Origin of the sequence: Flavonifractor sp. An112, from assembly GCF_002161085.1 — a bacterium.
GTDB classification, from domain to species: Bacteria; Bacillota; Clostridia; order Oscillospirales; family Oscillospiraceae; genus Flavonifractor; species Flavonifractor avicola.
Genome location: NZ_NFLU01000003.1, coordinates 57,672 through 169,449, shown reverse-complemented (window position 1 = coordinate 169,449; position 111,778 = coordinate 57,672). Strand labels below are relative to the sequence as shown.

The window sequence follows — 111,778 nt, the reverse complement described above, 5'->3', positions numbered from 1 at the left end:
CCAGATAGAGATGGAGCAGTTCAGCAATGTTGGAGTCGTCTTCCACGATGAGGACTTTCTTGGCCATAGTACACCGTCCTTTTCAGACTAATCAAATGGTATTCTTCCGGTATGTGCGTTTATACCTGGGCGTCTGTGTCACACTTAACCTTATTATAATGCGTAATGAACAGAGCCGGAAGGCTTGAAAGCCAAATCTTTCAGGGCCAAATAGTTTTGTTCAGGTGCAAGGTTTTTGGACAAAGTTATCCAAAAAACCTTGCACCTTCCATTGGTGCGTCTCAACGCACCAATGGAAATACGCATTATAACAATGGCTGAATTTCATAAAATCGGCTCCCTTGAGCCGTTTTATGGAATTACGCGGCTACAGCCGCGGGAATAAACCGATTTTCGGTTTATTCATCAGACATTATTATACACGTTTCCCCACAGTGGGGGTGAACAATTTGTAAATCGCCTTATCTTGCCCCCACATAGGACCGATCCAGTTGGAGCACCACATAGCAGCCGGGCACCACCTGCTCTGCCGCCTCGGTAATGCGTCTGCGAATCTCCTCATCGCTGAGACGGCAGCGGTGGGGGACCACCACATCAAAGATCAGATTGGAGTGTCGGGGACCACGGGTCAGGCGGAAGTCGTGGATGCTCATATCTGGGTCGATCTCCCGGACCAGCTCGCTCACCTGCTCCCGCAGACGGGCTACCTCACTGTCTCCGGTAGCAATGGGGTCCATGTGGGCGGTGGTCTCAATGCCGAATTTCTCCTGGATCTCCCGCTCGATGTGATCGATGGCATCGTGGGCCTCCATGATGTCGTCTCCCTCCGGCACCTCGGCGTGGAAGGAGCACATCCGACGGCCCGGTCCGTAGTCATGGATCACCAGATCGTGCATCCCCACCACCTGCTCGTGGGACAGAACCAGCTGCTGGATGGCCTTCACCAGCTCCGGGTCGGGGGCGGTGCCCAGCAGGGGATTCAGGGTATCCTTGGCGGCGCCCCAGCCGGCCCGCAGGATAAAGACTGCCACCACCACGCCGATCCAGCCGTCAATGCTCACATGAGCAAAGTGACCGATGAGGGTGCCTGCCAGCACGGCGGAGGTGGCCACCACATCAGACAGGGAGTCGGTGGCGGTGGCCTGCATGGCCGCCGAGTGGATACGCTTGCCCAGCTTCCGGTTGAAAAGACTCATCCACAGCTTGATCAGGATAGAGCAGACCAGAATACCCACCGACAGGATGGAAAAGGCCACTTCCTCCGGCTGGATGATCTTCTCAATGGAGGTCTTGCCCAGCTCCACACCTACCATTAATATCAGCAGGGACACCAGCAGTCCCGCCAGATACTCAATGCGGCCGTGGCCAAAGGGGTGGCCGTCATCAGCCTTCTGCCCCGCCAGCTTGAAGCCCACCAGGGTCACCACTGAGGAACCTGCGTCGGACAGGTTGTTGAAGGCGTCGGCAGTGACAGCGATGGAGCCGGTGACCACGCCGGCAAAAAACTTGCCCAGCGACAGCAGCAGGTTGAGGAAAATACCCACTCCGCCGGACAGTACACCGTAGCGCTCCCGCACCGCCGGGTCCTGTACCTGCTGATAATCTCGTACAAAATGCCGGACCAGAAAATCCGTCATATACGCTCACTCCAAACCAAAAAACAAGATTCTTATTATTATCCCACGGAAGGCCGGTAACGTCAAGTTCCATACCGCTTTCCTGGGAATAGAAAAAGAGCGCTGCGCCAAGCGCCGCGCTCTTTTTTCATTTGTATCTTACTCCAGGTCAGCGGGTAAAAAAGCCTCGTAGGGCAATACGGCGGACAGCTCCACCATCAGATCGGAGAAACCACCCGACCGATCCCAGTCTGTCCGCGGGGTACGCAGCACCGCGCCCCCCTCCGGCGGCCGGATGGGCAGAGAGACCACCGCCCGGGACCCCCGGTCCTCCCGCTGCTCAAATACGATAGCCCCGCCGTGGAGGGCGGCGATCCGCCGGGCCACCCGCAGGCCAAGGCCCAGGCCGTCGGGCCGGTGGAGCAGCTCCTGCTCTTTCTCCTCCTCCGGCGGCAGCAATCCGGGGCCGTCGTCCCACACGGTAAGCACCGCCCGGTCCTGGCGCACCGCCAGGCGCAGTCCGGTATGCCCCCCTTTTCCGGCCGCCCGAAAGGCATTGGAAATGAGGCCCAGCAGCATCCGCCGCAGCTGGGGGCCGTCCCCGGTGGTGATGAGACTGCCCCGCTCCTCCTCATAAGAGAACTCCAGGCCCGCCTGTCCCGCCAGGGAAGCCACCTGCTCTCCAAGGCCGCGGCACAGCCCGGCAAGGTCCAGACTGGTCCGGGTCACTGTCAATTCGTCCTCCGGCAGCTGGAGATATTCCAGATTGCCCAGCATCCGCATCATGCGGTACATACTCTGGTGGAGGATGGCCAGGTAGGGCTCACATTGGCGCCCTCCCTTCTCCTGTACCACCGGCGTCAGCAGCTGCACCGCCGCCGCCAGATTGTTCATCTGCTCCCGGAACTGCTCCACCAGCAGCAGCCCCAGATCCTCGGAAACAGGCTCCATGGGCCTCCCTCCTCCTCTCAGCTCCCAAAACACGGTAAAGTCAAAGTCAGTATAGCAAATATTTTGTCGAATCTCAAGGAATACGGTCGTATTACATCGAAACCGCCACGTTTACCGATAACCGCCATATAAATTTATACAGTTTCCCCAGTAAGTTTTGCATTTTTCCTCTTTTCATTCCCGGCAGATTAGTCTATAATGTAGTCGCGCCAAAGAAAGATGTATTAAGAGGCTATTTAGAACAAAGGAGAGATTCACTATGAGCATTAAAGTGGGTATTAACGGTTTTGGCCGTATCGGCCGTCTGGTGTTCCGCGCCGGCATCAACCGCTCTGACATCGAGTTCGTGGGTATCAACGATCCCTTCATGACCCCCGACTACATGGCTTATATGCTCCGTTACGATACCATGCACGGTCAGTTCGACGGCACCATCGAGTACACCGATGACGCCATCATTGTCAACGGCAAGACCGTGAAGTTCTTTGCCTGCATGGACCCCAAGGACATTCCCTGGGGCGAGGTGGGCGCTGAGTACGTCGTGGAGTCCACCGGCGTGTTCCTGACCCAGGAGAAGGCCCAGGCTCACATTGACGCCGGTGCCAAGAAGGTCGTTATGTCCGCTCCTTCCAAGGACTCCACCCCCATGTTCGTGATGGGCGTCAACCACAACACCTACACTTCCGACATGAAGTTCGTGTCCAACGCCTCCTGCACCACCAACTGCCTGGCTCCCATCGCCAAGGTGCTGCATGACAACTGGGGCATCACCGATGGTCTGATGACCACCGTTCACTCCACCACCGCTACCCAGAAGACCGTCGACGGCCCCTCCAAGAAGGACTGGCGTGGTGGCCGCGCTGCTGCCGGCAACATCATCCCCTCCTCCACCGGCGCCGCCAAGGCCGTGGGCAAGGTTATCCCCGAGCTGAACGGCAAGCTGACCGGTATGTCCATGCGTGTTCCCACCCTGGACGTGTCCGTTGTTGACCTGACTGTCAACCTGGCCAAGCCCGCCAAGTACGACGAGATCTGCGCCGCCATGAAGGCCGCTTCCGAGGGTGAGCTGAAGGGCATTCTGGGCTACACCGAGGACGCCGTTGTCTCCTCCGACTTCCTGGGTGATCCCCGCACCTCCATCTTCGATGCCGGCGCCGGTATCGCTCTGACCGACACCTTCGTGAAGGTGGTCTCCTGGTACGACAACGAGTGGGGTTACTCCAACAAGGTCCTGGACCTCATTGCTCATATGTATTCCGTGGACCACAAGTAAGTTACTTGAATCCAAAAAAGGGACGCTGCATCAGCAGCGTCCCTTTTTTATGTTTATCTCTCTGATATTAGGCGGCGTTTACACCAGTTCCTTCAGCAGGGGCTCAAACTGAACCCCCTCCAGAGGCGGGGTACCCACCTCCAGGGTGCAAGCCACGCAGCGCTGGACAAAGTCCACCGCCTGCCGCACCGATCCGGGCAGCTCGTCTCCCCGCATCAGCGCCCCCAGCAGCACGCTGGCAAAGAGGTCACCGGTGCCGGGGAAATGGGCGGGCTCCTGGTGGGCCATGGCAAAGCCGGTGGTGCCGGTGATGCGGTCAAAATAGCCCGCACCAATCTGTCCCTCCGTCAGGCTCACACCGGTGAGCACCACCGAACGTTTGCCGTCTAGACTCAGCCGCTCCAACCAGTTCCGGATGCCCGTCTCCTCCGTGGGACGGTTGGCGTAGTCCTCGTCCAGCAGCAGGGCGGCCTCGGTCCAGTTGGGGGTGATGCAGTCGGCCTGGTCAGCCAGCTGACGCATTTTAGCGCACAGGTCTGGGGTACAGGTGCGGTAGGGCTTGCCGTGGTCTCCCATCACCGGGTCCACCAGCACCCGGGTGTGTTCTCCCCGGAACTGCTGATAGAATCTCTCAATGATCCGGATCTGGTCCGCTGAACCCAGGAAACCGCTGTAGATGGCGTCAAAGGTCACGCCCAGCTCGGCCCAATGGGCTGTGGTCCCCTCCATCTGGCCGGTCAGGTCCAGAAAGGTGGCTTTATCGCTGGGCGGGAAGGCGGTATGGGCAGAGAGGCTGGCGGTAAGCAGGGGGCAGCACTGGCTGCCCATAGCGGACAGCACCGGCAGCACCACCGTCAATGAGCAGCGGCCAAAGCCCGAAATATCCTGTATGGCAGCAATCCGGGGTGCAATTTCCATGGTATGGTTCCTCCTTTGGGCTGCATATGCCATTTCATTATAATGCCTTCCTGTCCCTGCCGCAACCCCCTGTCGGAATTGACATTTTCCCTCACGGATGCTAAACTAGTGGACACAACAGGCGGGCATGATGGAATTGGTAGACATGCGAGATTTAGGTTCTCGTGCTTCACGGCGTTGGGGTTCGAGTCCCCATGCCCGCACCACGCTGCCGCGGACGTTGCCACGTTCGCGGCTTTTTATCATATCTTTGGATCTTTCACCCAGGAGGTTACCAAATATGGATACCCTGCATCAACTGATGAATTTTATTTCCCGCAGCCCCAGCCCCTACCACGCCGTGGGCAGCGCCGCCGCCCTGCTGGAGGAGGCCGGCTTCACTCGCCTGGAGGAGTGCGCGTCCTGGACCCTGGAGTGGGGCAAAGGCTATTACACCACCCGCAACCAGAGCAGCCTCATCGCCTTCCGGCTGCCTAAAACCGCTCTCACCGGCTGGCGGATGACTGCCGCCCACAGCGACTCCCCCACCTTTTATATTAAGGGCGACGTGCTGGAGGGGGACAAGCGCTACCTCCGCCTGTCTGCTGAGGGCTACGGCGGCATGAACTGCGCCTCCTGGCTGGACCGGCCCCTCACTGTGGCAGGCCGGGCCATTGTCAAAACCGCCCAGGGCGTGGAGAGCCGTCTGGTCTACCTGGACCGGGACCTGCTCACCATCCCCAGCCTGGCCATCCATCAGCAGCGGGATGTGAACCGGGGCCATGACTACAACGCCCAGAAGGATATGCAGCCCCTGTACGGCCTGGCGGGCAGCCCCTCCCTCACCCATCTGGTGGCCCAGGAGCTGAACGTGAATCCCGAGGACATTCTCTCTAACGATCTCACCCTCTGCCCCCGGCAGCAGCCAGTGGTGCTGGGCCCCGCCGGGGAGCTGTTCCAGGCCCCCCGCATTGACGATCTGGGCTGCGCCTACGCCACCCTGGAGGGCCTGCTCACCGCCGCCCCTCAGGACAAGCTGGGTCAGGTCTACTGTCTTTTTGACAACGAGGAGGTGGGCAGCGGCACCCGGCAGGGAGCCCTCAGCTCCTTCCTGCCCGATGTGCTCTCCCGCATTGCCCATGTCCTGAAGCTGGACGACCAGCAGGTGCGGCAGGCTCTGACCGGCAGTATGCTCCTCAGCGCCGACAATGGCCACGCCGTCCACCCCAACTTCACCGAGAAGGCCGATCCCGCCAACAAGGTCTACCCCAACGGCGGCGTGGTCATCAAGCTGTCCGCCAACCAGAAATACACCACCACCGGCCTCACCGCCGGTCTGTTCAAAGCCGTCTGCCAGCAGGCCGGAGTGCCGGTGCAGATCTTTGCCAACCGGGCCGACGAGCCCGGCGGCTCCACCCTGGGCAATCTGCTCAGCCAGGCCGTCAGCATCCCCATGGTGGACATCGGCATGGCCCAGCTGGCCATGCACTCTGCCGTGGAGACCGCCGGCAGTCAGGACCCGGCCTATATGGCCAAAGCCTGCGCCGCCTTCTTCCAGGCCGGCTTTGCGCCCATCGCCGACGGCATCTATCAATTTGCATAATACCAAATCATCTGCGGTTACTTCGGAAACCGCAGATGATTTTTTATTCAGCCTTTCCCCCAGGGATTGAGAAAGCAAATATGCCGTGTTATAATATAGCATAATAGCACAAATAATTTCTCTAATTCCACCGATATCCGTATTTTTTAACCAATTTCAGGGAGGTGTCGTCCCTATGGCAGGCGTTCGGCTGGAGCACGTGTCCCGGGAATATATCATGGGCAAAACGGTGATCAAAGCGGTGGACGACATCAGCTTTACCATCCCCGAGGGCAAATACACCATTATTCTGGGGGCTAGCGGCGCCGGTAAATCCACGGTCCTCAACATTTTGGGCGGCATGGACTCCCCCACCGGCGGCAAGGTCTTTGTCAACGAGAAAGAGATCTCCGGGTTCAACAAGAAGCAGCTCACCCAGTACCGCCGGGAGAGCATCGGCTTTGTGTTCCAGTTCTACAACCTGATGCCTAACCTGACCGTGGAGGAAAATGTGGAACTGGCCAGCCAGATCTGCCCCAACCCTCTGGACACTCGGGAGGTACTGCGTATGGTGGGTCTGGACGAGCGGCGGCGGAATTTCCCCGCCCAGTGCTCCGGCGGCGAGCAGCAGCGGGGCGCCATCGCCCGTGCCCTGGCCAAAAATCCCGATGTGCTGCTGTGCGACGAGCCCACCGGTGCCCTGGATTATGTGACAGGCAAATCCATCCTGGCCCTGCTGTACGACCTGTGCAAGCAGAGCAAAAAGACGGTGGTAGTGGTCACCCACAACGGCGCTCTGGCTCCTACCGCCGACGTACTGATCCGCATGAAGAGCGGCAAGATCGAATCCTTTGAAGAGAATCCCAACCCGGTGCCCGTACAGGAACTGGAGTGGTAGCATGATCTGGAAAAACTTTTTCCGCGACCTGCGGCGCACCGCCTCCCGGCTGATCTCGGTGAGCATCATCACCATGATCGCCGTGGTGGTGTATACCGGCCTCAGCGGCATCATTTACAATGTAGACCGGCTGATGGGCGACTACTACGACACCCAAAATGTGGCCGATTACTGGATCTCCGGTGCCGGCCTGGATCAGGGGGACTGCCGGGATCTGTCGTCCATTGCGGGCATTACCGGTGTGCAGCCCCGGGTGGTGCTGGATGCCGAGGACCGCTATGACAGCGATCTGACCCTCACCCTCTACGGTGTGGCCAATTTTTCCATCAATACTCCTTATATTGTGGAAGGCTCCCTGCCCCAAAACAGCCGGGAAATCTTCCTCAGCGACCAGTACGCAGCCGCCCACGGTCTGGAGGTGGGTGACTGGTACGAGATCACCCTCACCGGCCTTGGAATCCACCTGCGGCTCCAGATCTGCGGTGTGGGCAAGGACCCGGAATGCCTCTACAACATCAACGCCACCAATCCCTCCCCCGACTTGTCCCGTTTCGCCTTCGCCTATGTGGACGAGGAGGTCCTCAGCGGGGTGATGGGAGCCAATCAATATACCCAGATCTGTATCACCACCGCCGATGACATTCCCGCCTCTGCCATCCGGGAAGCCATCGATGATGCGCTGGGCAACAAAGTGGTCAACATCCTGGCGCTGAAGGACAACCAGCCCGCCTACTCCCTGATGGAAGGCAAAGACAACCTGGTACCCATCCTCACCTTCTTCCCCACCCTGTTTTTCCTGTGCGCGGTGCTGATGATGGTGAGCACCATGAACCGACTCATTGAAAATGCCCGTATGGACATTGGTACCTTCAAGGCGCTGGGCTATGATGACCGCACGATCATGATCTACTACCTGCTCCACGCCCTATTGGTGGTCATCGTGGGCTTTCCCATTGGCGCGTTGCTGGGCAAATACATCTCCCAGCTTATCGTGTGGACCATTGCCACCGGCTGCGACCTGCCCCCCTACACCATTGTCCACGATTTCTCCGCCTGGGGCCAGGCGGCAGGTCTTACCGCCCTGTGCTGCCTGGGCAGCGCCTGGCTGGTGGCCCGCTCCCTGTTAAAGGAAAGTCCCGCCCAGTGTATGCGCCCCAAGCCCCCCAAAAACGCCAAGACCGTTCTGTTGGAACGGGTGGGTCCTCTGTGGCGGCGGCTGGGCTTTAACAGCAAGTACATCATCCGCAACACCTTCCGCAACAAGGTGCGGATGCTCACCTGTGTGGTGGGTATCGCCTTCTGCATGGCCCTGGTGTTCATGGCCTTTGCCATCAAGGACTCCATGGATGCCTACTCCGATGCCCTGGCCAAAAATCAAAACAAGTATGACGTAATGGCCAGTCTGAACAGCTCAGTCACCGAGGCCCAGTACAGCCGGTTGACCAACGCCCCCGGCGTCACCGGGGCAGAACTGGAGATGACCACCGCCTGTTGGATGTATACCGACGATCAGCGGACCACCTCCACTTTGACGGTGACCGAGGATACCGTCTCCCTTCACCTGTATGATCCCTATGCCACCGGGTCCCTCACCCTGCCGGAGGACGGGGTTGTGCTGGAAAAGCTGCTGGCTGACGATCTGGGGGTGGAGGAGGGCGATATCATTACCCTTCGTTTTACCGGCGACAACCATTACTACAGGTTAAGGGTCGCAGAGATCAACCGGTGCGTCAGCGGCGCCTATATCAGCCGCAGTCTGTGGCGGGAGCTGGGCAAGTCCTATACGCCCACCACCGCCTATCTCACCACCCAGGATGCCGCCGCACTGGAAACAGAACTGGACCGGTACGACTTTGTGGACGGCTGGCAGAGCCGGGAGGCAGTGACTGCTGCCGCGGTGGAGAAGATGACCAACACCTCCATGGTGGTGTACATCCTCATTCTGTTTGGCGGCGGGCTGGCCTGCATCGTCATCTATAACTTAGGCATCATGAGCTTCTATGAACAGATCCGCAGCCTGGCCACTCTGATGGTTCTGGGCTTCTACGAAAAAGAGATCAAGAAATTGCAGCTGAGCGAAAACCTGATTTTCGCCGGGGCCGGTATCCTGTGCGGCATTCCTCTGGGCATTGCCCTGGATCGGTTCCTGATCCTCTCCATCACCGCCATGCCTCTGGAGGTGATCATCACCCCCATGGCCATCGGCCTGTCATGCGCGGTCACCATGATCTTCGCCCTGGGCGTCAATGTGATCATCGGGCGAAAAATGCGGGAGATCGATATGCTGGGCGCACTGAAAAGCGTGGAATAGCACACGGGGGTGTTTCTTATGAAAGTTGTGTATTGGCGGCGGGGCACGGCTCTTCTGTCTGTGCTGGGCCTGCTTCTGCTAAGCGGCTGCTCCGGCTCCGGCCAGGACGAGTATCGCACCGTCCAGCCTGATACCGGCCCGGTGGAGTACCGGGTGGAGGATACCGGCACTGTGACCTATGCCGACAACTATACCATCGTCCCCACTGTCAGCGGTACCGTGACGGAGTGTACCTTCCAGGAGGGGGACACCGTAACGGCAGGTCAGACCCTGTACACCATTGACTCCGATGCCCTGGAGGATCAGATCGTCCAGGCCCAGCTGTCGGTGGACAGCGCCCAGGCATCCCTCAGCCAGGCCCAGGCCGCCTGCGCCGACCTGACGGTGGTCTCCCACGCCTCCGGCTCGGTGACGGCGGTGAACGTCCATGTGGGCGATATGATCTCCGCCGGCACACCGGTGGCCCAGGTGGTGGACAGCCTCAATCTGAAGCTCACCGTCCCCTTCTCTCTGGAGGATGCCGCCGCCCTTACCCCGGGCAGCGCCGCGGTGATCTCCTTCCCCGGCATGGCGGACACCCTCACCGGCACGGTGGTGCGGGTGTATGACACGCCGGTGGCCCTCAGCGGCAGCCGCACCGGCGTCAACGTGGAGTTCTCCTTCCGCAATCCCGGCACCCTGGCCAGCGGCGCCTCCGCCATGGCGTCGGTCAATGGCGTACAGTGCATGGAGGCGGGAACCATCGCCTACGCCACCGAGCAGGCCATCTACTCTGCCCAGTCCGGCCAGGTGCTTACCCTGTCCATCCAGGAGGGGGAGAGCGTCACCGCCGGCCAGACCATTCTCACCCTGAAAAACGACAGTCTCACCAACGCGGTGACCAACGCCTCTCTCCAGGTCCGCTCCGCCCAGACCTCCCTCTCCCAGCTCATGGACCAGCGGGAGGACTACACCATCACCGCTCCGGCGGACGGGGTCATCCTCTCCCGCACTTTCAAGGAAGGGGATCTGGCCTCCGCCGGCAGCCCCATGGCGGTGCTGGCCCAGCCTGAAGCCCTGTGCGTCCACGCCAGTATTGACGAGCAGTACATCGACCGGGTGGGTACCGGCCAGAGCGTATCCATCACCTTCACCACCGACACCGGGGAGCAGCGCACCTACACCGGCTCGGTGCGGCGGGTGGAGGACACCGGCGTCACCTCCGGCGGCGTCACCGACTACACCGTGGAGATCGCCCTGGACAACACCGACGGCCTGCGGGACGGCATGAACGTGTCGGTGTCCATTCTCACCGAGGGGAAGGAGAATTGCCTCCGTGTGCCCGTCAAGGCGGTGGACGGCGACACCGTCCAGGTGCTGCGCAAAGGCAAGACCGAGACCGTCACCGTGGAGACCGGTCTCTGGGGCAGCGACTATGTGGAGATCCTGTCCGGGATCACGGAGGAGGACACCATCGTGCTTCCGTAAACAGAACAGCGCCTGCCGCGGCAGCGGCAGGCGCTTCTTTTCTCCAGATCTTAATCCAGGCTCCATTCTCCCTGGCAGCTGTTCACAAAGGCGGCGGCCTGCTCCGGGTCCAGGCCCTTGATACTATAGGTGACAGCCACCGTGGGTTCCCCGTTGCGGAAATAGTGAACAGTGAAGGATTCGTATCGCCAGCCCGGGGTATCGCCCAGGTCGTCGTCCACATAGCGGCCGAACCGCTGCTCCATTGCCTGGGGCGTGATCTCGTCCGGCAGCACGTCCGTGTCCAGCTGCTCACCGATGTTGGAGTCCAGCAGCAGGGCTGCCTTCACGCTCACAGTGTCATATCCCCGGCACCACAGGATGCTCAAACTGTCCTCCACCTCGTCGAAATGCCAGTGGGCGCTTTCAAAGGTAAAGCCGTCGGGCAGGGCCTTCCAGTCCGGCAGATAAGCGGCCAGCTCCTGCTGATAGGCCTCGCCCAGGGTCAGCTCCCCGCTGCCGTAGAGTCGGGCGGTACCCAGGTCCATATGCTGCCCGCCGGCGGGGGTAGTCAGGCCGTCGGCGGTAAATCCCTTGTGACCCACCACCAGATTGGTCAGCCAGGCGGCGATCCCCTCGTCTTTGCTGGTACAGGTAAAGTTCACCCCTATGGCGCCGTCAAAATAATCGGCATGGTAGGTGTATTCCTTGGTGTCGTCCCCATCCCGGTCATAATAGAGGGAATAGGTGGTCACCTTCATTCCGTCCACAGTCTCCACGCTGGCATCGTCATAGACCAGGTCACGGAAGGGTTCCCGGCCGGGCCACAGCTCCAGGCGCAGGGTGTCCTCCCCCCGCTGGCCGCTGATGTCAATCCGCCAGGGCTGGCCCTCCCCATCGTAGATCACCGTACCATCCAGGCCGAAGCCGGTCCAGTCCAATGTCCAGGGTACCTGGTCGGTGCCCCCCAGCACGTTGATGATCTCCTGGGCGGACAACAGCTCCATGAACCACCCCTCCGGATAGGCGTAGTCGCCTATCACGACGTCCGAGCCGGTACAGTCGGGGTAATGGTAATCATACCCGGGTACATTGGGGAAGCTGTGGGGCTGTCCTCCGAAGGCATCCTCCACCACCAGGGCATAGCCCCGCTCCGGGATGGTCTGTGTCACGGCAGGCGTGGCCGCCACCCCCGCCGTGGGGTCCGGCCCGGCCAGACTTCTCCCCTGCCACAGCTGCCAGCCGCCTGCCGCCGCCACCAGACAGCAGGCCGCCAGAACGCCCGCCGCCAAAGCGGGACGGGCCCGACGGGGCCGCTTTCCCTCCAACACCCGGTCCGCCAGGGATTCCGGAGCGGAGATGCGATCCATATAATTACGATATCGGTTCATTGCATTTCTCCTTTCAGCAGGTCCCCCAGCTTTGCCCTGGCCCGGGTGAGCCGGGAGCGAACGGTACCCTCCCGCCAGCCGGTCATTTCGGCGATTTCTGCGGTCTGATATCCCTCATAATAATAGAGGTGGAGCACCGCCCGGTCCCTGGCAGGCAGGGCCCCGATGGCCTCCATCAGGCTCTGCTCCTCCGGTCCGGCCGCGGGGTAGGTGTCCAGCAGCGGAGCGGTGCGCCGCCGCCAGGGTGACCGCAGGCGGCTTTTGCAGCCGTTGACGGTGACCCGCAGCAGCCAGGCCTTCTCGTGGGCGGGGCTTTCAAACTCCGGCCCCTTCTCCAGGCAGCGCAGGAAGGCGTCCTGCACCGCGTCCTCCGCCTCATGGGCATCCCCAAGAATGGCCAAGGCAGCCCGGTACAGGGTATTCTCATGGGTATGAATCAGCGTTTCCAACCGGTTGGGGTCCATTCTCTCTCCCCCTTTCACCCTATATACGTTTTCAGGTGTTGTTTTGCTGCAAAGAATGCAAAAAAAGATCCGGAGGAAAATCCCTCCGGATCTTTATTATACAGGAAGAACTCAATGGGCGGCAACGGTGCTCACGTCGTCCTTACCCACAATCAGAGTACGCCAGATGAAGATGCCCAGGAACACCACGGCTACCACGATACCCACCGGGTACGCGATGGCGGTAGACAGGTTCAGGCACTCGGGGGCCTGGATGAAGTAGGTCACAGACACCGCGGACATAAAGGTGGCGGGCAGAGCCGCAATGAAGCAGGCCTTGGGCGGATAACCGTATCTGTGCAGGAACACAGCGCCGGTCCACAGCACGATCATAGCCAGGGTCTGGTTGGCCCAGGAGAAGTAGCGCCACAGCACGTCCCAGGGCAGCGCCAGGGCGATAACGGCGCCCACACCCAGCAGCGGGACGGACAGGGCGGCACGGGGACCCACCTTGGACTGGTCGATGTGGAACCAGTCGGCGATGGTCAGACGAGCAGCACGATAAGCGGTGTCGCCGGAGGTGATGGGGCAGGCGATCACGCCGATCATGGCCAGGATGCCGCCCACGGTGCCCAGCAGGCCGGTGGAGATCTCAAAGACCACACCGCCGGAGCCACCAGCAGCGATGGCGTTGGTCAGGCCAGTCATGCCGTCCAGCAGAGAGCCGTGATTGGTGTAATAGGTAACGCCGGCGGCAGCCCAGATCAGGGCGATGATGCCCTCGGCCACCATGGCGCCGTAGAAGATGGTGCGGCCCTGCTTCTCGCTGGTGATGCAGCGGGCCATCATGGGGGACTGGGTGGCATGGAAGCCGGAGATGGCGCCGCAGGCCACAGTCACAAACATCATAGCCCACTTGGGCAGTCCGCCGGGATGAGCGGTGGTCAGGCTGGCAATGGACAGCTCCGGCATATCCCCGCCCATCTGGACCAGGATACCGCCGCCGATGCCCAGAGCCATGACGATCAGGCAGATACCGAATACGGGATAGAGCTTGCCGATAATCTTGTCAATGGGCAGGAAGGTGGCAAGCAGGTAGTACACCATGATGACCACCAGCCAAAACATGGTGGACAGGTAGTCAGGGGTCAGCTGAGCCAGCAGGCCGGCAGGGCCCACGGAGAAGTTGACGCCCACCATGACCAGCAGCACCACGGAGAACACGCGCATGATAAAGGTGATGACCTTGCCCATGTACAGGCCAACCACTTCGGAAATGGACTTGCCGTCGTTGCGCTCACTCATCATGCCGGACAGGAAGTCATGCACACCGCCGCCCAGGATGGTACCAAAGACGATCCACAGATATACCGAGGGACCCCAGCAGGCGCCGGACAGAGCGCCGTAGATGGGACCCAGGCCGGCAATATTCAGCAGCTGGACCAGGAAAATACGCCAGGTTTTCATAGGGACGTAGTCCACACCGTCGGGGTGGGCCACAGCGGGGGTGGGGCGGTCATCAATTCGGAAAATCTTCTCCACCAGCTTGCTGTAGGTAAAAAAGCCTACAATCAGCAAAATCAGGCAAACAAAGAACGTAACCATAAGAACCCTCCTCAAATTGCCTCCGGGCAGAGCCGCGCGCCCCCTGCCGCAAGGGGAAAGCATTGCAGGCGGAGCGATGTCACACAACACACCGCTTCCGCCTGAAGCGACTACATTATAGTTCCGTCTCTGAAAAAGTCAAGAGGATTGCGCGAAAAATTGCTCAAATTTTTTCTTTTTCCTTCAATTTCAATCATTTTCCTTCCTTACATACTCTAATCTGTATAATATTTCTATCTAATATTCTTGATTCTGCACCTTTTCCAACGGAGGCATATGGTGTATGATAATCTTGTTCTTTCCTCCACCCGGTTTCCAGCGCCATAGGGGGCAGCCGGAGTGGACCGTGTAAGATTCACAGCAAGGAGGACAACTATGTCAGAACAGACCGACCTGCGTTTGGCGGTGCTCATTGACGCGGACAACGCCCCCCGCTCGGCCCTTGGGGACATTATGGCGGAGGTGGCAGTATACGGCACTCCCACCATCAAGCGGATCTACGGAGACTGGACCACCCCCAACCTGGCCTCCTGGAAGGGCCCTCTGCTGGAGAACGCCATCACCCCCATCCAGCAGTACAGCTATACCACCGGCAAGAATGCCACCGACTCGGCTATGATCATCGATGCCATGGACATCCTCTACACCGGCCAGGTGGACGGCTTCGTGCTGGTGAGCAGCGACAGCGATTTCACCCGTCTGGCTGTCCGGCTGCGGGAGGCTGGCAAAAAGGTCTACGGTATGGGAGAGCGGAAAACCCCCAATCCCTTTATTGTGGCCTGCGATAAATTTGTTTACATTGAGGTCATCCGGGCGGCAGCGGAACAGGCCAGGGCGGAGGAAGAAAAACCCAAGGCCCAGAAGCCCCAGAAAAAGAAGGAGGCTCCCGCACAGCCTCAGGAAGCGGAGCACAAGGTCCCCCAGGCGGTGGTCAAGCTCATTGCCGAGTCGGTGGACACCATTGCCGATGAGGACGGCTATGCCGCTCTGGGCGAGCTGGGCAATCTGCTGGTGAAAAAGCAGCCCGACTTTGACCCCCGGAACTTCGGTTTTTCCAAGCTGTCCAAGCTGGTCAAATCCCTCTCCCGCTTTGAGGTGGATGTGCGTCCCACCAGCCAGCCCAACGTGACCCACATCCTGGTACGGGATAAACAGAGCAAATAAAGAATGTCATCCATATTCTTCCACGGGAGGCTGCGAAATTCATAGCTTCCCGTGGCTTTTTTTGTGCATTTTTCAGAAAGACAGAAGCAGTCCCATAGGGTATAATATTCCGGACCCAATGCGCCGGGCAGTACGGATCTTTTTTCCGGATTCTGCGTCCGTTTTGTCTGACTCATTGGTATATTTCCCGCATAGCAGGGTAAATTATGATCAAAACATCCCTGTCACAGAGGCATTAAAGAAATGTCTTTGATTTTATGGCAGGTTATGTTATAATGTATACGTATTGGAGCGCTCTGCCGCAGGCAGGCGTTTGCAGATGCTTTATGGTGCCGGTCTGATCCGGCCTTGGATGCCGCCGGCGTGGGTGTGTTCCCCGGCGGAAGGAATAGAGGGTTGCATTTTGACAAAGTATGTGATTCACGGCGGGAAACCGCTTTTTGGTGAGATCGACATCAGCGGCGCAAAAAACGCCGCTGTTGCCATCATCCCCGCCGCCCTGTTGGTGGACGGGGTATGCCGCATTGAAAATCTGCCTCAGATCAGCGATGTAACGCTGCTGCTCAACATTTTGCAGGAACTGGGCGCCGACGTGCGTACGGTCAACCGTACCACCGTGGACGTGGACTGCTCCCACATCCGCAATGCCCGGGTACCTGAGGAGCTGGCCCGCAAGATCCGGGCCTCCTACTACCTGATCGGCGCTCTGCTGGGCCGCTTTGGCTCCGCGGAGGTACCCCCGCCCGGCGGCTGTGATTTCGGCGGCCGGCCCATCGACCAGCACATCAAGGGTTTTGTGGCCATGGGGGCCAACGTGGACGTCCGGGGCGGCTACATCCATGCCAAGGCTTCCAATGGCCGGATGATGGGCACCCAGATCTATCTGGACATCGTCTCCGTGGGCGCCACCATGAATATCATGCTGGCCGCCGTGCTGGCCGACGGCATGACCATCATTGAAAATGCCGCCAAGGAGCCCCACATTGTGGACCTGGCCAACTTCCTCAACTCCATGGGCGCCGAGATCATGGGCGCCGGCACCGACGTCATCAAGATCCGGGGCGTGGAGCGGCTGACCGGCGGCACCTACTCCATCATTCCCGATCAGATCGAGGCGGGCACCTATATGACCGCCGTGGCTGCCACCGGCGGCGAAGTGCTCATCAAGAACGTGATCCCCAAGCACCTGGAGTGCATCACCGCCAAGCTGCTGGAGATGGGCGTGGACGTGGAGGAGCGGGACGACGCCGTGCTGGTGCGCCGCACCGGCAAGCTGACCCGTACCAACGTCAAGACCCTGCCTTACCCCGGCTTCCCCACCGATATGCAGCCCCAGATCGCCGCTGTCCTCTGTCTGGCTGAGGGCACCAGCGTCATCACCGAGGGCGTGTGGGACAACCGGTTCCGTTATGTGGACGAGTTCCGCCGCATGGGAGCTCAGATCCAGGTGGACGGCAAGATTGCCGTCATTGAGGGCGTGGAGAAGTTTACCGGCGCCCGCATCCAGGCCTGTGACCTGCGGGCAGGCGCGGCCATGGTTATTGCCGGACTGGCCGCCCAGGGCACCACAGAGATCGGCCACATCCACCACATCGAGCGTGGCTATGAGGACATCGTCCGCAAGCTGTCCGGCGTGGGCGCCGACATCCGTGTGGTGGTCACCCCCGACGAGGACAAACAGGCCCAGGTTGGATAATCAACATAAATCTTATGCAGGCGGGGGAACTCCCCCGCCTGTTTTTTCTGGAAAGGAGCGATTTTGTGCTTCAACTGTGTACCCTGGCCAGCAGCTCCAGCGGCAACAGCCTGCTGGTCAGTGACGGCGCCACCCATATCCTGGTGGACGCCGGCATCTCCTGCCGCCGGATCACCACCGCCCTGAAGGGGCTGGGCGTCGACCCCGCCAGCCTGTCCGCCGTACTCATCACCCATGAGCACACCGACCATATCTCCGGTCTCACCACCCTGACCAAACAGCGGAAAGTACCGGTATACGCCAGCCGGGGCACCGGGCGGCAGCTGTGCTACCGCATCGCCTTTCTAGAGGAGGTCCTCCACTCCTTCACGCCGGGGGAGTGCTTCTCCATCGGCTCCATCGACATTGAGACCTTCCCCACCCCCCACGACGCCGCCGAGAGCACCGGCTACGCCCTCTCCGCCGGCGGGCGGAAGGCGGCGGTGGTCACCGACCTGGGCCATGTAACAGCGGCGGTGGAGGCGGGCATCCGGGGCGCCAATCTGCTGGTGGCCGAGGCCAACCACGATGTGGAGTGGCTGCGCTCCGGCCCCTACCCCTACTTCCTCAAGGACCGCATCCTGGGCGACCGGGGCCACCTGTCCAACGAGGCTGGGGCTGCCCTGGTGTGCTCCGCTGTATCGGCAGGCACCTCCGCCGTAGTGCTGGCCCACCTGTCCCACGAGAACAACACCCCGGAGCGGGCCCGGCAGGTGGTGGGAGCTTCCCTCACCCGCATGGGGGCGGTGCCCGGCCAGGACGTACTGCTGGATGTGGCTCCCCGCAGTGAGCCGGGACGGAGGTACACCGTATGAAAGGAAGTTCCATCCATATCATCTGCGTGGGCAAGCTAAAGGAAAAGTTCTACATAGACGGGGCGGCGGAATACGTCAAGCGGCTGGGGGGCTACTGCAAGCTCCAGCTCACCGAACTGCCCGAGGAGCGGCTGCCCCAGAACCCCTCCCGGGCCCAGATCGACGCCGCCCTGGAAAAGGAAGCGGCGGCGGTGACCACCAAGCTGCCCAAGGGCGGGGCACTGGTAGCCCTGTGCGTGGAGGGCCAGCTTCTCTCCAGCGAGAAACTGGCCGCCCGTCTGGAGGGGTGGACGGGCCAGGGCAAAAACACCCTGACCTTCCTCATCGGCTCCTCCTACGGGATGCACCCCTCCCTGAAAGAAAAGGCCGATCTGCGGCTGTCCATGTCCCCCATGACCTTCCCCCACCACCTGGCCCGGGTCATGCTGCTGGAGCAGATCTACCGCTGCTTCAAGATCGTGGAGGGCTCCGGGTACCACAAGTAAAGAGCAGGAAATTTTTTGCAGCTTACGGCGTAAACTCCCAAAAAACAGGGTAGATATACCGGTCAGTTTGTGCTATAATCACAAGCGCAGAGATGTGCTTTTGCTGAAATTGAGGTATTGGAGGTAATTCCCATGGCTTATCGTGATGTATATGAAAAGTGGCTGAACAGTCCCGCTCTCAGCGAGGCGGAGAAGGAGGAACTGCGTTCCATCTCCGGCGACGAGAAGGAGATCGAAAGCCGCTTTTTTGCTCCTCTGGAGTTTGGTACCGCCGGTCTGCGCGGCACTATGTGCGTGGGCCTGCATCAGATGAATATCCACGTCATCCGCCACGCCACCCAGGCTTTCGCCGAGGTCATCAAGGCTGAGGGCCCCGAGGCGGTGGAGCGGGGCGTAGCCGTGTGCTACGACTGCCGCAACAACTCCGAGACTTTCGCCCGTGAGACCGCCTGTGTCATGGCGGGCAACGGCATCAAGGTCCGTCTGTTCGACGCCATGCGTCCCACCCCCGAGGTGTCCTTTGCCGTCCGGGAGTACCACTGCATCGCCGGCGTCAACGTGACCGCCAGCCACAACCCCAAGGAGTACAACGGCTACAAGGTCTACTGGCAGGACGGCGCTCAGCTGCCCCCCCACCACGCCTCCGCCATTGCCGCCAAGATGGAGGAGCTGGATCTGTTTGACTCCATCCAGCGTATGGACTATGACGAGGCTATGAAGGCCGGCCTCATCACCCTGATGGGCGAGGAGACCGACGAGAAGTTCCTGGCCAACGTGATGGGTCAGGTCAATGACAAGGCCGCTGTGGAGAAGGTGGCCGACACCTTCAAGATGGTGTATACCCCCTTCCACGGCACCGGCTACAAGCTGATCCCCGAGGCTCTGAAGCGTCTGGGCATGAAGCACGTCATCTGTGTCCCTGAGCAAATGGTCATTGACGGCAACTTCCCCACCGTGGTCTCCCCCAACCCGGAGAATCCCGAGGGCTTCTACCTGGCTGTGGATCTGGCCAAGAAGGAAGGGGCCGATTTCATCCTGGGCTCCGACCCCGACGCCGACCGCGTGGGCATCATGGTCCGCAACGACCAGGGCGAGTACATCACCATCTCCGGCAACCAGACCGGCGTGCTCCTGCTGGACTACCTGATCGGCGCCAAGCAGCGCACCGGCAAGATGCCGGACAAGCCGGTGGCCCTCAAGACCATCGTCACCACCGAGATGGCCCGCAAGGTGGCCGAGACCAACGGTCTGGCCTGCTATGACACCTTTACCGGCTTCAAGTTCCTGGCCGAGAAGAAGGACAAGCTGGAGAACGCCGGCGAGGGCAAGGTGATCTTCGCCTACGAGGAGAGCTACGGCTATATGCTGGGCGACTACGTCCGGGACAAGGACGCCGTCACCGCCGCTCTGGCCCTCACCGAGATGGCCGCCTGGTACGCCGGTCAGGGCATGACCTTGTACGACGCCCTCCAGAAGTGCTATGAGAAGTACGGCTTCTACGGCGAAAAGACCCTGAACCTGGTGATGCCCGGTCTGGACGGTCTGAAGAAGATGGCCGACCTGATGGCCGGTCTGCGGGAGCACCCCCCGGTGGAGATCGCCGGCGTGGCGGTGACCCAGCAGAAGGACTACAAGGACGGCTCCGTGGTCACCGTGGCCGACGGCAGCAAGACCACCATGGAGCTCTCCGGCTCCAACGTGCTGCGCTACGAGATGGCCGACGGCACCAGCCTCATCGTCCGTCCCTCCGGCACCGAGCCCAAGGTCAAGGTGTATATCCTGGCCAACGGCGCCACCAAGGCGGAGGCCGATGAGAAGGTAGCCAAGTATGCTGCCTGGGCCGAGAGCCTGAAGGGCTGATTTGAAATGCAAAAAGCCGCCCCCGCTTCACGCGGGGGCGGCTTTTTCATGTTTACTGTACCACTACCATACGGACCTTGCCGCCCTCCTCCGGCGTGCGGTCGTAGTAGATGGTGATGTTGTCGGAGAAGGCCCGGGCCTGATTGAGGGCATCCATGGGGTCCTCCGCCGTAAACCACTGCTTGGTTGTCTTGTTGTAGCACACCACACTGTCCGAAATGGGCAGCACCATGTCGGTGGTAGTCACCGTCTTGGCCTTCATGTCAAAGGCGCTGCGGCGTACGCCATCCAGCTCCTTCAGGAACACATAACCGGCAATTTTGTTTTTATCCTGAAGGGTATTCAGAGAGGCGACCATACCGCCTACCGCGTTGCGGGGCACTTCCACTCCGCCCACCAGTTCCAGCTTGGTCTCTCCATTCTTGTCCGAGGTGGTCACAATTACGGTAGAGTTCACAATCTCTCCCATGCTGGAGGGGGTAGTCATGGTACCCTTGCTCATGAAGCCATAGGTGTACAGATCGCCGGTCACATCGTTCAGTACCAGCACATTGTACCGGCCGGCATAATCCTTGCTGGCATACAGGATCTTGGAGGAAGGCACGCTGACGGCGGTGATCTGGCTGTACTTGACAGGCTGGAGCTTACTGCTGCCCACCTTCTCGTATACCGCCACGTTGTCGGCCAGGGCCACGCCGCCCAGAGTACGGGCAGCCACATCCAGCTTGCCGGTAATCCCACTGGAGGAGCCGCCGGTGAGCCGGGTCAAAGTGAGTTGGCCCAGCTTATAAGAGGAGACGGTAACCAGCTCTCCCATCATTTTGGTGGCGCTGTCCTTCCGGTAGGAGGTTTTTCCCTTCACCTCGCCCAGCACGTTATCCAGCAGCTGCACGGTAGCCTTACCATCCTCGGTGATACTCTCCACATAGCCCACCGCATTGCCCTTGGCCGCAGCAGTGGTAACTGCACCAGCCACCTTTCCGTCACTGGTGAGCAACAGAGTCAGAGTATCGCCAATCTTGAAGTTGCGCAGATCCTCTACCGCACAGGGCAACACCGGCAGCTCCACACCCATGACCCAGATCTTGGCCGGAGTATCGGTGTTGGGGTAGACATTCTCATACATACCGGTGAGCCGCAGGTCCGAGATGTTCATGACCTTAGCGCCGCTGTCATAGGTGGCCACGTCATACTGGCGGATGTCATTGACGGTGGCGGGCATCCCGTTCTTGTAGATCTGGTAATTGCCCTCCCCCTTGGTCAGGGCAGTAAAGGGATTTCCGGAGGGTACGCTCCGAGCCACCATAGCGGTGTCGGAGGCAGAGGCGGAGCGCAGGAACAGATAGTCCACCTTGCCCTCCGCCGTGTAGTAGAAGGTAACGGGGGTGCCCGGCTTCAGATCCTGCCACAGCTCCTCATACACCTTCTTCTCGCCGTCCTGATAGACGGTGGTCTGAGGCGGCAGCTCCAGGGTCTCGCCGCCGGTGAGGCGCGCTTCGTTGTAGGCCCACTCAGCCACATTTGCCGCCCGGCTGGTGATGTTCTCCTTGGGCTGGAAGGCCAGCAGCTTGTCGTTCTTGTCCAGAACCACGTCGCCCTGCATTCCTTCCAGATTCTCGTCCAGCCCCGCCCGGTCGGTCTTGTAGGTGCCGGTGGTGGTCTTGACCGCAGTGTTGGAGCCAGCCAGGGTGGCATTCACATCCAGCAGGATGCCGCCGTCCTCCACCTTGCAGCCCAGGCCGGTGAGGTAGAGGCTGTCGCTGCCCTTGGTCTTGGCAAAGAGCAGGTTGTAGAACAGGATGGCAGCTTGGCCACGGGAGATGGTGGATGCTCCGGTCAGGTTCAGTTTATCCAGCAGTCCGGCGGAGCCGGCCAGCCCCATATAGCCGTCGTACCAGTTGAGGCCGCCGGCTACGTCGCCGTCGCCGTACCCCAGCACCCGCATGAGGATGGTGACCGCCTCACCGCAGGTAATGACCCGGTCAGGCTGGAAGGAACCGTCTCCCACGCCCATGATGAGGCGGGTACCCGCCGTGGAGCTCTCTCCATCGCCGCCGGCGGAGCCGCCCACCGTGATGGAGGCGGCCAGGTTGATATAGCCTCTGGCCCAGTGGGTAGAACTGACGTCGGTAAAGATGGTGCGGCTGCGCTGGGCAGGCTCCTCATCGCCCCGGCCCATGATCTCCACCGTCATCTTGCAGAATTCACCCCGGGTCAGGGTGCCCTGGGGCCGGAAGGCACCGCCGCCGGTACCGTTCACCACGCCCAGCAGACGCAGCATCTCAGCGGCGTTGGCCTGGTCGGGGTCTGTAATATCTGTGAACGCTGTATTGCCGGCTGCGGAGGCGGAAGGCACCACCAGCATACTCACCAGCAGCGCCACCGCCAGCAGGGCGGAAAGCCAAGTTCTCTTTTTCATGATCTCACTCCTTTAGTCTGCCCGCAGAGCCTCCACCGGCTGGAGGCCGGAGGCCTTGATGGCAGGATAGAGGCCAAAGGCCACGCCCAGGGCAACGGAGATAAAGAAGGCGCCCACCGTTATCCCGGCGTTGGGTATCAATATGGTATGGAAGGATATTTTCCCCACGATCAATGTGCCGATATAACCCACGATGATGCCAAAGATGCCGCCGATGCCGCAGATCATACAGGCCTCAATGAGGAACTGGGCAATGATGCTCTTGCGCTCAGCACCTATGGCCTTGCGGATGCCGATCTCCCGGGTACGCTCGGTGACGGTGACCAGCATGATGTTCATGATACCGATACCGCCTACCGCCAGAGAAATGGCGGCGATACCGCCCAGGAAGCGCTGCTGCATCTGATCCTGCTCCTTACCCTCCTCCTGCATCTGGTTGGGGGTGGTGACGCTGTAATAACCGCTGTTGGGGTCGATGAGGCCCTGAAGGAAGCCCTTGAGCAGCGTGATGGCCCGGGTGGTGGACTCGGAGTCCTTGGCTTTGGCCACAAAGGTATCCATGCTGGTCTGGCCGTTGAGCACCCGGTTCATGGAGTAGGGCAGCACGATGTAGCGGTCCATACCGGTCATGTTGTTGGGGTCTTTTTCCTGATAGACTCCAATGACCTCAAAGGGGATGTTGTTGATGGTGATGGTCTGGCCCACCGGATTCATGTAGTTGAAGAGGGCGTCCGCCATCTTGGAGCCCAGCACGCACACCTGGTTGTAGTTCTTCACATCCAGGTAGGCAATGTCTCTGCCCTTGGCCAATGTAAAGTTGTTGCACAGGGAGAACTGCTGGTTGCCCATCACCACTTGGGGAGATTCCTCCCAGGGGGTATTGTAGTTGTCCAGGGTCTTGGCGCCGTACTTGATGACGGTCTGATTGTACATCTGCACCACCGGGGTGACGCCCAGTACATACTCGTCCAGCTCCATACAGTAGTCGTACAGCTCATCGGATACCTTCTCGCTGTTCCAGCTGCTGGCATTGATGTTGATGATGTTGGTACCCAGGCTCTCATAGAACGCCCGCATCTGCTGGTTCTGGCCCTGGGCATAGGACACCAGGATAATGACGGCGGCCAGACCGATGATGACGCCCAGCATGGTAAGGACGGAGCGGGCCTTCTTGGCCGCAATGGACTTGACGGCAATCTTGAACGCCTGCGTCAGATTCACTGGAAGGCCCCCTCTCTGTCTCCATCGTAGATGATGTGTCCGTCGGAAATCCGCACCACCCGCTGGGCGGTGGAGGCGATGCCGTTGTCGTGGGTGATGAGGATGATGGTGGAGCCCTCCTCATGGAGCCCGTGGAGGATCTCCAGCACGTGCTTGCCGGTGCGGGAGTCCAGGGCGCCGGTGGGCTCGTCGGCCATGATGATGGGAGGCTGGGTGGCAATGGCCCGTGCAATGGCCACCCTCTGCTGCTGACCGCCCGACATCTCGGTGGGCTTGTGCTCCGCCCGGTCGGCCAGCCCCACCCGCTCCAGAGCGGCTTCCACCCGGTCCCAACGCTTGGAGGCGGGCACCCCCTGATAGATCAGGGGGAGTTCCACGTTCTCCCAGGCGTTGAGGGCGGGAATCAGGTTGAATCCCTGAAAGATAAAGCCGATCTGCTTGTTGCGGATGTGGGCCAGCTGCTTATCGGTCAGCTCGGTCACGTCCACCCCGTCCAGATGGTAGTCCCCGTAGGTGGGGATATCCAGACAGCCCAGGATGTTCATCAGGGTGGACTTGCCGGAGCCGGACTGGCCGATGATGGCCACGAACTCCCCCCGGTCCACCGTGAGGCTCACCCCGTCCAGGGCCCGGACCTCGCTCTCCTCCCCTTCATGGTAGATCTTGAAGAGGTTTTTTACATCGATCAGCATATCAGCCACCCCAACTATCGGCATTCTGGGTGGCGTAGCCGATAAACACCTCGTCGCCTTCGTTCAGGCCCCGCTTGATTTCCACACGGGTGGTGTCGGCCAGGCCGATCTCCACCGGCACAGCCCAGAAGCCCTCGGGGCACTCCCAAGCGGGATCTGGCTCCAGAATGGCGTTGGCGGGGGCCTCCTTGGACTTGACAAAGACGATGGTGCCGGTTTCCTCATCGGAGGAACCGCCGCCCATACCGCTACTGGCGCCGCCGCCCGCGGAGATGCCCGGACCGGGCATGACGACCACACCCAGCTTACGGGCGGAGACACCGCTGCCGGAATACCGCTGCGGCACTGCCACCGCGCCGCCGCTGACAGACATATCTCCGTCTATGATCATGCCGCCGTCGTCGATAATCACATTTCCGCCGTCAACGGTCCCGCCGTCGTCGGGCAGGATCTCACCGTCAATCACGCTGCCGTCATCGGGCAGGTCACTACCGCCCATTTCGCCGTCCATACCATCCTCGCCGCCGTTCTTGGCAGGGGGAGCATCCATATTGTCGGGCAGCGTCACATTGTTGAAGCTGACGTACTTCACAGCGGCCACAGGCACGGTGAGACAGTTGTCCGACTGGCTGGCCACGAAGGAATAGCTGACGTAAGTACCGGGGATCATGGAGCCGTCAAAGTTGTCCACCGCAACCACCGCCGGGATGGAGGCCACGCCGTTTTCTCCGGAGGCGGTGAGGGAGACGCTCTGCACCACGCCCATGTAGGGGGTGCCATACTGGTCCAGATCCACCATCATGCCCACCTTGACGTACTGGGCATTGCGCTCGTCCACGCTGATCTCCACCGTCATCTGGGAGGTATCGGCAATGCTGATGCCCTGGCCGCTCTGTACCTCCTCACCCTCCATGAGGCTGCAGGACAGAACCGTACCGGCGATGGGGGCTACGCCGTTATACTTGCTCAGCTCATCATTGGCCTCCTTCAGCTTCTCCTGGGCGGCCTTCAGGGCCTCTTCCTTGGCGCTGATCTCTTCGTCGGAGTCCTTAGCGCCCAGCTGGACCAGTACCTGGCCCGCCTTCACGTCGGCGTAATTGAGCAGTCCAAAGCTCTCCACCGGACCGGAGGCCTTGGCCTTCACCACGGTAGTCTCATAGAACTCCAGCTTGCCGTTCTGATAGGGGTAGATGGGGGTGCCGTCGGCGGCGGTGAGGGAGGCGGAGGCCTCCATCCCCTCGGTGAGGGTGCCGGGATTGTCCAGCACAAAGACCACCTCAAAGTGGGTGGCCCCTTCCGGGGAGACAAAGCGGACCTTGTTGATCTTCTCCACCGTACCGGTGCGGCTTCCCATAATGGAGGGGATGGTGATCTGGGCGGTCTGCCCCACCTTGATGCTGTCCTCATAGGCATAGCTGTAATAGAGGGAGATGCGCAGCTTGGTGTCGTTGACGATGGTGGCGATGGTGTCGCCCTCGTTCACCGTATCTCCCGCCTTCAGGTTGGCCACCTCCCGCAGGTTGCCGGCATGAGGGGCCTTGATGGTCAGCTCCCCGATCTTCTCGTAGACCGCCTGGAGCTGCTTCTGGCAGTCGTCCACAGTCTCCTGGGCGGCCTTGACGGCCTCCCGGGCCGCGGTGTCGTCCATGCGGTAGAGGGGCTGGCCCTCGGTGACCTGGTCACCCTCCTTCACATAGAGCTCCAGGATGGTACCGGTGCCCGGTGTAACAGTGGCCGATTTGTTGGCCTTGGCCATGCCGCTGCCTTCCACCTTCACCTGGATGGACCCCAGCTGAACGGTGTCGGTCATGGCTTCACCCAGTCCAGTCTGATCCTCCCGGAACACAAAGTACCACAGAGCAAAGACAATTCCGGCAATCACCGCCGCGGTAATGAGCAGGCCCACGATCAGCTTGACCTTACTGCGGCGCTTTTTCTTTCTGGGGCCGGAAGGCGCCCCAGCCGGCGGCGTTTGGCCCGGAGCGGGCCGCTCGAGCACAGGCGTCTGTTGATCCGTCATATTGAACTCCTCCTTGTGTACTTGCTTGTTCACTGCCATTCTAGCATACCGGGTAAGGTAAGCAATGACAAAGCAATGACAAATTCTTAACAAATCCTTAAGTTTCCCAGTCGACTTTAGGTTGGACATCCGCCAGCACCAGTGTATGCCCTTCCGCAGGAAATCTCCGCCGAAAACCGCCGCTCCTTTCTTTGGTATACGTTTCCTTTTTACAGACGTTTTCCGTCTGAAAAGGTTCCATCTTGGAAGAAAAGCAGGCGGCGGAAGGTAATCCTTCCGCCGCCTGCTTTCGGTTAAAGTTCAATCAGATAGCGCTCATACCCGTTGATCACTCTGGTCTTGCCGTAGCGCTGTTCCCGCTGGATGCTCCGGCCGTAATTCAGATGGGTGTGTCCATGGAGATGGAGGGCGGGCTGATACTTGTCCAGCATCCGGTTAAAAGCCCGGAAGCCGGTATGGGCCAGGTCGGTGCAGGGCACCATGTCCTTGCCCGGCGCATGGGTCAGCAGAATATCAAACCCCTTTTTAAAATACAGCTTTGGGGCCAACCGTATGGCCCGCAGATTCATCTCCCTGTCGGTGTACTGGTGGGGGCCCTTCTTATAGCGCATGGAGCCCCCCAGGCCTACGATACGCAGTCCCTGGTACTCATAGTACTGCCCGTCGATACAGGTGCAACCCAGAGGCGGGTCCTTTTCATAGTGCCCGTCGTGGTTCCCATGGACATAGAGCACCGGGCAGTGGGCAAAGGTAGCCAAAAAGGACAGGTAATGGGATTTCAGGTCCCCGCAGGAGAGGATCAGGTCCACCCCCTCCAGCTTATCCGGCGTAAAATAGTCCCAGAGGGCGGGGGACTCGTAGTCGGCCACAGCCAAAATCTTCACTTCAGTCCAGCCTCCTCAAAGCCCTGGACTCTCATCCACTCCCTGGCCTGATCGGTAAGCTCATCCGGTTTGGGAATGGACCCCTCCACATAGCTGGACAGCCAGTTCATGGACAGGATCTGCTGGGCGGGCAGCGGGCCGTCATCGCCGTACACCACATGGCCCTGCTGGTTCATCAGCACCCCGTAGAAGGGGTCCAGCCGCTCGGCCCGGATGGCGTCCCGCAGCACGCCGGCCAGACGCCGGGTGCCGGCGGGCAGGCGGCGGGAACAGAGCACATCCACGATTTTCTGGTTCAGGCCCCACCAGTAGCTGATAGCGCTGCTGCCCCGGCTTTCCTTTTTCCAGCTGCCGTCCAGCACCCGCCGCACCAAGCTCTGGTAAAACCGCCCCCAGTCGCAATGGATCATGGCCAGATTATGCAGCTCTCTCGACCGGGGCCCGGCGTTAGCGGCCAGCCGGTCCAGGTAGTCGATATACACGATGCCCTTGGCCCGAAGGCTGTCAATGCCCCCACCCTCCTTCAGGCTGTTCCAGGACAGCAGCACCCGGGCATTGGCGTTGACCATTCTGGCCCCCTGGGCAAATGCGTTGATGCTGGCAATGGTGCCGAAGGTGGGGTAGTCGGCCACATAGCCGATCCATCCGCTGCGGGACAGGGTCCCGGCAATGGCGCCCTTGATAAACTTGGCCTCATACATCCGGGGATAGTAGGTCCGCACCGAGGGATAGGAGTTGTTGAGGGAGCAGTTGAAGAACTTCACCTCCGGATGGCGCACGGCCTGCTTCACGCTGGGCAGCAGCAGAGAGGGATCGGTAGTAAAGATCAAGTCCGCCCCCTTGGCCACCGCATCGTTGATGGCCACCTCCGCCGCCTGCTCAGTGACGGCATTTTCATAGGAGAGGGTATAGAGCTGGTCATTCATGGTATCCTCCAGCAGGTAGCGGCCGCACTCATGCTCATAGACCCAGCGGGAGGTATCGCTGCTGCCGGCGTGGATGAAGGCGGCGCACAAACGCTCGCCGATAGGATGGAAGGGGAACAAGGGCTTTTTCACCGTGTCCTCCAGCATAAGGGTCACCCCGGCGTTTTCCAGCCGGTTGCGTACCTCCTGCCGGATCATGGGCAGTTCCCGGGCGATCTGGGTGGACAGCTTGCCCTGGGAAGCCTGATAGCCAAACAGCTTCACATATACCAGGAAAGCCAGGGAGATGTACTGCTGATCGGCATTCTCCCGCAGACAGGCATCCCGGAACATATAGTAAAAGGAGCGGAAATCGTGGATCTCCTCCGCGCTCCACGCTTCCCGGCTGGGCCGTCCCATGGCCTCCATCAGCTCCCGGTACTCTCCCGGCCGCCGGAACACCAGGAAATTCAGCCCTGTCATCTGGTAGAAGTTGAGGAACTCGTAGTAGGCGGTCACCTCCGGGTCGTCGGAGGGCCGGGGCAAAAGCCGGGTGACCACCGCCGGAATGGTGATGGCCCCAAAGTATTTCAGCACGCTCACCCGCTTGTGGCCTTCCACCACATAGAAGCGGTTGAGGTATTCCACCGCTTTGATGGGGTCCCGGATTCCTTCATTCAGGTGGGCCTGACAGAGGGACGCCCACTTGCCTGCAAACTCGCTGTCAGCCTCCAGGGCGGGATAAAAGCCGGGGGAAAAGCTGTTGCGCCGCAGCTTGTTGCAGGTACCCACGATGAGCTCGCTGGGCACCTCCACCACGCCCAGGCTCTCCCGCCGCATGGCCAGTTCCTCCGGATCGCCGGGCAGCACCTGCAGGCCGGTTTCCTCCCCCCGGGCTGCCGCCGCCTTGATCTCCTTTTGTCCCAGGCGGAGCGCATTGTGGTATTCCTCCAATACGGGCATATCCGCCGTCCCCCTTTCCAGTTGGTTCTTTCTTCTCTCCCAACAAACTACCACGACCGAAACAAAAATACAATCCCTTTCTCCTTCCGGCTTCTGGTTTTTGGTGGTAATAACATACAAAAAAGGAGCGCTCCGGTTGAAGAATGGCCCAAGCCGTGCTATAGTATTACCTGTTGGGCAGACCCTGGGCGGTCTGCCGTTCACCCATCCGCCCTAATCTATCCGCACCGGCCCTGCCGGTGCGTACCATAAAGGAGATTTTCCTCATGAACGAACGCAATACTCACAAGGGCACTGTTCCCTGTCATACCTGGCGCATGACCCGTGCCCAGGAAGAGGACCTGTACTACAAGCGCCCCGCGGTTCCCGGCCGTCGTCCTGCCATCGTGATGCCCGAGGCCCTGTTGGTTCCCAAGACTCCCGCAGAGCCTGCTGCCGCTCCCGTACCCCAGGCCGCCCCTGTGGCGGCCGAGCCCGTGCCCAGCATCTTTGACCTGCGCATGGAGCAGTATGGGGACGAGCTGGCCCGGCTGTACCGGGATCAGTTCCACGGCGACCTGGCCGCCTGGGACCGCCTGACCACTCTGCTGCGCCAGAGCTGGGAGAACCGCCGGGAGGAGCTGCGGGCTCAGGACCAGCGCCGGACCGCCGACGCCGGCTGGTACTGCCGCCGGGATCTGCTGGCCATGGCCGTGGACGCCGCCGGCTTTGCCGGTTCCCTGGCCGGGGTGGCGGACCGCCTGCCCTACCTGAAGGAGTGCGGCGTCAACTTCCTGCGCCTCAACGGTAACGGCAGCCAGGAGGAGCTGGCCGCTCTGGCCGACGCCTGCCGGGCCCAGGAGATCCTGCTGGCCCTGCCTCTGAAGGCCGACGCTCCCCAGGACGCCGCCGCCTTCCACGCCTGGATCGAGCAGCTGCTCTGCCTGGCCGGTCTGGGTGCCGACGCCATCCGCCTGGGTGACCTGTCCCGCCTCCCCCACAGCGTGCTGCGGATGGCCCGCCTCATCTGCCAGCTGGTGTGCCCCGGCGTGCTGCTGATGGGCAAGGCTCCCGCCCACGGCGAGGCCCCCTACTTTGGCAGCGAGGACAAGCCCGAGTGTCATCTGCTCTGCCGGAACAACGGCGCCCTGCTGTGGAACACCCTGGCCACCGGTGACGTGTCCCTCCTCCGCCACGAGGTGGAGGGTTCCCTGTCCTCCGCCGGTCTGTTCCTCAACCGGCTCCACGGGGATAGCGGTCTGGACTGGGCCCTGGACTACAACTGGCTGAAAGAGCACTGCGGCACCGACGAGAATGCCCATCGCCAGTACCTCAATGACTGGGCCACCGGCAAGTTCCCCGGCAGCAACAGTCGGGGCGAGCTGTGCCGTGAGGGCAAGGTGTGCGGCACCACCGCCTCCCTGTGCGGCGTGGAGGCCGCCGACTATGAGCAGGACAGCGTCAAGCTGGAGCAGGCCGTGGCCTGCGACCTGCTGCTCCACGCCTTCCTGCTCACCCAGAGCGGTATGCCCCTGCTGACCTGCGGCGACGAGGTGGGCCAGCTCAACGACTACAGCTACCACGAGGACGCCGCCCGGGCCGATGACGCCCGCAACCTCCAGCACGGCCCCTTCCAGTGGGAGCTGGCCGCTATGCGTGACAATCAGGAGACCCGCCAGGGCAAGCAGTTCCAGGGCCTGCGCCGCCTGGAGCAGCTGCGCGGGGCAGAACCCGCTTTTGACGCCCGGGCCAATGTGTGGACCTTCGACACCGGCAATCCCCATGTGCTGGGTCTGGGCCGCTGGTATGAGGGCCGCAAGCTGGTGGCACTGTTTAACTTCAGCGGCGACTTCGTCACCGCCGGTGCCCCCGAGGGCGGCGCCTTTGATGAGCTGATCTACGGCGGCCACTATGACGAGATCGGCCATGTGGAGCTCTATCCCTACGGCTTTGTCTGGCTGCTCCAGCAGGAAGCCTAAAAAACATACAAAACGGACCGGGAACTCAGGTTCCCGGTCCGTTTTTTCTTTGGTCACCGTTCCGGCAGGGTCCGGACAGTCTTCTCCAACAGCTCCAGCAGCAGGGGCATCTGCTCCCGCTCGGGCAGCATCAGCCGCACCGCCCGGCAATCCAGGCCCACATAGCTCTCGCAGCTGACTGTGAGCAGCCCCTCCCCTATCAGGTGGCGCTGCAAATGGAAGGTGGGGTCCTCTGTCTCCACATAGAGCATGAGGATGGGGGTACTCTCGCAGGTGGCCGCCGCCCGGAGATTGCGTCCATACCGCTTGTTGTACCTCTCTATAGCTGCCAGCAGTTCCCTCTTGCTCACAATCACCGGCTGAATGCCAAAGGGGTCCTCCGGCCGCTCGAACTTGGTCTCCAGCGCGGTCTGGGCCAGCACCCGGGCGATGCCGTTGCTGTTGAAGGGCAGCACCAGCTTCTCCAGCTGAGGCAGCAGACCGCTCTGGGTGGAGCTGACCCCGTAGCCCAGCCGCACCCCGGCCATACCCCACCCCTTGGAGAAGCTGCGGGTCACAATCAGGTTGGGATGGCTGGGGATCAGGTTGATGGCGCTGGCGGAAAAGGGCAGGTACTCGGCATAGGCCTCGTCCACCACCAGCAGCTTTCCCCACTCCTCCGCCCGCCGGGCGATGCGGGCGATGTCCTCCAGACTGACCGGCAGGCCGGTGGGGTTGATGGGATTCTCCACGATGAACAATCCATACTCCGCCGACATCTTGGCCAGATAGTCGTCCACATGGAAGCGGTAGCCGTCGGAGCGGTCCAGATAGCAACACTCGTACACCGAGCCGGTGCAATTCACATGGTCCACATAGGCTGTGAACTGTGGGGCGTGGCCCAGCACTTTCTTGCCTCTGGTGAGGCACAGCAGATTCAGATTGCACAGGATGTCGTAGGAACCGTTGCCCAGGATGATGTGGTCGGCAGTGAGCCACCCCTCCCCCACCCCGTTGCCCCGGTACCAGTTGGCCAGAGCCTCCTTCAGGGTGCCGCCGTGGGGATAGTATTTGATCTCGGCAAAGTTGCCTCCGTGGGCCTCCGTCCGCTGCTCAAAGGCGTGGAGGCGCTGGAAAATGCAGTTGCCCAGCAGATCGGCGTTGACCCCCAGGGAGCAATCCAGCTTGATGTCCCCCTCCGGCAGGCTGCCTGCATAGTCCTTTGAAACGTAATCCCGCACATAGGGATTGATCTCCAGATGAAACATCCCGCTCCCCCCTGTTACAGCTTTTTCCTGTCTGTGCTTTCAGGATAACACCGATTCTTTTTAAAGGCAAGGTCCATCCTGACAGCGTCTTTGAGGATGACCCGCTGTTTCCACCCCGGTCCAGTGCTTCTGATACACTATGCAGCTGGCAGATTGTTTTCCCCGCTTAATGGGCCTAGAATGGGATTGTATAAAACCATTCTTAACGGAGGTGCCTATGATGAGAAAACGCTTGCTATCCCTCGTGCTTACCCTGTCCCTTTCCCTCTCTTTGTGCCTCACCCCTGTACTGGCAGCCGCCGGGCTGTCCAACTTTACCAAGAGCAAAACCTATACCCCCGGCCAGTTCACCGATGTGGCCTCCTCTACCTGGTACACCTCTGCCGTCCAGGCCGCCTATGAATACGGCCTGATGCAGGGCTCCAGCGACACCACCTTCAATGTGAACGGCAAGCTGACCATTGGCGAGACCGTCGCCATCGCCGCCCGTCTCCACGCCACCTATCAGGGCAATGGATACACCTTCACTGCCAGCGAGCCCTGGTATCAGACCTATGTGGATTACGCCCTGACAAACGGCATCTGCCAGGCCTATCCTGACTACACCGCCGTCATCAGCCGGGCCTCCTTCGCCATGATCCTGACCAATGCCCTTCCGCCCGAGGCGCTGACCGCCATCAACACGGTGGAGGAAAACGGTATTCCCGATGTGCCCAGCGACGCCAACTACCATGACGCCGTCTACCTGCTCTACCGGGCCGGCGTCCTCTCCGGCACCGATTCCACCGGCACCTTTGCCCCCTTCAACCAGATCACCCGTGGTGAGGTCGCCGTCATTCTGTCCAGCATGGTGGACCCCTCTCTGCGCAAGTCCTTCACCCTGAAGGCAGTGGTGAAGCCCACCTCCCTCACCCTCAGCGCCCCCAACTTTGTGGTAAATACCGGCGCCAAGCAGGCCCTGAAGGCCACTGTGGCCCCCGCCAATACCACCCTGCCTGTGACCTGGTCCTCCTCCAACACCAACGTGGCCACCGTGGCCTCTGATGGTACTGTCACCGGCGTCACTCCCGGCACCGCCACTATCACCGCCAAGTGCGGCTCTCTTACCGCTACCTCTGTGGTCACCGTGCAGAAGGTTCCCCCCATCGGCAAACCCACAGGCTTCTACTTCACCCGCAACAGCGTCAACGGCATCACCCTCTCCTTTGACGGGAAAAACAACTCCGGCAAGACCATCAATTACTACACCGTCCATGTGACCTTCCTGGACCCCATCGGCAATCCCGCCTACGACGAGATTACCCACAAGGCTACCGCCTCTGTGCGCTATGTGGGACCCGTTTCTCCCGGAAGAAGCATCCTTGTTTACAAGCTGATGGGCTATGTGCCCGCCTGCGACGCCATCCGGATCGATACCATCGACCTGGAATATGCCGACGGAACGAAGGAAACCATCGTTTATAACCAGACGACCCATCGGGAGGAGCACTTCTGATTCCTCTCTTTCCTATCCCTTTCAAAATAAGAAAGCAGCCCCCTGCGCCAACTGGCGCAGGGGGCTGCTTTCTTTTGGGGGGAGGGATCTTAGCCTTCGATGGGGGTGGACAGGTTGGTCTTGAGGGCGGAGATCTGGTCGGCAGTGAGGCCGATGCCGGTCAGGTAATCCTCAGCGGCCTTCTGCAGGTCCACCTTGGACAGGTCGGCGCCCTTTTCCAGGCCCGCCAGGTCACGGAGCATACCCACAGCCACCTCGGAGATCAGCTTATACTGCTCGGAGTTCTTCTCCACATGGTAGTAGTTCTCATAGGACACCATGTAGTCGGCCACGATCTCCTCCTGGGAAGCGCCCATCAGGGCCTCCAGCAGGATGGCGGTAAAGCCGGCCCGGTCCTTACCCTCGGTGCAGTGGAAGGCATAGGGGCCCTCGTGGGCGATCATGAACTCCAGACCGGTCTTGAGCTTGGCCTGGAAGTCATCGGCCTTGTAATCCACACCCATGTTGAGGGCGATCACATTTCCCGCCTCATAGAGACCCTTGTAGTAGGGAGAATCAAAGCCCTCGGCGGCAAAATAGCCCTGGATGGCCTCGTCATCGTCAGCCAGATTGACCACAGTCTTGACGCCGGCCTTTTCAATCAGGTCGTCGGCATAGGCGGCCCGGCCCAGCTCCGGGTTTACGGGGCTGCTGGTGCGGTAGAGCACACCCTCGGCAATGTCGCCCACGGTGATGGCGCGGAAGTTGGCAAACACCTCGTCGGAGGCGTAGTCGTCCCGCTCGTTGGTGCGCTCAAGCTGATGGGCCTGATACTGACCCAGGTAACCGGCCTTCTCGGCCAGTGTGAAGGTGACAATGTCACCCTCCTCCACGCCGTAGGTACCGGCAAAGTTGCCCATGTTGATGGCAACCACAAGGATGTCGCTCTCCTTGTTGTCACGCACCACGCACTCGCCGGTGTTTACATCGCTGTAGGCGGTGCAGAAGGGGATCTCCAGGCTCTGGCCGTTCACAGTCACGTCCAGCACGTCACCCAGCTCCAGGCCCGCGGTATAGAGCACCTCAGGCTTGATATCCAGGTCCAGGTTGCCGTATTTCTCGATGGCGGCCACGCTGCCTACCACAGGCGCCCGGCTCACATCATAGGTGTTGGCGAAGATCGCGCCGTTGACCACCCACACGTCGGAGAAGTCGGGCTTTCCGTCCTTGTTGGGGCAGACCAGGTAATCGCCGTAACCGTGCTCGGAGACGGGATCGTTCACATGGAGCACATCGCCCCAGGCGGTGTTGACGGTGAGGCGCACATCCTTGGGAACAAAGCAGGCAAAGTTGGTGTCGGGCTCAGCCTTGGTCTTCAGGTCGATAAAGGTATCCTTGGAGTTGGTGAAATCCTCCGCCTTGAGAGCGTTGCCGTCGGCCTTGGTGTAGGTCTCCAGCACCTTGCTCAGCTTGGTGACCCACTGCTCGCCCACGGTGCCCTTGAGGACCACGCTCTCCCCGTCATCGGTGGCGGTGTAGTCCACATTCTCCAGGTCGTTGTGGAAGGTGGTATCCTTGGAGACCATCATGCCCTGGATGGTATACTCCGCCTTGCCGGTGAGGAAGAAATCCTCGGCATGGGCCTTGATGTAGTCCTCAGCGGGGATCTCAAAGGTGAGCTTGCCAAAGTTCATCAGGATCTGGGCCAGCTCGGAGCGCTGGGCAGTCCCGGTGGGATTGAGTTTGTTCTGGCTGCCGGAGAGGATACCCAGCGCCACAGCCCGCTCCATACCGTCCTTGGCCCAGTCGGCCACGGAGGCGGCATCCGCATAAGTGCTCAGGTCGGCATTGTCGGCCTGAGCGCCCTGGGCGTCGGCGTAATCGGCAAAGACCTTGCCCAGCTCCTGCCGGGTCATGGCCCGTTCGCCGCCGAAGGCGCCCTGGCCCACGCCGGTGGTCAGGCCCTCATCTTCAGCCCAGGCGGCAGCGTCGGCGTACCACTGATCGGAGACATCGTTGAAGGAGGCAGCTTCGGCCACAGCAGGACGGCCCGCCATGTTGTACAGGGTCTGATAGACCATGCCCCGGGTCACGGTGAGAGAGGGGCCAAAGGCGTTATCGCCGGTGCCGTTCATGATTCCCTTTTCAGAGACATAGGAGACGGCAGGGGCATACCAGGCGTCAGAAGCCACGTCAGTAAAGACGGGGGCAGTTCCTTCCGCGGCCATGGCAGGGGCAGAGACGCCCAGCGTCAATGCGGCAGCCAGAGTCAGGGAGAGGAGTTTTTTGCGTTCCTTCATTTCAAACATTCCACCTTTCCACATTTGTATCCCACCACTGTTGGGATACTTCTTCCATATGCCATAGTAGCAAAACCGGTTTAACAATACAAGCACATTCTTGCGGTATTTTCCCTCTTCATTGATAAATACGTTTCATCAGCGTCTTTGGAGAAGCTAACTGAAAAAATGACGACAAATATGAAGAACGTACAGTTGCGATGTCAGACTATCTATTTTACTCTAAAAGTGTAAGATAGAGAAAGAAAACTTGGCCAATTTGCACGAACAAACAGGAGTGGATATCGGTGGTGAAAAAAGAGATGGATGATTACAAACAAAAAGGAACCGTTTGGCTCAGAGAGTATAAAAATGAGATTGCAATCACAGTTCTAATCATTGTGATTCTGATCCTATCCCCTATGCTCTCACCGTTTTTTCTCTCCGGCAGCAACTTGCTGAACCTGCTGCGGCAGACCGCCTATACCGCAATTGCCGCCATTGGAATGTACTTCGTGATCCTCATCGGCGGGATCGATCTCTCCATTGGTGCCACCATTCAGATCATCGGTATGGTCTCCATCACCATGCTGATCAACGGTGTGCCGGTATGGCTGACCATCCTGACTGTACTGGGCATCGGTGTGGCAGTTGGGCTCGTGAACGGACTCTTCGTTACCTACGGCAGACTACAGCCCTTCGTGGTAACACTGGTGACCAAGCAGATTATGCAGGGCATCGTGCTATGCGTCACCGGTGGTGCCAGTCTATCCGGAACAGTGCCTGAGTCTTTTATGCGAATCGGAACAGGCTACATCTGGATTTTCCCGGTCCCCGTGGTGGTGCTCTTTCTCATCAGCGTGGCTTCAATTTTTGCAATGAGCCGCACCACCTATGGCCGGCGTCTGCGGGTGACCGGCTCCAACCAGGTTGCCGCCTATAATTCCGGCGTAAACGTGCGGATGGTGAAGCTTTCAGCTTATGTACTGTGTGCTGTGTTTGCCACCATTTCGGGGCTGCTTTCTGTGGCCCGCACCGGAGCCTTCCAGCCCACCACCACCCATGGCGGCGCCACCGGAATGGAACTGGATGCCATTGCTGCCGTTGTGGTAGGCGGCGCCGCCCTCACCGGCAGTAAGGGTACCGTAGCCGGTACCCTGCTGGGTGCTCTGCTATACGGCATTTTGTCCAACTTGTTCCCGCTGATCGGCATCAGTTCGTATATGAGGAGTCCGACGGCCTTATACGGCAAAAGACACCGACGGAGCTGCTCCAGGTCCTGCTTCAGCGAGAGGCGGCAGCCCAGATTATGACAAAAGAGGCTGAGATCAACGCCCTGCAAAGCCAAATCAATCCTCATTTTCTGTACAACACCTTGGAAACCATCCGCGGCCAGGCCCTGTGCTGCGGGGCCACTTCCATTGCCGATACTACAAAAGCGCTGGCCGAGATTTTTCGATACAACATCAGTCAAAAAGGGGCCATGATCAGTCTGAAAGAGGAACTGGCCAACATTGACGCCTATATGAGGATACAGAGCATTCGCTTCAATGACCGCTTCACGCTCCACTCCGATGTGGCAGAGGATAGTTGTCGGAGCTGAGCCCTTCGATGGCAAGGCCCACATACAGATCGTCATGGGCAACGCTGTCATCGGCAAAACGGATGGGCTCGTCGAATTCGACGACCAGTTCCACCTCATCGCCGGCTTTCAAAATCCGGTTGTCAATGCCGGTTACCGAAACGATGGACGGCGCGTTGTTGTCCATATAGGTGATGACCGGCTTGGTCACCGATGCGTCGCCTGCGCACTTGCAGCTTTTATTGCCGCCGTCGTAGTACGTGCCCTGCAGGCTGGCGGCCACGGTCGCATAGGGATAGTTGACATTATGGTATGTGACTGTGCGGTAGCCGGTGGAAAGGCGCTCCGTGTCCTTGGCCATGTCCCGGCTGTTGATGTACAGGGCAGGGTCGTTGGAATAGCCCGAGACGCGGAACAGGTAGGACATGTTGATGGCCGTGACCACGTTGGCCGTGTTGCTTTTCAGATTCAAAAACCCGGACTTCCAGGAGTGCTGATGCTTGTAATTGTGGAAGGAAGCGGAGAGGGACGTCTGCAGGTTGCTGCCCTTTTCCCGCAGTTGGCCAATGTCCACGTCATTCATATTGATCTGCGCGCTCGCATTGACCAGATTGTTTTCAAAGGATAAGTTGAACAGGCTGCTTTTGGTGGCCGCGTTAAACTTGCTGTCTGCGCTGATTTCCCGGTTATACAGCTTTTCATCGATGCCGGTCTGGGCGTTATAAATGGCCACCTCCGGCTTAAGGCGCGTATATGCCACATCTCCCGCCGCCAGGGCAGGGATCGACACCGTCGGCAGGAACAGAATCAGCTGCACAACCGCCAGCAGCGCCGCCAGAATCCGCTTGGGCCGTACTCGTCCTCTTTTTCCCATCGTGTTCCTCATCATCACACCCTCCTTCTTATGCTTTTCTGTTCCTCTCATGTCCGCACACGCCAAGCAAAGTGTTTGAAAACGGTCTGTAAAAGCGGCAGGAGCCGCAGTCGATCAGTCCCTCGCCCGCGCTCCTCTCTTCGCCGAAGGCGCAGGCATCCTCAAGCGTCAGCATGATGGGGTGCCCCTCCGGCGTATAGATGGGGTGTTCCAGAAAGTCCGGGTATACTTCCATGTATTTTCCAGTTTTTTGATCATACTGAAGCGGAATCGTGAGTGTTGCGCCTTCGACCTGATACGTTTTTGCCTTTTCCACACGCAAACCCTCCTTTTCTGTTTCGTATGGCTTTATCATACCATGAATCCATATTTTTGAAACCACCCGTTTGGGGGTGAAAAATGGGTAGGTACCCAAAAAAGGACCCGGCCAAATGGCCGGGTCCTTTTTCTCATAACAGCATATATTTTTTCAATTCCTGTCTGTTTTTGACGTTGAGCTTCTGCATGGCATTGGTAATATGATACTTTACCGTATTCAAAGAGATGTGCATATGGTCCGCGATCTCCTGATTCGTCCAGCCGCGGGCAGCCAGCATGGACGCAGCAAACTCCGTTGTGGTCAGATTGTCCGCCACATCATGCCCGGTATCAGGATTATGGATCTTGCGCCACCCCGCGGAAAACCGGTAGGTGATGGCGATGATCCGCTTGAAGTCCTCCGGATATTCCGGCTTGATCACCGCTTCCAGCATCCCGCCCAACAAGCCGTGGTGTTCGCCAAAGCCCTGGATAAAATCGTCCGGTTTGGCAAGCTCCCACGCCGCAAGCAGATGCCGCTTTGCCTTGTCCACCTGTTTTAGACTCATATAGTCCATGACTGCGGCCAAATGCAGATAAATGCTGGGGATCGGATATTCTTCCGTCTGCATACTCAGCGTGGCCTCTATAATGCCCAGGCTTCTCTGGTAGTCCTTTTGCAGATAGACACCGTGGGCGATGATATATAACGCAAACATCCGGATGCCCATTGGGAGCCTGGGAAGTAACTCCTGCGTGGGAGGCAGTTCTTTGGGCAAAGGACGGTGCAGCAGCACTGCCGCAGCAGAAGAAATAAAGGACAGAACCGCCCGCTTTTCCGGGTGCTTTTCCGTATCCGAGGCAAGCGTTTCCTGCACTGCTGTCAGCGCATATCTGGCCCTCTGTATCTCACCCACAGAAAGATTGGCATACAGATAGATCAGACAGGCGGAAAGCTGTATGTTCTTATCCGACTCGCGGAGAAGCAGTTGGGTTTGTTCGATGGCTTTTTCCGGCTGTCCGCTGAAATAGTAATACTCCGCAAGTGCGACCTGTTTTTCCAGGCCGTCCGCCATGCTGTCAATGAATTCCAGGCATTTTCCCGGCTCAAACGCGGTGTTCATCAGCGGCATAAGCCCCGGATAAGAAAGGCTCTGGCCTCTCTTCCCCTGCGTTTCCGGAGCCGACTGCTCCCTGCGTTGGTCTTTTGGCTTTTCGGCTCCCACTGGGATTCTCCAGGATGACCCAAACTTCTCTGCGCCCGCAATGCGCCCTGATGCGCAGTATTTCTGCACCAGGCGCTCAGATATGTTCCATTTCTGCGCCGCATCGTACACAGTCATGTATTCCATAAAGTGCCCCCGCCCCAGACCGTTTGATACCGCCGCAAATAAGTTGCAATGCAGTATCATCTTTCAAAAATTGAGACTAAACAACTTCTTCAGTTTTACTATATGTTAATTATTATATAATGCTGTCAAAGGAATTTCAACCGGCCATTTGGGATGGTCCAAATAGCATTTTGCAGAAGGTCCGTCGTTCGGGCAAGCTATCCCAATCGGTTTCCCGTTACACTCAAACCCAGCCACGCAGAGAGAACACGAAGCCACAGCAACTTCCACCAGAAAGAAAAATGAGATAGACTTTTGGGCTTGATCTTTCCCAAATTATTAAGAAAAAGCACAAATCCGAACCCTGCACCAATTGGTGCAGGGTTCGGATTTGCTACTTGTGGTGGACCAGTTTCGACGTTATACGGACCACCATCGACAGCGCCGGAGTCCAGGGCGTCCTCCACCAGGGGAAAGTCCACGGAGCTGTTCCGGCCGGTGTAGTTCAGAACCACCTTCAGGTGGTCGTCATACAGATAGATGGCGTTCACGAAGGTGGTCACGAGCCGGAGCCGGAAGGCCGGGTCGGTAAGATCCCCGGCGCGGAACTGTTCCAGCCAGAAGATGACGCGCTCCCGGGTGTAGGTGGGCCGCAGCGCCTTCTCCGTCTCCAGGGCCTGGGCCAGCTTCTGTTCCTGGGCCTCCAGCTCCAGCAGCCGGTCCTTCGTGGTGGCGGTGATGATCCCGGCCTCAATGGCGGCCATCACGTTCCCGATGGCGGCCCGCGTCTGCTTCAGCTGCGAGGCCAGGGCCTGAAGGGTGCCGTCCTCTTTGTGACGGCGCTGGTAGTCCACCACACAGTCGGCCATCCATTCCACCACATCGTCCTGCATGACCAGGCCGGCCACCATGGCACAGACCTTTTCCTCCAGCCAGTCCCGCCGGACGTTCTGCTTCTGACAGTCGTGGGAGAGCCGCCGGCCCTGGCAAACGTAATAATAATACAGGGGCTTCCCTGGGCGCGTCTTCCCGGACACGCCCACCATGGGCCGCTGACAGTGGCCGCAAAACAGCTTCCCCGTGAGCAGATAGTCGCCGTATGACCGCGACCTGCCCACGGGATTTTTCTTTGTGTGCAGGCGCCGCTGGACGGCCAGCCACGTGTCCCGGTCGATGATGGCCGGCAGGCCGCCGGGGGTGCGTATGTCGCCGTAAATGTAGACGCCGGTGTACCGTTCGTTCGAGAGCATGGAGTGGAAGCTGTTCCGGCCCCAGGGCTTCCCGCTTGCGGTGGTGATCCCGCGCCTGTTTAGGTCGTTGGCTATGTCGATGATCTTCCAGCCGGCCAGGAAGCGGTCGTATATTTCCTTCACCAGGGGCGCCCGGTCGGGATCCAGCTCCAGGGTGTAGTCCTTCGTCCGCCGATAGCCGAAGGGGATCGCGCCGGTGACCATACAGTGTTCCGCATTGTAGGCCAGGCCCCGCTTGATGTCCACGGCCATCTGGGCGCTGCGGAATTCTGCGTCGCCCTCCAGCATGGCCTCCAGAAGGATACCTTCCGGGCCGGCGGGAATGTATTCCTGGCTGAACAGGCAGCGCACGCCGCACTTCTTCAGCTTCGCCTTGTAGATGGCGGCGTCGTACCTGTTCCGGGCGAAGCGGTCATTCTTCCAGGTAAGGACGAAGGACCAGCCGCCGGCCTCTGCGTCCCGCAGCATGCGGTGGAATTCCGGGCGGCGGTCGGTGCGGCCGGTCATGTGCCGGTCGGCATAACAGGCCACGATATAGATATTATTCCGGGCGGCGTAGGCCATGCAGTCCTTCACCTGCTGTTCGATGGACACGTCGCGCTGGCTGTGGGAGCTGTACCGGGCATAAATCACCCCGAAGGCGGAGGCCTCCATGGGGTCGATCATGTTCATGGAGGGGTCGAAGTCGGCGGAGCTGACCGCCATGGGAATCATGCGCTTTTTCATGGCATCACTTCGAGAGGGACAGGTCGATCTTCAGCCAGTCGCCGCCGACGGCGGAGACTTCGGCCACCACGCTGTCGCCACGGGTGAGGAAGTCGAAAACCATCTTCTTCAGGCGCCCCTTGTAAAGGTACCCGACGCGCTCCCCGTCGAGATAGACGGCGACGGCCTGGGGGTCGTAGTCGTTTTCCGGCTCCAGGACGAGGTCGGCGGGATCGCCTTCGGAGACGCGGGAGAGGTCGGGATCTGTGCCACGGAGTATGCAGACATCGACGCCGTGATACTCATAGTCCTGCGCATGCAGGCGGGTAGTGGGCACGCCGCGGGAGCGGCAGACGCTGTCCAGGACCGCCCGGGCCTCTTCGTCGGTCATGGAGGGGCGCGGCGCCGCGGCGGCCGCAGCTTCGGCCAGTTCCTCCCGCTTCCGCCGGGAGGCCTTCACCAGAAGCACGATACCAACCGGGAAAAACAGAAAGAACCAGATAACGCCCATAATGGTAAGAAATTTGGAGCTTGCGCGCTTCTTTTTCGCGTTCGTGCGCCCAACGGTCGAATATGTAGGGCTTGCGTGCATCTTTGCCATGATCATGTCCTCCCTTCACGCCTGCGCCTGATCCAGTCCAGGCGCACAAGTTTTTATATATCGACCACCGGCCACAAGGTCGGCCGCATAGTCCAGCAGTTTCTCCTGGCCTTCGTCGTTCAGCTGATCGAGGGCGTCGGCCAGGGCCTGGAGCTGGGGCGACAGAGCCGCCGGCGCGGCGGAAGCACAGACTGGATACCCCAAAAGATCGGAGGGGTCAACGGAGAAGAAAATGGCCACCTTCTTCACGGTGGAAATCATAGGCTCTTGAAGATTGTTTTCGTAACGACTGACTGTGCTTTTGTTCATGCGGCCGTCGAAACGGGAATTATACTGCTTGCAAAATTCCTCCACGGTGAGGCCAGCGGCTTCACGGAGCTGACGAAATGTACGGCCGAAATGGCTATCTGGATTACTGGTCTTCATAAAACAACACCCCCTACAAACCGAATTATAAGCAACAGACACAAATAAATCAATGGGAAATGTAAATAAAGTTATTGACGGCGATAAAAAACTGTGCTATCTTGTTATCGTAAACGATAACCGAACGGCGAAGAAAGGAGGAACCCACGATGAAAAAGAAAGTACACGCCCCGTATGTTACGCTGAAGCGGGCACTTGCCGGTGCAGGCGTGACGTATAAAATGGTGGCCGAATTGATTGGAGTATCGGAAACCACGGTACAGCTGAAAATCAATGGATACTCTGACTTCTACATCTCCGAGCAGCGGAAGATTTGCGAGAAGTGGGGCATCGACCCGGCCGTTTTTTTTGAAGAAGAAGTTGCTTAAACGATAACGAACGGAGGAACAGAACATGAACAGGCAAAAGAAGGGAATCCGAACAGCGGCGGAAGGAAAGCTGCATATCAACGTGACCATCAACGGAGCGGGCGCGGAGCTGGCGGACGAGAACGAGGCCTTCAACCTGATGGCGGAAGTCATGCGGGAAGTCCGGCGCAGGCTGCGGAAGCGCGGCATCGAAAGCGTGTCCTACAAAATTGAAAGGTCCGGCGACTGACCAACAGTCGCCGGACGGTATGAGTTAATCGCTGATCTCTTCGATCTCCTCATAGTCGACCCCGAAATCAGACTCATTCTCGGAGGACGCTTCAAAGGAAATACAGGGACGGCCGTTTTCTCCGCCAGACTCTAAAAAGCGAATAAGAACGGTATCCATGCCGTCATCAAGCATTGCTTTGGCCATTTTGTAAAGCTCTTTGACGGAAACTTCAATTTCATTCATAAAATCACCCCCTTCCCTGCCTTGATGATACCACGGGGCGCCGGACGGGGCAACAACAGGAGGAACAGAACATGAAAGACGGAGTCATCACCATGCCGATGAAGAAGAACGTGCCGGAGGGCGGCCCGGCGTGGCGCCTGGTCACGTGCCCGGTATGCGGCCGGGAGTGCTGGGAACGGCCGGGGGTGCTGGACGTTATGGAGAAGAACCCGAAGCTGATGGCCGCCTGTACGGAGTGTGCCCTGAAGGTGACGGTTACGCACAGGTACGTGAAGGCATAGCCGGGAGAAGCGCAAGGGCATGAAAAAGATAACACTGAAATTGACGCCGAGAGAGGCCAGAGCCTTGCGCCGTGCGCTGCTCCATGAGATCGCAGACGCGAAGGAGGCCATAGAGAGCGCGGCCAAATTCCCCGGAAGCGATATTTTGCGGGAAGCAGCAGAACAGGCCGAAGATGAAAAAGCGGCTTTGGAAGAGCTGGATAACAAGCTGCTGGAGGGACTTTCCAGAGAACAATGGGACGCCGTGGTCCTGGGGAGGTGAAGGAAGAATGAACTATACCTGCGGGAAGCCGGAATACGCCATGTATCAGGACGGCGACTACTGCCCCATGGAGACCGGGGAGGTCGAGGACTGCAAGGACTGCTACTACGGAGTGAAGAAGGAGGAAGCCGGAGAATGAGCAGAAAGAAGAACCTGCGGCGCGTGTCTGTGCTGGTGACACCGCAAACCCTTTACAACCTGGAGCGCCTGGCCGACATGGCCGGGTATGGCCACATCGGGAAGGTCATCGACAAGCTGACCAGGGACCACATGCTGGCGCTGTCCAGGGCGGCGAGATTGCCGGCCAAGCCCCCGGAGGTGCGCCGGTGACCGGCCGGGAGCCGGAGAGCCAGGAGACGGCCCTGGAGTTCCTGCGGAGGGGCCGGAAGGGCTTTTATCCTTCCGCCATCAGGACGTGCGAGGGGGACCTGTTCCTGATCTGCGACGCCCTGGAGGACTACGCCGACATCTGCGAGCAGTACATCGAGCGGGAGCGGGACAAGCTGACCGCCTACCAGGTGGGGGCCATCGAGTGCCGCATCGAGAGATACAGATACATCGCCGGGAAGTACGCGGCCGCCATCGGCTACGACCGGGAGAAGGCCCTGGCCCGCTGTGCGAAGCGGCGGGCGGCGGAGGGGCGCGAGGACGTGGGCGAGGAAGCCCTGTCCGCCCTGGTCCGGTACGGAACGGAGAACGGGAAAAAGAACAGGAGGAAGGCATGAACATGAAAATCAATCTGGAATTGGGCGGAGTACCGCGCGGATACAGCTTCCTGCTGGACGGCGTGGAGCTGGTGAAACTGGACGATGACGGCGAAGGCAGCTTCGTGGTGACCGCTGACGCACTGCCGAACACCGTCCCCTTTTGTAACGACGAAGAAGTGGAAGCGCCGAACAACTACCAGGGAAGCAACCTGCACCACATTATCGAGGACTGGGCGGAGAGCCGCCCGAATCTGTACGAGGCCCTGCTGGAGCGGGAGATCGACCTGACCACCATGGACGGCATGACGGACTACGGAAAGCCGCAACTGTCCCTGCGGTCGCTGACGGTGGACGAATACAGGAAATACCGCCGCTTTATCCCGCTGACGTCCCGCGCCTACTGGCTGGCCACCGGGTGGGCCACCCTGCGCTCCCCTCGCTCGAACTACGACTACGCGTATTACGTGAATACTTCGGGGGCGCTGAACGACAACTACGTGCGCAGCGCGAACGACTACTGCCCGCGCCCGGCTTTTTACCTGAAATCTGAAATCGTTGTATCTATGAGCGTGCCGTCTGCGGTGATTGCCGAAGGGGATGGCACCCTGGCACGATACACCGACGCGGAGCTGATCAAAGAGCTATGGAACAGAGCCGGGAGAGAATGAGCGGCGGGAAGCAGGGAAAGAGGGCGCGGCAGGACCGCATCAACGCCGAATGGGCGGCCCTGGCCAGAGCCTGCAAAGGCTGCATCTATTTCACCGCCAGCCGCTGCTGCGATTACATCGGCATCGTCGGCCACCGCAGGCCGTGCCCTCCAGGCCCTGGGTGTACCGTGAAGACGACGGGAGACCGCCGGCGGAAGGTGGACTATGGGAAGGTCGAAGACCTATACCGCCGGAAGAAGACGGACAAGGAGATCGCCGCCATTGCCGGCTGCGGCGTGTCCACCGTGGCGAGGTGGCGGAACGTGAACGGACTGCCGGCAAACCCGGAAGGAGGCAAAGACCGTGGAGCGAATCGCCATTGACGTCGAGCGGGTGCCCCGGGGCGTCTGCGATGACCTGGCCCGCTGCCTGCTGGAACGGGTGGCGGCCTACTTCGAGCAGCCGGAGGCAGAAGCGGCCTTCCAGGTGTGGCTGAAGGAATACCGCAAAAGAAAACCGGCCAGAGCGGCCGGAGAATGAAGGAGTGTGTGACATGAGCCAGAGGAAAGAGAAGTACCTGCGCAGCGCCCTGACGCAGTACGAGGGGATCGCCAGGGACGTGGACTACCTGAAGAACAAGGTCGCGGTCATGGACAGGGACCTGAACATGGCCAGAGACCGCCAGGCGGAGCTGGGGCGGGCCGTCAAGCAGAGGGAGGACGCCGAAGAGCGGGGGCGCAGGGAGCGGACGCGGAGGGCCAGAGAGCGGAACCGCCGCAGGAAGGCGCACCGGCGCATCGTGGCCCTGGCGGCCCTGACCGTCCTGGCGTCCGTGCTGCTGATCATCGTCATGGCCAGAGTCCTGGCGGAGCCGAAGACGGAGCCGGCGGCGGAAGTGGAAAGCACGGGCGCCACGGGAGCCGTCCAGCTGCTGCCGCTGCTGGAGCAGGAAGAAATTGTGCAGCCGATATTCTACTGCGAAGCTGTGCCGCTGACGGCGGAGGAACAGATGGAACTGTTCAACGCGGCGGACGCCTTCGACATCTGGTACCCCCTGGCCCTGGGCATGGTCGACGTGGAAACGTCCTTCCAGAATGTCGCCGGCGACGGCGGCGCGTCCATCGGATACTTGCAGGTGAATGGGACCCTGCACACGGACCTGATGGAGCAGGTCGGCGCCACGGACCTGTGGGTGCCGAGGGATAATTTCCGCACCGGCCTGGCCTACCTGGCGCAGCAGATGGAACGCACAGACACCGTACACAAGGCCCTGATGGCCTACAACATGGGGCCGTCCGGCGCGGCGGCAGCCTGGGAGGAAGGCATCTATGAGACCGAATACAGCCAGAAGGTCCTGGAGCGGGCAGAATACTGGGCTGCCGCCATGGGCTGGTGAAGAGGAAGAACGCCAGCGCACCAGGAAGATGGCAGAAGAGCGTTCGCGGCGGGACCGCTGGGCGCACAAGTGCAAGGCCCGGGTGGTAGATCCGAAACGGGGCGAGGTCATCGTCCCCTGCGCGCCCCCCTTTGCGGCGATCCTGTGCGCGGCGGAAGTGTGGAAATGCGACTGGACAGAGATTATCCACGCGAAAGTCTGGAGGTATGACGAATGATTATTAACGAGCGGGGCCTGGTGCGAAACATCAAGCAGGCCTACAAGCGGAGCGGGTACACCATCATCAGCACCGGCGACCAGGTGACCCTGTTCACGGAAGACTGGTACGTCCGGGCGGACTGGGACAAGTTCCCGCGCAAGGCCCTGGCGGCCATCGTGGAGTGCATGGGCATGCTGCCGGCGACATCGGACGCCCTGGCCGTCATGGCCGGCGAAGAGCCGCAGGTGGTCATGCCGGAGGTGGCGGGCCAGGACGTGGCGTCCTGGGAGACCGGAGAGGACGAGGCGGACACCGTCACCATGGTGCCGGTGCTGTTCCAGGGGTACCAGCTGTATCAGACAGACGGCGGCGGGGCCTGCTATGGCGTAGCCGCTCCACTGCTGTCCATCGTGGAGCGGGACGTGGCCCAGCATAAGGAGGCCACCAGGAAGGGCGAGCGCCGGCTGTACTGGAGCCATGACGGCGAGCTGGTGATCCTGGGGGCCGTCAGACCCACGGGGGCCTGCTGGGAAAAGGACTGGGTATCCACCGCCTGGGCGGCCATGGAGACCGTGGACTTGCATCGGAAAGAGTAAAAGAACAGCCCCCTGCGTATCGTGCGGCAACACAACGCAGGGGGCCATACAAAAAGAGAAGACGAGCGCTTCTATACCAATTATATCAGAGAGAAGCGCCCGTTGCAACCGTGACAAAGCCGCCGGGGGACGGCGTTCCGGCCCCGGTAAGGGTATTAGTAAAGCGAACGGAGGGAATCACGGTGCCATACGTCGAGCGCATTGTGGAGGCCGGTCCAATCCGTGAGACCCTGAAGACCTTCACGGGAAGGGTACATACACAGGGAGCGACAAGGGAGGAAAACAGGGGGGCGACATCAGAGGCCCAAGCGAAGGTGAACGAGCGGGTGGCAGAGGAACGGCTACGCTGGAAGCTGAACGCAAACTTCACCCCCGGAGACTACCACCTGGTCCTGCACTACTACGACAAGGGGGTCACCCTGGAGCAAGCCGAAGAGGACAAGAAGGAATTCCTGCGGCTGCTGCGGAAGGAGTGCCGGAAGCTGGGCGTCGCCTGGAAGTATGTCGCATGCACAGAGACCAAGCGGATGACCAATGTCCACCACCACATCATCATGCCGGCCGTAGAGGTGGCGGTCCTATCGAACACCTGGGAGCGGGTGGTCGGCCAGAATAACGGGAACATATCCATCAAGCCCCTGGACAAGCGAGGAAACCACGCGAAGCTGGCCAGGTACCTGATGAAGGAAACCAGGTCCACCGTGGCCAGGCACAAGGAGGCCGGGAAACGGTACAAGCGCTTCAGCTGCGCCAAGGGCATGGTGCAGCCGGAACCGGTCTACCACGTGATCCGGGCCGCCAGCTGGGCAAAGGAGCCGCGCCCCAGGAAGGGGTATGTGCTGCTGAAGGACGACAACGGCGCCACGTGCCGGTCGGGGGTCCACGAGGTCAACGGCTGGCCCTGGCAGGAATACTTCGAGCTGCGGGTGGAGCCGCCGGGGCTGCCCGTCAAGCAGAAGGCACCACCCCGGCGAAGAAGGAGGAACAGAACATGAACATGCAGGCAATCGAGAAAATCAACACCGAAATGCAGAAGAACCCGACGGACCAGTACACCGAGATCGTCGGGCAGTACATCATCGACCGCTGCACCAGCGACACCGACGGCGCCCTGGTGGCCAAAGAGGGCAAGACCCTGGCGGGAGCCATGACGGCGGTGATGGAGCGGGCCAAGAAGGCCAAGCACGGGAATTATGCCGTGCTGCTGCCGGCGCAGGTCTTCGGAGCCGTAGACGAATACTTCGGCATGCAGACGGACGAAGAGGCCCAGGAGCGGGCCATGATGGCAGCCTGCGGGGCGACCCACACGCCGGTGACGCCGCCGGCCGCGAAGAAGGTGGCCCTGAACCTGGCCGACTTCCTGTAAGGGGGCGAAGTCATGAATGTGCCGAAGAAGGTCAAGGCCATGCCGTGGCCGGAAGAGTGGAAGAGCCAGACGAACCAGGACGTCATCGTCACGCTGGACTGGCCGGTGGTAGACCACGAGCGGCTGATGGTGGTCACCTTCCGCCGGAACACGGGGAAACGGCGCTACGGAACGCCGCCGGGGCCGGACGTCCGGCTGGTGTGCAGCAAAAAGCGGAACCGGGCGGCCATGGAGTACCGCGGCGGGTCGAGACCCAAGAAGCGGGCAGACCTGGAAGAAGCGGTCGGGGCCATGTGCGTCAGCGTGGGGACCTGTTACCCGGAAATCACGCCGGAGGACGAGGCAGCCCTGGCCAAGTGGCTGGGAGCCAAGCAGACCATGAACCACATGCTGCCGGAGCTGTCCAGGTGGGTAGAGGACGCCATGGAGCAAGAGCGAGAGGCGGAGGCCCGCGCCAGGGGCGAGCTGGAGGACGACGAGGTGACACGGCTGTGCCCGGACGAGCTGCCCGAGGGGCTGGTGGAGTACATACGGAACACCATGCTGCCCCAGGACCGGGTGCTGCTATACAAGAAGGGCAACGTCCGGGGGACATGTTTCGCCTGCGGCGAGACGGTATACGCACGAGGCCAGCGTTTCCGCCAGGGAACAGTGGCGAAGTGCCCGGATTGCGGGGCCATGGTGGTGGCCTACCTGGAGAGCAGCGACCGCTACGCCGTGGACTACGTTCAGGACCTGGTGACGGTCCAGAAGGGCAAGGACGGCGCCACGCTGTTCCTGCGGCAGTGGCATCTGTGCAGGGACAAGTCCGCAAAATGGGAGTCCGTGGAGGACTACCTGGAAGAGATCGCCCGATATGCCGTCCGCGGCAACAGGGTGGCCAAGTGGCAGATTGAGAAGAAAGAAGCCTGGTGCATGAACACCTACCGCTACCGCCTGAAGGACTGGGAGCGAGTCAAGAACGTGACCGAGGTCTACGACGGGACGTACCAGTTCTTCCTGCCGCCGAACTGGCGGGAGATCCTACAAGGAACCAGCCTGGAATACTGCGACCTGGGCGGCTACGTCCGGGAGCGGGAGCTGGCGCGGCGGGAGGCAGACCACCGGGGCAACCCGGTGCGCTTCCTGATGGACTGGGCCAGGTACCCGGCCGTGGAAAAGCTGTGGAAAGCCAGGTACACCGAACTGATCCACGAACGAATGACAGGACAGTGGAGGACGAAGAAGCACAGCATCACCTGGACGGCGCGGAAGATCCAGGACGCCGTACACCTTCCCTTGCGCCTGCTGCGGCTGAAAGAGACGGCGAAATGGACCACAAAGGACATCGCAAAGCTGGCGGAGCTGCGGGAGCTGGCCACCGCCGGCGTGATCCAGGAGCGGGAGGCCGTGGAGCTGTTCACCGCCGGGGTCGAGATTGACAACGTGCGGCAGGCCCTGGGGCATGCAACTGTCCACAAAGTTGTGAAATATGTGGAAAAGCTGGTAGCCGAAGAAGAGGCGAAGAAGGACGCGGAGGAAGCGGAGGCCAAGAAGAACCGCATGCCCTATTATCGGGGCAGGGTATATTCCCCGGAGACATACCGGGACTACCTGGCCGACTGTGTGCGGCTGCATCTGAACCTGGACGACCGGGAAGTCCTCTTCCCCGCTGACCTGGAGGCCGCGCACCAGCGCACCATCGCACAGGTGAAATACCAGGAGAACAAAGCGGCGTGGAAGAAGTTCGAGAAGCAAGCCAGGAAGCTGGCCGCCATGGCATGGGAGCGGGACGGCCTGCTGATCCGGCCGGCAAGAACGCCCGGGGAGCTGACGGCGGAGGGGAAGGCCCTGCACCATTGTGTCGGCGGATATGCGGACCGAATGGCGGCGGGCGAGACGGTGATCCTGTTTATCAGGAAGGCAGAAGAACCGGACACACCGTTCTACACCCTGGAATATCGGAATGGCGTCGTCGTTCAATGCCGGACAAGTCACAACGCGACATACGAGCAGGACGAGTCCGTGAAGAACTTCGTCGACGCATGGGTCGAGCGGGCGACCAAGAAGGACAAAGAACGCAAGAAGGCCGCTACTGCGGCATGATGAAAGGAGAACAGCATGGAAGAGTACAAGGGCACGGAAATGCAGGAACAGGAAGCGGCGGCCATGGAGACCGCAGGGGTGAACGAGGTGGCGCCCCGCTCCATCGAGGTCATCACGGCGGAGATCTGGCTGTATAAGCAGCAGGCCGGCGCCGCGATCCTGGAAATCGGCCGGCGGCTGAATGAAGCGAAGGCCCAGCTGTCGCATGGTGAGTGGCTGCCCTGGCTGGAGGAAAAAGTGGAGTTTTCCGAGGTCACAGCACAGCGATTTATGAGGCTTGCGAGGGAGTACGAAAACCCGTCTCTGGTGACGGATTTGGGAGCCTCCAAAGCCTTGCAATTACTGGCTTTGCCGGCTTCCGAGCGGGGCGAATTTATCGCCGAAAAACACGAGGTAAACGGCCAGGAAAAGACGGTCATGGAAATGTCGAAGCGGGAGCTGGCCCAGGCCATCAAGGAGCGGGACGAGGCCCGCCAGAAGGCCGAAGAGCTGGAGAAAACCATGGAAGAGCAGCTGGAGGAACAGCGCACCGTCTACGACACGGACATGGCGGAAATTCAGGGCCGCCTGGAGGAAGCGGAGAACCGGGCGGCGGGATATGCCAAGAAGCTGGAGGACGCCAAGGCAAAGGCGGCGGCGGACCTGGAGAAGGCACAGGAGGACATCGACAGCCTGAAGGCGGAGCTGATGGAGGTCACAGCGGAGCCGGCGCCCGTGGCCGTGGAGACCGTGGTGGACGAAGAGGCGGTCAAGGCCGCAGCGGAGGAAGCCAGGAAGGAAGCGGCCGAGAAGCTGAAGGCGAAAATCGAGAAAGCGGAGAAGGCCAAGGAACGGGCAGAGCAGGCCAAGGCAAAAGCGGAGCAGGACCTGGCGGCCATGAAGGTGGCCCAGGAGGAGGCCCAGGCCATCGCAAACCAGGAGAAGAAAAACCTGGCGGAGCAGGTGCAGGCCCTCCAGAAGAAGCTGGCGGTGGCGTCCTCTTCGGAAATGACCATCTTCAAACTGCACTTCGAGCAGGGGCAGACCTCCATCAACAAGATGACCGAGTGCATCGAGAAAATGATGGAGGCGGGAGACGGCGAAGGCGCCGGAAAGCTGCGCAACGCCCTGGCTGCCCTGCTGACCACCACCCTGGAGGTGCTGAAATGACCCGCCGGCGGCGGAAGAAGCCAAAATGCTACCTGGCACACGGGGCGAACACCTGCCTGGGGAAACCCACGAGGACGGGAACAACGGCGGCCAGGTGCCGGAAATGCAAGTGGCTGGAAAAGGGGCTGAAATAGTGGCGAACATCAACCTGGCGGACCTCCCGCCGAAGTACCAGGCCCAGGCCCTGGCCAAGCTGGCGAAACAGGAGCAAAAGAAAAGAGCGGTGACGCAGCAGCCCGCCCGGTCGAAATACGGAAACGTAAAGACCGGGCGGGACGCCCTGCATTTTGACAGCAAAAAGGAGGCCCGCCGCTTCGACGAGCTGGCGGCGGAGCTGGCCGCCGGGACCATCAAGGACCTGCGGCTTCAAGTGGAGTTCACCCTGCAAGCGGCGTACACTACGCCGGACGGCGAGAGGGTGCGGGCCATCAGGTACCTGGCGGACTTCACCTACTACCGAGACACCGGAGGAAGCTGGGAGTATGTGGTGGAGGACGTCAAGAGCAAGCCGACCAGGACGAGGGTGTACCTGATGAAAAAGAAAATGATGGCCGACCGCCTGGGTCTGGACATCACGGAAATCTGAAAGCGAGGGAAAAATGCTGAATAGGTGTATCTTCATGGGGCGGCTGGCTGCCGACCCAGAACTTCGGAAAACCGGGAGCGGGACGTCGTGCTGTTCCTTCCGCCTGGCTGTGGATCGGGACTACAAGGGGCAGGACGGACAGAGGGCCACCGACTGGCTGAACTTTGTGGCCTGGAGAGGGACGGCCGAATTCATAGCCCGGAACTTCCGAAGAGGCCAGCCGATGGTGGTCGAGACGAAAGCCCAGTCGAGGACCTACGAGCGGGACGGCCAGAACCACACTGTCGTGGAGTTTGTAGTCGACAACGCATACTTCGCCGGCGGGAAACAGACGGAGCAGCCCGCGGACGGAGGATATGAGCGCGGAGAGTATGGAGACGCAGCGGACGAATGGCGTCCGCCCTGGGAGGTGTAACGATGGCCAAGCGACTGCCGGAGGACGTGAAGCAGGTTTGCCTGTGGCTGGCGAAGGGATACGAAAGGCGGCTTGCGAAAGAGCAGGACCAAAAGCACCCCGGCAGCCGCAGAGCTGGGAAAGGACGCAACCGAGAGCGGGAGCGACTGGAGGCCGTGGAGCAGGCGCTGGTGGCCGTGGGCGCGGACATCGCCGCCGACGAAGTGCGGCGTCAGCTGCGCGAGGCCATCATGCTGAACGTGAAGAGCGGGAGGAAGTACCCGTATGAACTGCTGCGCCTGGAGGGCGTGAGCAGGTCGGACTTCTACCGCAGGAAAGACAAGTTCCTGGAGGACATCGCGGCCCGCATGGGGCTGCTGTAAAGTTGGGACTGTGCAGCGAAAAAATTTGCTACCATGTCCATACCGGGGAAACCCGGGCATGTTCTGTCCCTCCAGACCGCACCGGCGGGACATACCGGGAGAACGGCCGCTGCCCGGGAGGTGGCGGCCGTTCGTCATAGGAGGAAGCAATGGCAAAAGAATGGGCGAAGAGCTTCTACAAGAGCAGGGCGTGGCGCCAGCTGCGGGCGGAGATCCTGCGGCGCGACATGTTCACCTGCGAAGAGTGCGGAGCGAGAGCCACGGAAGTACACCATGAAATCGAACTGACGCCGGGCAACATCGACGACCCGGCCATCGCGCTGAATCCCAAACTGCTGCACAGTTTATGCCACGATTGCCACACGGCGATCACGCAAGGAAACTCTGATTGCGCAGAAGGATATTTTTTCAACGCCGACGGCCAGCTGACCCCCCGGGGAGGGTGAGGAATACACCCCGGCCCTGGGGACCGAGAGGGGCACACACGAAAACACGCGCCACGTGCGAGCATGAGGGGGGGTATCAAAATGGCAGAGGACAAAACGATGGATTTCGGCGATTATGCCGAAAGCTACGAAAAGGTGGACCCGGCCCGCAAGGTAGTGGCCCGGAAGTACATCGTCGAGCTGCGCTTCATGGAGGAACAGCTGGGCAGGCTGAAGGAAGACATCGAAAAAAACGGAGCCGTCGACAACTTCGTCCAGGGCAGACAGTCAATGCTGCGAGAAAGCCCCGCCATGAAGGCATACTGCACCCTGGTCCAGAGGTATGGAGATCTCCAGAAAAAGCTGGCGGACCTTCTGCCGGAGAAGAAGGACGCGCAGAAGTCGCAGGCCGGCGATAGGCTGGCCGCATTTGTGGCGAAAGGGAAAAAATAACCCGTGGCCGTAAACTATGCCCGCCGATACCTGAACGCCATCCGGGACGGGAAGGTGAAAGTCTCCGAGCCGGTGCGCATGGTGTACGAGCGCCTGGAGAAAGAACAGGCGGACAAGACGTGCAAATACCGCTTCGACCTGAAGCTGGGAAACCACGCCATAGAATTCATCGAAACATTTTGCCGGCACTACGAGGGAGACCTGGCGGGGCAGCTGGTGAAGCTGGACCTGTGGCAAAAAGCCTTCATTCAGACACTGTTCGGCTGGATCGACAAGAAAACGAAGCTGCGGCGCTTCCGGGAGTTCCTGCTGCTGGTGGCCCGGAAGAACGGAAAGTCCATGCTGTCGGCCTGCATCATGGTCTACATGCTGGTGGCAGACGGAGAGCCTGGCGCCCAGTGCGTCAGCATCGCCACGAAATACGACCAGGCGGCCATCGTCTACAAAACCGCCAGGAAGATCGTGGAGCAAGACCCAGAGCTGGACGCCCTGGTGCGCCCCATTGTGGGCGGCATGGAGTTCAAGCTGACGAACAGCACCATGAAGGCCCTGGCGTCCAAGTCGAAAACACTGGACGGCCTGAACCTGCATTATTGCAGCTGCGACGAGCTGCACGCGCAGGAAGACCGGAACATGTACGACGTCACGAAGCAGGGCATGAAGGCCAGGAAGCAGCCGATCTATGGCAGCATCACGACGGCAGGCTTTGCGCGGGAAGGGATCTTCGACAGCATCTTCGAGTATGCCCTGTCTGTGGCAAAGGGAACCGTGCAGGACGACCGCATGCTGCCCCTGCTTTATATGCTGGACAGCCGGGAAGAATGGACGAACCCGGAGGCGTGGGAAAAGGCGAACCCGGGCCTGGGGACCATCAAGGACCGGCAGCAGCTGGCCGACGATGTCGAGCGGGCGAAGAACGACCCGTCCTACCTGCCCACCCTGCTGGTGAAGGACTTCAACATTCAGGAAAACGCGGCGGCGGCCTGGCTGCCCTTCGCGGTGCTGAAGAATGAACTGGTGGTGCCGGATGAATACCTGAACCACACCTACGCTATCGGCGGCTGCGACCTGTCGGCGACCACGGACCTGACGTGCGCCACCCTGCTGATCCGCCGGCCGAAGGACCCGCGCTTCTACGTACTCCAGCAGTATTTCCTGCCGAAGGCAAGGGTCGAGCAAATACAGACACAGGGGCGAAAGGAAGCGCCATACACCCTATGGGCGGAACAGAAGTGGCTGACGCTGTGCGAGTCGGCCACCGTGGACTACAACGCCGTGACGGCCTGGTTTGTGAAAATGGTCCAGGAACGGGACATCAGGCCGCTGTGGGTGTGTTACGACGCGGCCCTGTCCGGCTACTGGGTGCCGCAGATGACAGAAACCGGCTTCGAGATGGAGAAGATCCGCCAGGGGCCGGTGACATGGACCTATCCGATGAAGCGCATGAAGGGTTTGTTCGAGGACCACCTGATGGTCTACCAGAACAACCCGATCCTGCGGTGGTGTCTGTCGAACACGGCGGCCAGAGCCAGCAATCAACGCGGAATCGACAGTATCCAGCCGGAAAAAATCACGTCGAACAGACGAATCGACGGAACGGTCAGTCTACTGAACGCCATGGTGGGCTACTACAACCACGAAGACGAATTTTTGCAATATTTGAGGTGATAAGATGGGCATTTTCAGCCAGTTCTTTGACTTCTTCCGGCCGAAGGTGCAGGTGTACTTCGGGCCGTCCGGGAGGTCGAGTCCGTGGAACAGAGAAGCGTATGAGCAGGAAACGGTGAGGGCCATTATCGACTGCATCGCATCGCACACAGCGAAGTCGCAGGCCATGCACGTGATTGAAGACAAGCAGGGGCGCATCAAAGAAATCAAAAGGTCAAGCCCGTATGCAAAGCTGTTGAACCAACAGCCGAACACCCTGATGTCCGGCTTCGACCTGAAGTATAAGCTGGTGGCACAGCTGGAAGACAAGACAACCGCCATGGCCTTCATCAAATGGGACGGACTGACGCCGAAGGCAATTATCCCGGTCCAGTACAGCAATTTTGAATTTTTCGGAATCAAAGGCGGCGGTTATGCGGTCCGCTTCGTAGATGAAACCGACTGGAAGGAATACATACTGAACGTCGAGGACGTCGTCATTCTGCGGAAGTTCTTCAATCACCACCCTATCGCCGGAGACGGAAACCAGCCGATCAACAACACGCTGACGATGATCAAGGCAAGCGACGAGGGACTGACGGAGGCCCTGACCGTGGCCAATAAGGTGCGCGGGCTGCTGAAGCAGAAGAAGGCTATGCTGGCGCCGGAAGACGTCAAGAAAAGCACCGACGACTTCGTGAACCGCTTCAAGACGGCCGCAAAAGAGGGCGGCATCATCGGCGTGGACTCCATGGAGGACTTCACCCCGCTGAATGTTACGCCGTGGTCCACGAACGCGGCGCAAATGCGGGAGATCCGCGAAAACCTGTTTTATTACTGGCGCATCAGCGAGCCGATCCTGAAGTCCAGCTACACCAGCGACCAGTGGCAAGCCTTCTATGAGAGCGTGATAGAGCCGATCCTAATCCAGATGGGACAGGCCTTCACGAACGCGTGCTTCACGCAGCGCGAAAAGGACGTGGGCAACCGCATCATCTTCACGTCGTCGGCCATGATCAACGCGTCGACGTCGGAGAAGGTGCAGCTGGTGAACGCGACGCGGGAAATCGGCCTGATGACAACGAACGAGCAGCGGGAGCTGTTCGGCCTGCCGCCTGTCGAGGGCGGGGACGAGCGGATTATTTCCCTGAACTATATCAAGCAGTCCGACATGTCCAAGTACCAGACGGGCCAGGAGCCGCAAGAGGACCCTGGAAACACGGGGGGCCAGGAGCCGCAGGGAGACCAGGGCGGCCAGGAGCCGGCGGCGGAAGAAGGAGCCGGAGACGGTGGGAAAGGGGGTGAAGAAAGTGGAGAATAAGCGGAACGACCGAATGGAACGCTGCTTTGAGGTCAAGACCAGAGCCGTGGAGGCCGAGGGACAGGAAGGCCAGAAGGAACTGTATGTCGAGGGATACGCGGTGCGCTTCAACTCCCCCACCGTCCTGTTCGAGATGGGCGGCGTGGAGTACAAGGAACAGATTGACCGGCACGCCTTCGACGAGGCCAAGATGGACGACGTGATCTTCAACTACAACCACGGCGGGAAGGTCATGGCGCGAACCAGGAACGGCACGCTGGAGCTGAAGGTGGACGACGATGGCCTATTTATCCGCGCCCGCCTGGACGGGACGGAGGAAGGCCGACGGCTGTATGACGAGATCGCCGGCGGCTACATCGACAGAATGTCCTTCGCCTTCACCGTGCGCGAAGAGAGCTTCGACAAGGAAGCGAGAATGTGGACGGTCCAGAAGGTGAAGCGGCTGTATGACACCAGCGCCGTGGACATTCCGGCCTATGATGACACCAGCATCGCCGCCCGCCGCGCCGCCGTCGAAAAGGCGGCGGGAGAGCGGAAGGCATCCCTGGAGCTGATGAAGCGCAGGGTAACCCTGAAATGCAAAATCTAAAAACCGAAAGGAGAACGAACCATGTACCAGAAGAGAATTGCGGAAATCGAGGCCAGAAAGGCGGAGATCGCCAAAGAGATCGAGGGCGCCGACGAGCAGCGCACCAAGGAGCTGGACACCGAGGTCGACGGCCTGAACACGGAGCTGGCCACCCTGCGCTCCAAGCAGGCCGTGGCCAATAAGCTGACCGAGATCCCCGGCAGCGAGGGCGGAGAGGACAAGGAGGAACGCGCCGAGGAAATCTACCGCAGCAAGAAGCTGACCCTGTCCGCCGATGAAGTGCGCCGCGGGCTGGCTTCCCTTCGCTCCACCCTGATCACCACCGACAGCCTGGCGAAGCCCACCGGCGTGGGTCAGACCATCGACGAGGGCTTCAACGTCGTTTCCTCCATCGTGGACCAGGTCCGCGTGATGGATTGCACGGGCTGCGGCGAGTGGACCGAGGCCTATGTGAAGAGCATGCCCGAGGCCGACGACGGCACCGACGGCACCGCACCCGACCCGAGCGACCCCGTTTTCCGGGTGGCGGCCATCAAGCCCAACCTGGTCAACGTCGTGTCCTATGTGTCCAAGAACATCGAGAAGCTGACCCCTGTCCCCTATGCGGAGAAGGTCCGCGAGCTGGCCCTTACCGCGCTTCGCGCCAAGGTATCGAAGCTGATCGTGAACGGCAACGACGGCACCTTCTACGGCATCAAGAACGCGGTGAACACCAAGAGCGAGGCCATCTACACCACCCTGGCCATGACTGTGAGCAGCGGGAAGGGCGTCATTGACCAGAACACCCTGCGGAAAATCGTCCTGGGGTATGGCGGAGACGAGAATGTGGGCGCAAATGCGCGCCTGTATCTGCACAAGACCGACCTGATCGCCTTTGGCGACGTCCGTGGTACCAACGAGAAGAAGGCGGTGTATGAGATCCTGCCCGACGCTGGCAACCCCAACACCGGCATCATCAAGGACGGCGGCCTGGCTGTTCCCTACACCATCAACAGCGCCCTGACGCCCCTGTCTGGCACCGCACAGACCACCAGCGCCGTGAACACCATGGTCTACGGAGACCCGATGAACTACGAGCTGGGCCTGTTCGGCGACTACACCGTCGAAGTCAGCAAGGACTACAAGTTCGGCGAGGGCCTGCTGACTATCCTGGGCGAGGTCATGGCCGGTGGCAACCTGATCCGGCACAACGGCTTCATGGTGTGCCAGATTGCCGCGAACGCCTAACCCGGAGGTGTGAGCCATGGCGGTGACTGCTGAATACCTGGCCAAGCTGCGCAGAGCCGTGCGCCGCGGCGAGAACGCGGAAGTGGACGCGGAGCTGACCGACATCATCGAAGAGTGCCGCCTGGACCTGATCGGGCTGGGAGTCCTGGAAAGCAAAGCGAACGATGAAGCGGACGCCCTCATTCTGGGGGCGATCCGCTGCTTCGTCCGCTGGAAGTTCGGCCTGAACAACGACGAGGCGGCCGTGAACCGGGAGGACTACATGACCATGCGCGACGAAATCAGGAAGAAGGTGGCCTATTGTACTTCAGCGACAGAGTGAAGCTGATCCGGCGCGTCACGCAGCTGGACGAGGCGGGGAACCCTGTCCTGGACGACATCGGGAACCCTGCATACACGGACGAAAGCCTGGAGGTGTGGGCGGACCTGCAAAGCCCTTCCAGGGCGGAAACGGCGGCTGCCGGCGCCATGGGGCTGAAACCGTCCTGCACGGTGGTGGTACACGCCAGCGACTACACTGGCCAGACCATCGTGGAGGTGGCAGCGGACAAGCGCCTGACCGTCTACCGAACCTTCAATAGAGGCGAGGACGTGGAACTGTATGTCACCGAAAAGGCGGGTGACGTGCGTGGCAAATAGAGTCGGGATCGACGGGCTGGCCACGGCAGTATCGGAGGCTGTGAAAGAGTATGCAACCGCAACGGCGGACGGAATCAAGAAAGCGGCGAGCCAATCAGCGGACGGCTGCGTGAAGGAGCTGCGAAGCACTTCACCGAAGCTGACGGGAGACTACCGCAGGGGCTGGAAGAAGACAAAGGCCTTCGAGAACGCCGCCAGCGTGCGCTACACGGTCCACAACGCCACCGACTACCAGTTGACCCACCTACTGGAGAAAGGCCACGCAAAGCGCGGAGGCGGCCGCGTACAGGCGCAACCGCACATTGAACCGGCGGAGCAGACCGCCATAAAGGAGTTCGAGCAGAAGGCGAAGGAGGCATGCCAGCCGTGAAAGAACCGAAAGACGTCCGCGCGATCCTGACCGCCACGGGCCTGCCTGTGGCATATCGCATGTGGGAGGAAGGCAAATCGCCCGACCCGCCCTTCTGCGTATATTACGCCGGCCAAGCGAACAACATGGCCGCCGACGGAGTGGTGTACTTCAGCGCACAGCGGTACACCATCGAGCTATACACCGACGCAAAAGAGCCGGAGACCGAGGCCCTGGTGGAGCGGGCGCTGACCGCTGCCGGGATCTACTGGACGAAGGACGAGACCTACATCGAGTCGGAACACATGCACGAAATCATCTATGAAATCGAGGTGTAAAAAATGGCTGACAAAGTCAAATACAACCTGAAGAACGTACACTACGCGCCCATCACGGCAGAGGGAACGGCGACCACCTTCCCCACCTATGGAGAGCCGAAGCCCTGGCCCGGCGCCGTGGAAATGTCCCTGGAGCAGCAGGGCAGCATCAGCAAGTTCTATGCTGACGGCATCGTCTACTGGCAGAGCGCCAAGAACAACGGCTACGAGGGCGACCTGACCACCGCCCTGGTGCCGGACGAGTTCCGCGTGGACTGCCTGGGCGAAGAGCTGGTGGAGACCGACAAGGTCTACATGGAGAAGGCGACTGCGAAGTCTACCCCCTTCGCCCTGTTGTTCGAGTTCGAGGGCGACGCGACCGGGACGAAGCACGTGCTGTATAACTGCACGTCCACCCGCCCCAACATCGAGAGCGCGACCACCGAGGAAGAGATCGAGCCGTCCACCGAGACTGTGACGATCTCTGCCGCCGCCCTGCCGAACGGATACGTGAAAGCGAGAACCGGCGCGGAAACCACCCAGCAGGTGGCGGCCGACTGGTACAACGAAGTGTACACCCCCACCGGGGCGTAATGATAGGAGGGACAAAACATGCAGGACATCATCAAGATTGACGGGAAAGACGTGCCCTTCCGGGCCACCGCAGCGGTGCCGCGCCTGTATCGGATTAAGTTCCGCCGGGATATTATCCAGGATATGCAGGCGATCCAGCGGTGCCTGGACCAGAAGAAGGAGAACGAGGAAGTGAGCCTCCCCCCGGAGGCCCTGGAAATGTTCGAGAATATCGCCTATATCATGGCAAAACACGCGGACAAGGACAACGTCCCCGCGTCCCCGGAAGAGTGGCTGGACACCTTCAACACCTTCAGCATCTACGAGATCTTCCCGAAAATCATCGAGCTGTGGGACCTGAACATGGAAGGCATGTCGACCAGTAAAAAAAAATAAGACCATCGACCAGGGAGATGAACACGGCCCTTTTCCTGCTGCGCTGCGTGCAGCTGGGCATCTCCCTGGCCGATCTGGATCTGCTGACTATCGGAATGGTCGATGACATGTATATCGAGCAGAGCAACGACGAAGCGAAGTATCCGTACAAGGCGACGCAGCGGGACTTCGACAATTTTTAAGCGGGAGGTGGTTGAACATGGCGGGCAGAATCGAGGGAATCACCGTAGAGATCGGCGGCGACGTCACGAAGCTGAACGACGCGCTGCGGTCGGTGAATAAGCAGATCAATTCCACGCAGTCCGCCCTGAAGGACGTCGAGCGCCTTCTGAAGATGGACCCGTCGAACACGGTCCTGCTGGAACAGAAGCAGCAGCTGCTGGCCCAGGCGGTGGACGACACAAGAACAAAGCTGGAGAGCCTGAAGACCGCGGAAGCCCAGGTGCAGGCGCAGTTCCAGCGCGGCGAGGCGTCGAAAGAACAGTATCAAGCCCTGCAACGGGAAATCATCGCAACGGAGCAGCGCCTGGAAAGCCTGGAGGCAGCGGCCCAAAAAAGTAGCGTGGCCATGCAGAAGGTCGGCCAGGCTGCAAACAATATTTCGGAAGGCGCAGGAAAGGTAGCATCTGCAACTGCGCCGGTAACGGCGGGAATCCTGGGGCTGGGCGCTGCTGTGCTGGCAACTGTACCAGCAACGGAAGAATTACGCACAGACCTGTCGAAGCTGGATAACAACGCCAGACAGGCAGGCGTGGGCGTGGACGCGGCCAGGGAAGCGTTTACGGCTTTTAATGTCGTATCAGACGAAACAGACAGCAGCGTGGAGGCCACCGCCAACCTGCTGCAAGCCGGTTTCACAGAATCAAACCTCCAGAAAGCGGTGGAGGGGCTGGCCGGGGCATACCTGGCCTTCCCGGACACGATGAAGATTGAGTCTCTGGCGGACAGCTTGCAAGAAACGCTGGCTACCGGAGAGGCGACGGGGCAATTTGGTGAGCTGCTGGACCGACTTGGCATCGGAGCGGAGAACTTCAGTGCCGCCCTGGCGGAGTGTTCAACTGAGGCGGAACGCCAAAATCTGGTGCTGCAAACCCTGGCGGACGCTGGCTTGATGGACTCATACAACGCGTGGAAGGAAAGCAACTCCGCATTAGTCGAAGGGAAAGAGGCTTCGGCGGAAATGCAGCAGGCGCTGGCGGATCTGGCCGAAAGCATAGCCCCGGTGGTGACTATGGCCACGCAGCTGGCAACCACATTCTTGAACTGGTTTAATAGCCTGTCGAGCGGGCAGAAGGTCGCCATCGCCGCGATCCTGGCCATTGTGGCAGCTATCAGCCCGGTGGCCACGGTCATCGGAACGGTGTCGTCGGCCATCGCCATTTTCACGGGAGCAGCGACAACGGGAACGGCAGCAGCCACCGGCCTGGCCACCGTGATGACGGTCTTGACCGGCCCGGTCGGCCTGGTGATCGCAGCCGTGGCCGCCGCAGCGGCAGCCATCATTCTGCTGTGGAACAACTGCGAGGGCTTCAGGACGGCGGTCACGGCAGCGTGGGAAGTCATCAAGCAGGCCTTCCAGGCGGCCCTGGAGTGGATACAAGCGACCTTTGCGCCGGTGTGGGACGCGGTAGTCCTGGCCATGCAGACGGTCTTCCAAACCTTCCAGGAGGCCCTGACGATTGCGTGGGAAGCAATCACGGAAGTGTTCCAGGTCTTTGAAAGTTTCCTGATGGACGTCTTCGGCGTGACCTGGAGCGACGTCTTCGCCATGCTCCAGGACGTGCTGTCCACCTTCGGAAGTGTGGTGCAGACCATTATCCAGGCCGCCACGACAATCTTCACGGGCCTGATCAACTGGCTGACTGCCACCTTCCTGACGTGGTGGCAATCCGCATGGAATAATGTCATCAACTACTTGACTGCCTTCAAGGACAATGTGGTGCAAATCATCGACGGAGTGAAGACCATCTTCCAGGGCGTCATCGACTTTGTGACGGGCGTCTTCACGGGAGACTGGGAACGAGCCTGGCAGGGAGTGCAGGACATCTTCCGCGGGATCTTCGAGGCCCTGGAGGGCATTGTGAAGGCGCCGCTGAACGGCGTTATCTTCCTGCTGAACAAGGCCATCGGCTTCATCAATACGTTCATCAGCGGGATTAACCAGGTCATCGGCGTAATCAACATGCTGGGCGCCGGAATCCCCACAATCCCGAGTATCCCGGAAATTGCATATCTGGCGAAGGGCGGCATCCTGGAGGCCGGCAGCGCCGTGGTCGGCGAAAACGGCCCCGAGCTGCTGTCTTTGCTGAACGGAAAGGCACGGGTCACGCCCCTGTCTTCTGCCGGGAACACCGGAAGCAGCGTGCCGGCGGCCGCTGGCTTCAATCAGACACTGAACTTCTACGGCGCCGAAATGACGCCGTCGCAGGTGGCACGGAAAACCAGGAACGCCACCAGAAAAATGCTTGCGGGGGTGAAAGCGTGAGAATTGTATGCGAGCGGGACGACCGCAGAATTACCTTCGCCCACGCCCTCCCCTACTGGCTGGAGGAAACCGAGGGCCTGGGGGAACTGGACTGCGACGTGGAGAGCGAGAAAGCAACCGGGCAAGACGGCGAGCTGTACCAGGGCGCCACGGCAAATGTGCGAAACGTGACCATCAAGGCCACCGTAATTCCACCGAACGGAAAGACACACGCGGAGATCCGGCAAGAGTTCTTCGCCTTCTTTGTGCCGAGGGAGACCGGGACGCTGTACCTGTACGACGGCACAACGGAACGGAAAATCGAATACAAAGTGGAGTCCTGCGAGTTTGAAATGGACGGGATCTTCAGAGCGGTGGAGCTGTCGCTTCTTTGCCACGATCCTACCTTCAAGGCCGTGCAGGACGAAAGCTACCCTATGGCAGAAATCACCGGAAAGATCGAGTGGCCGGTGGAACTGGCGCCGGAGTTTGAGGTGGGCATAAAGGACAGCACCCTGATGGCCACCATAGTGAACGACAGCAGCGTGTCCAGAGGACTGACGATTACATTCCGGGCGTCCGGCGAGGTAGTAAACCCCGGAATGGTGGAAGTGAGCCGACAGGAAAGCCTGCAAATCAACACGACCATGCACGCCGGCGACATTATCGTACTGACGACCGCCCCAGGGAACAAGCGGCTGAAACTGTACCGCGAGACGGAGGAAATCAACATCAACAACCTGTGGGACTTCGGCGGAACCTGGCTTCAGGTAGAGCCGGGGAAGAATGTATTCCGATATACAGCGGACAGCGGGACGGACGTCCTGGAGGTCGTCCTTGCATCGACGCCGGCATACTGGGGGGCATGATATGGACCTGTATATCTATGACAGAGCCACGGGCCTGCAAGGGGTGGCGGACGCCACCACCAGCGTGCGCTGGCGGAGAAAGTACCAGGAACCGGGAGAAATCGAAATCCACATGCCGGCCACCAGGGAGAACGTCGAGCTGATGGCAGAGGGCCGCATCATCAAACGGCTGGACCAGGACGACGCGGCCATCATCGAAGGAATCGAGATTGACGAAAACGACCTGACCGTCACGGGGCGCATGCTGTCCGCTGTACTGGAGCGGGCGATCCTGTCGAAGCGCTATACCATGAACATGACAGCGGAGAAGGCCATGAAAACGGTCATACCGGAGGGCACCAGGGTGGTGCCGGAGCTGGCGGCGGAAGCCGTGAAAGGGATCGGGGACACCACAGTGGACGTGCAGGCCACATACAAAAACCTGCTGACCGTGGAGGAACGGCTGGCGAAGTCGTCGGGCCTGGGGTACCGGGTCGAATACGCCCCCGGGGAAATGACTTTCGTAGTATTCCAGGGGACGGACCGCAGCGTGCAGCAGAGCGAGCGCCCGGTGGTCATCTTCTCCGACGAGTTCGGGAACCTGGCCGCGCCGAAGTATACGAAGACGTCGGTGGACTACAAGAACAAGGCTTACGTTGCCGGACAGGGCGAAGGAGACGACCGCGTGGTGGTTATCGTGGATCTGACGGACGGCGAAGAGGCCAGGGAGCTGTATGTTGACGCAAAAGACATTCAGCAGGAAGAAGGCGTCACCGCAGAGGAATACGAAGCCCTGCTGCGGCAGCGCGGCCTGGAGAAGCTGGCCGAGTGCCCGAAGGTGGAAAACTTCGAAGGGGACGGCGAGAACGTCGGAAACTTCGAGTACCTGAAGGACTGGGACCTGGGGGACATCGTGACCGTCCAGTATGCGCGGCTGGGAATTACAATGCACGAGCGGGTGACGGAGGTGGAAGAGGTGTACGAGCGTGGAGTGGCCACGTTCACGCCCACCTTCGGTTCCCCTCTGCCGGAAACACTGAATTTAGGAGATGATACCGAATGAGCGAAAGCAGCGGCTTTTTTGTGTCCCAGAACGGCGACCGAGTCTACACGCCTGACTGGCTGGCGGAGTTCATCAAGGCCCTGGTGACCACCGGCGTATACTCTTCGGAACTGGGCGTGACGGCGGGAACCGCCATGGACGTCGTGGTGGGAGCTGGGCGGGCGTGGGTGGAGGGATACCTGTATCATAACGACACGCCCCTGACAAAAGCCATCACAACGGCCGACAGCGCCCTGCACAGGATAGACTCCATCGTGGTGCGCCTGAACATGACGGACAGGACTATCACCACCGAGGTGCTGACGGGCAGCTTCAGCACGAACCCCGTGGCACCGGGAATCACAAGAACGGCCGACATCTACGACCTGAAGATCGCGGAGGTCCGCGTGAACGCTGGCACCACCAAGATCGACCAGACGATGATTACAGACACGCGGCTGGACGACGCTGTGTGCGGGATTACTGTCAGCGCTGTGCAGCATATCCCGACGGCCGACTACCTGGAGCAGATGCTGGCGGAGTTCAACACCTGGTTTGATTATGTGAAGGGAATCCTGGGAGAAGACGAGGCCGGGAACCTTTTGCAGATGATCGAACAGCTGCGGGCGGACATGGAAGAAGCGGACGATGGAATCACGGCTGCATACGAGGCGGCGGACGAAGCCTTGCAGCAGGCCATCGACACGAAAATCACAGCACCCACGACAGGGACCACCGGGCAATACCTCCAGAAGACTGCGTCGGGCGTCCGGTGGGTGACAATCAAGGCGGGGCCGACGATCCACACGGGAACCACGGTGCCCTCTTCCTCCCTGGGGGCGAACGGTGACTTCTACATCAAGACGAGATAACCGGCCGGAGAGCCGGGAAAAGGAAGACGCCTTCGTCCTGGGGAACAAAGCGAAGGACCTATACATCTACACGTCGGAGGCAATCGGGAATACGAATATTATCCCAAAGCACAGACGGCACACGGCGGGGCAGCGGCTTGAAAATATGACTTTCGAGATTATGGACAAGTGCTACCTGGCCAATACAAAGAGCCTGAAAACAAAGCGCGAAGAGCGCCAGGCGCTGCAAGAGGAAATAATGGCCCTGTGCCTGGTATTTGAAAACCTGATCAACGCCCTGAAGGCGTCGAAGGCCTATCCCGGCGTCGACGCCCACAAGGCGGCGATCTGGACGCAGAAGTCCATGGACGTGCGCTTCCTGTGCGCGGCGTGGTACAAAAGCGATATGACCAGGCGCTGACCGTTACTTCGGGGTATGGCCTGTATCAGCGGTCAACTGGTGGCTGCGCTCCCCTAACTCGAACAACAACAACGCGTATTACGTGAATACTTCGGGGGCGCTGAACAACAACAACGTGAACAACGCGAACAACTACTGCCCGCGCCCGGCTTCGGCATGCAGATACCGCGAACGAGTAACCATTTGGTGAAAGCAGAGGCCTGCCAAAGGAGGCCATTCCCTGCCCCGTAAGGGGCAAACACTTCCTGCCGACGCGCGGCGGCCCACAAAGGAGGGAAGCCGCGCTATCAGCGGCGGGCCAATGAATTATGAAGAGTTTACCAGCGTGTCAGTCCTGGACGAGGCCTATCGAAAGACACGGCGAGGGAAGCGCGGAAAACGCGCTGAAGCCATCTTCGAGAGCCGGGAGACGGCCAGGCTGATCGCATTATCCAACTACCTGCGCAGCGGAAAATACGAGCCGGCAGCCCTGGACCAATTTATGATTTACGAACCAAAGCCCAGGGTCATAAACGCACCGTCGTTCCGCGACAAGATCGTGCAGCGGGCGCTGACGGACGAAGTGGTGTACCCAGCCCTGGCACCGTCCATTCCGTACAATGCCTTCGCGGCACAGACCGGAAAAGGGCAACACTACGGGCTGGACCTGCTGGAAAAGCACATGCGCACATACTTCCTGCGCCGGAAGGCAGCGGACGAGACAATCAGGAAAAAGGCGGGGCTACCATACAGGCCCATGGAGGAGTGGGACTACGCGCGCGGTTGGGTGGTGAAGGGAGACGTCAGAAAATGCTTCCCTTCAACGGACCACGAAAAGCTGAAGGCGGTCGTATTTCCGAAACTGCCGGGGCCGGAATTCTGCTACCTGCTGGAAAAGTACATCGACCAGGTGGACGGGCTGGCCCTGGGGCACCAGACCAGCCACATCTGCGCGGTGTTCTACCTGTCCAAGGCGCTGCACTACATCAACCAGGACCTACACTGTCCCATGTCGGGCATGTATATGGACGACTGGTACGCGATAGTGGAGACGAAGGAACAGGCCGTGGAGCTGCTGGAAAAGGCCAGGGAGAAGTTCAGGGAACTGGGATATGAACTAAACCAGAAGACCGGGATATACCCGCTTCAGAACGGCATCGACTTCTGCGGCTTCCATCTGTACCTGACAAAAAGCGGGCGAGTCATCAGAAAGCTGCGACAGTCATCAAAGAAACGCATGAAGCGCAGAATCAGGAGGTGGGAGCGGGACTTCAAAGAGGGCAAGGTCACGCGGAGGGAGATCGAAGACAGATTCCAAGCGTGGAACGCCCATGCAAAGCACGGAGACACCCGCGTGCTGCGCCAGCAGCTGCGCGAGCGGGTAGACAAAATTTTCAAGGAGGCAAGGAATGAGCAAAAAAATCAGCACCCTGGCGGCGGGAAACCTTTTGAAGCTGAACGAAAACGGGCAGCCGAAGAAGCTGATCTTCCTCCAGTATAACCATTACGGAAAAAACGAAGTCACTGTCCTGCGGAAGGATAGCTTCGCCACAAAGGCCTTCAAAGGCGGAGACAGCGGAAGAAACGGGTACAACGGTAGCGATCTGGACATGTTCTGCAACGTAGAATACCCGAGAATGTTGGACCCCATCATTCAGGCGTGCCTGGTGAACGTCCCGATCCCGACGGCGAGGGGAGCTATCACGGGAGATACGGACGCCACCGTCGTGAACCTGTATAGAAAGGGATTTGCCCTGTCGTGCAACGAAGTGGCCAACCAGAACGGAGCGGCAAAGGAAGGAACACCGTTCACATACCTGTCGGGGTCGCAGGCAAACAGAATCGCCTATTATGACGAGACCGCGACAGCGGTCAGCTGGTGGCTGCGCTCCCCTAGCTCGAACTACGGCAACGCGTATTACGTGAATACTTCGGGGGCGCTGAGCGACTACCGCGTGTACTACGCGAACAACTACTGCCCGCGCCCGGCTTTAGCTCTTTCCTCTGAAATCTATGTATCTGACAGCCCTGACAGTGATGGCTGCTACACAGTGGAAAGCGCACCCGCCGGAGAGCAGTATGTGAAGCAGAACGGCATCTGGCTGAAAATGACCTGACGGGGAGGCATGAAGCTATGACCATTATCAAGATCGAAAAGGAATGGAACAACGCCCATGCAAGTCTGGAGGGCGTCGACTATACCCTGCCCGGGTGGGCGGAGCTGCCGGAAGAGTTCACGGAAACCTGGGAGGCGTCCGGCCCCTTCGTGGAAATTACCGCGGACGAGGACGGGAACATCACCGGAATGACGCCGGCGGAAGAGATCCTGCCAGAAGAACCGGAGCCGGAACCGGAACAGGAGCCGACGGACACGGAAGTGCTGAACGCATTGCTGGGGGTGACGGAATGAACAGACTGCAAGCGGCGGAGCAGCTGCGGCGGGCGCTCCAGCTTTACGCCAACACGCTGACGGACGAGCAGGCAATGGAGGTCGCAACGGTGTATCCCACATGGGAAGTGGGGCACGCCTATGCAGTGGGAGACATCTTTTCCTATGGGGTAAACGAGGTCGGAGACCCGCAGCTATACAGAGTCGTACAGCAGCACACGAGCCAGGCCGACTGGGTGCCGGGCGCGGGGACGGAAAGCCTGTACGACGCCTTCGGACTGAACGAAGAAGGGTATCCGGTGTGGAGCCAACCGACCGGCGCCCACGACGCATACAACACGGGCGACATTGTGGACTACAACGGGACCCTGTATAAATCCACCATCGACGGGAACGTATGGAGTCCTGAAGCGTACCCTGCCGGCTGGGAGCTTGTGGAGGGATAAACCGTGTATATTGACGCCGAATCCATCATTACAGCCGCGAAGCTGCTGGGGGCGCTGGGAACCATTGCCGGCGTGGTAGTTGCGGTCTATAAGTTCGTGGACAGCGACCGGAAGCAGACGGCCAGAATTCAGGCGATCCAGAAAGAACAGACCCTGCTGTGCTACGGAATCATGGCATGCCTGAAAGGGCTGAAAGAACAGGGCTGCAATGGCCCGGTGTCCGAAGCGCTGAACAAAATCGAGAAGCACCTGAACCAGGCGGCACACGACGAAGAGGTGGCATGATGGCGCTGTTCTTTGTGGCGGCCGCCTCAATGGCCGCCGGTGCCGCCGTGGGCTTCGCGGCGTGCTGGGTAGCCCATAAACTTCGCGGAGGGAAGCGAGCAAAACAGAAAACGAAAATAGGAACGATGGACAAGATCCTGCTGTTGGAAGCCGTCGTTCTGATAGCTTACACTATCGCGGCCCTGGCGGTGTTTTGGCATACGGGGACGGAACCTTCAACGCTGACCGCTTGCGTGTTCAGCCTGTGCGGCGTGGAGAACGGCGTCATGGGGTGGATTAAAAACGAGAAGCAGAAGAAAGAGGCCCGGGCGCCGGCAGGAAACGCGCCGGAACCGCCGGAAGACCGGCAAGAGCCGCCGGACGTAGGAATTCAAGGAGGAAATGCACCATGACAGAAAAGGACCTGCGGCAGAAGGTCGCGGACATCATCACCAGCTGGGTCGGGGCAACTAAAGGGAGCGCGAAGCACCTGGAAATCCTGGCCATCTACAACGGGCACAAGCCCCTGGCCAGAGGCTACACCGTGAAGACCACGGACGCATACTGCGCCACCACGGTCAGCGCGGCGTACATCAAGGCGGGGATCGCGGAGTACACCGGGACCGAGTGCGGTGTGGAGAAGTATGTCGAGATTGCCAAGGGGCTGGGGATCTGGATCGAGAACGACGCCCACAAGCCCGAAATCGGCGACGCCTGCGTCTACGACTGGGACGACACCGGAAAGGGTGATTGTACCGGGTATTCCGACCACATCGGCATCGTCACCAAAACGGCCGCCAGCACCTTCGTGGTGACCGAGGGGAACATGTCGGGCGGAAAGGTCGGAACCAGGACCATGGCCGTGAACGGGAAGTACATCAGGGGCTTTATCTGCCCGAACTTCGCGGAGATTGCGAAGAAGCTGGGCGGAACGGCAACAGGAGGGACGAAGGAAGCGAAGACGCACACCGTCGTGGCCGGGGACACCCTGTCGAAGATTGCGGCCGCCGCCGGCACCACGGTGGACAAGCTGGTGGAAGTGAACGCCATCAAGAACAAGAACCTGATCCGCGTCGGCCAGGTCATTATGCTGGAGGACTCCGTGGAGGCTGCCGTGGAGAAGCTGGAGGCCCTGGGCGTCATCAACAGCCCGGACTACTGGGCGGAACAGGCGAAGAAATTCCAGTACCTGGACCTGCTGCTGAAGAAGGCCGCCCAGGTCATCGAGAAGGCCGGCACACGGCTGAAGACGGCGGAGAACGGGGTGGCTGCCCTGGTGGCTGCCGGCGTCATCAACAGCCCGGACTACTGGCTGGAGAATTACAAGAACTGCCCTTCCCTGGACCTGCTGCTGTGCGCCCTGGGCGGGAGCGTGTAAAAGAAGGAGGACATCATGGAAAACATCATTCAGAGTATCCCCGCGGTCGTTTCCTACGTGCTGATCATCGTGGCCGTGCTGGTCGTGCTGACCAACGTCGTCACCGAGGTCGTGAAGAAGATCTTCACCAGCGTTCCGTCGAATATCCTGGCGCTGGCGGTGGCCATGGTCCTGGCCCTGGTAGCCCTCTTCGCCTTCTGCCAGCTGATGGCGGTGGCGGTGACGTGGTACCTGGTGGTGGCCGCCGTGGTCGTGGGCTTCCTGACGGCATACGCCGCCATGTTCGGGTATGATAAGCTGCGCCAGCTGCTGGAACAGTTCACACAGGTAAAATGAAAAAGAGGCCGCACCATCAAGGTGCGGTCTCTTTTTTGTAGTCGAATCGAGCGACCAACACGAACACCGGGGCCACGAAGTAAAGCGTGGCGCCGGGGTCCGTATCAGTCGAATGTGGTGGAGGCGGGGGGAGTCGAACCCCCGTCCGAAAACGCTTCAACGGGAACTTCTCCGGGCGCAGACGGTCATTTACATTCCCGCACCCTGACGTAGGCCGTCAAACTTCAGGGCTTGGTAGCTTCATTGTTCATGGTGCGCTCAAAGCTTTGCGCACACACGTGCACCACTAAACGACGCCCCGTTCCGGCTCGTGGTCCTTCCGGACGGGACGGTCACGGCTTAAGCCGCGACAAGCTCAACGTTATCGTTGTTCTTTAATTTATAAGTTGCCCGTTTTAAGGATGTCAGGCACATCCGCCCGCTATTCCCGCCTCTACGTCCCCGTCGAAACCAGTACGCCCCCATGGAGCGGCGCGGTCAAGCCGCGCCGCGACAGGTAACACTTTACTGGAAGCCGGTCAGACTCAGCACTTCTCCGGCGCGGGATAGTCCACACCGAAGGTTTCCACGGTGACGGACTTCATCCGCTGATCCTCGTAGGGGCGGTCCATCCGGTCCCGCTTCACATTGACAATGGCGTCGGCCACGTCCATGCCTTCGATCACCTTGCCGAAGGCGGCGTATTCACCGTCCAGGTGAGGAGCCTTCTCCACCATGATGAAGAACTGGCTGCCGGCGGAATTGGGATGCATGGCACGGGCCATGGACAGCACGCCCCGGTCATGCTTCAGGTCGTTCTTCACACCGTTGTGGGCAAACTCGCCCTTGATGGAGTAGCCGGGGCCGCCCATACCGGTGCCCTGGGGGCAGCCGCCCTGGATCATGAAGCCGGGGATCACACGGTGGAAGATCAGGCCGTTATAGAAGCCGGACTTCACCAGGCTGATAAAGTTGTTGACGGAGTTGGGAGCCACATCGGGGTAGAGCTCGGCCACCATCTTGCCGCCGTTTTCCATTTCAAAGGTCACAATGGGATTCTGAGCCATTTGATTTTCCTTCCTTTCTTCGGGGGCTGTGCCCCCCTTGTCAATAACCGCTGCGGCGGTGTGATTTCATGGTGCGGTCCATCTCCCGCTTGGCGTCCCTGGCAGCGGCGGAATCCCGCTTGTCATAGAGCTTTTTGCCCTTGGCCAGGCCCACTTCCAGCTTGACCCAGGGGCCTCGGAAATAGATGGACAGGGGAACCAGCGCGTATCCGTCCTGCTTGACCTTAGCAAAGAGCCGCAGGATCTCCCGCTTGTGCATCAGCAGACGGCGGGGCCGCAACGGGTCCTTGTTGAAGATGTTGCCCTTCTCATAGGGACTGATGTGCATCCCATGGACGTGCATCTCCCCATCCTTGACAATGCAGAAGGAGTCCTTCAGGTTGACGTGGCCCTGGCGGATGGACTTGACTTCAGTGCCCGCCAGCTCAATACCTGCCTCGTACTTATCCTCAATAAAATAGTCGTGGTAGGCCTTACTGTTCTTGGCCACGATTTTGACGCCCTTGCTCTCCATTCCGCCACCTCCCAACCGGGACAGATCTCTTGAGCGTATATTATACCATGGCCACAAGCCATTCGGGCTTGTACGCCGCAGAGCGGCGGAAAACCGGCGCAGCCGGTTTTGGCCATGGTGTAACATCAACAGCAGGCGTTTTGCCCGCAAAACGCCTGGATACGATGGTATCCTGCCGCGCACTGTGCGGCAACTGTTGATATTATACCACAGCTGTCAATAGCTCAGACGGGAAAGTAGGTCAGCACCCCGGCCAGAGCATCGGCAGGAAAGACCATGCGCCCGTGCTCTGCCAGACTGGCTTCCAGATGGGGCCGCCCGGCCTCGCTGCGGCCGAACTCAGAAAGCCGTACGGCAGTCTGCTCCGCCTCTGCGGGAAGAGAGAGCCACCACCGCTCCTCCCACCACAGCAGGGCGGCATCCGGCCTGGGCTGATCCAGGACCCGGGCGGCGGCAGCCAGGTCCTCCAGGCAGGCAAAGGAGAACCACCGCTGTTCCGGCGGACGCACGTGGGCAAACACCAGCACGCCGCAGGACTCCGGGTAGGCCTCGATCTCAATGGAGCCCTCCAGATCCATACCCGCCTGCCGGAAGGCGGTACGGGTCAGCTCCAGGGCCTGCTCCAGAGTGAGCCCCACCGGTGTCAGGCCGTGCTCCTTCAGGTCGGCGGGGGTGATGTACAGGGCAACGCTGGCGCTGCCGATGGGCTGGATGGTCATAGTCTGCCTCCTCTCAAATGCAGGAACGATTATACCCGTTCCGGCCCCTTCCGTACAGCTGTAATGATTGGCTTGATTGGAAAAGCTGAGGGTGGCACGGAACCTGGAAGTATGATATAATGCACCTAACCGATGTAAGAAAAGGGGATATGCCGGATGGAACTGTGGGAAAAGACTGTAGAGAGCGAAACGCTCTTTGAAGGTAAAATTGTCACCCTGAAGCTGGACAAGGCCCAGCTGGTCAATGGCCGGATCGCCCGGCGGGAGGTGGTGGAGCACCCCGGCGGGGTGGCTGTGCTGCCCCTGTTTGACGACGGTACCGTCAGCATTGTACGGCAGTTCCGCTATCCCTTCCAGGCCGTGGTCACCGAGCTGCCCGCCGGCAAGCTGGAGAAGGGAGAGGACCACCGCCCCGCCGCTCTGCGTGAGCTGGAAGAAGAAGTGGGCGTCACCTGCGGCAAGCTGACCTATCTGGGCTGCCTGTACCTCTCCCCCGGCTTCTCCTCCGAGGTACTCCATATGTATCTGGCTCAGGATCTGAAGCAGGGCGCCTGCCACCCGGATGACGACGAATTTCTGGAGGTGGAGCGGGTGCCCTTTGCCCAGCTGGCCCAGCAGGTCATGGACGGGGAGATCGTGGACGCCAAGACGGTGGCCCTGGTGCTGAAGGTCAAGCAGCTGCTGGGTCTGTAAAGACAGGAGGTTGGCATGAGCAAGCGCATTCTGATTGTGGAGGATGAGAAGAACATTGTGGACATCCTCAGCTTCAACCTGACCAAGGAAGGCTACGAGACCCTGGAGGCCTATGATGGTCAGGCGGGACTCCAGCTGGCGCTGGAGCAGAATCCCGACCTGATCCTGCTGGACCTGATGCTGCCCAAAATGGACGGCTTTGATGTGTGCCGCAACCTCCGCAAGGAGAACCGCTCCACCCCGGTCATCATGCTTACTGCCCGGGAGGAGGAGACCGATAAGGTGCTGGGCCTGGAGCTGGGCGCCGACGACTATATCACCAAACCCTTCTCCATGCGGGAACTGCTGGCCCGGGTAAAGGCCAACATCCGCCGCAACGAGATGATGTCCGGCGCTCCCGCCTCCGTCCCCTCCGGCAGCCGGATGGAACTGGGCCGCATCTCCATCGATCCCGACCAGATGGTGGTCTGCAAGGATGGCCGCCCCCTGGATCTGACCCAGCGGGAGTACGAGCTGATCAAATTCCTGGCCTCCCAGCCCGGCAAGGTATTCTCCCGGGAGGCCCTCATGGAGCACGTCTGGAACTACGAGGGCTATGTGGGTGACGTGCGGGCTGTGGACGTGGCCGTCCGCCGCCTCCGTGAAAAAGTGGAGGACGACCCGGCTTCTCCCCAGTTTGTAGTGACCCGGAGAGGCCTGGGATACTATTTTAACGCGTAACCCTGCGCCAACTGTCCGGATCGTCCTCCACGGGCCCCCGCACAGCGGGGCGGCGCCTGCGCCGTACAAGCGATTTGCCCAGCGGGCAAATCCTTGATGGCCGGGGAAATTCACTTTTCCCGGCCAGATGCAATGATCTCCAGGGCTCCCGGCGGCTCTGCCGCCGGGAATCGGACGATCCGACTTCTCCCCAGTTCGTAGTGACCCGGAGAGGTCTGGGCTATTATTTCAACGCCTGATAGAAGCAATCTTGGCGGGCCGGGGCGGCCGTCCCTGCCCGCCCTGTCTTTATTTTTTGCAAGAGAGGAGTGGTCCACAGTATGTTCCGCAGCCTGCACATGAAGCTCATGCTCATCATGACGCTGCTCATCATTCTGCTGATGACCGTTGTGGGCGCGTTCCTCATCAACTCTGTGGCCAATTACTACACCCAGGACTTCTACACCCAGATGTCGGAGGCCTTTGCCGACGAGGTGTTCTGGGCCGACCTGAACACCCCAACCCCCGGCGAGCAGGACGGCGCTGCCAGCATTGCCGAGATCCTCAACGCCTACAACGGCACCCTGGGCGTGGACAACCGCAGCCGGAAATACTATGTGCTGGACGGTAAGGACGGCCACTGGCTGGCGGGCTCTGACGAGCAGGACGCCGACCAGCCTCTGGACATGGACTCCCGCAATCTGATGCGGGTGCTGGCCGGAGAGGAAAAGAGCGACGACAGCACCCCCTCCGCATCTTACATGGATGTGGCGGTGGCCGTTCAGCGGGGGGACCAGCGCTATATCATCTATGTCCGGGACGACGGCACCAATGCCGCCGCCCTGAACAGCGAACTCATCACCCTCATCGTGGAGGCTCTGGTTTTCGGTCTGGTGATCTCAGTACTCCTCTCCTTCCTGCTGTCCAAAACCCTTATCACCCCCATTGAGCGGCTTACCGAGGGTGCGGAGCGGGTGGCCAACGGCGACTTTTCTCAGAAACTGGAGGTGGCCTCCCGGGATGAGATCGGCATCCTCACCGGCACCTTCAACGACATGGCCCGTCAGCTCCACCACACCCTGGAGGAGGTGGAGAACGAGCGCAACAAGCTGGGCACCCTGTTCCTCCACATGACCGACGGCGTGGTGGCCTTTGCCCGAGACGGCGCTGTGATCCAGTCCAACCCTGCCGCCGAGGAACTGCTGGGGACGGCCATTCCCATTGGCGGCAGCGTCAACTATGATACCCTGTTCTCCGACATTGCGCCCCTCCAGGGGGTGCTGGCGGTCCAATCCCCCGGCTACCTGGACGGGACCCGTACCGTGGGCGGCAAGAGCCTGGAGCTGCTGCTCACCCCCTTTGACCAGGAGCGGCTGGGCGGCGTGCTGGTGATGATCCATGACGTCACGGAGCAGCACAAGACCGAGGAGATGCGCCGGGAGTTTGTGGCCAACGTGTCCCACGAGCTGCGCACCCCCCTGACCAACATCCGCTCCTACGCAGAAACTCTGGTAGACAACGCCGGAGAGCTGCCCCCTGACACAGAAAAGAATTTCCTGGGGGTCATTCTCAATGAGTCCGACCGGATGACCCACATCGTGCAGGACCTGCTCACCCTCTCCCGGTTCGACTCCGGCCGGTCGGAGCTGAAGCTGGCCCCCTTCTCCTTCGGACAGGCGGTGCAGGATGTATACAACGCCATCCTGATGGAGGCCCAGCGCCACGGCCATCAGGTGGAGCTGAAGCTGCCCCCCTGCCTGCCCGACATCGTGGGCGACCGGGAACGTATTTTGCAGGTGATGATGAACGTCGTCTCCAACTCCATCAAGTACACTCCCGACGGAGGCCACATCCGCATCTCCGCCGGCCAGTGGCCGGGTAAGGTGTGGATGGAGGTGGCCGACAACGGCATCGGCATTCCCAAAGCCGACCGGGGCCGCATCTTCGAGCGGTTCTACCGGGTGGACAAGGCCCGCTCCCGGGAGTCCGGCGGCACCGGACTTGGCCTTTCCATCGCCAAGGAGATCATCGACCGGCACGAGGGCACCATTGAGCTGCTGGACCGGCCCGGTCCCGGCCTGACGGTGCGCATCACCCTGCTGACGGAGGGGCCTCGCCATGGAAAGGAGTAAACCGAGACGCCGCCGGAACCGGGGACTGGAGCGGCTCAAGACCCTGCTCATCGTACTGCTCTCCCTGTCCGCCATCTATCTGACCGGCCTTGCCCTGGTACAAAACCGGGTCTCCGGCTCCCAGGGACTGCTGAGCGGGCTGATCTCCCTCTTCCGCCCTCAGAGCACTGTGGAGACCTCCGACCCCGGCAACACCGTGCAGCTCACCGCCGCCGCCCGCCCGGTCCGTATCGCGGTATGCGACGGGGTGAGCCGCTACGCCGTCCAGTACAACACCACCCAAACCGACAAACTGTATGACAGCGTGGGCATTCTGTTGGGCGAAGCCCTGTCCAGTGCGGACTCCCCCACGGTGGTCACTGAATCGGTATGGCAGGCTGCTTTGAGTGCCCCCGGTGTCTGGTTTGATTTTCTGGGCAAGATCCCTCTGGAGACCCTCAGCGCCTGGACCGGCGAGGGGGGCATCAACACCGCCCTCACTGGCTCCGCCCGGCGGATCGCCGTGGCTCTGGCGGACGACGGGGTGCGGCTGTACTATCATAATGAGAGTGACGGCCTGTATTATACCTGTAAAACGGCAGTGACCTATCAGGGGCATATGGACGAGCTGATCGCCGGTTACGGCGGCAACGGCGTTCCCTTTGCCTTTGAGCTGGGCACGGACAGCGGCTATGACGGGCTGGACCCCTATGTGCTCATCTCCGCCTCCGCACCCACCCCCAACATTTACCGCGCCTCCAATCCCCTGGCCAACCTGGACGACACGCTGATCAGCAGTCTGCAGCAGGCTCTCTCCTTCCAGACCTCCTACTATGCCATTCCCAACGGTATCCGTATCCGGGAAGGCCAGGAGACCCTGGAGATCAGCAACACCGGCACCGTCTCCTATACCACGGCGGAGGGCACCAGTTCCCGCTACCCCGTGGGGAGTGAGTATGGCTACGACATCACCGAGGTGGTGGAGACCACCCGGCGGATGGCCGCCGATACGGTGGGCCGCTACTGCGGCGCCGCCCGCATCTATCTGATGGATGTAACCGAAACCGACACCGGTCTGTCCGTCCGCTACGGCTATAGCCTGAACGGCGCGGAGGTCAGCCTCTCCGGCGGCGACAGCGCCGCCCTCTTCACCATCCAGGATGGACAGATTACCGCCTTTACCCTCCGGTTCCGGCGGTACGAGGATGCTGGCCAAACCAGTCTGGTGCTAAACGAGCGGATGGCCGCCGCAGCTCTGGAGGCCCTGGACCCGGAGGGCCGGGAGCTGGTCCTGTGCTACAGCGACAGCGGCGGCGACACCGTCCAGGCCGGATGGGTGGCCAAATGACGAGATCGCGAGGTTCCTATGGAATGGTCTAAACTGAAAAATGTGATCCTGCTGATGCTGCTGTGCGTCAACATCATCCTGCTCCTGCTTGTGGGCAGTCAGGCCAGCCAGGACAAGCGCTACCAGGCGGAAACCAGGCAGGCCGCCCAGGCCGTGCTGGAACAGGGCGGCATCGACTTTACCCTGGATGAATTCCCCGACGATCTGGCGCTGTCGGTGACCACCGTCACCCGTGACCGGACCGGCGAAGCCGGCATCGCCGCCGCCCTGCTGGGAGAGGTCACCCTGGAGGGGGAGAGCGAGGTACGTCCCCGCTACTCCGGCCCCGGCGGCGTGGCGGAATTTTCCATGAACGGCAGCTTTACCATTACCCTTACCCCCGGAACCTGGAGACTTGAAAGCGACCAGGACTATGAGTCCTCCAGCCAGGCCTGTCTGGAGGCCATGGGCTTTACCGGCACCCTGTCCGACACGGAGCAGACCGGCGCAGAAACTGTGCTGACCTACTGCCAAAGCTGGGAGGGTTCTCCCCTCTTCTCCTGCACCATCCGTCTCCACTGGCTGGAAAACGACCTGGTCCAGGTGGAGGGACAGCGACTGGACGGCAGCATTTCCGCCTCGGTCACCAAGTCTCTCCTCTCCACCCCCACCATTCTGGTCCGCTTTCTGGCCGGGATCAAGGAGGGCGGATATGTGTGCAGCCGCATCGATACCATGGACGGGGGCTACCTGCTCTCCAGCAACACTACCCGACAGGTCCAGCTGACGCCGGTATGGCGGTTTGTCACCGACACCGGCACCTACTACGTCAACGCGGTCACCGGTGAGTTTTCACCTCTGGAATAATAATTAAAAAAGGGAGCGGCTTACGCCGCTCCCTTTTTTACGTCTGAATGATCAGTCCTCGTCCACGATGAGGCCGTAGCCGCCGTCGTTGCGCTTATAGACCACGGCAAAGCGTCCATCCTGATCCACGTCCTTGAAGGCGAAGAAGGTATGGTCCACCAGATTCATCTGGAGCACCGCCTCGTCCACCGTCATGGGCTTGATGGGGAAGCGCTTGGTACGGACGATCTTGAACTCCTCCTCGTCCACCTCGGGGGCAAAGGAGGAAATCTCCTCGGCGTCCACACTGCGGGAGAAGGCATCCTGACGCAGGCGCTTCTCCAGGCGGCTCTTATTCTTACGCAGCTGGCGCTCCACGGAGGAGACCGCCGCGTCGATGGTGGCAAACATATCGGAGGTACTCTCCGCCACGCGGATGATGGTACCGCCGGAGCGGATAGTCAGTTCCACATTGTTGCGGTCCTTTTCCACGCTGAAGACGATGGCGGCCTCCGCATCCGCCTTAAAATAACGGTCTAACTTGCCCACCTTTTTCTCAGCGTAGGCGTGGACCTTGTTGGGCAGGTTGATCTTCTTGTCTGTGAACACGAACTTCATCGTTTTCAACTCCTTCCGCCCTCCGAAGAGGGATTGGTTCGCCGGCCGGGGCCGGTTCCCTGATTTGATTATACCACGTCGTACGCAGATTGTCACAACTTATTTCAAAAGTTTTTGTGAATTTTGCCCATCACACCCCGGACCCTCCGGGTGGGAACACACCCCGCAGCCGCAGCGGCCTCCGCCGCAGTCCCGCCGCGCACAGTTCCGGCCCGGACATACTTCCCCCTGTGGACACAGGGCATAGTCGCCGCCGGTGATGGTCAGTCGCCGTCCCTCCACCAGGGCCAGCGCCAGCTTCCTGCGGGCGGTATCGTACACCTGCTGCACCGTGGAGCGGGCCACCCCCATCTGGGCGGCGCACTCCTCCTGGGTACAGCCCAGCAGATCCATCAGGCGGATGGCCTCGTATTCCTCCACCGCCATCTCCACCGTCCCGTCCCCGCCCCCGGTCAGCGGTCCAAAGGTGTTGTGCCGGGGCAGGGCACAGATGCGGCGGCATTTCTTCGGTCTTGCCATGGGCGCTCCCTCCTGTTCCTGCTCTCAGTGTAGCAGATTTCCGGTATATGTCAAGAACACGCAAAAACAAAGCCACTGCCAAAGGCAGCGGCTTTGTAATTACAGTCCGGCGAATACCGCTTCCGCGGCGGCCAGAGTGGCCTGAAGTTCCTCCTCCCCATGGGCAGCGGAGACAAACATGGCCTCGAACTGGGCGGGGGCCAGAGCCACGCCCCGCTCCAGCATCCCCTGGAAGTACTGGGCGTACTTGCCCACGTCGCTGCCCTTGGCGTCCACGAAGGTGGACACGGCGGTGGGGGTGAAGAAGGGGGCCAGCAAAGAGCCGATCTGATTGACCACCACCGGCGCGCCGGTCTTGGCAATGGTTGCCCGCAGACCTGCCGCCAGCTTCTCGCCCTTGGCGGCGATGTGGGTATAGACCTCCGGATGGTCCTTCAGGTAGTTCAGCTGGGCCAGACCGGCGGCCATGGCCACCGGATTGCCGCTGAGGGTACCCGCCTGGTACACCGGGCCGCAGGGGGCCACCTGCTCCATGAGGGCACGGCTGCCGCAGTAGGCGCCCACCGGCATACCGCCGCCGATGATCTTGCCGAAGGTCACCAGGTCGGCCTTCACGCCAAAGTATTCCTGGGCGCCGCCCAGGGCCAGCCGGAAGCCGGTGATAACCTCATCAAAGATCAAGAGGGCTCCGCTCTTGTCGCACAGGGCCCGCAGCCCCTCCAGGAAGCCGGGAGCAGGATTGACCACGCCCATGTTGGCGGCCACCGGCTCCACAATGATGCAGGCGATCTGGCCGGGGTAAGCGTCCAGCAGGACCTCCACGGAGGCCAGGTCGTTGAACTGGGCGGTAAGGGTGTGCTTCACGATGTCCTCGGGCACACCGGCGGAGGAGGGATGGCCGCCCGCCAGGGCGGAGGAACCGGCGTTCACCAGCAGGCAGTCGGAGTGACCGTGGTAGCAGCCCTCAAACTTGATGATCTTGTCCCGGCCGGTGGCCCCCCGGGCCAGACGGACGGCGGACATGACCGCCTCGGTGCCCGAGTTGACCATGCGCACCATCTCGATGCCCGGCACCAGCTCCACCATGAGCTGGGCAATCTCCACCTCCCGGCGGGTGGGGGCGCCGAAGGACAGGCCGTCCTTGACGGCCTTCTCCACCGCCTCCCGGATCACCGGGTGGTTATGGCCCAGGATCATGGGACCCCAGGAGCACACATAGTCGATATACTTCCGGCCGTCCTCGTCCCAGATGAAGGGGCCGTCGGCCCGGGTGATGAAGCGGGGAGCCATACCCACCGCCCGGTAGGCCCGCACCGGGGAGTTGACCCCGCCGGGCAGGACCTTCACGGCCTGCTCAAACAGTTCTTCCGAGCGTCCCATCAGCCGATGTCCCCTTTCTGAATGGCCTGAGCCAGTTCTTTGGCGTAGTAGGTAATGAGCATATTGGCACCCGCCCGGAACACGGACAGGGCGGACTCGCACATGATGCGGTACTCGTCAATGAGACCCGCGGCGGCGGTGGCCTTGATCATGGCGTACTCGCCGGACACGGAGTAGGCGCACATGGGCAGATCATAGGCGTCGGAGCACTCCCGGATCACGTCCAGATAGCTGAGGGCGGGCTTGACCATGATGATGTCGGCCCCCTCCTCAATGTCCAGGGCGCACTCCTTCAGGGCCTCCTTCCGGTTGTGGGGGTCCATCTGGTAGCCCTTCCGGTCCCCGAAGGAGGGGGCGGAGCCTGCCGCCGACCGGAAGGGACCGTAGAAAGCGGAGGCATACTTGGCGGAGTAGGCCATGATGGGGGTAGTCTGATAGCCGTGCTCATCCAGAATAGCCCGGATGGCGGCCACCCGGCCGTCCATCATGTCGGAGGGAGCCACCATGTCGGCCCCGGCCTGGACGTGGGACAGGGCGGTTTTGGCCAGCACCTCCAGGGTCTTGTCGTTGTTCACCTCATGGCCGCAGAGGATGCCGCAGTGGCCGTGGTCGGTGTACTCGCACATACATACGTCGGTGATGATATAAAAGTCGGGGTACTTGGCCTTGATGGCCCGAATGGCCTCCTGGACCACGCCGTGCTCATCCCAGGCGGAGGAGCCGATGGCGTCCTTGTGGGCGGGCAGGCCGAAGAGGATGCAGTGATTTACCCCGGCAGACAGGCACTCCTCCACCGCCTGGCACACGCTGTCGATGCCATAGTGATTCTGGCCGGGCAGGGCCTCAATGGGCCGTACCCCCTGGAGGGTCTCGTCCACAAAGATGGGGTAAATCAGGCTGTCGGGGGACATCCGGGTCTCCCGGCACAACCGGCGCACCGCGTCATTGCCCCGCAGGCGGCGGGGCCGTTGGATCAGTTCCATATCAAACACCTTCCAAAATGGTTTCCACCAGCGCGTCCATGGTGGCCTCACGGGCCACCCGCACAGGAATTCCGAATTTCTTTGCCTCCGCGGCAGTCTGCTGCCCGATGCACATCCCCACCATATGGGAGAAATTTACTTCCTCCCCCACAGAGGACACAAAGCCCTTTACCGTGGAGGCGGAGGTAAAGGTCACCAACAGGCCTTCCGTCCCTTCCACCGCCGCCCGCAGCTCCTGAGAGCGGGGATTTTCATACACCGTGCGGTAGCTGGCCACGTCGTCACAGGCAATGTTACGCCTTGCCAGCCCCTCTGTCAAGGCGGGGGAGCCCTCCTCCGCCCGAAGGGCCAGCACCTTGCCCGTAGCGGGCAGACCCTCTCCCAGATGGGCGGCGTCGTACACCTCCGGCACATAGTCGGCCTTCAAACCATGTTTTTTCAGCTCGCGGTCGGTGCCGGGGCCAATGGCGGCCAGCTTCACGGCACCCAGGGCGCGGGCGTCTTTGCCGTGGCCCTCCAGCCAGTTCCACAGGGCCTCCACCCCGGCGGGACTGGTGAGGGCCAGCCACTCATAGCCGTGAAGCTTCTCCATGGCCTTATCCACAGCGGGACAGGGGTCCAGAGGCACGGTGGCGATGCAGGGGTACTCCCACACATCGGCCCCCATGGCGCGCAGCCGGGCGGATAGGGTGCCCGAGCGCTCCTTGGGGCGGGTGACCACCACCCGCTTCCCCTTCAGGGGCAGCTTGTCGAACCAGTCAAAGTCCTCCGCCAGGGCGCACACCTTACCCACCACGATGACGGCAGGGCTCTCCACCTTGGCCTCCTCGGCCACGGCGGGCAGGGTACCCAGGGTGGCGGAAATGCGCCGCTGGGCGGGGGTGGTGCCCCGCTCCACCACGGCGGCGGGCATATGGGGCTCCATGCCCGCGTCCAGCAAGCCCTTGCAGATCTGGGGCAGGGCGGACACGCCCATCAGAAAGACCAGGGTGCCCTTTGTGCGCACCAGAGCCTCAAAGTCGATGTCCAGCTCCTTCCCCGCCCGCTGATGGCCAGTGACGATGTGGAGGGAGGAGCAGCAGTCCCGGTGGGTCACCGGAATACCGCCGTAGGCGGGGGCGGAAATGGCGGAGGTGATGCCAGGCACCTCCTCAAAGGAGACGCCGTGCTGGGCCAGCAGCTCCAGCTCCTCGCCGCCCCGGCCAAAGAGGAAGGGGTCGCCCCCCTTGAGGCGCACCACATTCTTGCCCTCCAGGGCCTTGTCCAGCAGGATCTGGTTGATCTGGTCCTGGGGCACCGGGTGGCGGGAAGCCTGCTTGCCCACGTCGATGTGCTCGGCTTTCTCGGGCATCATGGCCAGGATGGCGGGGCTGACCAGCCGGTCATACACCACCACCTCCGCCTTCTGGAGGGCCTCCAGCCCCTTCCGGGTCAGCAGGCCGGGATCGCCCGGGCCTGCCCCCACCAATGTTACTTTACCAGGCATGGATTTCCCTCCTTCATGGAATTGGCCAGCTGCTCCGCCAGCGCGGTTCCCTGTTCCTTGGGTCCGGAGATCTTGTCCCGGAACACCTGCCCGGCCTCGTCCACATAGAGGCCGGTGAGGGTGATGGTCTCCCCCTCGATCACGGCGTGGGCGGCAATGGGAGAGGAACAGCCTCCGTCCAGCTTGCGGACAAAGGCCCGCTCGGCCTGGGCGCACAGAGTACCCTCCTCATCCACCACGCCGGTGAGATAGCGCAGGTCCTCCTCGGCCCGGGTCTGGAGGGCCATAATGCCCTGGCCCGCCGCCGGGATCATCTCCTCCACGGTAAAATACCGGGTGATGCGTCCCTCCAGCCCCAGCCGCTTCAGACCGGCGGCAGCCAGCACCAGGGCGGAATACTGGCCCTCGTCCAGCTTGCGCAGGCGAGTCAGCACATTGCCCCGCACCGGAGCCACCTCCATGTGGGGGAACAGGGCCTTGAGCTGCACCGCCCGCCGGGCGGAGGCGCAGCCGATGGGCTTGGCGGGGTCCAGCTCGGTGACACCCTCGGGGAGCACCAGCACATCCCGGGGGTCCTCCCGCTGGGAGAAGCCCGCCAGAGGAATGGCCGGGTCCTCCTCCATGGGCAGGTCCTTGCAGCTGTGTACCGTCAGATCCACCCGGCCGTCCAGCAGCGCGGCGTCCAGCTCCTTCACAAAGAGGCCCTTGCCGCCGATCTTGTCCAGGGTGCGGTCCAGGATCTTGTCGCCGGTGGTCTTCATGGTCACCAGCTCCAGCGTCATATCCGGATGGAGCGTCTTGATGCCCTCCATCACCAGCTCAGACTGAATGACAGCCAGCTTGCTCTCCCGGCTGCCCACCCGTATGGTCTTCATTCCAATCCCTCCAGTACGGCCCGGATGGCCTTGGCGGCCCGGGCGGTGCGGGCGTGGTCGTCTCCCCGCCCCGCCACTCCGGCCACAATGTTGTCCCCGGTGCAGATGGCGGGGAAAAAGAAGGTACACTCCTCCGGGGCGTCGGCCACGCTCACCGGGATGCCCAGGGCACGGGCCTCCTCCCCCACGGCACGGTTCACCGAGCGGTCGTCGGTGGCGGCCACCGCCAGGGCGGCACCCGCCAGATCGCCGGGGGCATAGGGCCGTCCTTCCCACTGTATGCGCCCGTCCAGCGGTTTACATCTGGGGGCAATGACGGTGACCTCCGCGCCGAAGCGGGCCAATACCTCCGCCCGGCGGCAGGCCACCACGCCGCCGCCGATGACCACGGCAGTTTTCCCCATCAGGTCGATGAAAAGTGGAAAACGGAAGTGCTTTTCCGGCGGCAAGGTCCACCGGGGCTTGGCGGCGGTGTGGACCTCGATCTTGGCGGCGCACCGCTCCAGGTCCTCCGGGGTCAGGTTGTCCTTCAGCCCACCGGACAGCAGATCCACCGCCCGGCTCACCGCCAGCTCCACCAATTCCCGGGCCTCCGGGCCCTCCAGGTCGGTGGACAGCACCCGGGCGGCCACCGCCTGCTTCACCCGCTCCAGGCCGGGCAGGCAGTTCTTGTAGTTCTCCCACTGGTTCAGCCGCTCCAGATACTTTTCCACAATGGCCGCCGCCTCCGGTGGAAGTTCCCGGCTGGTCTCCACCCCCAGGTCGTCCACATTGTAGAGGGTGAAGCCGGGCAGAGTGGCCACCTGAGGCTCGATATCCCGGGGGATGGCCAGGTCGGCCAGCACCCTGGGCGGATGGGACAGTTCCGCCAGCTCCCAGGCCGTCACGGTATAGTGGGGACTGGTGGTGGCGGAGAGCACCAGGTCCATGCCCTCCATGGCCTGATACCGCTCCTCATAGGGGGTGACGGCGCACCCGGCGGGCACCACGGTCTCCCCGTGGTGATAGCTGCGGAGGGTCACGGTGACGGCACATCCCGCCTCGTAAAGGAGGGAGGCGGCCAGCCGTCCCATCTCCCCGTTGCCGATGACCAGGGCCTTCCGGTCCTTCAGGCCCCCCAGATGGGCTTCCAGCCGGTCCACGGCAGACCGGGCCGCCGACCGGGGCACCCCGATAAAGCGGACCTTTGTCTTGATCTCCTTACCGGCGGCGGCGGCATTGCGGAACAGGGTCTCCAGCACCCCGTCCGCTGTGCCCACCTCCCGGGCGGCCTGGACGGCCCCCTTCACCTGGGTTACGATCTGATCCTCCCCCCAGATCTGGGAGCGCAGGCCGCCAGCCACCTCCATCAGGTGGCGGGCCGCCTCCTCCCCCGTCCGGGTGACAAAAGCAGCCGCAAAGGGGGAGTACTCCACCCCCGCTTCGGCACACAGCAGCCGTCCCGGGTCGGGCATGGGCCCCTCCCCGCAGGAGAGATACAGTTCGGTACGGTTGCAGGTGGACAGCAGCACGCAGCCCTCCACCCCCGCCCGGCGGGACAGGCGGCGGTCCAGCTCCAGCACCTGATTGCGGGTGAAGGACAGCTGTTCCCGCAGGTCGATGGGGGCTTTATGCCAGTCCAGGCCGGTCATGATGAGCTTCACACCTGTTCCCCCTTTTTCACCAGTACCACCGAGAAGTAGCCGCTGCCCTCCTCCAGGTCGGCAAAGTGGGGGCATACCAGCTCCCCCTCCATGCCGCAGTTGGCCACCAGGGAGGCCCGGCTCAGCAGGCCGTGCTCCTCCAGGGTGTTTTTCAGGGCACCAATCTCCTTGCCCGCCTTCATGAACACCAGGTTGGCGTCCAGGTCCAGGCAGTCGGACACATCCTTGTGGGAGGCGGGGACGATGAGCAGCCGCTCGCTCTTCTCACACAGGGCCATATTCAACTTTGCAGCCACGGCACAGAAGGAGGGCACGCCGGGGATGATCTGGGCGTCGTACCCCCGGGCCACCACCTTCTTGTGGAGGTAGAGATAGGTGGAGTACACCGTGGGGTCCCCCAGGGTGATGAAGGCCACGTCCTTGCCCCCGTCCAGGGCGGCGCACACCCGGTCGGCGTTGCGCTCGTAGGCCCCGTCCAGGGCGGCATGGTCCCGCACCATAGGGGCCTCGCAGGTGAGCAGTTCCTTGCCGTCGGCCAGTTCCCCCACGATATTGAGGGCGGTCTTCTCCCCCCGGCCCGGGTCGGGCACGGCCAGCACCGCCGCCTGGCGGATGATGCGCTCCGCCTTCTTGGTCATCAGTTCGGGATCGCCGGGGCCAACCCCCACGCCGTACAACATTCCTCTCATTGGTTTTCCTCCTTGAGCATTCGCAGGATCTCCCGCCGGGCCGCCCCGATGGTGGCGGCGGACCGGTCGGCGTCCAGACCATCCACCTCCCGCAGCACCTCCATCAGGTGGGCGATGCGGGGCAGACGGAGATGATTGGCCCGCAGGGCCGCCGGGTCGGCAAAAAGCTGCTCCGGCGTACCCTCCAGCAGCACCTTGCCGCCCCCCAGCAGGTAGGCGTAGTCGCAGTACAGGGGCACGATATCCATGTCATGGGTGGCGATGAGCACCGTCATGCCCAGCTCGTCCCGCAGGCGAGTGAGCAGCTTCATGATGTCGCTCACCCCCTGGGGGTCCAGTCCGGCGGTGGGCTCATCCAGAATGAGCACCTCCGGCTCCATCACCAGCACTCCGGCGATAGCCACCCGCTTCTTCTGTCCGTAGGACAGGGCGTGGGTGGGTTTGTCCCGCAGATGGGACACGCCGGTGCGCTCCAGGGCGGCTTCCACCCGGCGGCGGACCTCCTCCGCCGGCAGGCCCAGGTTCACCCCGCCGAAGGACACGTCCCGATACACGTCGGCGGAGAAGAGCTGATCGTCCGGGTCCTGGAACACGATACCCACCCGGCGGCGCAGCTCCAGCAGGCCCTTTTTATCGTAGCGCACCGGCTGGCCCCCCAGCACTACCTTGCCGCTCTTGGGGGTAAGCACCCCGTTGAGGCTGAGGAACAGGGTGGATTTGCCCGCCCCGTTGGCCCCCAGAATACCGGTGACCTTCCCTTTTTCTGCGGCAAAGGTAATATGGTCCAGGGCTACGGTGCCGTCCTCATAGGTATAACACAGATCTTCTGCCTGGATGGCGTTCACAGCAGCAGCCTCCCTTCCACAAACCAAATGGCAATCTGCCCCGCCGCCGCAAATACGGTGAGGGGGAGCAGCCCCCACCCCGGACGGTAGGCATCATTCAGGGTGGTGAGGCTGCCGGTATAGCCCCGGGACTCCAGGGCGGTATAGATACGGTCGGCCTTTCGCCATGCCCGCAGGAACACCATGGATGCCAGCATCCCCAGGGAGGACACCGACCGGCGGAACCCCCGGTAGCCCAGCCGGGAATCCTGGGCGGTGCGGATGTTGGAGGCCGTCTCGGCCAGCACGAAGATGAAGCGGTAGATCAGCTCCATCAGCTCCACCAGCAGCTTGGGCACATGGAGCCGCCCCAGGGCCATGGTCAGGTCGGTAACGGGGGTATTGAGGGAGAGAAAATACATACATCCCACCGCCCCCAGGGCCTTGCAGAAGATCCGGCCGCCCAGCCAAAGGCCATCCACGGTAAAGCCCCACAAACTGTCCCCCACCGGAATGGCGGCCACCATCTCCGTCCCGGCGGGGTAGGCCCCCGCCACGATGGTAAGGCAGCCGATGACCAGGAAGATCAGCGGCACCTTGAGAAAATGGAGGTACACCCTGGGGGAGAGTCCCCCCAGGGCGGTAATCAGTACCCCCATCAGAATCAGGGTAAACAGGCCCACCGCCACGCTGTCGCAGCACAGGCAGATCACCAGAGCGACTACCGTCAGCAGCAGCTTGGGCATGGGAGACACCCGCCGCAGGCGGGACTGATAGGCGTAGCGGTCGGTGCCCATGGTCAGTTCGTTCCTTTCTCTTTCCCGTCCGGCTTCTTGGTGATGCGGCCCAGAATGAAGCCCACCACACCGGCGCCGATGGCGGCCTGGAGGGCAAAGAGCATAGACTCCACCTCGCCGCTGGCGGGCTCCAGAATGGGCTCAAACCAGGGCTCATAGTCGGGGTTAAGCTCCATAATGGCCTCCTCAGCCTGGCCGTCGGCCCCGCCGAACTCGGCATTGGGCAGCAGCCACAGGGGCACGGCGGCGATGACCACCACCAACAGGATCAAAATCAAATTTTTCTGCCAAACTTTCATATCCGTCCCCTCCTTACAGCACCTGCAGCTCATGGAGCTCGGTCTTGCTGTACTTCTCCAGCACGTTGAAGATGACCACGGTGAGCAGGCCCTCGGCAATGGCCAGAGGGATCTGGGTCACAGCGAAGATGGTAAGGAACTTCACCATGCCGCCGTTGATGACCCCCAGCTGGACCGAGGTGACCACATAGGTGAAGAGGTCACCCAGGGCGGCGGCGGCAAACACCGCCACAGCGGCGGGAGCCTTGGCCTTCCGCAGCAGCTTATAGATCAGCCAGGACACGATGGGCCCGGCAATGGCCATGGAGAAAGTGTTGGCCCCCAGGGTGGTCAGGCCGCCGTGGGCCAGCAGCAGGGCCTGGAAGAGCAGCACGATGAGGCCCAGCACCGTCATCACCAGGGGCCCGAACAGGATGGCGCCCAGGCCCACACCGGTGGGGTGGGAGCAGGAGCCGGACACCGAGGGGATCTTCAGCGCTGACAGCACGAAGGCAAAGGCGCCGCACATGGCCAGCAGGATCTTGGCCCGGGGGGCCTGATCGATCTTCTTCTTGATGGAGAAGAAGCCGGCCACCACGAAGGGGACGCACACCGCGCCCCAGCCAATGGCCCAGTTCACCGGCAGCATACCCTCGGCGATGTGCATGGCGGAGGCGCTCATGGTCATCAGACCCAGCAGCCCCACCAGCACCGCCGCGGCGCGGACGGTTTTGTTGGCAGTCAGAGTTTTCATGGTTGTTTCATCCTTTCCTATCACTCGTAGGTGGGTGGTTTCCGGGCCGGGCAAGGTTTTCCGGCTTGAGCCTCTCTGCCGCCGCGCGTCTTCCCAGGTTTTCCCAGTGACATGGTGCCCGGCGGCTCTTCTCTTACGGCAGCGGGACTGCGCGGGATTTGCACCCGGCTTCCCTTTTCCCGGCCCTCTATGCAAACAGGCTTACGCCTGGAGTTGTTTGGCCTCTCCGGCGTGCTTGACGAAGAGGGCCTGGATACTGGGAAACTCCCCCAGGCCCTGGAGCACGCAGTTGACGGCGTAGCCCTCTTGTTCCAGCAGGGATTTCCAGGAATCCTCCTCCTCCCCCGCCAGATCGTTTTTGGCGTGATCGCCCGCCACGATCATCAGGGGGCGCAGCTCTACGTTTGTGGCGCCCAGCTCTTGGATACGGCGCACCGCCTCCCCAAAGCCGGGGTAGCCCTCCACCGTGCCGATGACCACGTCCTTCCGGCCCATATCCCGGAACACATACTCCAGCAGGGCGTAACAGGAGTTGGCAAAGTGCTCGGTGCCGTGGCCCATGTAGAGGATGGCTTTGCCCTCCTCTGCCTGGGGCAGGTCTTGGAGCAGGGCCCCCACCGCGTCCAGGTAGTCCCCCGTCTCGGTGAGCAGGGGGCGGCCGAAGGTCAGCTTCTCAAACCGGCCCTCGAAGGGGCCGGCCAGAGCCATCATCTTGTCGTACTCGTCGCCGTTCATGATGTGGGTGGGCTGGACCAGCACGTCGGTGTATCCCTCCGCCGCCAGCTTCTCCAGGGCGGTGGGTACGTCGTCGATGTGGGTGCCCTCCCGCTCCAGCTTTCTCAAAATCATACCGCTGGTGAAGGCCCGGCGCAGGGTGCGCGCCGGAAAGGCGGCGGCCAGGGCCTTCTCGATGGCGGCAATGGTCTTTTCCAGGGTGTCCCGGTGGCTGGTGCCGAAGGACACCGCCAGAAGGGCTTGTGGTTTCATATCTTTCACTCCCGTACGTTGTTGCTGGCCTGGTATAACAGGGCGTTGCAGATGGCGGCGGCAATGTTGCTGCCCCCCTTGCGCCCCCGGGCCACGATGTGAGGCACATTCATGGTGAGCAGCAGTTCCTTGCTCTCCACCACGTTCACAAATCCCACCGGCGCCCCGATGACCAGGGCGGGGGCCAATTTACCCTCCTCCATCAGCTCACAGGCCCGCACCAGGGCGGTAGGGGCGTTGCCGATGGCCAGCACCAGAGGGCCTTCCAGACGGGCCGCCCGCTCCATGGACACGGTGGCCCGGGTCTCCCCCCGCTCCTTGGCCTCCGCGGCCACATCGGGGTCGGACATAAAGCACACCGCTTTCCCGCCAAACTTCTCCAGCACCTTCTTGTTGACCCCGGAGAAGGCCATCTGGGTGTCGGTGACGATGGTGCAGCCCCCCTTGATGGCGGCAATGCCTGCCGCCACCGCGTCGGGGGAGAATACCAGATTGTCGGCATAGTCGAAGTCGGCGCTGGTGTGGATGGCCCGCTTGATGATGGGCAGCTGGTCGGCGGGAAACACCCGGTCCCCCAGCTCCTGGCCGATGATTTCCATGCTTCTGGCCTCAATGTCAGCGGGGGCCACCCGCTGCAACTCTATCTTTTTCATGGGTCATTCCTCCCCGTTCAGGATGCGGTAGATCCGCTCCATGTCCAGACTGGCCCGCAAACCGTCCGCCAGCTTGTCGTACTGCCGCTGGGCGTACTCCTGCCAGTCCACACTGGCGGCCTGGCCCTCCAGGCCCTTGGCCTTCATCAGGGCATTCACCAGGGCCTCGGCCACGCCGGCCTTGTCAAAGATGCCGTGGACGTAGCAGCCCCACACGTTGCCCGCGCTGAGGCCGTCGATATGCTCCTCCCCGGTCTGGGTGGCAAACTGCACCAGCGGGGCGGCGGCGCTCTCCGTCTTGCCCATATGGATCTCGTAGCCCTCAAAGGCCACACCGGCCATAGGAGCGAAGATGCCCCCGGCCTGGACAAAGGTTCCGGTCACCCGGGTGCGGGTCTTTTCCCCCTGGAACACGGTCTCAGAGGGCAGTAGGCCCAGCCCTGCCAGGGTGCCTCCTCCCTCCACCCCGTCCGGGTCGGAGACGGTGTTGCCCAGCATCTGATAGCCGCCGCAGATACCGATGACCGCGCCGCCCCTGGCGGTATGCTTCAGAATGGCGCCCTCCAGGCCGCTCTGCCGCAGCCACCGCAGGTCGTCCATGGTGTTTTTGGTGCCGGGCAAAATGATGAGGTCGGGGTGGCCCAGCTCCCCCACGCTCCCCACATAGCGGAGGGAGACCTCCTCCATCCGCTCCAGGGGGTTGAAGTCGGTGAAGTTGGAAAGCCGGGGCAGGCGGATCACCGCTACGTCCACCAGGCCCACTTTACCGGATTTGGACAGACGGGCGGACAGGGAGTCCTCATCGTCCACGTCCACCTCCAGCATGGGCACCACACCCAGCACCGGCTTACCCGCCAGCTCCTCCAGCTGGGTGAGGCCGGGGCGGAGAATCTCCACATCGCCCCGGAACTTGTTGATGATGAGTCCCTTGATCATCTCCTGCTCGTCCGGGTCCAGCAGCTTCACCGTGCCGTAGAGGGAAGCAAACACGCCGCCCCGGTCGATGTCGCCGCACAGCAGCACGGGGGCCTTTGCCATGCGGGCCATACCCATGTTGACCAGATCGTCCTCTTTCAGGTTGATCTCCGCCGGGCTGCCCGCCCCCTCGATGACGATGATATCATACTCCGACCCCAGAGAGGAATAGGCCTCCATCACGTCGGGAATGAGGTTTTTCTTATACTTGAAGTAATCTCCCGCCTTCATAGTACCCCGGGGAATGCCGTTGACGATAACCTGGGAGCCCACATCGCTGGTGGGCTTCAGGAGAATGGGGTTCATCCGCACATCGGGGGCCACACCTGCCGCCTGAGCCTGCATGACCTGGGCACGGCCCATCTCCAGCCCAACCGGGGTGATGGCAGAGTTGAGGGCCATGTTCTGGGACTTGAATGGGGCCACCTTGTAGCCGTCCTGCTTGAAGATGCGGCACAGCCCCGCCGCCAGCAGAGACTTGCCGGCGTTGGAGGCGGTACCCTGGATCATAATTGCCTTTGCCATCACTGCACCTCGCTGAGGGCGGCCAGCAGCCGCCGGTTTTCTTCTTCGCCCCGGACGCACACCCGGTACCAGTCGGGGCCCAGGCCGTAGTAGTTGGCGCAGGAGCGGATGAGCACCCCCCGCTCCAGCAGTTTCTCTTTCAAATCGGCTACGCCGGGCAGCCGGAACAGGAGATAGTTGGCCTGCCCGGGAATCACGGTACACCCCGCCGCCGTCAGACCGGCGGCCAGACCGGGCCGGGCTTCCTCCACAAAGCGCCTGCCCTCCTCCGGCCAGTGGGGACAGCAGGTCAGGGCCGCCACGCCTGCCGCCTGAGCGGGGGTGGACACGCTCCAGGGCTGGGCGAATTTGCCCAGCTGCTCCCGCAGTCCCTCGTTGGCCGTCAGGCAGTAGCCCAGCCGCAGACCCGCCATGGCGTAGCTTTTGGTGAAGGCCCGCAGCAACACCAGATTGGGGTGGTGGGCCAGCCAAGGGGCCAGCCCCGGCCCGCCGGTGGCCAGAGGCAGGAAGCACTCGTCCACCACCAGCACCGCGCCCACAGCACCGCACCGCTGCACCACTTTTTCCAGCAATTCCTCATCGATCAGCCGCCCGGTGGGGTTGTTGGGGGTACACAGGAACACCAGGTCGGTGTCCGATTCGATAGCGTCCACGAAGCCCGCGTCCAGGTCGAAGTTCCTGCTCTGGTCCAGGGTGTACCGGTCGATCTCACAGCCCACGCAGGTGAGGGCCTCCTCATACTCGGAGAAGGCGGGGGCGGTGACCAGGGCCTTTTTCGGTTTCAGCGCAAACACCAATCGGAAGATCAAGTCGGCGGCTCCGTTGCCGCACACCACCTGCTCCTCCCCCACCCCGTCGTGGGCGGCAATGGCCCGCCGCAGGTCCCGGCACAGGGGGTCCGGGTAGCAGGCCGACTGGTCCACCGCCTGCCGGGCCGCCTCCGCCACCGGGGCAGGCATCCCCAGGGGGTTCAGGTTGGCGGAAAAGTCCAGGACCTCCCCGCCGTAGGCGGTCTGGGCGGTGAGGATATCCCCGCCGTGGGTGTAGACTGGCATAACAACGCTCCTTTTCGTGGACAAAGTGGGCATCCGCCCTCAGGGGAACAATAAAATCAGCAGTGGCACCCCGCAGAAGAGCAGCAGGGCGAAGAAGGCGGTAGCGTACAGGATCCGGCCCGCCCGCAGGATATCCAGGGGCTCAGGGGGCCGCTGATCGTCCCCGATGTAGGGCTTCTCCACCAGCTTGCCGAAGTACCAGCTGGGCCCCACCAGCCGAAGCTGGAGGGCACCGGCACAGACCGCCTCGGTGTGGGCGGCGTTGGGGGACTTGTGCTTCTTCCGGTCCCGCTTGAAAATGCGCCAGGCATTCTTCCCGTCATACCCCGCCGCCACAGCCCCCAGGCACATGAGCACACCGGAGATGCGGGCGGGAATGAAGTTCAGAATGTCGTCCCACCTGGCCGCCGCCCGGCCAAAGTAGAGGTATTTGTCGTTTTTATAGCCCACCATGGAGTCCATGGTGTTGGCGGCCTTATAGAACATACCCAGGGGCGCGCCGCCGATGGCCAGGAAGATGAGGGGGGCGATGACGCCGTCGGAGGCGTTTTCCGCCACCGTCTCTACCGCCGCCTTGGTTACCCCGGCCTCGTCCAGCCGGTCGGTGTCCCGGCCCACGATCATGGAGACGGCGTACCGGGCCTTGTCCAGATCCCCGGTCTTCAGGGCATCGTACACTTTACGGCTCTCGGCGGCCAGAGACTTGGTGGCCAGCAGCTGGTAGCTGATCACGCTCTCCACCGCCAGGGCCAGCCAGGGGCTCACCAGCCAGCATCCCCACAGCAGCAGCACCGTCAGAACCGTGGGGATGGCCAGGGTGAGGAGCACCAGCACCACGCCCCCGGCCAGCTCACCGCCGTGAGACCTGGGGAAGAGCTTCCGCAGCACCTTTTCCAACCCGGAGATCAGGGCACCGATGGCCCGCACCGGGTGGGGAGCCCAGTGGGGGTCCCCCAGCAGCAGGTCCAGGCAGAAGCCAATGAGCAGCGCCGTCAAATGACTGATCCACCAACTCATCCTTTGTACTCCTCCAGCACCGTCAGTTCCAGGGTGTCCGGGTCCAGGGCCATACGGAAGCCACCGCAGTTGGGGCACATCCAGCCGTAATACTCCCGCTCCGGGCGGCCATACTTGGACAGCAGGCCCATCAGCGCCCCGCCGTGGGACACCACGCCCACCCGCTCAAAGCCGCGGGCGGCGGCGTCCCTGGCCAGCTTCCCGAGGCCGATGGATACCCGCTCCACCACCTGCTCGGCGGTCTCCCCTACCGGCATGGCGGCAAAGTTCAGGTGGGTACCGGGCTGGCCGATCCAGGCTTGATACAGGGGATCGTCCTTCAGCTCCTCGTGGTTTTTCCCCTCAAAGGGGCCGAAGTCGGTCTCCCGCAGCTCTTCGATCACGGTGCTCTCCACCCCCGGCCACAGCAGCTGAGCCGTCTGGCGGCACCGCATCAGCGGGGAGCGGTAGATATGCTCCACATAGGGCAGGGTGGGCCCCACTTTACGGGCCAGCTCCTCCCCCTGGGGAGTGAGCGGTACATCCAAAGTGCCCACAAAGCGCTTCTCCAGGTTGCCCTGGGTGGTTCCGTGCCGAATGAGGATCAGTTCCATGGTTTGTCTCCTTTCAGGGTCATGGGCAGGCCGCAGAAAATGCGCTCCACACGCTCCGCCCGCTTAGCCAGGCGGCAGCACAGCCGACCCACATCCTCCCGCCAGGCCCGCTGGGCCGGGTCGATGGGTACCACGCCGCAGCCCACCTCGTCGCAGATGAGGATCAGGTCCGGATTGGCGGTCAGCAGCTCCTCCTCGTCCAGGTGGGGCCACTGCTCCAGGCCGTCAAAAATCGGCTTGCTTTTGGCCTCCTCCGGGGTATGGGCCACCTGGTCTGGGGTATATCCCGTTTTTTGCAGCACATAGTCCAGTTTTCCCTGGCCCGCACCGCCAACGATGAGTATCATACCAACACCTCGATTTTCTGGACCACAGCCACCATCAGCACCATGCCAAGCTCGCAGATCTGGAGGAAGAAGCCGGCCAGATCGCCGGTGACGCCTCCAAACTGCCGCTGGCTCATGACCCGATAGTACAGGCAGGCCAGTCCTGCCCCCAGCAGGGCGGCGCCGCCGGTCCACAGGTCCAGCCACAGCATGGCGGCCACGCAGACCACCACCCAGATCACCATGACGCCACGGGCCTTGGCGGTATCCATGGTGTCGGTAAAGGTGGCCAGCAGGCCGGTGCCCCGGGCGTTGGGCAGGGTAACGGCAAAGAGACCGGACAGGCTGCGGGAGAGCACCGGCCCCAACGCCAGCACCAGGGCGGCCCGTCCCGATGCCGCCACCTCACTCCAGCAGGCGAAAAATACCAGCAGGTAGAGCCCGCAGCAGATGATGGCAAAGGCCCCGGTGTGGGAATCCTTCAAGATCTCCAGCTTGCGCTCCCGGCTCTGGTGGGAGGACAGGGCGTCGCAGGTGTCGCAGAAGCCGTCCAGATGGATGCCTCCGCTAAGGGCGATGGGGATGAGCAAGGCGAAGGCGGCAAAGAAGAGGGGGCTGAAGCCCAGGTACCGGGCCAGGGCCATCCAGCCGTACAGCACCGCACCGATGACCGCTCCCACCAGGGGGAAGAAGCACAGGGCCCAGGACAGGGCCTTCTTCTCCCAGTCTACCCGGGGCATGGGGACCTTGGAGTACATGGCAAAGGCAATGATGAGACTTTTCACGCACGTTCTCCTTTCCACGCCACAGGGATGCCGCACACCACTTCGTAGACCTGTCCCGCCAGGGCGGCTACCCGGCGATTCAGTTCCCCCAGCACCGACAGATAGTCCAGGGTGACGGGGTCATAGTCCATGCCGTCGGAGAAGAGTTCGTTGGTGACCACCACCAGCAGCTCCGCCTGCTCCGCCGCCCGGCGGATGCCGGAGAGCACCCGGTCCAGAGCGCCGTCCTTTCCGTCGGGGGAAAAGTACTCGTTGGCGCACAGGTTGGACAGGTCCTCCAGCAGCACGGCGCAGCCAGTGGGTAGAACGGCGTTCGCCAGAGCGGTGGGGCACTCCACCGTCTCAAAGCCCTTGCCGGCACGCATCTGCCGGTGGCGCTCCACCCGGCGGACGCTCTCGGCGTCCCACACCTGCATGGTGGCCAAATAAATTCTGTTCTCCAGGCCGGAGGAGGTCACCAGAGATTCGGCAAATTCCGACTTCCCGCTGGCCGAGCCGCCGGAAACTAAGATCAGCATAACGTATTCTCCATTTCGTAGGGGCGACCTTTATGGTCGCCCGCCTCAGGTCAAGGGCTGGTATGCCTCAATATCTGTGTCCTCAAAGGTGGTCATCTCCCGGTACACCGCCAGACCCATGTCCAGCAGGGGCATCACTGCCACCGCGCCGGTGCCCTCTCCCAGCCGCATACCGGCATAGAGGAAGGGCTCCAGACCCAGCTCGCCCAGCACCAGCTTACTGGCCGGCTCGTCGGAGGCGTGGGAACCCAGCATATAATCCTTGCAGGTGGGACAGATCCGCGCAGCAATGAGGGCGGCCACCGAGGAGATAAAGCCGTCCACCAGCACCGGCACATGGCACATAGCACCGCCCAGGAACACGCCCGCCAGGCCCGCCAGATCCAGGCCGCCCACCTTGTGGAGCACGTCGATGGGATCACTGGGGTCGGGCTGATTGACGGCGATGCCCCGCTCAATGGCGTGGATCTTCCGCACCAGGCCCTCGCTGGACAGGCCGGCGCCCCGGCCGGTCATGACCTCCGGCTCTTTATTCAAAAATACAGCGGCCACGGCGGAGGATGTGGTGGTGTTGCCAATGCCCATCTCGCCGGTGCCCAGCAGTTTGACGCCGCCGTCACACAGCTCTCGGGCCACTTCCACACCCACCAGCACGGCCCGCTCGGCCTCCTCCCGGGTCATGGCGGGACCCTGGGACAGGTTGGCGGTGCCCCGGCGGATGTTTCTCTGCAAGATCCTCTCTCCATGGAGGGGGGTGGCCACGCCGATATCCACCGGCACGATCTCCACCCCGGCGGCCCGGCCCATGGCGCACACACTGGTGTCACCGGTGGACATATTCTCCGCCACGATGGCGGTGACCTCCTGCCCGGTCTGAGTGACTCCGTCAGCCACCACGCCGTTGTCGGCACACATCACCACCACCGCCCGCTTGGAGATGTCCACATTAGGGGTGCCGGTGATGGCTGCCATGCGGATCACCGCGCTCTCCAGGGCGCCCAGACTGCCCAGGGGCTTAGCGATGGAGTCCCAGCGGGCCTTGGCCTGTGCCGCCGCGTTCTGATCGGCGTGGGTAATGGAACGGACCACTTCTTCCAGTGTCATAGCGATGCCTCCTGTTGTTGATAGCGGCGTGCCGCCGCCACGAAATTGCGGGCCATCTCAGGTCTGGCCCAGAAATGAAAGTGGGGAAAACCGGCGTACAGCGTAGGGGTATGGACGCCGCAGTCCCAGCCACGATTGCTCAAAGGCTTCTGGGCCCGGAAGCTGTCGCCGGGCTGCTGGCTGTCCCAGTAGTGGAACTCATGGGCGGGCAGCTCTTCTCCCGTCTGACACAGCAGGCCGTCGGTCCGGGCGGTGAGGGTCACATAGCCGAACCGGCCCAGCTTGCCGGTATTCCAGGCCCGGCCGGGAATGACGCCCGCCATGGGCCAGTCTTTTCCATTGGTATCCTCCAGCATCTCATGGAGGTAGAGGAAGCCGCCGCACTCGGCCACGGTGGGCAGGCCACCCACCACCGCGTCCCGGATGGCGGCCAACATGGCGGTATTTTGGCTCAGCTGCTCCGCCAGCAGCTCCGGGTAGCCGCCCCCCAGGTAGAGGCCGCAGGTGCCTTCCGGCAAGGCCTGATCTTCCAGCGGGGAGAACTCCACCAGCCTGGCTCCCAGCTTCTCCAGCAGCTCCAGGCCGTCGGCGTAGTAGAAACAGAAAGCCTTGTCACGGGCCACGGCAATCACCGGCGCTCCCTCCACCGGCTCCGGCAGATCCAGAGGTCCGGCGTTCAGGTTGGGGGCGGAGGCGGCCAGGGCCAGCAGGCCGTCCAGATCGATGGTCTGCTCCGCCTGGGCGGCCAGCTTTTTCAGCTTCTCCTTCAGGCCCGCCACCTCGTCGGCGGTGACCAGGCCCAGGTGGCGGCTCTCCAACGCACAGTCGGGCAGACTGGGCAGGAAGCCGTACACCGTGACGCCGGTCTCGGCCTCAATACATTCCTTCAGCCGGGGGTAGGGCATGGGGGACACCCGGTTCAAGATAACGCCCTGAATGCCGCTGTCCGGCCGGAAGGTTTTCAGGCCGTGGACCACGGCGGACAGGGTGAGAGCGCTCCCCCGGCCATCCACCACCAGCACCGCCGGGGTGCAGGTGGCTTTGGCCAGATGGTAGGCGCTGGCCTCATGGCTCATGGCGATGCCGTCGTAGTAGCCCATGACTCCCTCGATGAGGGCCAGGCCGGACCCCACGCTGTTGTGCTCCAGCAGGGACCGGGTGCGGTCCTCCCCCAGGAAGAACAGATCCAGGTTGCGGCTCTTGGCCCCGATGACCTCGCTGTGGAACATGGGGTCGATGTAGTCGGGGCCGCATTTGAAGGCCACAGGATTTACCTTTCGATCCATCAGGGCCTGCAAAAGGGCGCAGGTCACGGTGGTTTTACCCCCTCCGCTGGCGGGGGCGCACAACAGCAGCCGGGGGGTACTCATGCGCGTCCCTCCCCGGAGAAAATCCACACCGGATTTTGGGCGTCCATGAGATGATACCGGCCCGCCTGCCGGGTGCGGGTGGCGGACACCTGCACCATATCAGCCCCCTCCAAGGGGGCGAAGAGCCGGGCGGCCTCGGCCACCGTCTCCAGGGTAACGGCGGTACACACCACCCGGGCGGCGGGATTTTTCCGGAAAATTAGATTCAAAATCTCCTCCAGCTCGCCGGAGGTACCCCCCAGAAAGACCCGGTCGGGTGCAGGCAGGTCCTCCAGAACTGCCGGGGCGGTACCGGGTACCACCACCAGATTGCCGGTGTGGAACCGGGCTTTGTTCTCCGCCAGCAGGGCCACGGCCTCTTCCTTCTTCTCCACGGCATACACCTGCCCGGCAGGGCAGGCCAGGGCACACTCCACCGACACCGAGCCGGTGCCGGCCCCCACGTCCCACACCACATGGTGCTCCTCCAGCCGCAGCTTGGAGATGGCGAGGGTGCGCACCTCCTCCTTGGTCATGGGCACGTCCCCCCGGAGGAAGGCCCCGTCGGGCAGGCCGGGGGAGTTGAAGGGCCGCACCACCGGGTCGGGATTCTCGGCCAGCACCACCGACAGGTCGGCAAAGGTCTGCTCTGCCAGCTCCGCCGCGGTACCGGTGACCACCCGCTCGTCGGGGTAGCTTAGACGCTCCCCTACCGAGACGGTGACCCCGCCCAGACCACGGCGGGTCAGCTCCTTGCAGATGTCCTCCGCCTTGGTGGCTCCGCCGGTAAGGGCAAAGGTACGGCTGTTGCGCTGGATCTCCCCCACCACGTTGTGGCTGCGGCCATGGGCGCTGACGATCTTCACGTCCTGCCAGCTGGTGTGCAGCTTGGCGCAGAAGTAGCTGAGGGAGGAGATGCCGGGAATGGTAATGACCTCGTGATTACCCAGCAGGGTCCACAGCTTTTTGGCTCCGCTGTAGAAGCCGGTGTCCCCGGACAGGAGCACTCCGATGGGGCCCTCCTGCTGCTTTTCGATGTATTCGGCGATATCGCTGCCGGCGATGAGGGGGACGCAGGTGTGGCTCTCCTGGAAGGGCTCCAGCAGCCGGGGAGCGCCCACCAGGGTGGAGCACTCCTTGACGGCCTCCAGCGCCCACACCGTCATGGTCTCCGGGGCGCCCATGCCCATGCCGATGAGATAGACTTTCATGCTTCTCCCTCCCGCAGCAGCTTCTCCTTACATTCCTCCAGGGTGAGGCCAGTCTCGGCCCGGGGCCGCTCCACCACCAGCAGCGCGCACCCCGCCTCACGGGCGGCCTCCGCCTTCTCCCGGAACCCGCCGTAACCCCCGGTGTCCTTGGTCACCAGAGTCTTGATGTGATATTGCTTCAGCAGGGCCACATTCAGCTCCTTGGAGAAGGGGCCCTGCATACAGATGATGTTTTTGGGCGGAAAGCCCAGCTTCAGGCAGCGGTCCAGGGAGTCCGCCATGGGCAGTACCCGGGGATAGCACCGCTCCACCAGGCCGGGCTTGGCAAAGGCGTCCAGCTCCTTGCTGCCGGTGGTGAGCAGCACATTACCCGGCAACCGCTCCAGCATATACGCCGCCCCGGCCATGTCTCCCGCCTTGTGGCACAGATCCTCGCCGTCGGACTGGCGCACCAGCCGCAGGAGGGGCAAACCGGCCCCTTCCGCCGCCGCCTTGATGTTGGCGGTCACTTCCACGGCGTAGGGGTGGGTAGCATCCACCACATGGGTGAAGGGGCGGGAGGCCATCAGAGCCTCCATCTCCCCCCGGTCCATCCGGCCCACATGGGCCTCCGCCTCAGGAGGCAAGAGAGTCTCGCCGTACTCGGTGGCCACGCACACCAGGGTGGGGATCTTCTGGTCCAGCAGCCACCGGGCCAGCTCTCTCCCCTCGCCGGTGCCGCCGAAGAGCAGGATGTTCATCTTACTCCCCCCGCTGGAGGTAGCCACGGGGGGTGACCATCTTACCGCCCAGCACCTTGGTCTGGCTGTTGCCGATGAACACGGTGGTGAACATATCCACCTGGGTGTCCCGCAGCTGGGCCAGGGTGAGGAGCTTGCCCTCCTCCCCCTCCCGGCCGATGTTGCGGACGGTACCGCACACGGTCTCCGGGTCCTTGTCCCGCAGCAGGATGTCGCAGGCCCGGGCCAGGTAGTCCGCCCGGCTCCGGCTGGAGGGGTTATAGAGGCAGATGACAAAGTCCGCCTGGGCGGCGGCGGTCAACCGCTTTTCAATCTTCTCCCAGGGGGTAAGCAGATCGGACAGGGAGATCACCGCAAAGTCGTGGGTCAGAGGGGCGCCCAGCACAGCGGCGCCGCCGCAGGCGGCGGTAATGCCGGGCACCACTTCGATCTCGATGGGCTCATAGTCCTGGGCCACCTCGTAGATGAGCCCCGCCATGCCGTACACGCCGGAATCGCCGGAGCACACCACCGCCACATCCTTGCCGGTGAGGGCGGCCTCCACGGCAGCCCGGCAGCGGTCCACCTCCCAACGCATCCCGGTGGACAGCACCTCTTTCTCCGGGAAATCCAGCTTGACCAGCTCAATATAGGCGGTATAGCCCACGATCAGGTCGCACCCTTCCAAAGCGGCCCGGGCACGGCCGGTGAGGTCGGCGCCCCCGCCGGGGCCCAGTCCGATGACAGTTACTTTTTTCATAGGATCTTCCTTCCCGCCACCGCCACGGTGACGCCGTTTTTTGCCTGCTTGGGCACCAGAATGGTCCCGCCGGCACACACTGCCGCCCGCTCGCACACGTTGTCCACCCCGGTGATATGGGCCACAAAGGCGGACGGGGTGAAGGTTCCCTCCGCCTGTTCCAGCTCCACCGCCGAAAAGACGGACAGGGGCAGGTTATGGGCGGCACAGAAGGCCAGCAGGCCGGGCTCGTTTTCTTTCAGATCAATGGTGGCCACCTGGGTCACCGCCTGGGCTTCATAGCCGGACAGGGCCTCATCCGCCGCCGCCTGGATGGTCTCCATGGGAGTTCCTCTCCGGCAGCCAATGCCCAGGACCAGCCCCTTAGGGGCCAGCCGCAGGGTGCGGGAAAAGGGTCCCTTTCCTTTCCGATAGGTGACCCACACTCCCAGCTCCGCATGGTCCCCGGTCAGCCCCTCCGGGCAGGAGTGGCCGAAGTCGCTGGCAAAGCCCACCGGCTTCCCCTCCAGCAGGGCGGCGGACACCTCTTTTGCCAGCACCCGGTCGGTAATGACCATGTCCCGCTCCCTGGCCCACACGTCCACGGCGAACAGGCCGTTGACGTCGGTGGCGGTGGACACTGCCGCCTGACCAACCGTGAGGGCGGCCACTTTGATGGCTAATTCGTTGGCCCCGCCCACATGGCCGGACAGCAGGGGGATGACGAACCGTCCAGCCTCGTCCACGCTTACCACGGCGGGGTCGGTAAACTTATCCTTCACATAGGGAGCAATGGCCCGAACGGCGATGCCCGCCGCCCCCACAAAGATGAGGGCATCCGCCTCGGTCCAGGCTTTGGCGGTCCAACCCTCCAGGCTATCATAGGCCTCCGCTCCCACCTCAGGGGCAAAGCGGGCGGGCACATGGAGGGTGGCTCCCAGGGCATCGGCCAGAGTACGGCCCAGAGCCGCCCCCCGTCGGGTAAAGGCGATGATGGCCGCCGTCACTTGCTGGCCTCCCGGAATTCATGGGTAAAGGTGGGGTCGTACAGCTTGGACCGCTGGTAATCGTTCCCCAGAAAATAACCGATGGTAATGAGGGCCGTCTTGGTTACATGGTTCTCCTTGGCGGCTTTGGCCAGAGTGGACACAGTGCAGCGGTACACCTTCTCCTCCGGCCAGGTGGCCTTGTACACAATGGCCGCCGGGGTATCGGGAGAATAGCCCCCCGCCATCAGCTCCTCCTCCACCTGCTCCAGCAGGCCGGTGGACAGGAAGAGCACCATGGTACAGCCATGGGAGGCCATCTTCCGCAGCTGCTCCCCCTCGGGCACAGGAGTGCGTCCCGCCATACGGGTAATGATAACCGACTGTGATACGTCAGGCAGAGTATACTCCGCGCAGAGGGCTGCGGCGGCTCCCGAGAAGGAGGACACGCCGGGAGTCACGTCGTAGGAGATGCCCAGCTGATCCAGCTCATCCATCTGCTCCCGGTGGGCGCCGTACAGAGAGGGATCGCCGGTGTGGAGCCGGACGGTGGTGCCCCCTCTGACCTCGGTGTCCTTCATCACCTCAATGACCTCTTCCAGGGTCATCTTGGCGCTGTCATAGACCTGGCAGCCCTCCTTTTTATAATCCAGCAGGGCGGGGTTCACCAGGGAACCGGCATAGATGATGACATCCGCCTCCCCCAGCAGCTTAGCTCCCCGCACGGTGATGAGATCGGCCCCACCGGGGCCCGCGCCGATGAAATGTACCATAATCGAAACTCCTATCTGTATCGGCGGACGGCCGTAAAAGTCGCCCCTACGATTGATGTTGATGCAGAGCCAGCAATTTATCCGCCCCTGTTGTCTTGCCCAGCAGTCCGTACTGGTTGGAGAAGAACACCGCCGCGATGGCCAGGTCGGGCCCGGCCCGGTGGTGCAGCACCTCCTCCAGAGCCTGGGCGATGGAGGCCATCACCGGCTTCAGCAGCCCGTCCTCTTTCAGCAGCTCTACCCCGGCATCGGTGGTAGGGCAGGCAAAGAGGGCTTTCAGCAGCGCCGGGCTCCCGCCCGCCAGGGCAGCGTGGGCGGTGAGGGTCTCCCGCCGGCCATCGGCCACCTTGGAGTGGGTGTTCATGTTCCCCGCCGCCACTTTAATCAGCTTGCCCAGGTGGCCCACCAGCAGGAAGGATCGGAAGCCCAGCCCGGCAGCGTGGTCGATGGCGTGACCCAGATAGTTGCTGCAGGTGCAGCGATGGGTCAGGTCCAGGTCCAGAGTCCCCTCCGCGAAGGAATCCCCGTAGTTGCCGGGGGTGACCAGCAGATCGGTCACGCCTGCGGCTTTGGCTATATCCTGCTCCAGGTAGAGGGAGTCAATGAGGGCGGCCTCGCTCATGGGGCGGACGATACCGCTGGTGCCCAGGATGGAGATGCCCCCTTCAATACCCAGCCGGGGGTTGAAGGTGTGGGCGGCCAGCGTCTCTCCCTCCGGCACCGAAATGGTAATGAACAGCCCGCCGGTATAGCCTGCCTTGGCCATCTCCTCCTCCGCCTGGTGCCGGATCATCCGCCGGGGGGTGGAGTTGATGGCAGCTGCGCCTACCGGCTGGTCCAGTCCGGGCCGGGTCACCCGGCCCACGCCGGTACCGCCGTCGATGATAATGCCGGGGGCGCCGGTTTTTTCCGCCCGGGCAAAAATCAGGGTACCGTTTGTCACATCCGGGTCGTCCCCGCCGTCCTTCCGGACGGCGCAGCTGGCCCAGCCGGTTCCGGCGGACTGTTCCAGCAGTTCAGCCTCCACCGTGATCCCCGCAGGGGTATCCACCCGCACTGCTGGCAAAGCCTCCCCGGTAAGCAGCAGCCGGACCGCCCCGGCTGTAGCGGCGGCGGCACAAGTGCCGGTGGTATAGCCGCAGCGCAGCTGCTTGTTCCCCACCGGGATATACAGTTCCAGCACCAGACCGCCTCCTTCGACACAAAAAGGCCCTCCCCAGCTTTGGGGAGGGCCTTTTTCAATGAAAAAATGCCGCACCTCTCCACCTCAGAGCTACGCAATACGGTATCCCTGCAGCGGGTCTCCTGGCTTGCGTTTCCTCCTCCGGCGCACCTTCTCAGCCCCACGGGCCAATGGTATTTGCGCCTTCGTCCACGCTTACAGTAGAGGTAAGACTGCGCCGGATTTGCACCGGCTTCCCCTTTCGCGGCACTGCCACAACTGCGGATACGATTCAATTCTCCGCTCATTATATCAGGACGCAGAGGAAAAGTAAAGGTAATTTCTTGTCATATGAGCGCACAGGGCGGTTCCCATACCATGACAAAATTGGTCAATTTGACCCCATGGCGTTCCACCTGCTGCTCCCGCTCCACCCGCCAGCCCCGGCGCTCAAAGAAGGGCCGGGCGGTGAGAGAAGCATGGGTCAGCCGGGCGCCGGGCAGGCCGTCGCACAGGGCGGCGGCAATCCCCCGACGCTGATAGTCCCTGTGTACATAGAGCCGGTCCAGATAGCCGCCGTCGGCCAGGTCGGCAAAGCCCACAATGACGCCGTCCCACTCCGCCACCAAAGTGGTGTGGGCCTGAAAGGAGGCATCCCAGGCCGCCAGATCCACCTGGCCATCGGCCCAGGCATCCAACTGCTGCGGGGTATAATCCCGCCCGCACACCCCATGGACCGTCTGATAGAAGAGCTCCGCCAGAATGGGGCAGTCCGACGGGCGGTAGGGCCGTACCGTCAAACTCATGTGCGGTGCCCCAGGTGTCTGGCCTTGTCCCACAGCAGAGCGCCGTACTGACATACCTTCAGCAGCACGTTCATCACCGGGTAGGACAGGCCCAGGAACACCACCAGTACGAGGAAGGACTGAATGGTCAGCTGGCTCAGGCCAAAGCTGGCGCCAAACCAGATAATGGCCACCGCGGAGGAGGCAGACATGGCGATCATCAGTACCCGCCGCTTCCAGTCGAAGGGCTTACACACCTGATAGAGCACCAGCAGGCCGATGACCACCAGCAGAATGGTGGACATGGTGGACAACTCGTTGGTGGTGAAACCGAAGGCCAGATAGAAGGCCTCCAGCCCCAGCACGATAATCAGGTCGGTAAGGCCGCCGGGCAGGGCCGCCCGGAACACGTTGGTGAGGAATTTTCCCTTCACCAGCGCGTGGTTGGGCTCCAGAGCCAGGAAGAGGGAGGGCACGCCGATGGTGACGGCGCTGAGGAAGGAGATCTGCAGCGGGGTCACCGGGTAGGGGAAGGTGGCAAACAGAGAGATGATGGACAGGAAAAAGGAGAAGATGTTTTTCACCAGATAGAGGGCGGCGGCACGCTGGATGTTGTTGATGACCCGACGGCCTTCCGCCACCACCTTGGGCATGGCGGCAAAGTCGGAGTTAAGGAGCACCAGCTGAGCGGCGTGGCAGGCGGCCTCCGCACCGGAGGCCATGGCAATGCCGCAGTCGGCGTCCTTCAGGGCCAGTACGTCGTTGACGCCGTCGCCGGTCATGGCCACGGTGTGGCCCGCCCGCTGAAGGGCCTGGACCAGCTTGCGCTTCTGGTCGGGGGTGACCCGGCCGAACACGGTAAACTCCCGCACCGCCCGGTCCATGTCGGCATCGGAGTGGAGGGTGGCGGCGTCCACATAGCGGTCCGCCCCCTGGATGCCCGCCTGACGGGCCACCTCGGCCACCGTCACCGGGTTATCGCCGGAAATGACCTTAACGGCCACCTTCTGCTCAGCAAAGAACTGGAAGGTCTTGGGCGCCGATTCCCGCACCCGGTTGGACAGCAGTACCAGGGCCATGGGGCACACCCGCCGGGGGTCCAGCCCCTTCTGGTCGGGCATCCCCTGGTATTCGGCAGCCAGCAGCACCCGGTAGCCCTTGGCGGACCAGGGGTCCACCTGCTCCTTCAGATCCCCGTACCGGGGTCCCAGGATGAACTCGGGAGCGCCCACCAGATAGGCGCCGTGGCCGGGAAAGACGGCGGCGCTCCACTTGGTGGCGGAGGTGAAGGGGATGGTCTTTTCCGCGTGCCAGGCCGACCGGCCGTGGAACTTCTTCTGCATGGCCCGGGCAGTATCGTTGTCCGCCTCGGAAACCTGATAAAAGGCGTTGAGGATCTCGGTGACCTCGGTCTCGGCGTACTTTTCCGGGTCCAGGTACACCACCTCGCCCACCTCCATCCGGGGCTCAGTGATGGTGCCTGTCTTGTCCACGCACAGCACATCCACCCGTGCCAGGGTCTCGATACAGTTCATATCCTGGGCCAGCACCTTGCCCTGGGCCAGCCGGATCATGCTCACCGCCAGAGCCACGCTGGTCAGCAGGTAGAGGCCCTCGGGGATCATGCCGATGAGGGCAGCCACCGTGGACACCACCGTCTCCTGGAAGGTGCGGCCCACAATAAAATATTCCTTGGCAAAGAGGGCGATGCCGATGGGGATGAGCAGGATACCGATGACCCGGATCAGCTTGTCCAGAGAGGACATCATCTCGCTCTTGCCCACAGTGACGTCCTTTTTGGCCTCCAGGGTAAGGCGGGCGGCGTAGGAGTCGGCCCCCACCCGGTCCAGCCGGGCCCGGCAGCGTCCCGCCACCACAAAGGAACCGGAGAGCAGGGCGTCTCCCGGCCGCTTGATGATGGCATCGGCCTCGCCGGTAATGAGGGCCTCGTTGACCTGGACCTGACCGGCCAGCACCGTGGCGTCGGCAGGGATCTGATCGCCGGAGGCCAGCTCGGCCACGTCGTCCCGCACCAGATGGGCGGCGGGCACCGAGCCCAGCTGCCCCTCCCGCACCACGTTAGCCCGGGGAGCCGCCAGCAGGTTCAGCTTGTCGATGGTCTGCTTGGAGCGCAGCTGCTGCAAAATGCCGATGCCGGTGTTGGCCATGGCGATGAGCAGGAACAGCAGATCCTCCACCGATCCCACAAAGATCAGCAGAGCAGCCAGCACCACAAAGATGAAATTGAAGAAGGTAAAGACATTAGCGCGCACGATCTGGCCCACGGTCTTGGTGGGGGATTCCACCGGATCGTTGGCCCAGCCGTTCTGCTGGCGCTCCCGCACCTGGATCATGGTCAGGCCCAGATTGGGATCGGCGCTCACCCGGGGCACATCCCGCCGGGGACGGGGGACAGCCTGAGGAGATGGATGCTGTTTCTGCTTGCCTTTCATGTAGTCGCCCTCAATACTGTAAATTCCGTCCTCAGGACGGACAATTTCCAAAATCTTGTCACATTATAGCCGATTTTTTCAGCGCATACAAGGCCGCCGGATAAATCTTAACCAATTCTCCACAATTTCTTAAGTCAGGGGCATGGAGCCCCTCCTTCTCCGCTATACTGGAATCAAAGGAGGGGTATCCATGGAGCCCATTTCAGACAAGATGCAGGTCCTGCTCCGGCTGGCACTGTGCGGCGGCGGAGCCGCCCTGCTGTACGCGGGCGCTCTCAAGCTGCCCGCTCTGGCCGACCGCCGCCCCTGGCTGGAGGAGCACCGGCTCCAGGTCATAGCCCTGGGAGCGGCGGGGCTGTTCGGCCTGTCCCTGCTGGCCTTTCCCCGTCCGGCGGTGGAAGAGGAGCAGGAGGCGCCCGACTGCTGCGACGGCTATGAGCCGGTGGAGTAAGCCGCCCCAAAAGCACAGGGCCCGCCGTCCGGCGGGCCCTGTTTGGGTTTATCGGAAAAGGGGCAGCAGGGCCGCGCCGATGATACCGGCGTCGTTGCCCAGAGCCGCCCGCACCAGCCGGGTACGGTGGACGCTGTTGCGGGCGTAGTCCTCCCGATTCAGGATGTAGCGCACGGGAGCCATCAGCGTCTCCCCCTGGGCGGAGGGTCCACCGCCGATGCAGAACACTTCCGGCTGGAAGATGTTCACCAGGCTGGCCACACCGCAGCCCAGGTAATCCACATACTCATCGATGACCTTTCCGGCGGCCGCGTCGCCCAGGGCGGCGGCGTCAAAGGGGGTGCGGCCGTTGACCGCCTCCAGAGTGCCCGCCAACTCCCACAGCTTGGAGTCGGGGTGTTCCTCCATGACCTCACGGGTGCGCTTGATGAGGGCGGTAGCGGAGCAGTAGGCTTCAAAGCAGCCCTTCCGGCCGCAGGTACACAGCCGGCCGTCGTGCTCAATGACAAAGTGGCCCACTTCCATGCCGGCGTAGTTGAAGCCGGTATACAGCTTGCCGTTGAGGACAGCGCCGCCGCCCACACCGGTACCCAGGGTAATGGCGATCATGGACTGGCTGCCCTTGCCGGCGCCGGCGGCAAATTCGCCCAGAGCGGCGGCATTGGCGTCGTTCTCCAGGTAGATCTTTTTGTTCAGCCGCTCCTCCATCAGGGCGGTGAGGGGCACATTGGAAAAGTCCAGGTTGGACCAGAACCGGATCACGCCGGTATCAGGCTCAATGGTACCAGGGGAACCAATGCCCACCGACTCAATATCATCCATGGACAGGCCCACCTGCTCCACCGCCGCCCGGGAGGTTGCCGCCATCTGATCGGCTACCTGTTCCGCCGGCACACCCCGGGGGGTGGGCAGACTGACCTTGCCCAAAAGTTCACCGTTTTCAGTCACCACAGCGGCAGCCACGTTGGTGCCGCCCAGATCGAT

At 61.5% G+C, this 111,778-nt stretch carries 122 protein-coding genes, 1 tRNA gene, 1 other RNA gene and 2 riboswitches (2 of these 126 only partly in view); of the genes, 66 read left to right on the top strand and 58 right to left on the bottom strand.

Translation table 11 applies throughout. From position 1 onward, the window contains the following. From B5E56_RS03895 to B5E56_RS03885, 3 genes are all read right to left on the bottom strand, one after another. A protein-coding gene (locus B5E56_RS03895) for a response regulator transcription factor (protein WP_087188851.1) crosses the window boundary here: on the bottom strand, positions 1 to 67 show its start. The gene continues 629 nt to the left of window position 1, outside the view; only the first 67 of its 696 coding nucleotides appear in the window; it begins with the start codon at positions 65 to 67; the stop codon falls past the left edge of the window. Positions 68 to 461: 394 nt separating this feature from the next. Further along, positions 462 to 1,637, bottom strand: a complete 1,176-nt coding sequence (locus B5E56_RS03890) for a cation diffusion facilitator family transporter (RefSeq protein WP_087188850.1) — start codon at positions 1,635 to 1,637, stop codon at positions 462 to 464. Positions 1,638 to 1,775: 138 nt separating this feature from the next. Next, positions 1,776 to 2,567 carry a sensor histidine kinase gene (locus tag B5E56_RS03885; protein WP_087188849.1) on the bottom strand — a complete coding sequence of 264 codons (792 nt, stop codon included), beginning with the start codon at positions 2,565 to 2,567 and terminating at the stop codon, positions 1,776 to 1,778. A 259-nt stretch (positions 2,568 to 2,826) separates the two neighbouring features. Here B5E56_RS03885 and gap point away from each other — a divergent pair, with 259 nt between their 5' ends. After that, entirely contained in the window at positions 2,827 to 3,840 is a 1,014-nt protein-coding gene (gap, locus tag B5E56_RS03880) for a type I glyceraldehyde-3-phosphate dehydrogenase (RefSeq protein ID WP_087388729.1), read from the top strand. A 78-nt stretch (positions 3,841 to 3,918) separates the two neighbouring features. Here the strand turns inward: gap and B5E56_RS03875 are convergent, their stop codons facing one another. Then, positions 3,919 to 4,758 carry a pyridoxamine kinase gene (locus B5E56_RS03875; protein WP_087388728.1) on the bottom strand — a complete coding sequence of 280 codons (840 nt, stop codon included), beginning with the start codon at positions 4,756 to 4,758 and terminating at the stop codon, positions 3,919 to 3,921. A gap of 121 nt (positions 4,759 to 4,879) precedes the next feature. Between B5E56_RS03875 and B5E56_RS03870 the strand changes: the two genes are divergently transcribed. From B5E56_RS03870 to B5E56_RS03850, 5 genes are all read left to right on the top strand, one after another. Beyond that, positions 4,880 to 4,964, top strand: a tRNA-Leu gene (locus tag B5E56_RS03870). A gap of 74 nt (positions 4,965 to 5,038) precedes the next feature. Further along, positions 5,039 to 6,340 (top strand): M18 family aminopeptidase, encoded by a 1,302-nt coding sequence (locus tag B5E56_RS03865; RefSeq protein ID WP_087388727.1) that lies wholly within the window; start codon positions 5,039 to 5,041, stop codon positions 6,338 to 6,340. Between the two features lie 175 nt (positions 6,341 to 6,515). Next, positions 6,516 to 7,217 carry an ABC transporter ATP-binding protein gene (locus tag B5E56_RS03860; protein WP_087188845.1) on the top strand — a complete coding sequence of 234 codons (702 nt, stop codon included), beginning with the start codon at positions 6,516 to 6,518 and terminating at the stop codon, positions 7,215 to 7,217. A 1-nt stretch (position 7,218) separates the two neighbouring features. Next, positions 7,219 to 9,528, top strand: a complete 2,310-nt coding sequence (locus tag B5E56_RS03855; RefSeq protein WP_087388726.1) for an ABC transporter permease — start codon at positions 7,219 to 7,221, stop codon at positions 9,526 to 9,528. 18 nt (positions 9,529 to 9,546) lie between these two features. Then, entirely contained in the window at positions 9,547 to 10,995 is a 1,449-nt protein-coding gene (locus B5E56_RS03850; protein ID WP_087388725.1) for an HlyD family efflux transporter periplasmic adaptor subunit, read from the top strand. A 50-nt stretch (positions 10,996 to 11,045) separates the two neighbouring features. On the opposite strand, the gene B5E56_RS03845 is transcribed toward B5E56_RS03850, so the two are convergent. The 3 genes from B5E56_RS03845 to B5E56_RS03835 all read right to left on the bottom strand — a co-directional run bounded on the left by B5E56_RS03845 (position 11,046) and on the right by B5E56_RS03835 (position 14,413). Next, entirely contained in the window at positions 11,046 to 12,365 is a 1,320-nt protein-coding gene (locus tag B5E56_RS03845) for a hypothetical protein (RefSeq protein ID WP_087388724.1), read from the bottom strand. Continuing rightward, entirely contained in the window at positions 12,362 to 12,829 is a 468-nt protein-coding gene (locus B5E56_RS03840) for an RNA polymerase sigma factor (protein ID WP_087388723.1), read from the bottom strand. The genes B5E56_RS03845 and B5E56_RS03840 overlap by 4 nt, the downstream gene beginning before the upstream one ends. 111 nt (positions 12,830 to 12,940) lie before the next feature. After that, entirely contained in the window at positions 12,941 to 14,413 is a 1,473-nt protein-coding gene (locus tag B5E56_RS03835) for a carbon starvation CstA family protein (protein ID WP_087388722.1), read from the bottom strand. A 375-nt stretch (positions 14,414 to 14,788) separates the two neighbouring features. On the opposite strand from B5E56_RS03835, the gene B5E56_RS03830 reads away from it, so the two are divergent. The 5 genes from B5E56_RS03830 (at position 14,789) to B5E56_RS03810 (ending at position 20,472) form a co-directional block, all read left to right on the top strand. Continuing rightward, entirely contained in the window at positions 14,789 to 15,577 is a 789-nt protein-coding gene (locus tag B5E56_RS03830) for an NYN domain-containing protein (RefSeq protein WP_087328542.1), read from the top strand. Between the two features lie 403 nt (positions 15,578 to 15,980). Continuing rightward, a complete protein-coding gene (locus B5E56_RS03825) occupies positions 15,981 to 17,273 on the top strand; it encodes a UDP-N-acetylglucosamine 1-carboxyvinyltransferase (protein WP_087388721.1) in 1,293 nt (430 codons plus the stop codon). A gap of 65 nt (positions 17,274 to 17,338) precedes the next feature. After that, positions 17,339 to 18,127 (top strand): MBL fold metallo-hydrolase, encoded by a 789-nt coding sequence (locus B5E56_RS03820; RefSeq protein ID WP_087388817.1) that lies wholly within the window; start codon positions 17,339 to 17,341, stop codon positions 18,125 to 18,127. Further along, the gene (rlmH, locus tag B5E56_RS03815; RefSeq protein ID WP_087388720.1) at positions 18,124 to 18,612 is read left to right on the top strand and encodes a 23S rRNA (pseudouridine(1915)-N(3))-methyltransferase RlmH; all 489 of its coding nucleotides are present in this window, start codon (positions 18,124 to 18,126) and stop codon (positions 18,610 to 18,612) included. Before B5E56_RS03820 ends, rlmH begins: the two co-directional genes overlap by 4 nt. A 132-nt stretch (positions 18,613 to 18,744) precedes the next feature. After that, entirely contained in the window at positions 18,745 to 20,472 is a 1,728-nt protein-coding gene (locus B5E56_RS03810) for a phospho-sugar mutase (RefSeq protein WP_087388719.1), read from the top strand. Positions 20,473 to 20,524: 52 nt separating this feature from the next. Here B5E56_RS03810 and B5E56_RS03805 read toward each other — a convergent pair whose 3' ends face one another. The 6 genes from B5E56_RS03805 to B5E56_RS03780 form a co-directional block, all read right to left on the bottom strand. Next, complete coding sequence (locus tag B5E56_RS03805; protein ID WP_087388718.1) at positions 20,525 to 22,891, bottom strand: S-layer homology domain-containing protein; 2,367 nt, start codon at positions 22,889 to 22,891, stop codon at positions 20,525 to 20,527. Positions 22,892 to 22,903: 12 nt separating this feature from the next. Next, positions 22,904 to 24,112, bottom strand: a complete 1,209-nt coding sequence (locus B5E56_RS03800; protein WP_087388717.1) for an ABC transporter permease — start codon at positions 24,110 to 24,112, stop codon at positions 22,904 to 22,906. Next, positions 24,109 to 24,804: an ABC transporter ATP-binding protein gene (locus B5E56_RS03795; protein ID WP_087388716.1), complete on the bottom strand. Its 696-nt coding sequence runs from the start codon at positions 24,802 to 24,804 to the stop codon at positions 24,109 to 24,111. The genes B5E56_RS03800 and B5E56_RS03795 overlap by 4 nt, the downstream gene beginning before the upstream one ends. Before the next feature lies 1 nt (position 24,805). Then, on the bottom strand, positions 24,806 to 26,824 hold the full coding sequence (locus tag B5E56_RS03790) for an efflux RND transporter periplasmic adaptor subunit (protein ID WP_087388715.1): 2,019 nt from the start codon (positions 26,822 to 26,824) through the stop codon (positions 24,806 to 24,808). Positions 26,825 to 27,117: 293 nt separating this feature from the next. Beyond that, positions 27,118 to 27,708 carry a metallophosphoesterase family protein gene (locus tag B5E56_RS03785; protein WP_087269674.1) on the bottom strand — a complete coding sequence of 197 codons (591 nt, stop codon included), beginning with the start codon at positions 27,706 to 27,708 and terminating at the stop codon, positions 27,118 to 27,120. Then, positions 27,705 to 29,576, bottom strand: a complete 1,872-nt coding sequence (locus B5E56_RS03780) for a BMP family ABC transporter substrate-binding protein (RefSeq protein WP_087388714.1) — start codon at positions 29,574 to 29,576, stop codon at positions 27,705 to 27,707. Before B5E56_RS03780 ends, B5E56_RS03785 begins: the two co-directional genes overlap by 4 nt. Before the next feature lie 266 nt (positions 29,577 to 29,842). Here B5E56_RS03780 and B5E56_RS03775 point away from each other — a divergent pair, with 266 nt between their 5' ends. Continuing rightward, complete coding sequence (locus B5E56_RS03775; protein WP_087388713.1) at positions 29,843 to 31,534, top strand: hypothetical protein; 1,692 nt, start codon at positions 29,843 to 29,845, stop codon at positions 31,532 to 31,534. Between the two features lie 53 nt (positions 31,535 to 31,587). Here the strand turns inward: B5E56_RS03775 and B5E56_RS03770 are convergent, their stop codons facing one another. Then, the gene (locus tag B5E56_RS03770; protein WP_087388712.1) at positions 31,588 to 32,781 is read right to left on the bottom strand and encodes an aminotransferase class I/II-fold pyridoxal phosphate-dependent enzyme; all 1,194 of its coding nucleotides are present in this window, start codon (positions 32,779 to 32,781) and stop codon (positions 31,588 to 31,590) included. Between the two features lie 217 nt (positions 32,782 to 32,998). On the opposite strand from B5E56_RS03770, the gene B5E56_RS03765 reads away from it, so the two are divergent. Continuing rightward, positions 32,999 to 34,276 carry an S-layer homology domain-containing protein gene (locus B5E56_RS03765; RefSeq protein WP_158098661.1) on the top strand — a complete coding sequence of 426 codons (1,278 nt, stop codon included), beginning with the start codon at positions 32,999 to 33,001 and terminating at the stop codon, positions 34,274 to 34,276. 89 nt (positions 34,277 to 34,365) lie between these two features. On the opposite strand, the gene B5E56_RS03760 is transcribed toward B5E56_RS03765, so the two are convergent. After that, a complete protein-coding gene (locus B5E56_RS03760; protein WP_158098660.1) occupies positions 34,366 to 36,555 on the bottom strand; it encodes an S-layer homology domain-containing protein in 2,190 nt (729 codons plus the stop codon). 401 nt (positions 36,556 to 36,956) lie between these two features. Here B5E56_RS03760 and B5E56_RS03755 point away from each other — a divergent pair, with 401 nt between their 5' ends. Beyond that, the gene (locus B5E56_RS03755; protein WP_158098659.1) at positions 36,957 to 37,847 is read left to right on the top strand and encodes an ABC transporter permease; all 891 of its coding nucleotides are present in this window, start codon (positions 36,957 to 36,959) and stop codon (positions 37,845 to 37,847) included. Beyond that, the gene (locus B5E56_RS03750) at positions 37,844 to 38,137 is read left to right on the top strand and encodes a sensor histidine kinase (protein WP_087388708.1); all 294 of its coding nucleotides are present in this window, start codon (positions 37,844 to 37,846) and stop codon (positions 38,135 to 38,137) included. Before B5E56_RS03755 ends, B5E56_RS03750 begins: the two co-directional genes overlap by 4 nt. Here the strand turns inward: B5E56_RS03750 and B5E56_RS03745 are convergent. From B5E56_RS03745 to B5E56_RS03720, 6 genes are all read right to left on the bottom strand, one after another. Continuing rightward, entirely contained in the window at positions 38,094 to 39,002 is a 909-nt protein-coding gene (locus tag B5E56_RS03745) for a hypothetical protein (protein ID WP_143383128.1), read from the bottom strand. The genes B5E56_RS03750 and B5E56_RS03745 overlap by 44 nt on opposite strands. Positions 39,003 to 39,018: 16 nt before the next feature. Continuing rightward, complete coding sequence (locus B5E56_RS03740; RefSeq protein WP_087388705.1) at positions 39,019 to 39,306, bottom strand: hypothetical protein; 288 nt, start codon at positions 39,304 to 39,306, stop codon at positions 39,019 to 39,021. 133 nt (positions 39,307 to 39,439) lie between these two features. After that, entirely contained in the window at positions 39,440 to 40,639 is a 1,200-nt protein-coding gene (locus B5E56_RS15050; RefSeq protein WP_087388703.1) for a LuxR C-terminal-related transcriptional regulator, read from the bottom strand. Positions 40,640 to 40,836: 197 nt separating this feature from the next. Then, on the bottom strand, positions 40,837 to 42,594 hold the full coding sequence (locus B5E56_RS03730) for a recombinase family protein (RefSeq protein WP_087388701.1): 1,758 nt from the start codon (positions 42,592 to 42,594) through the stop codon (positions 40,837 to 40,839). A gap of 4 nt (positions 42,595 to 42,598) precedes the next feature. Beyond that, positions 42,599 to 43,174, bottom strand: coding sequence for an HIRAN domain-containing protein (locus B5E56_RS03725; RefSeq protein WP_143383127.1), 576 nt, complete (start codon positions 43,172 to 43,174; stop codon positions 42,599 to 42,601). Between the two features lie 15 nt (positions 43,175 to 43,189). After that, a complete protein-coding gene (locus B5E56_RS03720; protein ID WP_087388699.1) occupies positions 43,190 to 43,600 on the bottom strand; it encodes a helix-turn-helix domain-containing protein in 411 nt (136 codons plus the stop codon). A gap of 149 nt (positions 43,601 to 43,749) precedes the next feature. On the opposite strand from B5E56_RS03720, the gene B5E56_RS03715 reads away from it, so the two are divergent. After that, complete coding sequence (locus tag B5E56_RS03715) at positions 43,750 to 43,968, top strand: helix-turn-helix domain-containing protein (protein WP_087388697.1); 219 nt, start codon at positions 43,750 to 43,752, stop codon at positions 43,966 to 43,968. Between the two features lie 25 nt (positions 43,969 to 43,993). Further along, complete coding sequence (locus tag B5E56_RS03710; protein WP_087388695.1) at positions 43,994 to 44,197, top strand: hypothetical protein; 204 nt, start codon at positions 43,994 to 43,996, stop codon at positions 44,195 to 44,197. A 24-nt stretch (positions 44,198 to 44,221) separates the two neighbouring features. Here B5E56_RS03710 and B5E56_RS03705 read toward each other — a convergent pair whose 3' ends face one another. Then, positions 44,222 to 44,422, bottom strand: a complete 201-nt coding sequence (locus B5E56_RS03705; protein ID WP_087388693.1) for a hypothetical protein — start codon at positions 44,420 to 44,422, stop codon at positions 44,222 to 44,224. Between the two features lie 71 nt (positions 44,423 to 44,493). On the opposite strand from B5E56_RS03705, the gene B5E56_RS03700 reads away from it, so the two are divergent. From B5E56_RS03700 to B5E56_RS03505, 43 genes are all read left to right on the top strand, one after another. Then, positions 44,494 to 44,703, top strand: coding sequence for a hypothetical protein (locus tag B5E56_RS03700; protein WP_087388691.1), 210 nt, complete (start codon positions 44,494 to 44,496; stop codon positions 44,701 to 44,703). A 19-nt stretch (positions 44,704 to 44,722) separates the two neighbouring features. Further along, positions 44,723 to 44,965 (top strand): hypothetical protein, encoded by a 243-nt coding sequence (locus B5E56_RS03695; RefSeq protein WP_087388689.1) that lies wholly within the window; start codon positions 44,723 to 44,725, stop codon positions 44,963 to 44,965. A 7-nt stretch (positions 44,966 to 44,972) separates the two neighbouring features. Then, complete coding sequence (locus B5E56_RS14985; protein ID WP_275532713.1) at positions 44,973 to 45,104, top strand: hypothetical protein; 132 nt, start codon at positions 44,973 to 44,975, stop codon at positions 45,102 to 45,104. Further along, the gene (locus B5E56_RS03690) at positions 45,101 to 45,295 is read left to right on the top strand and encodes a hypothetical protein (protein WP_087388687.1); all 195 of its coding nucleotides are present in this window, start codon (positions 45,101 to 45,103) and stop codon (positions 45,293 to 45,295) included. Before B5E56_RS14985 ends, B5E56_RS03690 begins: the two co-directional genes overlap by 4 nt. Further along, positions 45,292 to 45,690, top strand: coding sequence for a hypothetical protein (locus B5E56_RS03685; RefSeq protein ID WP_087388685.1), 399 nt, complete (start codon positions 45,292 to 45,294; stop codon positions 45,688 to 45,690). The genes B5E56_RS03690 and B5E56_RS03685 overlap by 4 nt, the downstream gene beginning before the upstream one ends. Positions 45,691 to 45,692: 2 nt before the next feature. Next, positions 45,693 to 46,340, top strand: a complete 648-nt coding sequence (locus tag B5E56_RS03680; RefSeq protein ID WP_143383126.1) for a hypothetical protein — start codon at positions 45,693 to 45,695, stop codon at positions 46,338 to 46,340. 167 nt (positions 46,341 to 46,507) lie between these two features. Continuing rightward, on the top strand, positions 46,508 to 46,702 hold the full coding sequence (locus B5E56_RS14375) for a hypothetical protein (RefSeq protein WP_143383125.1): 195 nt from the start codon (positions 46,508 to 46,510) through the stop codon (positions 46,700 to 46,702). Continuing rightward, positions 46,683 to 46,859: a hypothetical protein gene (locus tag B5E56_RS14590; RefSeq protein ID WP_158098658.1), complete on the top strand. Its 177-nt coding sequence runs from the start codon at positions 46,683 to 46,685 to the stop codon at positions 46,857 to 46,859. The genes B5E56_RS14375 and B5E56_RS14590 overlap by 20 nt, the downstream gene beginning before the upstream one ends. Before the next feature lie 13 nt (positions 46,860 to 46,872). Next, positions 46,873 to 47,715 carry a lytic transglycosylase domain-containing protein gene (locus tag B5E56_RS03670; RefSeq protein WP_087388679.1) on the top strand — a complete coding sequence of 281 codons (843 nt, stop codon included), beginning with the start codon at positions 46,873 to 46,875 and terminating at the stop codon, positions 47,713 to 47,715. Positions 47,716 to 47,928: 213 nt separating this feature from the next. Continuing rightward, positions 47,929 to 48,510, top strand: coding sequence for a hypothetical protein (locus tag B5E56_RS03660; protein WP_087388675.1), 582 nt, complete (start codon positions 47,929 to 47,931; stop codon positions 48,508 to 48,510). Positions 48,511 to 48,692: 182 nt separating this feature from the next. Continuing rightward, on the top strand, positions 48,693 to 49,505 hold the full coding sequence (locus B5E56_RS03655) for a rolling circle replication-associated protein (RefSeq protein WP_158098657.1): 813 nt from the start codon (positions 48,693 to 48,695) through the stop codon (positions 49,503 to 49,505). Further along, positions 49,502 to 49,876 carry a Cas9 inhibitor AcrIIA9 family protein gene (locus B5E56_RS03650; protein WP_087388671.1) on the top strand — a complete coding sequence of 125 codons (375 nt, stop codon included), beginning with the start codon at positions 49,502 to 49,504 and terminating at the stop codon, positions 49,874 to 49,876. Before B5E56_RS03655 ends, B5E56_RS03650 begins: the two co-directional genes overlap by 4 nt. 12 nt (positions 49,877 to 49,888) lie before the next feature. Further along, the gene (locus tag B5E56_RS03645; protein ID WP_087388669.1) at positions 49,889 to 51,961 is read left to right on the top strand and encodes a PcfJ domain-containing protein; all 2,073 of its coding nucleotides are present in this window, start codon (positions 49,889 to 49,891) and stop codon (positions 51,959 to 51,961) included. Positions 51,962 to 51,976: 15 nt separating this feature from the next. Beyond that, the gene (locus B5E56_RS14980; protein ID WP_087388667.1) at positions 51,977 to 53,110 is read left to right on the top strand and encodes a DUF3102 domain-containing protein; all 1,134 of its coding nucleotides are present in this window, start codon (positions 51,977 to 51,979) and stop codon (positions 53,108 to 53,110) included. Positions 53,111 to 53,243: 133 nt separating this feature from the next. Next, entirely contained in the window at positions 53,244 to 53,696 is a 453-nt protein-coding gene (locus tag B5E56_RS03635; RefSeq protein ID WP_158098656.1) for a DUF1064 domain-containing protein, read from the top strand. A 13-nt stretch (positions 53,697 to 53,709) separates the two neighbouring features. Further along, complete coding sequence (locus B5E56_RS03630; protein ID WP_087388665.1) at positions 53,710 to 54,111, top strand: single-stranded DNA-binding protein; 402 nt, start codon at positions 53,710 to 53,712, stop codon at positions 54,109 to 54,111. 26 nt (positions 54,112 to 54,137) lie between these two features. Further along, positions 54,138 to 54,473: a hypothetical protein gene (locus B5E56_RS03625; RefSeq protein ID WP_143383123.1), complete on the top strand. Its 336-nt coding sequence runs from the start codon at positions 54,138 to 54,140 to the stop codon at positions 54,471 to 54,473. A gap of 149 nt (positions 54,474 to 54,622) precedes the next feature. Then, on the top strand, positions 54,623 to 54,919 hold the full coding sequence (locus tag B5E56_RS03620) for an HNH endonuclease (protein WP_087388661.1): 297 nt from the start codon (positions 54,623 to 54,625) through the stop codon (positions 54,917 to 54,919). A gap of 81 nt (positions 54,920 to 55,000) precedes the next feature. Continuing rightward, positions 55,001 to 55,351 carry a hypothetical protein gene (locus B5E56_RS03615; RefSeq protein WP_087388659.1) on the top strand — a complete coding sequence of 117 codons (351 nt, stop codon included), beginning with the start codon at positions 55,001 to 55,003 and terminating at the stop codon, positions 55,349 to 55,351. 3 nt (positions 55,352 to 55,354) lie between these two features. Beyond that, positions 55,355 to 57,019, top strand: a complete 1,665-nt coding sequence (locus B5E56_RS03610) for a terminase large subunit (protein ID WP_087388657.1) — start codon at positions 55,355 to 55,357, stop codon at positions 57,017 to 57,019. 4 nt (positions 57,020 to 57,023) lie between these two features. Further along, positions 57,024 to 58,319, top strand: a complete 1,296-nt coding sequence (locus B5E56_RS03605) for a phage portal protein (protein WP_087388655.1) — start codon at positions 57,024 to 57,026, stop codon at positions 58,317 to 58,319. After that, positions 58,309 to 58,908 carry an HK97 family phage prohead protease gene (locus B5E56_RS03600; RefSeq protein ID WP_158098655.1) on the top strand — a complete coding sequence of 200 codons (600 nt, stop codon included), beginning with the start codon at positions 58,309 to 58,311 and terminating at the stop codon, positions 58,906 to 58,908. The genes B5E56_RS03605 and B5E56_RS03600 overlap by 11 nt, the downstream gene beginning before the upstream one ends. A gap of 21 nt (positions 58,909 to 58,929) precedes the next feature. Beyond that, positions 58,930 to 60,135 (top strand): phage major capsid protein, encoded by a 1,206-nt coding sequence (locus tag B5E56_RS03595; RefSeq protein WP_087388651.1) that lies wholly within the window; start codon positions 58,930 to 58,932, stop codon positions 60,133 to 60,135. A 22-nt stretch (positions 60,136 to 60,157) separates the two neighbouring features. After that, positions 60,158 to 60,457 (top strand): hypothetical protein, encoded by a 300-nt coding sequence (locus tag B5E56_RS03590; protein WP_143383121.1) that lies wholly within the window; start codon positions 60,158 to 60,160, stop codon positions 60,455 to 60,457. 92 nt (positions 60,458 to 60,549) lie between these two features. Continuing rightward, complete coding sequence (locus B5E56_RS03585; RefSeq protein WP_158098654.1) at positions 60,550 to 60,774, top strand: hypothetical protein; 225 nt, start codon at positions 60,550 to 60,552, stop codon at positions 60,772 to 60,774. Next, the gene (locus B5E56_RS03580; RefSeq protein ID WP_242958756.1) at positions 60,764 to 61,144 is read left to right on the top strand and encodes an HK97 gp10 family phage protein; all 381 of its coding nucleotides are present in this window, start codon (positions 60,764 to 60,766) and stop codon (positions 61,142 to 61,144) included. Before B5E56_RS03585 ends, B5E56_RS03580 begins: the two co-directional genes overlap by 11 nt. A gap of 47 nt (positions 61,145 to 61,191) precedes the next feature. Beyond that, positions 61,192 to 61,461, top strand: a complete 270-nt coding sequence (locus B5E56_RS03575) for a hypothetical protein (protein ID WP_242958754.1) — start codon at positions 61,192 to 61,194, stop codon at positions 61,459 to 61,461. 3 nt (positions 61,462 to 61,464) lie between these two features. Further along, entirely contained in the window at positions 61,465 to 62,034 is a 570-nt protein-coding gene (locus B5E56_RS03570) for a major tail protein (RefSeq protein WP_087388642.1), read from the top strand. 18 nt (positions 62,035 to 62,052) lie between these two features. Further along, a complete protein-coding gene (locus tag B5E56_RS03565) occupies positions 62,053 to 62,409 on the top strand; it encodes a hypothetical protein (protein ID WP_087388640.1) in 357 nt (118 codons plus the stop codon). A gap of 17 nt (positions 62,410 to 62,426) precedes the next feature. Further along, positions 62,427 to 62,591: a hypothetical protein gene (locus tag B5E56_RS14700; RefSeq protein ID WP_164496868.1), complete on the top strand. Its 165-nt coding sequence runs from the start codon at positions 62,427 to 62,429 to the stop codon at positions 62,589 to 62,591. Positions 62,592 to 62,608: 17 nt separating this feature from the next. Beyond that, a complete protein-coding gene (locus B5E56_RS14585) occupies positions 62,609 to 64,894 on the top strand; it encodes a hypothetical protein (RefSeq protein ID WP_158098653.1) in 2,286 nt (761 codons plus the stop codon). Further along, positions 64,891 to 65,742: a phage tail domain-containing protein gene (locus B5E56_RS03560; protein WP_158098652.1), complete on the top strand. Its 852-nt coding sequence runs from the start codon at positions 64,891 to 64,893 to the stop codon at positions 65,740 to 65,742. The genes B5E56_RS14585 and B5E56_RS03560 overlap by 4 nt, the downstream gene beginning before the upstream one ends. A gap of 1 nt (position 65,743) precedes the next feature. Further along, positions 65,744 to 66,784, top strand: a complete 1,041-nt coding sequence (locus B5E56_RS03555; RefSeq protein ID WP_158098651.1) for a siphovirus ReqiPepy6 Gp37-like family protein — start codon at positions 65,744 to 65,746, stop codon at positions 66,782 to 66,784. Then, complete coding sequence (locus B5E56_RS03550) at positions 66,781 to 67,635, top strand: hypothetical protein (protein ID WP_087388634.1); 855 nt, start codon at positions 66,781 to 66,783, stop codon at positions 67,633 to 67,635. The genes B5E56_RS03555 and B5E56_RS03550 overlap by 4 nt, the downstream gene beginning before the upstream one ends. Before the next feature lie 145 nt (positions 67,636 to 67,780). Next, positions 67,781 to 68,035, top strand: coding sequence for a hypothetical protein (locus B5E56_RS14370; protein WP_143383120.1), 255 nt, complete (start codon positions 67,781 to 67,783; stop codon positions 68,033 to 68,035). Between the two features lie 301 nt (positions 68,036 to 68,336). Beyond that, positions 68,337 to 69,515, top strand: coding sequence for a reverse transcriptase domain-containing protein (locus B5E56_RS03540; RefSeq protein ID WP_087388630.1), 1,179 nt, complete (start codon positions 68,337 to 68,339; stop codon positions 69,513 to 69,515). Continuing rightward, positions 69,424 to 70,131 (top strand): DUF6273 domain-containing protein, encoded by a 708-nt coding sequence (locus tag B5E56_RS03535; protein ID WP_087388628.1) that lies wholly within the window; start codon positions 69,424 to 69,426, stop codon positions 70,129 to 70,131. Before B5E56_RS03540 ends, B5E56_RS03535 begins: the two co-directional genes overlap by 92 nt. A gap of 17 nt (positions 70,132 to 70,148) precedes the next feature. Continuing rightward, entirely contained in the window at positions 70,149 to 70,424 is a 276-nt protein-coding gene (locus tag B5E56_RS03530; RefSeq protein ID WP_087388626.1) for a hypothetical protein, read from the top strand. Next, positions 70,421 to 70,849: a carbohydrate-binding protein gene (locus tag B5E56_RS03525; protein WP_087388624.1), complete on the top strand. Its 429-nt coding sequence runs from the start codon at positions 70,421 to 70,423 to the stop codon at positions 70,847 to 70,849. Before B5E56_RS03530 ends, B5E56_RS03525 begins: the two co-directional genes overlap by 4 nt. Before the next feature lie 3 nt (positions 70,850 to 70,852). After that, on the top strand, positions 70,853 to 71,134 hold the full coding sequence (locus tag B5E56_RS03520; protein WP_087388622.1) for a branched-chain amino acid ABC transporter permease: 282 nt from the start codon (positions 70,853 to 70,855) through the stop codon (positions 71,132 to 71,134). Beyond that, the gene (locus tag B5E56_RS03515; protein ID WP_143383119.1) at positions 71,131 to 71,526 is read left to right on the top strand and encodes a hypothetical protein; all 396 of its coding nucleotides are present in this window, start codon (positions 71,131 to 71,133) and stop codon (positions 71,524 to 71,526) included. The genes B5E56_RS03520 and B5E56_RS03515 overlap by 4 nt, the downstream gene beginning before the upstream one ends. After that, positions 71,523 to 72,491 carry a LysM peptidoglycan-binding domain-containing protein gene (locus B5E56_RS03510; RefSeq protein ID WP_087388618.1) on the top strand — a complete coding sequence of 323 codons (969 nt, stop codon included), beginning with the start codon at positions 71,523 to 71,525 and terminating at the stop codon, positions 72,489 to 72,491. The genes B5E56_RS03515 and B5E56_RS03510 overlap by 4 nt, the downstream gene beginning before the upstream one ends. A 15-nt stretch (positions 72,492 to 72,506) precedes the next feature. Beyond that, entirely contained in the window at positions 72,507 to 72,827 is a 321-nt protein-coding gene (locus B5E56_RS03505) for a hypothetical protein (RefSeq protein WP_087388616.1), read from the top strand. Between the two features lie 115 nt (positions 72,828 to 72,942). Here B5E56_RS03505 and ssrA read toward each other — a convergent pair. The 4 genes from ssrA to B5E56_RS03485 all read right to left on the bottom strand — a co-directional run bounded on the left by ssrA (position 72,943) and on the right by B5E56_RS03485 (position 75,106). After that, positions 72,943 to 73,290, bottom strand: a transfer-messenger RNA (tmRNA) gene (gene ssrA / locus B5E56_RS03500). 61 nt (positions 73,291 to 73,351) lie between these two features. Then, positions 73,352 to 73,873: a peptidylprolyl isomerase gene (locus tag B5E56_RS03495; RefSeq protein ID WP_087187644.1), complete on the bottom strand. Its 522-nt coding sequence runs from the start codon at positions 73,871 to 73,873 to the stop codon at positions 73,352 to 73,354. A gap of 40 nt (positions 73,874 to 73,913) precedes the next feature. After that, on the bottom strand, positions 73,914 to 74,387 hold the full coding sequence (gene smpB, locus B5E56_RS03490; RefSeq protein WP_087388614.1) for an SsrA-binding protein SmpB: 474 nt from the start codon (positions 74,385 to 74,387) through the stop codon (positions 73,914 to 73,916). A gap of 224 nt (positions 74,388 to 74,611) precedes the next feature. Then, a complete protein-coding gene (locus B5E56_RS03485; RefSeq protein ID WP_087388612.1) occupies positions 74,612 to 75,106 on the bottom strand; it encodes an adaptor protein MecA in 495 nt (164 codons plus the stop codon). A gap of 156 nt (positions 75,107 to 75,262) precedes the next feature. On the opposite strand from B5E56_RS03485, the gene B5E56_RS03480 reads away from it, so the two are divergent. The 5 genes from B5E56_RS03480 to B5E56_RS03460 all read left to right on the top strand — a co-directional run bounded on the left by B5E56_RS03480 (position 75,263) and on the right by B5E56_RS03460 (position 80,803). After that, positions 75,263 to 75,799: an NUDIX hydrolase gene (locus B5E56_RS03480; RefSeq protein WP_087331170.1), complete on the top strand. Its 537-nt coding sequence runs from the start codon at positions 75,263 to 75,265 to the stop codon at positions 75,797 to 75,799. Between the two features lie 15 nt (positions 75,800 to 75,814). Continuing rightward, positions 75,815 to 76,519 (top strand): response regulator, encoded by a 705-nt coding sequence (locus B5E56_RS03475; protein ID WP_087388610.1) that lies wholly within the window; start codon positions 75,815 to 75,817, stop codon positions 76,517 to 76,519. A 320-nt stretch (positions 76,520 to 76,839) separates the two neighbouring features. Then, entirely contained in the window at positions 76,840 to 78,630 is a 1,791-nt protein-coding gene (locus B5E56_RS03470) for an ATP-binding protein (protein ID WP_087388607.1), read from the top strand. Next, positions 78,617 to 79,957, top strand: coding sequence for a hypothetical protein (locus B5E56_RS03465; RefSeq protein ID WP_087388605.1), 1,341 nt, complete (start codon positions 78,617 to 78,619; stop codon positions 79,955 to 79,957). Before B5E56_RS03470 ends, B5E56_RS03465 begins: the two co-directional genes overlap by 14 nt. 18 nt (positions 79,958 to 79,975) lie before the next feature. Then, positions 79,976 to 80,803 (top strand): hypothetical protein, encoded by an 828-nt coding sequence (locus tag B5E56_RS03460; protein ID WP_087388603.1) that lies wholly within the window; start codon positions 79,976 to 79,978, stop codon positions 80,801 to 80,803. 51 nt (positions 80,804 to 80,854) lie between these two features. Here the strand turns inward: B5E56_RS03460 and raiA are convergent, their stop codons facing one another. The 31 genes from raiA to B5E56_RS03305 form a co-directional block, all read right to left on the bottom strand. Beyond that, positions 80,855 to 81,400 (bottom strand): ribosome hibernation-promoting factor, HPF/YfiA family, encoded by a 546-nt coding sequence (gene raiA / locus B5E56_RS03455; protein ID WP_087187636.1) that lies wholly within the window; start codon positions 81,398 to 81,400, stop codon positions 80,855 to 80,857. Between the two features lie 99 nt (positions 81,401 to 81,499). Then, positions 81,500 to 81,919 (bottom strand): DUF134 domain-containing protein, encoded by a 420-nt coding sequence (locus B5E56_RS03450; RefSeq protein ID WP_087388601.1) that lies wholly within the window; start codon positions 81,917 to 81,919, stop codon positions 81,500 to 81,502. A 99-nt stretch (positions 81,920 to 82,018) separates the two neighbouring features. Continuing rightward, a complete protein-coding gene (gene hemL, locus B5E56_RS03445; RefSeq protein WP_087388599.1) occupies positions 82,019 to 83,299 on the bottom strand; it encodes a glutamate-1-semialdehyde 2,1-aminomutase in 1,281 nt (426 codons plus the stop codon). Continuing rightward, the gene (gene hemB, locus B5E56_RS03440) at positions 83,299 to 84,282 is read right to left on the bottom strand and encodes a porphobilinogen synthase (RefSeq protein ID WP_087388597.1); all 984 of its coding nucleotides are present in this window, start codon (positions 84,280 to 84,282) and stop codon (positions 83,299 to 83,301) included. Before hemB ends, hemL begins: the two co-directional genes overlap by 1 nt. Position 84,283: 1 nt before the next feature. Further along, a complete protein-coding gene (cobA, locus tag B5E56_RS03435) occupies positions 84,284 to 85,768 on the bottom strand; it encodes a uroporphyrinogen-III C-methyltransferase (RefSeq protein ID WP_087388595.1) in 1,485 nt (494 codons plus the stop codon). Next, on the bottom strand, positions 85,753 to 86,643 hold the full coding sequence (hemC, locus tag B5E56_RS03430; protein ID WP_087388593.1) for a hydroxymethylbilane synthase: 891 nt from the start codon (positions 86,641 to 86,643) through the stop codon (positions 85,753 to 85,755). Before hemC ends, cobA begins: the two co-directional genes overlap by 16 nt. Next, positions 86,640 to 88,286, bottom strand: a complete 1,647-nt coding sequence (locus B5E56_RS03425) for an NAD(P)-dependent oxidoreductase (protein ID WP_242958753.1) — start codon at positions 88,284 to 88,286, stop codon at positions 86,640 to 86,642. The genes hemC and B5E56_RS03425 overlap by 4 nt, the downstream gene beginning before the upstream one ends. Beyond that, positions 88,283 to 88,975, bottom strand: coding sequence for a precorrin-2 C(20)-methyltransferase (gene cobI, locus B5E56_RS03420; protein WP_087388591.1), 693 nt, complete (start codon positions 88,973 to 88,975; stop codon positions 88,283 to 88,285). The genes B5E56_RS03425 and cobI overlap by 4 nt, the downstream gene beginning before the upstream one ends. Then, entirely contained in the window at positions 88,972 to 89,820 is an 849-nt protein-coding gene (locus tag B5E56_RS03415) for an ATP-binding cassette domain-containing protein (protein ID WP_087388589.1), read from the bottom strand. Before B5E56_RS03415 ends, cobI begins: the two co-directional genes overlap by 4 nt. Beyond that, positions 89,817 to 90,596, bottom strand: a complete 780-nt coding sequence (gene cbiQ, locus B5E56_RS03410; RefSeq protein WP_087388587.1) for a cobalt ECF transporter T component CbiQ — start codon at positions 90,594 to 90,596, stop codon at positions 89,817 to 89,819. Before cbiQ ends, B5E56_RS03415 begins: the two co-directional genes overlap by 4 nt. 2 nt (positions 90,597 to 90,598) lie before the next feature. Further along, positions 90,599 to 90,895: an energy-coupling factor ABC transporter substrate-binding protein gene (locus tag B5E56_RS03405; RefSeq protein WP_087270639.1), complete on the bottom strand. Its 297-nt coding sequence runs from the start codon at positions 90,893 to 90,895 to the stop codon at positions 90,599 to 90,601. Between the two features lie 13 nt (positions 90,896 to 90,908). Next, entirely contained in the window at positions 90,909 to 91,628 is a 720-nt protein-coding gene (locus tag B5E56_RS03400; RefSeq protein ID WP_087388585.1) for an energy-coupling factor ABC transporter permease, read from the bottom strand. Positions 91,629 to 91,681: 53 nt separating this feature from the next. Further along, positions 91,682 to 91,806, bottom strand: a riboswitch (cobalamin riboswitch). A 23-nt stretch (positions 91,807 to 91,829) separates the two neighbouring features. Next, positions 91,830 to 92,615, bottom strand: a complete 786-nt coding sequence (locus B5E56_RS03395) for a sirohydrochlorin cobaltochelatase (RefSeq protein ID WP_087388583.1) — start codon at positions 92,613 to 92,615, stop codon at positions 91,830 to 91,832. Positions 92,616 to 92,620: 5 nt separating this feature from the next. Further along, complete coding sequence (locus B5E56_RS03390) at positions 92,621 to 93,268, bottom strand: precorrin-8X methylmutase (protein ID WP_087388581.1); 648 nt, start codon at positions 93,266 to 93,268, stop codon at positions 92,621 to 92,623. A 3-nt stretch (positions 93,269 to 93,271) separates the two neighbouring features. Continuing rightward, complete coding sequence (locus tag B5E56_RS03385) at positions 93,272 to 94,768, bottom strand: cobyric acid synthase (protein ID WP_087388579.1); 1,497 nt, start codon at positions 94,766 to 94,768, stop codon at positions 93,272 to 93,274. Continuing rightward, entirely contained in the window at positions 94,768 to 95,823 is a 1,056-nt protein-coding gene (gene cobD, locus B5E56_RS03380) for a threonine-phosphate decarboxylase CobD (RefSeq protein WP_087388577.1), read from the bottom strand. The genes B5E56_RS03385 and cobD overlap by 1 nt, the downstream gene beginning before the upstream one ends. 39 nt (positions 95,824 to 95,862) lie before the next feature. Then, positions 95,863 to 96,840 carry an adenosylcobinamide-phosphate synthase CbiB gene (gene cbiB, locus B5E56_RS03375; protein ID WP_087388575.1) on the bottom strand — a complete coding sequence of 326 codons (978 nt, stop codon included), beginning with the start codon at positions 96,838 to 96,840 and terminating at the stop codon, positions 95,863 to 95,865. Then, positions 96,837 to 97,433, bottom strand: coding sequence for a histidine phosphatase family protein (locus B5E56_RS03370; protein WP_087388573.1), 597 nt, complete (start codon positions 97,431 to 97,433; stop codon positions 96,837 to 96,839). Before B5E56_RS03370 ends, cbiB begins: the two co-directional genes overlap by 4 nt. Continuing rightward, positions 97,424 to 97,780, bottom strand: coding sequence for a bifunctional adenosylcobinamide kinase/adenosylcobinamide-phosphate guanylyltransferase (locus tag B5E56_RS03365; protein WP_087270620.1), 357 nt, complete (start codon positions 97,778 to 97,780; stop codon positions 97,424 to 97,426). Before B5E56_RS03365 ends, B5E56_RS03370 begins: the two co-directional genes overlap by 10 nt. Then, positions 97,777 to 98,544 (bottom strand): adenosylcobinamide-GDP ribazoletransferase, encoded by a 768-nt coding sequence (locus B5E56_RS03360; RefSeq protein ID WP_087388571.1) that lies wholly within the window; start codon positions 98,542 to 98,544, stop codon positions 97,777 to 97,779. Before B5E56_RS03360 ends, B5E56_RS03365 begins: the two co-directional genes overlap by 4 nt. Further along, positions 98,541 to 99,062, bottom strand: a complete 522-nt coding sequence (locus tag B5E56_RS03355; RefSeq protein WP_087388569.1) for a bifunctional adenosylcobinamide kinase/adenosylcobinamide-phosphate guanylyltransferase — start codon at positions 99,060 to 99,062, stop codon at positions 98,541 to 98,543. Before B5E56_RS03355 ends, B5E56_RS03360 begins: the two co-directional genes overlap by 4 nt. A gap of 45 nt (positions 99,063 to 99,107) precedes the next feature. Beyond that, positions 99,108 to 100,166 carry a nicotinate-nucleotide--dimethylbenzimidazole phosphoribosyltransferase gene (gene cobT / locus B5E56_RS03350; protein ID WP_087388566.1) on the bottom strand — a complete coding sequence of 353 codons (1,059 nt, stop codon included), beginning with the start codon at positions 100,164 to 100,166 and terminating at the stop codon, positions 99,108 to 99,110. Continuing rightward, positions 100,163 to 101,536, bottom strand: coding sequence for a cobyrinate a,c-diamide synthase (locus B5E56_RS03345; protein ID WP_087388564.1), 1,374 nt, complete (start codon positions 101,534 to 101,536; stop codon positions 100,163 to 100,165). The genes cobT and B5E56_RS03345 overlap by 4 nt, the downstream gene beginning before the upstream one ends. Next, positions 101,533 to 102,726 carry a precorrin-6y C5,15-methyltransferase (decarboxylating) subunit CbiE gene (gene cbiE / locus B5E56_RS03340; RefSeq protein WP_087388562.1) on the bottom strand — a complete coding sequence of 398 codons (1,194 nt, stop codon included), beginning with the start codon at positions 102,724 to 102,726 and terminating at the stop codon, positions 101,533 to 101,535. Before cbiE ends, B5E56_RS03345 begins: the two co-directional genes overlap by 4 nt. After that, positions 102,723 to 103,466, bottom strand: a complete 744-nt coding sequence (cobK, locus tag B5E56_RS03335; RefSeq protein WP_087388560.1) for a precorrin-6A reductase — start codon at positions 103,464 to 103,466, stop codon at positions 102,723 to 102,725. Before cobK ends, cbiE begins: the two co-directional genes overlap by 4 nt. Before the next feature lies 1 nt (position 103,467). Next, the gene (gene cobJ / locus B5E56_RS03330; RefSeq protein WP_087388558.1) at positions 103,468 to 104,205 is read right to left on the bottom strand and encodes a precorrin-3B C(17)-methyltransferase; all 738 of its coding nucleotides are present in this window, start codon (positions 104,203 to 104,205) and stop codon (positions 103,468 to 103,470) included. Continuing rightward, positions 104,202 to 105,191, bottom strand: a complete 990-nt coding sequence (locus tag B5E56_RS03325; RefSeq protein ID WP_087388556.1) for a cobalt-precorrin 5A hydrolase — start codon at positions 105,189 to 105,191, stop codon at positions 104,202 to 104,204. The genes cobJ and B5E56_RS03325 overlap by 4 nt, the downstream gene beginning before the upstream one ends. Next, a complete protein-coding gene (gene cobM, locus B5E56_RS03320; RefSeq protein WP_087388554.1) occupies positions 105,188 to 105,943 on the bottom strand; it encodes a precorrin-4 C(11)-methyltransferase in 756 nt (251 codons plus the stop codon). Before cobM ends, B5E56_RS03325 begins: the two co-directional genes overlap by 4 nt. 46 nt (positions 105,944 to 105,989) lie before the next feature. Beyond that, the gene (gene cbiD, locus B5E56_RS03315; protein ID WP_343214224.1) at positions 105,990 to 107,126 is read right to left on the bottom strand and encodes a cobalt-precorrin-5B (C(1))-methyltransferase CbiD; all 1,137 of its coding nucleotides are present in this window, start codon (positions 107,124 to 107,126) and stop codon (positions 105,990 to 105,992) included. A 94-nt stretch (positions 107,127 to 107,220) separates the two neighbouring features. Then, positions 107,221 to 107,404, bottom strand: a riboswitch (cobalamin riboswitch). A 48-nt stretch (positions 107,405 to 107,452) separates the two neighbouring features. Continuing rightward, complete coding sequence (locus B5E56_RS03310; RefSeq protein ID WP_087187610.1) at positions 107,453 to 107,905, bottom strand: GNAT family N-acetyltransferase; 453 nt, start codon at positions 107,903 to 107,905, stop codon at positions 107,453 to 107,455. 2 nt (positions 107,906 to 107,907) lie between these two features. Further along, positions 107,908 to 110,343, bottom strand: a complete 2,436-nt coding sequence (locus tag B5E56_RS03305; RefSeq protein WP_087388553.1) for a cation-translocating P-type ATPase — start codon at positions 110,341 to 110,343, stop codon at positions 107,908 to 107,910. 190 nt (positions 110,344 to 110,533) lie between these two features. Here B5E56_RS03305 and B5E56_RS03300 point away from each other — a divergent pair, with 190 nt between their 5' ends. Further along, positions 110,534 to 110,794, top strand: coding sequence for a hypothetical protein (locus B5E56_RS03300; protein ID WP_087388551.1), 261 nt, complete (start codon positions 110,534 to 110,536; stop codon positions 110,792 to 110,794). 48 nt (positions 110,795 to 110,842) lie between these two features. Here the strand turns inward: B5E56_RS03300 and B5E56_RS03295 are convergent, their stop codons facing one another. Next, positions 110,843 to 111,778, bottom strand: partial view of an ROK family protein gene (locus B5E56_RS03295; protein WP_087388549.1) — the 3' portion only. 15 nt of this gene lie beyond the right edge of the window; 936 of the gene's 951 nt are visible here — the last part of the coding sequence; the start codon falls outside the window, past its right edge; it ends in the stop codon at positions 110,843 to 110,845.

Bases quoted from the DNA above. Each gene is read 5' to 3' on its own strand.
- B5E56_RS03830 (WP_087328542.1), top strand. From the start codon at position 14,789: ATGTCAGAACAGACCGACCTGCGTTTGGCGGTGCTCATTGACGCGGAC.
- B5E56_RS03780 (WP_087388714.1), bottom strand. From the start codon at position 29,576: ATGCCCGTATTGGAGGAATACCACAATGCGCTCCGCCTGGGACAAAAG.
- B5E56_RS03705 (WP_087388693.1), bottom strand. From the start codon at position 44,422: ATGAATGAAATTGAAGTTTCCGTCAAAGAGCTTTACAAAATGGCCAAA.
- B5E56_RS03395 (WP_087388583.1), bottom strand. From the start codon at position 92,615: ATGAAACCACAAGCCCTTCTGGCGGTGTCCTTCGGCACCAGCCACCGG.
- B5E56_RS03460 (WP_087388603.1), top strand. From the start codon at position 79,976: ATGGAATGGTCTAAACTGAAAAATGTGATCCTGCTGATGCTGCTGTGC.
- B5E56_RS03475 (WP_087388610.1), top strand. From the start codon at position 75,815: ATGAGCAAGCGCATTCTGATTGTGGAGGATGAGAAGAACATTGTGGAC.
- cbiQ (WP_087388587.1), bottom strand. From the start codon at position 90,596: ATGGGCACCGACCGCTACGCCTATCAGTCCCGCCTGCGGCGGGTGTCT.
- B5E56_RS03485 (WP_087388612.1), bottom strand. From the start codon at position 75,106: ATGACCATCCAGCCCATCGGCAGCGCCAGCGTTGCCCTGTACATCACC.
- B5E56_RS03670 (WP_087388679.1), top strand. From the start codon at position 46,873: ATGAGCCAGAGGAAAGAGAAGTACCTGCGCAGCGCCCTGACGCAGTAC.
- cbiE (WP_087388562.1), bottom strand. From the start codon at position 102,726: ATGAAAGTCTATCTCATCGGCATGGGCATGGGCGCCCCGGAGACCATG.
- B5E56_RS03480 (WP_087331170.1), top strand. From the start codon at position 75,263: ATGGAACTGTGGGAAAAGACTGTAGAGAGCGAAACGCTCTTTGAAGGT.
- B5E56_RS03890 (WP_087188850.1), bottom strand. From the start codon at position 1,637: ATGACGGATTTTCTGGTCCGGCATTTTGTACGAGATTATCAGCAGGTA.
- rlmH (WP_087388720.1), top strand. From the start codon at position 18,124: ATGAAAGGAAGTTCCATCCATATCATCTGCGTGGGCAAGCTAAAGGAA.
- B5E56_RS03760 (WP_158098660.1), bottom strand. From the start codon at position 36,555: ATGAAGGAACGCAAAAAACTCCTCTCCCTGACTCTGGCTGCCGCATTG.
- B5E56_RS03305 (WP_087388553.1), bottom strand. From the start codon at position 110,343: ATGAAAGGCAAGCAGAAACAGCATCCATCTCCTCAGGCTGTCCCCCGT.
- B5E56_RS03495 (WP_087187644.1), bottom strand. From the start codon at position 73,873: ATGGCTCAGAATCCCATTGTGACCTTTGAAATGGAAAACGGCGGCAAG.
- cobD (WP_087388577.1), bottom strand. From the start codon at position 95,823: ATGCCAGTCTACACCCACGGCGGGGATATCCTCACCGCCCAGACCGCC.
- B5E56_RS03750 (WP_087388708.1), top strand. From the start codon at position 37,844: ATGACAAAAGAGGCTGAGATCAACGCCCTGCAAAGCCAAATCAATCCT.
- B5E56_RS03390 (WP_087388581.1), bottom strand. From the start codon at position 93,268: ATGAAAAAGATAGAGTTGCAGCGGGTGGCCCCCGCTGACATTGAGGCC.
- B5E56_RS03365 (WP_087270620.1), bottom strand. From the start codon at position 97,780: ATGATACTCATCGTTGGCGGTGCGGGCCAGGGAAAACTGGACTATGTG.
- B5E56_RS03370 (WP_087388573.1), bottom strand. From the start codon at position 97,433: ATGGAACTGATCCTCATTCGGCACGGAACCACCCAGGGCAACCTGGAG.
- B5E56_RS03570 (WP_087388642.1), top strand. From the start codon at position 61,465: ATGGCTGACAAAGTCAAATACAACCTGAAGAACGTACACTACGCGCCC.
- hemC (WP_087388593.1), bottom strand. From the start codon at position 86,643: ATGAAGACCATACGGGTGGGCAGCCGGGAGAGCAAGCTGGCTGTCATT.
- B5E56_RS03840 (WP_087388723.1), bottom strand. From the start codon at position 12,829: ATGGACCCCAACCGGTTGGAAACGCTGATTCATACCCATGAGAATACC.
- B5E56_RS03660 (WP_087388675.1), top strand. From the start codon at position 47,929: ATGATTATTAACGAGCGGGGCCTGGTGCGAAACATCAAGCAGGCCTAC.
- B5E56_RS03535 (WP_087388628.1), top strand. From the start codon at position 69,424: ATGAGCAAAAAAATCAGCACCCTGGCGGCGGGAAACCTTTTGAAGCTG.
- B5E56_RS03700 (WP_087388691.1), top strand. From the start codon at position 44,494: ATGAAAGACGGAGTCATCACCATGCCGATGAAGAAGAACGTGCCGGAG.
- B5E56_RS03650 (WP_087388671.1), top strand. From the start codon at position 49,502: ATGAACATGCAGGCAATCGAGAAAATCAACACCGAAATGCAGAAGAAC.
- B5E56_RS03710 (WP_087388695.1), top strand. From the start codon at position 43,994: ATGAACAGGCAAAAGAAGGGAATCCGAACAGCGGCGGAAGGAAAGCTG.
- hemL (WP_087388599.1), bottom strand. From the start codon at position 83,299: ATGGGACGCTCGGAAGAACTGTTTGAGCAGGCCGTGAAGGTCCTGCCC.
- B5E56_RS03845 (WP_087388724.1), bottom strand. From the start codon at position 12,365: ATGAACCGATATCGTAATTATATGGATCGCATCTCCGCTCCGGAATCC.
- B5E56_RS14980 (WP_087388667.1), top strand. From the start codon at position 51,977: ATGGAAGAGTACAAGGGCACGGAAATGCAGGAACAGGAAGCGGCGGCC.
- B5E56_RS03865 (WP_087388727.1), top strand. From the start codon at position 5,039: ATGGATACCCTGCATCAACTGATGAATTTTATTTCCCGCAGCCCCAGC.
- B5E56_RS03300 (WP_087388551.1), top strand. From the start codon at position 110,534: ATGGAGCCCATTTCAGACAAGATGCAGGTCCTGCTCCGGCTGGCACTG.
- B5E56_RS03690 (WP_087388687.1), top strand. From the start codon at position 45,101: ATGAGCAGAAAGAAGAACCTGCGGCGCGTGTCTGTGCTGGTGACACCG.
- B5E56_RS03755 (WP_158098659.1), top strand. From the start codon at position 36,957: ATGCTCTCACCGTTTTTTCTCTCCGGCAGCAACTTGCTGAACCTGCTG.
- B5E56_RS03505 (WP_087388616.1), top strand. From the start codon at position 72,507: ATGGAAAACATCATTCAGAGTATCCCCGCGGTCGTTTCCTACGTGCTG.
- B5E56_RS03795 (WP_087388716.1), bottom strand. From the start codon at position 24,804: ATGCTGATCGATGTAAAAAACCTCTTCAAGATCTACCATGAAGGGGAG.
- B5E56_RS03630 (WP_087388665.1), top strand. From the start codon at position 53,710: ATGCTGAATAGGTGTATCTTCATGGGGCGGCTGGCTGCCGACCCAGAA.
- B5E56_RS03745 (WP_143383128.1), bottom strand. From the start codon at position 39,002: ATGAGGAACACGATGGGAAAAAGAGGACGAGTACGGCCCAAGCGGATT.
- B5E56_RS03525 (WP_087388624.1), top strand. From the start codon at position 70,421: ATGAACAGACTGCAAGCGGCGGAGCAGCTGCGGCGGGCGCTCCAGCTT.
- cobJ (WP_087388558.1), bottom strand. From the start codon at position 104,205: ATGAAAAAAGTAACTGTCATCGGACTGGGCCCCGGCGGGGGCGCCGAC.
- cobK (WP_087388560.1), bottom strand. From the start codon at position 103,466: ATGAACATCCTGCTCTTCGGCGGCACCGGCGAGGGGAGAGAGCTGGCC.
- cbiB (WP_087388575.1), bottom strand. From the start codon at position 96,840: ATGAGTTGGTGGATCAGTCATTTGACGGCGCTGCTCATTGGCTTCTGC.
- gap (WP_087388729.1), top strand. From the start codon at position 2,827: ATGAGCATTAAAGTGGGTATTAACGGTTTTGGCCGTATCGGCCGTCTG.
- cobM (WP_087388554.1), bottom strand. From the start codon at position 105,943: ATGGTACATTTCATCGGCGCGGGCCCCGGTGGGGCCGATCTCATCACC.
- B5E56_RS03810 (WP_087388719.1), top strand. From the start codon at position 18,745: ATGGCTTATCGTGATGTATATGAAAAGTGGCTGAACAGTCCCGCTCTC.
- B5E56_RS03695 (WP_087388689.1), top strand. From the start codon at position 44,723: ATGAAAAAGATAACACTGAAATTGACGCCGAGAGAGGCCAGAGCCTTG.
- B5E56_RS03400 (WP_087388585.1), bottom strand. From the start codon at position 91,628: ATGAAAACTCTGACTGCCAACAAAACCGTCCGCGCCGCGGCGGTGCTG.
- B5E56_RS03530 (WP_087388626.1), top strand. From the start codon at position 70,149: ATGACCATTATCAAGATCGAAAAGGAATGGAACAACGCCCATGCAAGT.
- B5E56_RS03680 (WP_143383126.1), top strand. From the start codon at position 45,693: ATGAAAATCAATCTGGAATTGGGCGGAGTACCGCGCGGATACAGCTTC.
- cobT (WP_087388566.1), bottom strand. From the start codon at position 100,166: ATGACACTGGAAGAAGTGGTCCGTTCCATTACCCACGCCGATCAGAAC.
- B5E56_RS03555 (WP_158098651.1), top strand. From the start codon at position 65,744: ATGGACCTGTATATCTATGACAGAGCCACGGGCCTGCAAGGGGTGGCG.
- B5E56_RS03725 (WP_143383127.1), bottom strand. From the start codon at position 43,174: ATGGCAAAGATGCACGCAAGCCCTACATATTCGACCGTTGGGCGCACG.
- B5E56_RS03765 (WP_158098661.1), top strand. From the start codon at position 32,999: ATGATGAGAAAACGCTTGCTATCCCTCGTGCTTACCCTGTCCCTTTCC.
- raiA (WP_087187636.1), bottom strand. From the start codon at position 81,400: ATGAAGTTCGTGTTCACAGACAAGAAGATCAACCTGCCCAACAAGGTC.
- B5E56_RS03345 (WP_087388564.1), bottom strand. From the start codon at position 101,536: ATGAGTACCCCCCGGCTGCTGTTGTGCGCCCCCGCCAGCGGAGGGGGT.
- B5E56_RS03860 (WP_087188845.1), top strand. From the start codon at position 6,516: ATGGCAGGCGTTCGGCTGGAGCACGTGTCCCGGGAATATATCATGGGC.
- B5E56_RS03540 (WP_087388630.1), top strand. From the start codon at position 68,337: ATGAATTATGAAGAGTTTACCAGCGTGTCAGTCCTGGACGAGGCCTAT.
- B5E56_RS03835 (WP_087388722.1), bottom strand. From the start codon at position 14,413: ATGGTTACGTTCTTTGTTTGCCTGATTTTGCTGATTGTAGGCTTTTTT.
- B5E56_RS14370 (WP_143383120.1), top strand. From the start codon at position 67,781: ATGACTTTCGAGATTATGGACAAGTGCTACCTGGCCAATACAAAGAGC.
- B5E56_RS03355 (WP_087388569.1), bottom strand. From the start codon at position 99,062: ATGCTGATCTTAGTTTCCGGCGGCTCGGCCAGCGGGAAGTCGGAATTT.
- B5E56_RS14585 (WP_158098653.1), top strand. From the start codon at position 62,609: ATGGCGGGCAGAATCGAGGGAATCACCGTAGAGATCGGCGGCGACGTC.
- B5E56_RS03885 (WP_087188849.1), bottom strand. From the start codon at position 2,567: ATGGAGCCTGTTTCCGAGGATCTGGGGCTGCTGCTGGTGGAGCAGTTC.
- B5E56_RS03775 (WP_087388713.1), top strand. From the start codon at position 29,843: ATGAACGAACGCAATACTCACAAGGGCACTGTTCCCTGTCATACCTGG.
- B5E56_RS03790 (WP_087388715.1), bottom strand. From the start codon at position 26,824: ATGACGGATCAACAGACGCCTGTGCTCGAGCGGCCCGCTCCGGGCCAA.
- B5E56_RS03550 (WP_087388634.1), top strand. From the start codon at position 66,781: ATGAGCGAAAGCAGCGGCTTTTTTGTGTCCCAGAACGGCGACCGAGTC.
- B5E56_RS03450 (WP_087388601.1), bottom strand. From the start codon at position 81,919: ATGGCAAGACCGAAGAAATGCCGCCGCATCTGTGCCCTGCCCCGGCAC.
- B5E56_RS03510 (WP_087388618.1), top strand. From the start codon at position 71,523: ATGACAGAAAAGGACCTGCGGCAGAAGGTCGCGGACATCATCACCAGC.
- B5E56_RS03715 (WP_087388697.1), top strand. From the start codon at position 43,750: ATGAAAAAGAAAGTACACGCCCCGTATGTTACGCTGAAGCGGGCACTT.
- B5E56_RS03855 (WP_087388726.1), top strand. From the start codon at position 7,219: ATGATCTGGAAAAACTTTTTCCGCGACCTGCGGCGCACCGCCTCCCGG.
- hemB (WP_087388597.1), bottom strand. From the start codon at position 84,282: ATGGAACTGATCCAACGGCCCCGCCGCCTGCGGGGCAATGACGCGGTG.
- B5E56_RS03385 (WP_087388579.1), bottom strand. From the start codon at position 94,768: ATGGCAAAGGCAATTATGATCCAGGGTACCGCCTCCAACGCCGGCAAG.
- B5E56_RS03720 (WP_087388699.1), bottom strand. From the start codon at position 43,600: ATGAAGACCAGTAATCCAGATAGCCATTTCGGCCGTACATTTCGTCAG.
- B5E56_RS03405 (WP_087270639.1), bottom strand. From the start codon at position 90,895: ATGAAAGTTTGGCAGAAAAATTTGATTTTGATCCTGTTGGTGGTGGTC.
- B5E56_RS03850 (WP_087388725.1), top strand. From the start codon at position 9,547: ATGAAAGTTGTGTATTGGCGGCGGGGCACGGCTCTTCTGTCTGTGCTG.
- B5E56_RS03615 (WP_087388659.1), top strand. From the start codon at position 55,001: ATGGCAGAGGACAAAACGATGGATTTCGGCGATTATGCCGAAAGCTAC.
- B5E56_RS03465 (WP_087388605.1), top strand. From the start codon at position 78,617: ATGGAAAGGAGTAAACCGAGACGCCGCCGGAACCGGGGACTGGAGCGG.
- B5E56_RS03805 (WP_087388718.1), bottom strand. From the start codon at position 22,891: ATGAAAAAGAGAACTTGGCTTTCCGCCCTGCTGGCGGTGGCGCTGCTG.
- B5E56_RS03875 (WP_087388728.1), bottom strand. From the start codon at position 4,758: ATGGAAATTGCACCCCGGATTGCTGCCATACAGGATATTTCGGGCTTT.
- B5E56_RS03770 (WP_087388712.1), bottom strand. From the start codon at position 32,781: ATGTTTCATCTGGAGATCAATCCCTATGTGCGGGATTACGTTTCAAAG.
- cobA (WP_087388595.1), bottom strand. From the start codon at position 85,768: ATGCCTGGTAAAGTAACATTGGTGGGGGCAGGCCCGGGCGATCCCGGC.
- B5E56_RS03620 (WP_087388661.1), top strand. From the start codon at position 54,623: ATGGCAAAAGAATGGGCGAAGAGCTTCTACAAGAGCAGGGCGTGGCGC.
- B5E56_RS03565 (WP_087388640.1), top strand. From the start codon at position 62,053: ATGCAGGACATCATCAAGATTGACGGGAAAGACGTGCCCTTCCGGGCC.
- smpB (WP_087388614.1), bottom strand. From the start codon at position 74,387: ATGGAGAGCAAGGGCGTCAAAATCGTGGCCAAGAACAGTAAGGCCTAC.
- B5E56_RS03645 (WP_087388669.1), top strand. From the start codon at position 49,889: ATGAATGTGCCGAAGAAGGTCAAGGCCATGCCGTGGCCGGAAGAGTGG.
- cobI (WP_087388591.1), bottom strand. From the start codon at position 88,975: ATGAGAGGAATGTTGTACGGCGTGGGGGTTGGCCCCGGCGATCCCGAA.
- B5E56_RS03730 (WP_087388701.1), bottom strand. From the start codon at position 42,594: ATGAAAAAGCGCATGATTCCCATGGCGGTCAGCTCCGCCGACTTCGAC.
- B5E56_RS15050 (WP_087388703.1), bottom strand. From the start codon at position 40,639: ATGGAATACATGACTGTGTACGATGCGGCGCAGAAATGGAACATATCT.
- B5E56_RS14700 (WP_164496868.1), top strand. From the start codon at position 62,427: ATGAACACGGCCCTTTTCCTGCTGCGCTGCGTGCAGCTGGGCATCTCC.
- B5E56_RS03470 (WP_087388607.1), top strand. From the start codon at position 76,840: ATGTTCCGCAGCCTGCACATGAAGCTCATGCTCATCATGACGCTGCTC.
- B5E56_RS14985 (WP_275532713.1), top strand. From the start codon at position 44,973: ATGAACTATACCTGCGGGAAGCCGGAATACGCCATGTATCAGGACGGC.
- B5E56_RS03595 (WP_087388651.1), top strand. From the start codon at position 58,930: ATGTACCAGAAGAGAATTGCGGAAATCGAGGCCAGAAAGGCGGAGATC.
- B5E56_RS03515 (WP_143383119.1), top strand. From the start codon at position 71,131: ATGATGGCGCTGTTCTTTGTGGCGGCCGCCTCAATGGCCGCCGGTGCC.
- B5E56_RS03605 (WP_087388655.1), top strand. From the start codon at position 57,024: ATGGGCATTTTCAGCCAGTTCTTTGACTTCTTCCGGCCGAAGGTGCAG.